94 protein-coding genes are annotated in these 113982 nt (G+C 70.1%); 33 read left to right on the plus strand and 61 right to left on the minus strand.

The window, feature by feature from the left end; genetic code table 11:
• Positions 1-160: 160 nt before the first annotated feature.
• The 11 genes from ACFWN2_RS39375 to ACFWN2_RS39425 form a co-directional block, all read right to left on the minus strand.
• Entirely contained in the window at positions 161-2605 is a 2445-nt protein-coding gene (locus ACFWN2_RS39375) for a hypothetical protein (protein ID WP_382435662.1), read from the minus strand.
• Between the two features lie 87 nt (positions 2606-2692).
• Entirely contained in the window at positions 2693-4066 is a 1374-nt protein-coding gene (locus ACFWN2_RS39380; protein WP_382435663.1) for an FGGY-family carbohydrate kinase, read from the minus strand.
• Positions 4063-5538 (minus strand): FAD-binding oxidoreductase, encoded by a 1476-nt coding sequence (locus tag ACFWN2_RS39385; RefSeq protein ID WP_382435664.1) that lies wholly within the window; start codon positions 5536-5538, stop codon positions 4063-4065. The genes ACFWN2_RS39380 and ACFWN2_RS39385 overlap by 4 nt, the downstream gene beginning before the upstream one ends.
• A gap of 22 nt (positions 5539-5560) precedes the next feature.
• Positions 5561-6328 (minus strand): SDR family oxidoreductase, encoded by a 768-nt coding sequence (locus ACFWN2_RS39390; RefSeq protein WP_382435665.1) that lies wholly within the window; start codon positions 6326-6328, stop codon positions 5561-5563.
• Positions 6328-7740 (minus strand): NAD-dependent succinate-semialdehyde dehydrogenase, encoded by a 1413-nt coding sequence (locus ACFWN2_RS39395; protein WP_382435666.1) that lies wholly within the window; start codon positions 7738-7740, stop codon positions 6328-6330. The genes ACFWN2_RS39390 and ACFWN2_RS39395 overlap by 1 nt, the downstream gene beginning before the upstream one ends.
• An 11-nt stretch (positions 7741-7751) precedes the next feature.
• The gene (locus ACFWN2_RS39400) at positions 7752-8648 is read right to left on the minus strand and encodes an NAD(P)-dependent oxidoreductase (protein ID WP_382435667.1); all 897 of its coding nucleotides are present in this window, start codon (positions 8646-8648) and stop codon (positions 7752-7754) included.
• Positions 8645-9148 (minus strand): formaldehyde-activating enzyme, encoded by a 504-nt coding sequence (gene fae, locus ACFWN2_RS39405; protein WP_382435668.1) that lies wholly within the window; start codon positions 9146-9148, stop codon positions 8645-8647. Before fae ends, ACFWN2_RS39400 begins: the two co-directional genes overlap by 4 nt.
• Positions 9148-10068, minus strand: a complete 921-nt coding sequence (locus ACFWN2_RS39410; protein ID WP_382435669.1) for a glycine betaine ABC transporter substrate-binding protein — start codon at positions 10066-10068, stop codon at positions 9148-9150. The genes fae and ACFWN2_RS39410 overlap by 1 nt, the downstream gene beginning before the upstream one ends.
• A 25-nt stretch (positions 10069-10093) precedes the next feature.
• Positions 10094-10840 carry an ABC transporter permease gene (locus tag ACFWN2_RS39415; protein ID WP_382435670.1) on the minus strand — a complete coding sequence of 249 codons (747 nt, stop codon included), beginning with the start codon at positions 10838-10840 and terminating at the stop codon, positions 10094-10096.
• On the minus strand, positions 10837-11808 hold the full coding sequence (locus ACFWN2_RS39420; RefSeq protein WP_382435671.1) for an ABC transporter ATP-binding protein: 972 nt from the start codon (positions 11806-11808) through the stop codon (positions 10837-10839). Before ACFWN2_RS39420 ends, ACFWN2_RS39415 begins: the two co-directional genes overlap by 4 nt.
• The gene (locus ACFWN2_RS39425; protein WP_382435672.1) at positions 11801-12454 is read right to left on the minus strand and encodes an ABC transporter permease; all 654 of its coding nucleotides are present in this window, start codon (positions 12452-12454) and stop codon (positions 11801-11803) included. The genes ACFWN2_RS39420 and ACFWN2_RS39425 overlap by 8 nt, the downstream gene beginning before the upstream one ends.
• A 110-nt stretch (positions 12455-12564) precedes the next feature.
• Between ACFWN2_RS39425 and ACFWN2_RS39430 the strand changes: the two genes are divergently transcribed.
• Positions 12565-13401, plus strand: a complete 837-nt coding sequence (locus ACFWN2_RS39430) for an IclR family transcriptional regulator (RefSeq protein WP_382435673.1) — start codon at positions 12565-12567, stop codon at positions 13399-13401.
• On the opposite strand, the gene ACFWN2_RS39435 is transcribed toward ACFWN2_RS39430, so the two are convergent.
• From ACFWN2_RS39435 to ACFWN2_RS39450, 4 genes are all read right to left on the minus strand, one after another.
• Positions 13398-13964 carry a hypothetical protein gene (locus ACFWN2_RS39435; protein WP_382435674.1) on the minus strand — a complete coding sequence of 189 codons (567 nt, stop codon included), beginning with the start codon at positions 13962-13964 and terminating at the stop codon, positions 13398-13400. The two genes, ACFWN2_RS39430 and ACFWN2_RS39435, sit on opposite strands and share 4 nt — an antisense overlap.
• On the minus strand, positions 13951-15552 hold the full coding sequence (locus ACFWN2_RS39440; protein WP_382435675.1) for a substrate-binding domain-containing protein: 1602 nt from the start codon (positions 15550-15552) through the stop codon (positions 13951-13953). The genes ACFWN2_RS39435 and ACFWN2_RS39440 overlap by 14 nt, the downstream gene beginning before the upstream one ends.
• A gap of 186 nt (positions 15553-15738) precedes the next feature.
• Complete coding sequence (locus ACFWN2_RS39445; protein WP_382435676.1) at positions 15739-16875, minus strand: toxic anion resistance protein; 1137 nt, start codon at positions 16873-16875, stop codon at positions 15739-15741.
• A 2-nt stretch (positions 16876-16877) separates the two neighbouring features.
• Entirely contained in the window at positions 16878-17948 is a 1071-nt protein-coding gene (locus ACFWN2_RS39450; protein WP_382435677.1) for a hypothetical protein, read from the minus strand.
• A gap of 170 nt (positions 17949-18118) precedes the next feature.
• On the opposite strand from ACFWN2_RS39450, the gene ACFWN2_RS39455 reads away from it, so the two are divergent.
• The gene (locus ACFWN2_RS39455) at positions 18119-18442 is read left to right on the plus strand and encodes a YciI family protein (RefSeq protein WP_382435678.1); all 324 of its coding nucleotides are present in this window, start codon (positions 18119-18121) and stop codon (positions 18440-18442) included.
• Positions 18443-18455: 13 nt separating this feature from the next.
• Here the strand turns inward: ACFWN2_RS39455 and ACFWN2_RS39460 are convergent, their stop codons facing one another.
• Positions 18456-19469 carry an aldo/keto reductase gene (locus ACFWN2_RS39460; RefSeq protein ID WP_382435679.1) on the minus strand — a complete coding sequence of 338 codons (1014 nt, stop codon included), beginning with the start codon at positions 19467-19469 and terminating at the stop codon, positions 18456-18458.
• Positions 19470-19557: 88 nt separating this feature from the next.
• Here ACFWN2_RS39460 and ACFWN2_RS39465 point away from each other — a divergent pair, with 88 nt between their 5' ends.
• On the plus strand, positions 19558-20457 hold the full coding sequence (locus tag ACFWN2_RS39465; RefSeq protein WP_382435680.1) for a helix-turn-helix transcriptional regulator: 900 nt from the start codon (positions 19558-19560) through the stop codon (positions 20455-20457).
• Here ACFWN2_RS39465 and ACFWN2_RS39470 read toward each other — a convergent pair.
• The 11 genes from ACFWN2_RS39470 to ACFWN2_RS39520 form a co-directional block, all read right to left on the minus strand.
• Positions 20425-21384 carry an alpha/beta hydrolase-fold protein gene (locus ACFWN2_RS39470; protein ID WP_382435681.1) on the minus strand — a complete coding sequence of 320 codons (960 nt, stop codon included), beginning with the start codon at positions 21382-21384 and terminating at the stop codon, positions 20425-20427. The genes ACFWN2_RS39465 and ACFWN2_RS39470 overlap by 33 nt on opposite strands.
• Positions 21381-23072, minus strand: a complete 1692-nt coding sequence (locus tag ACFWN2_RS39475; RefSeq protein ID WP_382435682.1) for an ABC transporter ATP-binding protein — start codon at positions 23070-23072, stop codon at positions 21381-21383. Before ACFWN2_RS39475 ends, ACFWN2_RS39470 begins: the two co-directional genes overlap by 4 nt.
• Positions 23059-33861, minus strand: a complete 10803-nt coding sequence (locus ACFWN2_RS39480; RefSeq protein WP_382435683.1) for an amino acid adenylation domain-containing protein — start codon at positions 33859-33861, stop codon at positions 23059-23061. Before ACFWN2_RS39480 ends, ACFWN2_RS39475 begins: the two co-directional genes overlap by 14 nt.
• A gap of 29 nt (positions 33862-33890) precedes the next feature.
• On the minus strand, positions 33891-35687 hold the full coding sequence (locus tag ACFWN2_RS39485; protein WP_382435684.1) for an ABC transporter ATP-binding protein: 1797 nt from the start codon (positions 35685-35687) through the stop codon (positions 33891-33893).
• A 32-nt stretch (positions 35688-35719) separates the two neighbouring features.
• Positions 35720-36766, minus strand: coding sequence for an iron-siderophore ABC transporter substrate-binding protein (locus ACFWN2_RS39490; protein WP_382435685.1), 1047 nt, complete (start codon positions 36764-36766; stop codon positions 35720-35722).
• A gap of 77 nt (positions 36767-36843) precedes the next feature.
• Positions 36844-37677, minus strand: a complete 834-nt coding sequence (locus ACFWN2_RS39495) for an ABC transporter ATP-binding protein (RefSeq protein WP_382435686.1) — start codon at positions 37675-37677, stop codon at positions 36844-36846.
• Between the two features lie 29 nt (positions 37678-37706).
• Positions 37707-38771, minus strand: a complete 1065-nt coding sequence (locus ACFWN2_RS39500) for a FecCD family ABC transporter permease (protein ID WP_382435687.1) — start codon at positions 38769-38771, stop codon at positions 37707-37709.
• Entirely contained in the window at positions 38768-39826 is a 1059-nt protein-coding gene (locus tag ACFWN2_RS39505; RefSeq protein WP_382435755.1) for a FecCD family ABC transporter permease, read from the minus strand. The genes ACFWN2_RS39500 and ACFWN2_RS39505 overlap by 4 nt, the downstream gene beginning before the upstream one ends.
• A 56-nt stretch (positions 39827-39882) precedes the next feature.
• Entirely contained in the window at positions 39883-40323 is a 441-nt protein-coding gene (locus ACFWN2_RS39510; RefSeq protein WP_382435688.1) for a hypothetical protein, read from the minus strand.
• 94 nt (positions 40324-40417) lie between these two features.
• Positions 40418-41827 (minus strand): ATP-binding protein, encoded by a 1410-nt coding sequence (locus ACFWN2_RS39515; protein ID WP_382435689.1) that lies wholly within the window; start codon positions 41825-41827, stop codon positions 40418-40420.
• Positions 41827-43494: an FAD-dependent oxidoreductase gene (locus tag ACFWN2_RS39520; RefSeq protein WP_382435690.1), complete on the minus strand. Its 1668-nt coding sequence runs from the start codon at positions 43492-43494 to the stop codon at positions 41827-41829. The genes ACFWN2_RS39515 and ACFWN2_RS39520 overlap by 1 nt, the downstream gene beginning before the upstream one ends.
• A gap of 56 nt (positions 43495-43550) precedes the next feature.
• Between ACFWN2_RS39520 and ACFWN2_RS39525 the strand changes: the two genes are divergently transcribed.
• Entirely contained in the window at positions 43551-43814 is a 264-nt protein-coding gene (locus ACFWN2_RS39525) for a UBP-type zinc finger domain-containing protein (protein ID WP_382435691.1), read from the plus strand.
• A gap of 12 nt (positions 43815-43826) precedes the next feature.
• On the opposite strand, the gene ACFWN2_RS39530 is transcribed toward ACFWN2_RS39525, so the two are convergent.
• On the minus strand, positions 43827-44546 hold the full coding sequence (locus tag ACFWN2_RS39530; protein WP_382435692.1) for an ABC transporter permease: 720 nt from the start codon (positions 44544-44546) through the stop codon (positions 43827-43829).
• A 28-nt stretch (positions 44547-44574) separates the two neighbouring features.
• Complete coding sequence (locus tag ACFWN2_RS39535; protein WP_382435693.1) at positions 44575-45456, minus strand: ABC transporter ATP-binding protein; 882 nt, start codon at positions 45454-45456, stop codon at positions 44575-44577.
• A gap of 133 nt (positions 45457-45589) precedes the next feature.
• Between ACFWN2_RS39535 and ACFWN2_RS39540 the strand changes: the two genes are divergently transcribed.
• Genes ACFWN2_RS39540 through ACFWN2_RS39550 form a run of 3 tightly spaced genes read left to right on the plus strand, consistent with a single transcriptional unit; the run spans position 45590 to position 47980 of the window.
• On the plus strand, positions 45590-46714 hold the full coding sequence (locus tag ACFWN2_RS39540) for a sensor histidine kinase (RefSeq protein WP_382435694.1): 1125 nt from the start codon (positions 45590-45592) through the stop codon (positions 46712-46714).
• A complete protein-coding gene (locus ACFWN2_RS39545; RefSeq protein ID WP_382435695.1) occupies positions 46711-47313 on the plus strand; it encodes a DNA-binding response regulator in 603 nt (200 codons plus the stop codon). The genes ACFWN2_RS39540 and ACFWN2_RS39545 overlap by 4 nt, the downstream gene beginning before the upstream one ends.
• Positions 47314-47326: 13 nt before the next feature.
• Complete coding sequence (locus tag ACFWN2_RS39550; RefSeq protein ID WP_382435696.1) at positions 47327-47980, plus strand: GPP34 family phosphoprotein; 654 nt, start codon at positions 47327-47329, stop codon at positions 47978-47980.
• A 66-nt stretch (positions 47981-48046) separates the two neighbouring features.
• Here ACFWN2_RS39550 and ACFWN2_RS39555 read toward each other — a convergent pair whose 3' ends face one another.
• Entirely contained in the window at positions 48047-48433 is a 387-nt protein-coding gene (locus tag ACFWN2_RS39555) for a hypothetical protein (RefSeq protein WP_382435697.1), read from the minus strand.
• On the minus strand, positions 48430-49335 hold the full coding sequence (locus tag ACFWN2_RS39560; protein ID WP_382435698.1) for an alpha/beta hydrolase: 906 nt from the start codon (positions 49333-49335) through the stop codon (positions 48430-48432). The genes ACFWN2_RS39555 and ACFWN2_RS39560 overlap by 4 nt, the downstream gene beginning before the upstream one ends.
• A 57-nt stretch (positions 49336-49392) precedes the next feature.
• On the opposite strand from ACFWN2_RS39560, the gene ACFWN2_RS39565 reads away from it, so the two are divergent.
• Complete coding sequence (locus ACFWN2_RS39565) at positions 49393-49767, plus strand: NAD(P)-binding protein (RefSeq protein WP_382435699.1); 375 nt, start codon at positions 49393-49395, stop codon at positions 49765-49767.
• Here ACFWN2_RS39565 and ACFWN2_RS39570 read toward each other — a convergent pair.
• Positions 49764-51074 carry a TIGR01777 family oxidoreductase gene (locus ACFWN2_RS39570; protein ID WP_382435700.1) on the minus strand — a complete coding sequence of 437 codons (1311 nt, stop codon included), beginning with the start codon at positions 51072-51074 and terminating at the stop codon, positions 49764-49766. The two genes, ACFWN2_RS39565 and ACFWN2_RS39570, sit on opposite strands and share 4 nt — an antisense overlap.
• Before the next feature lie 191 nt (positions 51075-51265).
• Between ACFWN2_RS39570 and ACFWN2_RS39575 the strand changes: the two genes are divergently transcribed.
• On the plus strand, positions 51266-51919 hold the full coding sequence (locus ACFWN2_RS39575) for a lytic polysaccharide monooxygenase (RefSeq protein ID WP_382435701.1): 654 nt from the start codon (positions 51266-51268) through the stop codon (positions 51917-51919).
• Between the two features lie 45 nt (positions 51920-51964).
• Here ACFWN2_RS39575 and ACFWN2_RS39580 read toward each other — a convergent pair whose 3' ends face one another.
• Positions 51965-53431 (minus strand): catalase, encoded by a 1467-nt coding sequence (locus ACFWN2_RS39580; RefSeq protein WP_382435702.1) that lies wholly within the window; start codon positions 53429-53431, stop codon positions 51965-51967.
• A gap of 18 nt (positions 53432-53449) precedes the next feature.
• Complete coding sequence (locus tag ACFWN2_RS39585) at positions 53450-53866, minus strand: Fur family transcriptional regulator (protein WP_382435703.1); 417 nt, start codon at positions 53864-53866, stop codon at positions 53450-53452.
• A gap of 88 nt (positions 53867-53954) precedes the next feature.
• Between ACFWN2_RS39585 and ACFWN2_RS39590 the strand changes: the two genes are divergently transcribed.
• Positions 53955-54632, plus strand: coding sequence for an MOSC domain-containing protein (locus ACFWN2_RS39590; RefSeq protein ID WP_382435704.1), 678 nt, complete (start codon positions 53955-53957; stop codon positions 54630-54632).
• Between the two features lie 3 nt (positions 54633-54635).
• Here the strand turns inward: ACFWN2_RS39590 and ACFWN2_RS39595 are convergent, their stop codons facing one another.
• Positions 54636-55262 (minus strand): MarR family winged helix-turn-helix transcriptional regulator, encoded by a 627-nt coding sequence (locus tag ACFWN2_RS39595; protein ID WP_382435705.1) that lies wholly within the window; start codon positions 55260-55262, stop codon positions 54636-54638.
• Between the two features lie 159 nt (positions 55263-55421).
• Between ACFWN2_RS39595 and ACFWN2_RS39600 the strand changes: the two genes are divergently transcribed.
• Genes ACFWN2_RS39600 through ACFWN2_RS39610 form a run of 3 tightly spaced genes read left to right on the plus strand, consistent with a single transcriptional unit; the run spans position 55422 to position 57112 of the window.
• Positions 55422-56012 carry a protoglobin domain-containing protein gene (locus tag ACFWN2_RS39600; protein ID WP_382435706.1) on the plus strand — a complete coding sequence of 197 codons (591 nt, stop codon included), beginning with the start codon at positions 55422-55424 and terminating at the stop codon, positions 56010-56012.
• 4 nt (positions 56013-56016) lie between these two features.
• Positions 56017-56544: a redoxin domain-containing protein gene (locus ACFWN2_RS39605; RefSeq protein ID WP_382435707.1), complete on the plus strand. Its 528-nt coding sequence runs from the start codon at positions 56017-56019 to the stop codon at positions 56542-56544.
• Between the two features lie 28 nt (positions 56545-56572).
• The gene (locus ACFWN2_RS39610) at positions 56573-57112 is read left to right on the plus strand and encodes a carboxymuconolactone decarboxylase family protein (protein ID WP_382435708.1); all 540 of its coding nucleotides are present in this window, start codon (positions 56573-56575) and stop codon (positions 57110-57112) included.
• A gap of 8 nt (positions 57113-57120) precedes the next feature.
• Here ACFWN2_RS39610 and ACFWN2_RS39615 read toward each other — a convergent pair whose 3' ends face one another.
• From ACFWN2_RS39615 to ACFWN2_RS39640, 6 genes are read right to left on the minus strand one after another with little or no spacing between them, the layout of a single operon-like run.
• Complete coding sequence (locus ACFWN2_RS39615; protein ID WP_382435709.1) at positions 57121-57954, minus strand: LacI family DNA-binding transcriptional regulator; 834 nt, start codon at positions 57952-57954, stop codon at positions 57121-57123.
• A complete protein-coding gene (locus ACFWN2_RS39620; protein WP_382435710.1) occupies positions 57944-60391 on the minus strand; it encodes a glycoside hydrolase family 2 protein in 2448 nt (815 codons plus the stop codon). Before ACFWN2_RS39620 ends, ACFWN2_RS39615 begins: the two co-directional genes overlap by 11 nt.
• On the minus strand, positions 60388-61143 hold the full coding sequence (locus tag ACFWN2_RS39625) for an ABC transporter ATP-binding protein (RefSeq protein ID WP_382435711.1): 756 nt from the start codon (positions 61141-61143) through the stop codon (positions 60388-60390). Before ACFWN2_RS39625 ends, ACFWN2_RS39620 begins: the two co-directional genes overlap by 4 nt.
• On the minus strand, positions 61140-62804 hold the full coding sequence (locus tag ACFWN2_RS39630; RefSeq protein ID WP_382435712.1) for a dipeptide/oligopeptide/nickel ABC transporter permease/ATP-binding protein: 1665 nt from the start codon (positions 62802-62804) through the stop codon (positions 61140-61142). The genes ACFWN2_RS39625 and ACFWN2_RS39630 overlap by 4 nt, the downstream gene beginning before the upstream one ends.
• Positions 62801-63799: an ABC transporter permease gene (locus ACFWN2_RS39635; protein ID WP_382435713.1), complete on the minus strand. Its 999-nt coding sequence runs from the start codon at positions 63797-63799 to the stop codon at positions 62801-62803. The genes ACFWN2_RS39630 and ACFWN2_RS39635 overlap by 4 nt, the downstream gene beginning before the upstream one ends.
• A 2-nt stretch (positions 63800-63801) precedes the next feature.
• Positions 63802-65466: an ABC transporter substrate-binding protein gene (locus ACFWN2_RS39640; RefSeq protein ID WP_382435714.1), complete on the minus strand. Its 1665-nt coding sequence runs from the start codon at positions 65464-65466 to the stop codon at positions 63802-63804.
• Between the two features lie 138 nt (positions 65467-65604).
• Here ACFWN2_RS39640 and ACFWN2_RS39645 point away from each other — a divergent pair, with 138 nt between their 5' ends.
• The 9 genes from ACFWN2_RS39645 (at position 65605) to ACFWN2_RS39685 (ending at position 75298) form a co-directional block, all read left to right on the plus strand.
• Positions 65605-66831 carry an ROK family protein gene (locus ACFWN2_RS39645; RefSeq protein ID WP_382435715.1) on the plus strand — a complete coding sequence of 409 codons (1227 nt, stop codon included), beginning with the start codon at positions 65605-65607 and terminating at the stop codon, positions 66829-66831.
• A 60-nt stretch (positions 66832-66891) separates the two neighbouring features.
• On the plus strand, positions 66892-67338 hold the full coding sequence (locus ACFWN2_RS39650; RefSeq protein ID WP_382435716.1) for a hypothetical protein: 447 nt from the start codon (positions 66892-66894) through the stop codon (positions 67336-67338).
• A 448-nt stretch (positions 67339-67786) separates the two neighbouring features.
• Positions 67787-68710 (plus strand): carbohydrate ABC transporter permease, encoded by a 924-nt coding sequence (locus ACFWN2_RS39655; protein ID WP_382435717.1) that lies wholly within the window; start codon positions 67787-67789, stop codon positions 68708-68710.
• Positions 68700-69533 carry a carbohydrate ABC transporter permease gene (locus ACFWN2_RS39660; protein ID WP_382435718.1) on the plus strand — a complete coding sequence of 278 codons (834 nt, stop codon included), beginning with the start codon at positions 68700-68702 and terminating at the stop codon, positions 69531-69533. Before ACFWN2_RS39655 ends, ACFWN2_RS39660 begins: the two co-directional genes overlap by 11 nt.
• A 15-nt stretch (positions 69534-69548) precedes the next feature.
• A complete protein-coding gene (locus ACFWN2_RS39665; RefSeq protein WP_382435719.1) occupies positions 69549-70856 on the plus strand; it encodes an ABC transporter substrate-binding protein in 1308 nt (435 codons plus the stop codon).
• Entirely contained in the window at positions 70853-71935 is a 1083-nt protein-coding gene (locus ACFWN2_RS39670) for a Gfo/Idh/MocA family protein (RefSeq protein ID WP_382435720.1), read from the plus strand. Before ACFWN2_RS39665 ends, ACFWN2_RS39670 begins: the two co-directional genes overlap by 4 nt.
• Positions 71917-72795 carry a PmoA family protein gene (locus ACFWN2_RS39675; RefSeq protein WP_382435721.1) on the plus strand — a complete coding sequence of 293 codons (879 nt, stop codon included), beginning with the start codon at positions 71917-71919 and terminating at the stop codon, positions 72793-72795. Before ACFWN2_RS39670 ends, ACFWN2_RS39675 begins: the two co-directional genes overlap by 19 nt.
• The gene (locus tag ACFWN2_RS39680; RefSeq protein WP_382435722.1) at positions 72789-73454 is read left to right on the plus strand and encodes a cupin domain-containing protein; all 666 of its coding nucleotides are present in this window, start codon (positions 72789-72791) and stop codon (positions 73452-73454) included. The genes ACFWN2_RS39675 and ACFWN2_RS39680 overlap by 7 nt, the downstream gene beginning before the upstream one ends.
• Positions 73455-73519: 65 nt before the next feature.
• Positions 73520-75298 carry a rhamnogalacturonan lyase gene (locus ACFWN2_RS39685; RefSeq protein WP_382435723.1) on the plus strand — a complete coding sequence of 593 codons (1779 nt, stop codon included), beginning with the start codon at positions 73520-73522 and terminating at the stop codon, positions 75296-75298.
• Here ACFWN2_RS39685 and ACFWN2_RS39690 read toward each other — a convergent pair.
• Together ACFWN2_RS39690 and ACFWN2_RS39695 are read right to left on the minus strand one after the other, a co-directional pair.
• Entirely contained in the window at positions 75295-76257 is a 963-nt protein-coding gene (locus ACFWN2_RS39690; RefSeq protein WP_382435724.1) for an acetylxylan esterase, read from the minus strand. The genes ACFWN2_RS39685 and ACFWN2_RS39690 overlap by 4 nt on opposite strands.
• A gap of 42 nt (positions 76258-76299) precedes the next feature.
• Positions 76300-78534 carry a rhamnogalacturonan lyase gene (locus ACFWN2_RS39695; protein WP_382435725.1) on the minus strand — a complete coding sequence of 745 codons (2235 nt, stop codon included), beginning with the start codon at positions 78532-78534 and terminating at the stop codon, positions 76300-76302.
• Between the two features lie 285 nt (positions 78535-78819).
• Between ACFWN2_RS39695 and ACFWN2_RS39700 the strand changes: the two genes are divergently transcribed.
• Both ACFWN2_RS39700 and ACFWN2_RS39705 read left to right on the plus strand, forming a co-directional pair.
• On the plus strand, positions 78820-81075 hold the full coding sequence (locus tag ACFWN2_RS39700) for a cellulase family glycosylhydrolase (RefSeq protein ID WP_382435726.1): 2256 nt from the start codon (positions 78820-78822) through the stop codon (positions 81073-81075).
• A 138-nt stretch (positions 81076-81213) separates the two neighbouring features.
• Positions 81214-84315: a family 78 glycoside hydrolase catalytic domain gene (locus tag ACFWN2_RS39705; protein WP_382435727.1), complete on the plus strand. Its 3102-nt coding sequence runs from the start codon at positions 81214-81216 to the stop codon at positions 84313-84315.
• On the opposite strand, the gene ACFWN2_RS39710 is transcribed toward ACFWN2_RS39705, so the two are convergent.
• Positions 84269-85183 (minus strand): alpha/beta hydrolase, encoded by a 915-nt coding sequence (locus tag ACFWN2_RS39710; protein WP_382435728.1) that lies wholly within the window; start codon positions 85181-85183, stop codon positions 84269-84271. The genes ACFWN2_RS39705 and ACFWN2_RS39710 overlap by 47 nt on opposite strands.
• Positions 85184-85242: 59 nt before the next feature.
• Here ACFWN2_RS39710 and ACFWN2_RS39715 point away from each other — a divergent pair, with 59 nt between their 5' ends.
• Together ACFWN2_RS39715 and ACFWN2_RS39720 are read left to right on the plus strand one after the other, a co-directional pair.
• A complete protein-coding gene (locus tag ACFWN2_RS39715) occupies positions 85243-85758 on the plus strand; it encodes a helix-turn-helix domain-containing protein (protein WP_382435729.1) in 516 nt (171 codons plus the stop codon).
• 111 nt (positions 85759-85869) lie between these two features.
• Positions 85870-86751 carry a CPBP family intramembrane glutamic endopeptidase gene (locus ACFWN2_RS39720; protein WP_382435730.1) on the plus strand — a complete coding sequence of 294 codons (882 nt, stop codon included), beginning with the start codon at positions 85870-85872 and terminating at the stop codon, positions 86749-86751.
• On the opposite strand, the gene ACFWN2_RS39725 is transcribed toward ACFWN2_RS39720, so the two are convergent.
• From ACFWN2_RS39725 to ACFWN2_RS39760, 8 genes are read right to left on the minus strand one after another with little or no spacing between them, the layout of a single operon-like run.
• Positions 86736-88031 (minus strand): rhamnulokinase family protein, encoded by a 1296-nt coding sequence (locus ACFWN2_RS39725; protein ID WP_382435731.1) that lies wholly within the window; start codon positions 88029-88031, stop codon positions 86736-86738. The genes ACFWN2_RS39720 and ACFWN2_RS39725 overlap by 16 nt on opposite strands.
• Positions 88028-90052: a bifunctional aldolase/short-chain dehydrogenase gene (locus ACFWN2_RS39730; RefSeq protein ID WP_382435732.1), complete on the minus strand. Its 2025-nt coding sequence runs from the start codon at positions 90050-90052 to the stop codon at positions 88028-88030. The genes ACFWN2_RS39725 and ACFWN2_RS39730 overlap by 4 nt, the downstream gene beginning before the upstream one ends.
• Entirely contained in the window at positions 90052-91206 is a 1155-nt protein-coding gene (gene rhaI, locus ACFWN2_RS39735) for an L-rhamnose isomerase (protein WP_382435733.1), read from the minus strand. Before rhaI ends, ACFWN2_RS39730 begins: the two co-directional genes overlap by 1 nt.
• An 18-nt stretch (positions 91207-91224) precedes the next feature.
• Complete coding sequence (locus ACFWN2_RS39740; RefSeq protein ID WP_382435734.1) at positions 91225-91536, minus strand: L-rhamnose mutarotase; 312 nt, start codon at positions 91534-91536, stop codon at positions 91225-91227.
• 1 nt (position 91537) lies between these two features.
• Positions 91538-92602, minus strand: a complete 1065-nt coding sequence (gene rhaS / locus ACFWN2_RS39745) for a rhamnose ABC transporter substrate-binding protein (protein WP_382435735.1) — start codon at positions 92600-92602, stop codon at positions 91538-91540.
• Complete coding sequence (locus tag ACFWN2_RS39750; protein ID WP_382435736.1) at positions 92599-93558, minus strand: ABC transporter permease; 960 nt, start codon at positions 93556-93558, stop codon at positions 92599-92601. The genes rhaS and ACFWN2_RS39750 overlap by 4 nt, the downstream gene beginning before the upstream one ends.
• Positions 93551-94585, minus strand: coding sequence for an ABC transporter permease (locus tag ACFWN2_RS39755; RefSeq protein ID WP_382435737.1), 1035 nt, complete (start codon positions 94583-94585; stop codon positions 93551-93553). Before ACFWN2_RS39755 ends, ACFWN2_RS39750 begins: the two co-directional genes overlap by 8 nt.
• Positions 94582-96084 carry a sugar ABC transporter ATP-binding protein gene (locus ACFWN2_RS39760; protein WP_382435738.1) on the minus strand — a complete coding sequence of 501 codons (1503 nt, stop codon included), beginning with the start codon at positions 96082-96084 and terminating at the stop codon, positions 94582-94584. The genes ACFWN2_RS39755 and ACFWN2_RS39760 overlap by 4 nt, the downstream gene beginning before the upstream one ends.
• A 125-nt stretch (positions 96085-96209) precedes the next feature.
• Here ACFWN2_RS39760 and ACFWN2_RS39765 point away from each other — a divergent pair, with 125 nt between their 5' ends.
• On the plus strand, positions 96210-97223 hold the full coding sequence (locus ACFWN2_RS39765) for a LacI family DNA-binding transcriptional regulator (protein ID WP_382435739.1): 1014 nt from the start codon (positions 96210-96212) through the stop codon (positions 97221-97223).
• A gap of 98 nt (positions 97224-97321) precedes the next feature.
• Positions 97322-98497 carry a serine/threonine-protein kinase gene (locus ACFWN2_RS39770; RefSeq protein ID WP_382435740.1) on the plus strand — a complete coding sequence of 392 codons (1176 nt, stop codon included), beginning with the start codon at positions 97322-97324 and terminating at the stop codon, positions 98495-98497.
• On the opposite strand, the gene ACFWN2_RS39775 is transcribed toward ACFWN2_RS39770, so the two are convergent.
• The 3 genes from ACFWN2_RS39775 to ACFWN2_RS39785 all read right to left on the minus strand — a co-directional run bounded on the left by ACFWN2_RS39775 (position 98498) and on the right by ACFWN2_RS39785 (position 102889).
• A complete protein-coding gene (locus tag ACFWN2_RS39775) occupies positions 98498-99496 on the minus strand; it encodes a TerC/Alx family metal homeostasis membrane protein (protein WP_382435741.1) in 999 nt (332 codons plus the stop codon). It lies immediately after the preceding gene.
• Between the two features lie 68 nt (positions 99497-99564).
• Positions 99565-101865, minus strand: coding sequence for a glycoside hydrolase family 3 N-terminal domain-containing protein (locus ACFWN2_RS39780; protein WP_382435742.1), 2301 nt, complete (start codon positions 101863-101865; stop codon positions 99565-99567).
• A gap of 10 nt (positions 101866-101875) precedes the next feature.
• Entirely contained in the window at positions 101876-102889 is a 1014-nt protein-coding gene (locus ACFWN2_RS39785; RefSeq protein ID WP_382435743.1) for a LacI family DNA-binding transcriptional regulator, read from the minus strand.
• A gap of 122 nt (positions 102890-103011) precedes the next feature.
• Between ACFWN2_RS39785 and ACFWN2_RS39790 the strand changes: the two genes are divergently transcribed.
• Genes ACFWN2_RS39790 through ACFWN2_RS39810 form a run of 5 tightly spaced genes read left to right on the plus strand, consistent with a single transcriptional unit; the run spans position 103012 to position 108685 of the window.
• The gene (locus ACFWN2_RS39790) at positions 103012-104289 is read left to right on the plus strand and encodes an extracellular solute-binding protein (protein ID WP_382435744.1); all 1278 of its coding nucleotides are present in this window, start codon (positions 103012-103014) and stop codon (positions 104287-104289) included.
• Positions 104289-105260, plus strand: coding sequence for a carbohydrate ABC transporter permease (locus ACFWN2_RS39795; protein WP_382435745.1), 972 nt, complete (start codon positions 104289-104291; stop codon positions 105258-105260). The genes ACFWN2_RS39790 and ACFWN2_RS39795 overlap by 1 nt, the downstream gene beginning before the upstream one ends.
• Position 105261: 1 nt before the next feature.
• The gene (locus tag ACFWN2_RS39800) at positions 105262-106077 is read left to right on the plus strand and encodes a carbohydrate ABC transporter permease (RefSeq protein WP_382435746.1); all 816 of its coding nucleotides are present in this window, start codon (positions 105262-105264) and stop codon (positions 106075-106077) included.
• Positions 106074-107075: an endo-1,4-beta-xylanase gene (locus ACFWN2_RS39805; RefSeq protein WP_382435747.1), complete on the plus strand. Its 1002-nt coding sequence runs from the start codon at positions 106074-106076 to the stop codon at positions 107073-107075. The genes ACFWN2_RS39800 and ACFWN2_RS39805 overlap by 4 nt, the downstream gene beginning before the upstream one ends.
• Before the next feature lie 14 nt (positions 107076-107089).
• A complete protein-coding gene (locus ACFWN2_RS39810; protein ID WP_382435748.1) occupies positions 107090-108685 on the plus strand; it encodes a glycoside hydrolase family 43 protein in 1596 nt (531 codons plus the stop codon).
• Here ACFWN2_RS39810 and ACFWN2_RS39815 read toward each other — a convergent pair.
• The 6 genes from ACFWN2_RS39815 to ACFWN2_RS39840 all read right to left on the minus strand — a co-directional run bounded on the left by ACFWN2_RS39815 (position 108627) and on the right by ACFWN2_RS39840 (position 113801).
• A complete protein-coding gene (locus tag ACFWN2_RS39815) occupies positions 108627-109103 on the minus strand; it encodes a roadblock/LC7 domain-containing protein (protein ID WP_382435749.1) in 477 nt (158 codons plus the stop codon). The genes ACFWN2_RS39810 and ACFWN2_RS39815 overlap by 59 nt on opposite strands.
• A 5-nt stretch (positions 109104-109108) precedes the next feature.
• Positions 109109-109480 (minus strand): hypothetical protein, encoded by a 372-nt coding sequence (locus ACFWN2_RS39820; RefSeq protein ID WP_382435750.1) that lies wholly within the window; start codon positions 109478-109480, stop codon positions 109109-109111.
• Between the two features lie 213 nt (positions 109481-109693).
• Positions 109694-110119 carry a nitroreductase family deazaflavin-dependent oxidoreductase gene (locus ACFWN2_RS39825; protein WP_382435751.1) on the minus strand — a complete coding sequence of 142 codons (426 nt, stop codon included), beginning with the start codon at positions 110117-110119 and terminating at the stop codon, positions 109694-109696.
• A gap of 198 nt (positions 110120-110317) precedes the next feature.
• On the minus strand, positions 110318-111280 hold the full coding sequence (gene yjfF, locus ACFWN2_RS39830; RefSeq protein ID WP_382435752.1) for a galactofuranose ABC transporter, permease protein YjfF: 963 nt from the start codon (positions 111278-111280) through the stop codon (positions 110318-110320).
• A complete protein-coding gene (locus ACFWN2_RS39835; RefSeq protein WP_382435753.1) occupies positions 111277-112260 on the minus strand; it encodes an ABC transporter permease in 984 nt (327 codons plus the stop codon). Before ACFWN2_RS39835 ends, yjfF begins: the two co-directional genes overlap by 4 nt.
• Entirely contained in the window at positions 112257-113801 is a 1545-nt protein-coding gene (locus ACFWN2_RS39840) for a sugar ABC transporter ATP-binding protein (RefSeq protein WP_382435754.1), read from the minus strand. Before ACFWN2_RS39840 ends, ACFWN2_RS39835 begins: the two co-directional genes overlap by 4 nt.
• Positions 113802-113982: the final 181 nt, after the last annotated feature.

The raw sequence follows: 113982 nt of genomic DNA on the forward strand, positions 1-113982 counted from the left end.
TGGGCCTCGTGCGGGGGGGGCTCCCAACCCCCCTCCAGCTGGGGGCGGGTCCCCCCCCCCCGGGCCCCGGGCCTGGGGGGGCGGGCGGCCCCCCGGGGGGGGTGCGAGCCGCGCTCCGAGCCGATCGTGCCGGACGGCGGTGGTCAGGCGGTGGTCAAGATCAGCCGGGCTTGTACGAACACCGGTAGCCGGTCGTCACGGCGTCGCGCAACGCGTCCGCCGTGGACTGCTCGGTCGTCGCGATGGCGTCGATGGCGCGCCGGATCGCCTTGCGCACCGCCGTTCTGGCGCGTTCGGCAGGGCCCGCGAAGTTCCGGCCGCGACCACCCATGCCGGTCTCGCGTTCGAGATGGCTGAGCAACGCCTCCAGCTCGTCCTCCACCTGCGGCGTCGGGTCGTCGTCGAGCTGGGCGCGCAGGTCGCGGATGCGGGTGAGGTAGGCGGCGCGGGCCACCGGGTCCAGCAACGGCTGGTTGCCGCTGTCCTCACCGCCGACGAGCTCCAGCGCCGCGATCTCGGTGCCGGGATCGGCCACGAGCCGCGCGAGGTACCGCATGCCGACCAGGTCCTCGACGCGGATCTCCTTGCCGCGGTGGGACACCACCCACCACACGTTCTCCTTGCGGATCACGATCCGGCCGGCCAGCCCGTCCCGTTCGCGCGTCCACGCCGCGGCGCGGGTGGTCATGCCGATCGCGTTGGCGTCGCGGATGGCGACGTCGAACAGCTCCCGGCCCCGCTCTCCGCCGGCGAGGTGGGCGAGCGTGGCGCGGGCGTAGGCGGTCATCGGCAGGTTGCCCAGCCGGATGTTGGTGGTGACGGCGCGTTCCAGGTGCCCCGTGGCGAGCGCGGGCTCGCCGAACGTCGTCGCGGCGATGCCCATCAGCAGCTCGGTCGAACCGAAGCACACGATCGCCGTCGCGGGCACCACGGGCAGGTCAGCGAACGGTTCGAGCAGCCGGTACGCCTCGCGCGCGATCTCCGCCTCACCCAGCGCCGCCGCCACGTGCACGACGCAGAACATGCACGTGATCCACGTGCTGGACAGCGGAACCGCGCTGAGTCCGTTGATCGTCAGCCGATGCAACGCCGACCGCGCGCGATCCCGTTGCCCCGCTTCGAGAGCCAGCAACGCGAGCGCCGCCTCGAAGCTGAACTCCAGGTCCGGCAACGTGGGGGAGTGCGTGACCTGCTCGGCGAGGTCGACCAGCTCGCCGCCGCGGCCCTGCAACCAGTGGATCGCGAACAGGTGCGTGCTGTGGAACGTCTCCGCGTCCACGTCACCGACTTCGAGACCGATCCGCAGGCATTCCAACGACTTCCGCTCGGCCTCGGCGAACCGTCCGGCGCGGATCGTGCGCATCACGTCCATGGCGGCGTGGAAGAACAGCAGGCCGGGGTGGTGCGCGGCCCGTCTCGCCAGCTCGGCCTGCGACCGTTCCGCGTGCGGGTCGCCCAGGCAGAACAGGTCCATCGTGCGTCGGCACAGACCGCTGAGCGCCAGCAGCTCCAGCCTCGCGGCCGACGCGACGGAGACGAGCTCGTCGGCCAGCGCGAGCCGGAGGGCGTTGTGCTCCGGTGACCACAACGCGTGGTGGGCCAACGAGAGCGCCTCGGCCAGCGCCAGCGGGTCGCCGGTGCTCCTGGCCTGCTGCAACGCCTCCCGCACGGGTTCGGTCTCGCGCCGGTCGTAGGCGTGCTCGGCGGCGAGTCTGGTGATCAGCCTGGTGCGCAACGGTTCCGGCGGGTGGGCGGCGAGGGCTTCGCGCAGGCGGGCGATCGCGAGGGCGCGGTCGGCTCTGGCGCGGAACTTGTTGACCCACATGCCGGGCAGGCCCAGCGCCGCCTCGGGGTCGCCGTCGCGGGCCGCCTGGTCGAGTAGGTCGCGAGCCTCGGTGATCCGGCCCTCGGTCAGCGCGGTGTGCGCCCGCTCAACGAGACGGACCGTCTCGTCTCGTTCTGCTGCCAACGAGACGAGACGGTCCGTCTCGTTGAAGGGTGCGTCGGAGGTGACAACGATGACGACGGGGAGGGCGTGGACGCTGCGTGCCACGAACCGCGTTAGCCGGGCCGCGTCCTCGCCCGCCAGGTCGACGTCGTCGATGACGATCAGCGCGGGGGTCCCGGCCAGCGCGTCGATGACGACCGACGCTGGCGTCCCGGCCGGTGCCTCGACCGCGAGCGACGCGGGCGAGTCGGTTGGCGCTTCGATGACGAGCGACGCGGGCGACTCGGGCGCCGCCTCGATCACACCCGACGCGGGCGTACCGGCCAGCGACTCGATCACGATCGACGCGTGTGTGCGGGCCGACGGCTCGACCACGAGCGACGCAGGTGCGCGTGACGGCGGCTCGACGACCTGCCCCGGTTCGCCGTCGAGCACCGACGCGTCGGCACCCAGCCCGGCGAGCACCGCGTGCCACGGCCAGAACGCGGGCGCGTCCGCGCGGCAGCCGACCCAGGTGACGGCGAACCCGTGCGCACGGGCCAGTTCCGTCGCGCGGACCAGGTGCCGCGTCCGTTCGGCACCTGGCGGCCTGGTGACCGCGAAGAACTGCCCGGACCCCAGTTTCGCCCGCTCGAACGCCGACTCCGGCACCAGCACAGCTTCACCCTCGAATGCACTTCTTCAGCCAGGACCGGGGAAACCTAGCGGAGAGCGCTGACCGACACATACGCGGTCGACACGCATTTAGGGGCGAAGGTTCAGCGAGGCGAACAACGGGTCGGTGAAGTCCGTGACGCGGGCGTGGTCGCCGGCGAGCCGCGCGTACACCTCGGCGGCGGGGGAGGGCGTGAAGACGTCGGCCGTGGTGACCATCGCCTTGACCGCGCTGTCCCAGTCCGGGTGCACGCCACTGCCGACCGCCGCGCAGATCGCGGCGCCCAGGCCCGCGGCGTCGCTCATCCGCGTCCGCCGCACGGGGCGTCCGAACACGTCGGCGAAGATCTGCATCATCAGGTCGGACCTCGAACCGCCGCCGGACACGATCAGCTCGGGGAACTCGCGGCCGAGAGCGTCAGCCATCGACTCGCTGTGGCGGCGCATGGTCAGCGCGATGCCTTCGAGGATCGACCGGTACACGTGGTAGCGGCCCTGCGTGCCGTCGAACCCGAGCAACGCGCCGCGCCGGTACGGGTGGTCGCCCGGTGCCAGCCAGTCGAGCACGGTCAGGAGCCCGCCGCAGCCCGGTTCGACGGCCGCCGCACCGGCTTCGAGCTCGCCGAGGTCGGAGTCGACCAGCTGGCGGTACCAGCTGACCGTCCACATCCCGCGCCGGATCCCGTTGCTCTCGTACAGGTACCTGCCGGGCACCGAGCCGAAGTTCGACCAGAACCGGCCCTCGGGGTCGACGGTGTGCCGGTCTCCGGTGGTCATCGCGGCGATGTAGGTGCCGAGCGACACCAGCAGCTCGTCGCCCAGACCGCTGCCGAGCGCCTCGACGGCCTTGTCGTTCGACGTCGCGTACACCGGCAGTCCGGCGGGCAGACCGGTCGCCTCCGAGGCCTCGTCCGTGACGTTCCCGAGCAGCTCGCCGGGGTCGACGAGGTCGAACAGCTGCTCGCGCCGCATCCCGGTGTCCGCATAGGACGGTGATGAGTCCGGCCAGCGCCAGGTCTCGTGGTCGATCGGCCACATGCCCTCGTAGTTGCCGGCCGTGTCCCGCCGCTCGCCGGTGAGCCGGAGCGTCACGTACCCCGAGGAGGTCGTGACGTACCGGATCGCCGGGTCGTTCCACTGCGGCCGCGCGAGCCTGTCGTCCATCCAGCTCAGCAGCGGTTCCGCGAGCCCGTTCCCGTCCATCAAAGCCCGGCAGAACCGGATCGTGCACAGGCCGACGCCCGCGATCTCGCCCGGTGCGCCGGTGAACCGCTGCATCGCCTCGGTGCAGGCCTCGGCGATCGAGTCCCACACGTCGTCGCCGGGGTGCACGACCTGGCCGGGTTCCGGGTGCGCGTACGGCCGCAGCGGGCGCTGGGCCGAGGCGTGCACCCGGCCGACCTCGTCGACGATCGACACCTTCGTGCTCTGCGAGCCGTTGTCGATCGCGATCAGGTAGCTCATGACACCGGGAAGATCGTGCCGGCGTTCATGATCCCGTTGGGGTCGAAGCCGCGCTTGAGGACCTCCAGGATCTGGTAGGCGCTGCCGTGCTCGTCGCGCGTCCACGGCGTGCGGTACTTGCCGATGCCGTGGTGGTGCACCATGGAACCGCCCAGCCGCAACGCTTCCTCGACGATGATCGCGTTGAGCGGGATGTGGTACTCGGTGATCTCCTGCTCCGGCTCGCAGGTGATGTCGTAGTCGTAGACGAAGTACAGGTTCGTGCCGGTCTGGTAGCTGTGCGACGAGTGCGCGCCCAGCATCGTGAGGTCGGCGAAGCGCGGGAACTCGGTGCGCACCCGGTTCATGATCGCGTCGTACAGCGGCGTGACGTTCGACCAGTCGACCGAGACTTCTGTGGTGTAACCGAGGTGCTGGGTCTCCAGCATCGCGCGCTTCTCGGCGTCGATCTTGTCCTGGCCCCAGTTGAGGTTGTCGAACCACTCGACGATCAGCTTCGGGTCCACGGCCTCCGTGCCCGCGAACGTCTTCTCGATGGCCTCGGCGGTGGCCCGCGTTATGCCCTCCGGGCCCTCCGCGACGAGCACGACCACGTTCTTGTCGTCCGAGAAGTGGCTGAAGTGCTGGTTCGCGTCCTCGGGGGAGTAGACGCGGCAGACGGACGGCCGGTAGCCGTCGGTGATCAACGTGCGCAACCGCTCGACGGCGTCGCCGAAGTCGTCGGTGAGGAAGCCGAAGTAGTGGTTGTGCTCCGGCTGGTACTTGAACAGCTTGACCGTGACCTCGGTGATCACGCACAGCGCGCCCTCGTTGCCGATCACGACGTGCCGGATGTCCGGACCGGCCGCGCGGCGCGGGACGTTCTTGATCCGGCTGACCGTGCCGTCCGGGAAGACCGCCTCCAGGCCCACGACCATGTCCTCGATACCGCCGTACAGCGTGGAGAACTGGCCGATCGACCTCGTCGCGACCAGGCCACCCATCTGCGCGAGGGGCTTGGACTGCGGTGAGTGTCCGGTCGTGAGGCCCCGTTCGCGCAACGCGTCTTCCAGTTGCTGCAACGGAACGCCGCACTGCGCGGTGACCATCATGTTGACCGGGTCGATGCGGACGATGGCGTCCATTGTGGAGCCGTCGAGCACGACGGTGTTCTCCACCAGCGTCTCCAGACCGCCCTCGGTCGCGGTGCGGCCGGTGCGCGGGACGACGTTGATCCGGTGCTCGTTGGCGAACGCCAGGACCTTCGAGACCTCCTCGGTGGACCCCGGTGTGACGATCGCGGCCGGGATCGGGCCGGTGAAGATGCCGTGCACGGAGGTGTACTTGCGGAACCTGTCGACGCTGGCGTCGCGGAGTTCGTGCTCGTCGGTGGAGACCTTCGCGGAACCGAGCAGTTCGGTGAGTCCGGCGACGATCGCGTCACGGCTCAGGTCGGAAGCGGAGGGAACGGCGGGCGGCGGTGCAGGAAACATGGCTCTGCCTTCAAGAAGAGAGTCAGCGAACGAGGTAGCCGCCGTCGACCACCAGCGTGTGGCCGTTGACGTAGTCGGAGGCGCGGCACGCCAGGAACACCAGCGCGCCCATGAGGTCGCTCGGGTCGCCCCAGCGACCGGCCGGGATGTGGTCGATCACGCGCTGGTTGGTCTCGGGGTCGGACCGGGTCGCCTCGGTGATCTTCGTGGCGAAGTAGCCCGGTGCCAGCGCGTTGACCTGGATGTTGTGCTGCGCCAGCTCGTCGCAGTACGCCTTGGTGAACCCGGCGATGCCGTGCTTGGTCGCGGCGTACGCGGGGGACTGGCGGCCGCCCAGGAACGAGAACAGCGACGCGATGTTGACGATCTTCCCGGACCGCTGCGGGATCATGTACCTGGTCGCCTCGTGGGCGAGCTCGAAGGCCGCGGTCAGGTTGACCGCGATCATCGGGTCCCACTTGGCGCGGTCGAAGTTCTCCACGTCGTCGAGCAGGCTGATGCCGGCCGAGTTGACGACGATGTCCACGGATCCGAGCTGCTCGAAGCAGGTGTCCACAACGGACGCGCACGCGCCGGGTGCCGTGATGTCGGCGGTCATCCCGGCGAACCGCTGGCCCTGCGCCTCCACGAGCTTCTGCGTCTCGCCGTCGTCGTAGACGAGGCTCGGCACGAACACGTCCGCCCCGGCGGCGGCCAGGCCGAGCGCGAACGCCTGGCCCAGCCCTGTGTTGCCGCCGGTGACGATCGCGTTCTTCCCCTTGAGGGAGAAGAGGTCCAACCCGAAGTCCATCACACGCTCCCGAACGGGTCGGATACGGCCACATACGTGGTTTCGAGGTATTCCTCGATGCCCTCGGCACCGCCTTCGCGGCCGATGCCCGAGTGCTTGACGCCGCCGAACGGCGCGGCGGGGTTCGACACGATGCCCGTGTTGAGGCCGAGCATCCCGGTTTCGAGCGACTCCGCGAGCCGCAGACCACGGTTGAGGTCACGGGTGTAGGCGAAGCAGACCAGCCCGTACTCGGTGGCGTTGGCCAGCCGGACGGCCTCCTCCTCGGTCTCGAACGTGACGACCGGCGCGACCGGACCGAAGATCTCCTCCCGCAGCAACCGGGCGTCGGCGGAGACGCCGGTGAGCACGGTCGCCTCGAAGAAGAAACCCTTGCCCTCCAACGCGGCACCGCCCAGGGCCAGCTCGGCGCCGCGGTCCAGCGCGTCGTCGACCAGTTCGGTGACCTTCGCCCTCGTCCTGGCGTCGACCAGCGGGCCGAGCGGGTAGTTCTTCATGCGTTCGGCCAGCTTCGCCGTGAACTCCTCGGCGACGGACGAGTGCACGAGGAACCGGTTCGCCGCCACGCACGCCTCGCCGCCGTTGCGCAGCTTGGCGAGCACGGCGCCGTCCGCGGCAGCGTCGACGTCGGCGTCCTCGAAGACGAGGAACGGCGCGTTGCCGCCCAGCTCCATCGACACGCGCAGCACCTGGTCGGCGGACTGCGCGATGAGCTTCCTGCCCACCGCCGTCGACCCGGTGAACGACAGCTTGCGCAGCCGCGGGTCGGTGATCAACGGGCCGGTGACCGCGCCCGGATCCGTCGTCGTGACCACGTTGAGCACCCCCGCCGGAAGCCCGGCCTCGGTGAGCACCTCGGCGAGCAGCAACGCGGTCAGCGGCGTGAGCTCGGCGGGCTTGAGCACCATCGTGCAGCCGGCCGCGATCGCCGGGGCGATCTTGCGCGTGGCCATGGCCAGCGGGAAGTTCCACGGCGTGACGAACAGGCACGGCCCGACCGGTCGCTTGACCGTGACCAGGCGGTTCTTGCCGTCCGGCGCTGTCGTGAACCGGCCGGAGATCCGCGGCGCCTCCTCCGAGAACCACCGCAAGAACTCCGCGCCGTACGCGACCTCGGCCCGCGACTCGGCGAGCGGCTTGCCCATCTCCGAGGTGATGAGCCTGGCGAACTCCTCGGTCCGCTCGGTCACCAGTTCGAACGCCCTGCGCAGGATCTCGGCCCGCACACGAGGTGCGGTCTTGCCCCACGCGGGCTGGGCGGCGACGGCGGCGTCCAGCGCCTTCAGGCCGTCCTGGGGCGTGGCCTCGGCGACCGAGGCCAGAACCTCCTCTGTGGACGGATCGAGCACCTCGAACGTGCGGCCGTCGCCCGAGTCGAGCCACTTGCCGTCGATGTACAACTTCGTGAGCATGGCGTGTCCCCTCACAGCCTCAGGTCGACCCCGATGAGGTCCTCGTAGAGCTTCACCGGGGTCATCTCGCCGGCCCTGTCGCCGTACGAGGCGCGGGCGCGGCGGAAGATCTGCTCGACCAGCGCGGACAGCTCGGCCGGCACCCCGACGGACGCGGCGAGGTCGGTCGACAGACCGAGGTCCTTGCAGGCCAGCGCGATCGCGAAGCCCTCGTCGTAGTCGCCGTGGTCCAGGATGGACAGCACGTCGCGTTCGACGAAGTTGCTCTGGGCAGGACTGTTGACCAGCGCGTTGCGCAGCACACCCAGGTCCACACCCGCCTTGACGCCGATCGCCAGCACCTCGGCCGTGGCGACCAGGTGCGAGAACCACAGTTGGTTCAGCATCAGCTTGACGGTGTAGCCCGCACCGTGCCCGCCGACGTGCAGGATGCGTTCCCGCTCGCCCATGGCGTCAAACACCGGCCGCAGCCGGTTCACGTCATCGAGGTCACCGCCGACGAAGATCTGCAACGTGCCGTTCGCGGCGCCGACGGACATGCCGCTGACCGGCGCGTCCAGCACGTGCAAGCCTGGGTTCTTCTTGCGGACCTCGTCGGCCACCTCGGGCACCGAGGTGGACATGTCGATCCACGTGCCGGACGGGACCATCCCGGCGAGGACGCCGGCCTGGCCGTTCATGACCTCGTGGACGTGCTTGGGCGTGGGCAGCATGGTGATCACGAGGTCGCTGTCGGCGGCGACCTCGGCGGGCGTGTCCGCCCAGCGCGCCCCGCCGTCGACCAGTTCGTCGGCGGCTTCGCGGCGGATGTCGTTGACCACCAGGGAGAAGCCGGCCTTCTGCAGGTTGCGGGTCATGCCCGAACCCATGCTGCCGAGCCCGATGAAACCGACGGTGGGACTGCTCACGCTCTCTCCTCGGGCGTGTAGAAGGGGTTGCTCGGCGTGTCCTTCGCGGCCAGCACGTCCGCGATGGCCGGCAGGTCCTTGGCGCCGTTGGCCAACGCCGTGCGCGTGGCCTCCCGGTTGTTGCGGTAGACGGTGTCCGCGTCGTCGGCGCCGGGGTTGACCCAGACCGCCGCGATCAGCACGTGCGTCGAGGTGTCCGGCTCCGGGATGCTGCCGTCGGTTACCGCGTCGGCGACACCGGCGGCGACACCGGCCTGGGCGGGTCCCCAGATCAGCAGCCCGTGGTCGTCGTTCGCGGGCGCCGCCTTGGTCACGAACAACGTCATCGGCTTGACCGGCAACGAGGGCCGCAGCACGGCGACGAACGGGACGTGTCCTGCTGAAGGCGTGGCCAGAGCCGTTGCCCACGCGGTGCCGGCCGGTCCGTCGCGGTGGCCGAGCACGGTGTTGATGTGGGCGGCGTTGACGCCCTCCCCGACGAAGCTCTCCCCGATCTGCATCAGATCAGCCCCTGCGCGGTCAGCCACTCCTGCGCGACCTCGTCCGGCTCGTCACCGTCGACGTCGACCTTGGCGTTGAGCTTCTGCATCTCCTCGGTGGTCAGCTTGTCCGCCATGGGCTTGAGCACGTCCGCGATCTTCGGGTGGCTCTTGAGCACGTCGGCCTGCAGCGTGAACCCGCCCTGGTAGATCGGGAAGAACGTCTTGTCGTCCTGCAGCACGGTCAGCCCGAGCGCGGCGATGCGGCCGTCGGTCGCGAACACCTCGCCGAAGTTGCAGTCCTTGCCGTCCTTGGTGGCGGTGTAGATGACGCCGGTGTCGAGCAGCTTCACGTTGTCCTTGGGCGCGTCGAAGGCGTAGGTCTTCGAGACGCCGGGCCAGCCGTCATCACGCGTCGAGAACTCGCTCTCGATGCAGAACGTCCGCTCGTTCGCGGGCAGCTTGGCGATGTCGCTCATCTTGGAGACGCCCAGCTCCTCCGCCTTCTCGTTGCGGATCGCGAAGGTGTAGGTGTTGTTGAACGGCGCGGGCGAGACCCACGCGATGTTCTTGGCCTCGTCGGCCTTCTTCACCGCGTCGAACTGCTCCTGCTCGGTCTTCATCGGCGTGGTCTGCTTGTTGTAGGTGATCCAGGACGTGCCGGTGTACTCCCAGTAGCCCAGGAACTGCTTGTTCTCCAACGCCTGCCGCACGTTCGCGGAGCCGACCAGCTTGGTGTTGGCCTCCAGCGTCGCGCCGTGGGCGTTGAGCAGCTTGGTGGTCAGGTGAGCGAGGATGTACTGCTCGGCGAAGTCCTTGGAGCCGATCTGGCCCTGCAGGCCCGCGAGATCGCTCGTCTTCGCTTCGGTGCTCGCGTTGGGGGAGCTCGAACAGGCGGCCAGCCCGAGGGCCAGCACGCCGATGAGGGCGCGCTTGTACATGGAGGGTCCTTTGGCGGAGGGTGTGTTAGAGACCGCGGGGGCGGACGAGGTCCTCGACGAGACCGGCGGCCCAGTCGATGAGGACGGCGATCGAGGCGACGAGCACGGCGCCGACGACGATCACGGGGTAGCGCTGGAGCTTCAGGCCGTTGACGATCATGTCGCCGAGACCGCCTGCGTTGATGAACGTCGCGATGGTCGCGACACCGACGGAGAACACGAGAGCGGTCCGCAGCCCGGCCAGGATCACCGGTGAGGCCAGCGGGAGCTCGATGCGCCACAGGACCTGGCGCGGGGTCATGCCCATGCCCCTGGCGGCCTCGCGGGTGGCGTGGTCGACCTGTTCGAGGCCGGTCAGGGTGTTGCGCAGCACGGGCAGGAAGCAGTACGCGACCAGCGAGATCAGGGCGGTGTAGAAGCCCGTCTGCCACACGATCGCCAGCAGGATCACGACACCGACCGCGGGGGTCGCCTGGCCGATGTTGCCCAGGCCGATGACGAACGCCCTGACCGCCTTGGAGCGCACGCGGTAGGCGGCGATGCCCGCCGGGATGGCGAGGAGGGCGACCAGCGCGGACGACACGACGGTGAGGACGAGGTGTTCCTGGGTGCGGTCGAGGAGGTAGCTCGTGTTGAGGGTGCGCTGCTCGATGGAGTCGAGGCTGAGGGTGCTGAGCCAGCCGAACAGGACGGCCAGCACGCCCACGACCGCGACCGGGGTGCCGAACCGCTTGAACGACAGACGAGGACGTTGTGCGGTGGCGGCGGTCATGACGCCTCCACCGGGTGCCTGGCCTTGCCCAGCGCGGCCGAGATCCGTGCGTGCGTCAGCGATCCGTTCGCACCCGACACGTTGACCCGCTCCGCTCCCGTGACCATCAACAGGTCCAGGGCGTCCCGCAGCGACGCGTCACCGTCCACGGCCGGGGCCGTTGCGTCCGGCGCGTCCAGCTCGACGTCGCTGATCGGGATCAACGCCAGGCGCATCAGGCCCGCGCCGTGGCCGATGAAGCTCGACACGTAGTCGTTGGCGGGGTTGGCGAGGATGTTCGCGGGCGTGTCGAACTGCTCGATGCGGCTGCGTTCGCTCAGCACCACGATCCGGTCGCCGAGCCGGACGGCCTCGTCGAAGTCGTGCGTCACGAAGATGATCGTCTTGCCGATGTCGGCCTGCAGCTTGAGGAACTCGGCCTGCAGCTTCTGCCGGGTGATCGGGTCGGTGGCACCGAACGGCTCGTCCATCAGCATCACGGGCGGGTCGGCGGCGAGGGCCCGCGCGACACCGACGCGTTGCTGCTGCCCGCCGGAGAGCTGCTTGGGGTAGCGGTGCGCGAACGTCCCGGGGTCGAGCTGGACGGTCCGCAGCAGCTCGTCGACGCGCTCGCTCGTGCGTTCCTTCGGCCAGCCGAGGAGCTTCGGCACGGTGGCGATGTTCTCCGCGATCGTCATGTGCGGGAACAGGCCGATCTGCTGGATCACGTAGCCGATGTGGCGGCGAAGTTCGTTGGGGTCCAACGAGAGCACGTCCTGGCCGTCGATCGTGATCGACCCGCTGGACGGCTCGATGATCCGGTTGATCATCTTCATCGTCGTGGTCTTGCCGCAGCCCGACGGCCCGACGAACATGACCAGCTCGCCGGGGTTCACGCTCAGCGAGAAGTCCTCGACCGCTGCCTGCTGCTGGCCCGCGTACCGCTTGGTGACGTGGCTCAGTTCGATGCCGACTCCAGGCTCAGACACGAAGACCCCTAGAAGTGCTGTAGCGGGCGATCAGGACGAAGGCGCCGTCGATCAGCAGGGCCAGCAGCACGACGCAGATCGTGCCGGTGAGCGCGAAGTTGAGCGCGTTGACCGAGCCGAGCGAGGACAGGCCCTTGAAGATGTAGAAGCCGAGGCCGGGACCGGCGACGTAGGCCGCGATCGCCGCGATGCCGACGGTGAGCTGCGCGGCGACCCGGATGCCGGTGACGATGACCGGCCACGCGAGCGGGAGCTGGATGCTCAGCAGCGTCCTGGTGCGCGTCATGCCCATGCCGTGGGCCGACTCGACGAGGTGCGCGGGCACCTCGCGCAGGCCGACCACGGTGTTCCGCACGATCGGCAGCAGCGAGTAGAAGACCAGCGACACCACCGTGGGCGCCCACCCGAGGCCGAGCAACGGGCTGAGCAGTGCCAGCAGCGCCAGCGACGGGATGGTGATCGCGATGCCGGCGGCCGTGAGCACCGCCGAGCGCGGGACGTTCTTGTCCCACACCAGCAAACCGAGCATAACGCCGAGGACGGTGGCGATGGCGAGGCTCAGGGCCACCACGGCGAGGTGTTGCAGCGTCAGCGTGACGAGGTCTTCCCAGCGGCGGGCCAGGAACACGTCGAGAGAACCGGACACGGGGCCTCCTTTCGGCGTCGGTGCCGATGGCCGGGAACGGTAGATTTGGCGTGGTCTTATGCACAACACGTGTTGGCAATATGGCAACGCCCCTCGTAGGGTGCGGTGCCATGCAGGGATCTTCACGACGCAACTCGGCAGGCCTGGCACGCGACATCGAGGTGCTGGAGGTGCTCGGCCGGCCGGAGGCGGTGCAGTCCGGCGGCCTCGGCGTCGTGCGGATCGCGACCCTCGTCGGCAGGGACAAGACGGTCGTCTCGCGGACGTTGGCGACGCTGGCGGAGAGCGGGCTCGTCGACCGCGATCAGGACACGCAGGCCTACCGGCTGGGCTCGCGGTTGTTCGCGCTGGCCGCCCGCACGGCCGAGGGCGCGCTGGCGTGGAACGCGCGCGGGCACCTCAAGCACCTGGCGCAGGTGACGCGCGAGACCGCGCACCTGTGCGTGCTGCGCGGCGGGAACGTGCTGACGCTGATGAGCGAGCTGAGCCCGAACCGCTTCCACACCACCGGCTGGGAGGGCGTGACGACGGCGGCGTGGCGGACACCGTCCGGCCGGGCGTTGCTGAGCGACTGGGACGCCGGGTCGTTGACGGTCTGGTACGCCGAGCACGGCCACGACGAGGGCGTGCTGGAGGCGGGGGAGCGGGCCGACTCGACGTTCGTCGTGCTGGCCCAGCCCTCGCCGCGACCCAACTCGATCACGGACCTGGACTCGCTGGTCGCCGAGCTGCGCCGGGTGCGCGATCGCGGCTACGCCACGTCGGACGAGGAGCTGGAGCGCGGTGTGGTCGCGGCTTCGGCTCCGGTGTACGACTTCACGTCACGGGTGGTGGCGGCGCTGAACGTGTCGGCGCCGAAGGAACGGATCGGGGCGCAGCTCGACAAGCTGGGCCGGATCGTGGCGGGGGCGGCGCGGGACCTGTCGGCCGCTCTGGGGCACGCTTAGTCGCGGTCCTCCAGGTAGCGGGTGTGGTCGGCCTGGCGTTGCGCGTCGGCGGAGTGGAACCGTTCGGCCGTTCTCACGGCGTCGGCGTGCAGCAAGTCCAGTTGCCGCACCAGTTCCGTGCCCGAGCCGCGTGCGGCGGCGTACCACCACGGCAGGTTCAGGTAGGTCTGCACGGACAGCGGCAGGTCGGTGCCGACGAGCCGGGTCACGGCGTGCAGGGCGTCCGGGTCGGCGCGCAGCTCGCGCGGCCGGTCGAGCATGCCGCGCAGGACCTCGGCGATCTCCCCGATCTTCGGCGCGACGTCGTCCGGCACCCTCAGGCCGTGGACGCGGAGCACCAGCGAGTCCAGTTCGGACCGCAGCGCACCGGCCTCCTCTTCCGGATCAGTCACCAGGGTGATGCGCTCTGGTGGGGCGATCAGGGCGCCGACGCCGTAGAGGCCGATGACGACCACGACCCAGTAGGAGCCGGCGAGTCCGGCGAAGTGCAGGCCGAGGCCGATCAACCCGCCCGTGCAGCCGGCGAGGTTCTTCCAGGAGGCCAGATATCTACTGATAGCCACGGATCTCCCTGAAGGCGGACGAGAGCGAGCGGCTGCGGGCGTCGAACACCTTGCCCCCGCTCATCTTCGCCACCTGCTCCATCTCGGCGGTCGCGCTCTCGCCGAACAGCACCGGGAAGATCGGGATGCCCTTGAGGTTCTGCGGCAGGGACTGGTGGAACAGCTGGAAGTCCAGGACGTCCTCACTACCGGTGTTCTCACCGTCGGTCATCAGCACGATGGACGTGAACCGGTCGGGGTCGGCCTCGATCTGCTGGCGCAGCACGTCGTAGCCACCGCGCAGGCTGCTGTAGATCGCCGTGCCGCCGGACGCGTCGAGGCCCGTCGCGGTGGTGCGGATCTGGTCGAGGACCGGGCGCGGGTCGTCCTGCGGCACCTCGTACTTCAGCGCCGGCCGCGCGCTGCTGCTGAACGGCAGCAACGTGACCTGCTCGCGGCCGTGGAACCGGCTGAACTTCCCCGCGAGCGACTCGTCGGCCCCGGTCAGCCCGGTGAGCGCCTGGCGCAGGCCGTCGATGCGGTCGCCCTGCATCGAGCCGGACGTGTCGAGCACGTAGAGCGTGCGGGACGGGCGGCGCAGCTGGTCGAAGTACGTGGTGATCAGACCGTCCACAGCGGACTGGCTGCCGGGGAAAGGGAGTTCGACGAGGTCCTTGGTGGCGAACTTGCCGTCGAGCTGCACCTGCGGCACGGCGGGGCGGCGGTGCGTGGTCTCCATGATCTTGCGCTGCACGTCCTGCGTCTTCAGGTGGTCGGACAGCTTCTGGTGCGCCTCACGGGCTTCTGGTTTGGCTGATGTGAGCAGCGTCAGCGGGTAGTCCGCCGTGACGACGCCGTCGCTCGGGTAGACCAGCGTCAGCGGGTCGGGCGAGGACAGCAGCACCGACTCGTAGTTGATCAGACCGTCCACTTTGGCCCCGGGATCCTCACCCCGCGCCCTGCGCTGGAAGGCCTCGGTCAGCCAGCCGGACGAGCCCGCCGACAGCTTCTGGGCGGAGAAGAACTGCTTGAGCTGCGGCGCGACGGCGTTGATGCGGCCGGCGTCCAGCGCCGAACCCTCACCGGACAGCGCGGCCGCGACGCCGACCAGCGCCGAGAACCCGGAGTTGGACGCCGACGGGTCGGTCATGCCGTAGGTGAACTTCTGCTCACCCGCCGCGGCCGCGATCTCCGCCCAGCCGACGCGTTTGCCGTCCCAGCCGAGCTCCTTGACCTTGGCGGCGGGCAGGCCGAGCACGACGGGGGAGGACATCACCTTGGTGGGCGTGCCGAGCCGCTTCTGGGCGTCCGGCACGAGTTCGAGGTAGCGGTTGGAGGAGAACCAGACGGCGTCGAAGCCCTGTTCGGCCTCACCGCTCGCGACCTTCTCGGCGCCCTCGATGGTGCCGGTGAAGCTGAACTTCACGCTGATGCCGGTGGCCTTGGCAGCTTCGTCGAGGATCGGCTGGAGGTCGGCCAGTTCGCTGCCGGCCAGGACGCGGAGGGTGCCGGGGGTGGGGTCGCCCACGGGTTTGGCTGGGTTTGGGGAGTTGGAGCATCCCGCTAGGAGCGCCAGTGCGGCGATCGCGGGGAGGAGGCGGCGGATCATGCGGGCTCCTTGGAGAGGAGGCGGGGCTGGGGTGTGTGGGGGCGCGGCCGGGGCAGCGGGTGGCGGTGTGCGGCCAGGGCCGTGCGCGGGGTGTGGTGCGCGGCCAGGCTGGCGCCGGGCTGTGCACGGGGGCTGGGTGCGGCGGCTGGGCAGTGCGCGGCGCGTCTCGGCGCGCGGCCCGGCGGGTCACTGCTGGTCCCCGGTCTCCCGCACCCGGCTCAGGTGGTCGTGGGCGCGCCTGATCTCCGCGTCCAGCGCCGAGACGGTGCTCGACATCGAGTCGGCCGCGCGCGCCTTGAACGTGTCGATGGCGTCGATCGCCGCGTAGATCTGGTCGAACGACGTCCGCACCGCCTCGATGCCGACGGCCGGGGTGGCGGCGATGCGCTGGATGTCCTGGCCCTGCAACGACATCAGCGTCGCGTTCGACTTCAGGATCGAGTCGGTGAGGCCGCGCACGGCGTCCACCTGGTCGATCACCTCGCGCTGGCCTGCCAGTGCCGCCGCCACCGCCACGCCGATCCGGAGGGCGGTGACCGTGGTGCTGACGGCGCGTTCGATGCCCTTCACGAGCTCATCGTTGTTGCGGCGCACTACGTCCAGGGCCATGTAACCCTGCGCGCACACGGCCAGTTGGGTCAGGAGGTCCTGGTGTCGTTGGCGCAGGCCGAAGAGCACGTCGGCGCGCAGGGCCTGGGCTCGTGCGGGTTCGGCGAGGTCGAGGATCGCCACCTGGCGTTCTACGGCCTCGTCCATCTCGGCGGCCAGGGCGGCGTCGCGGGACAGTTGTGTCATCAGGTCCCAGAGGCGCTGCCGTTCGCCCTTGATGGCGGCGTTGTCGCGCTTGAGGGCGTCTTGGCCGGACCGGAGCTTCAGCACGATGCGGTTGACCGGCTCGTCGGCGGCGCGCAGGCGGGCCAGCAGGCCTCTGGCCGCGTTGCCGCCGGGGAGTAGGCCGAAGAGCTTGCGGCCGGTCAGCTTGCTGAGGTCCTGGGGGTCGAGTTCGCGCACCGACCGGCGCAGTTCGGTGAGGCTGGTCGAGACCTGTGCGCCGTGCGGTGAGGAGACGGACGCCAGGGTGCGGTCCAGCAGCCGGCCCGCGATCTGGGCGGCCACGCGCATCTCCGCTTCGCCGAGGACGAGCGCCTCGTCCACGATCCGGCTGAAGTCGGGCGACTGCGGGTCGACGGCGCCCAGGGCCGAGACGAACTCCTCGGCGCGCGTGGACAGCTCTTCCTTGTTGCTCAAAGGGATCAGGCCAGCGGCGCGGTCGACCGGGACGGGCTCGACCGGGTCCGGTGGCGTCAGTACGAAGTCGGACATGGTCAGTACTGCTTCGCGATCGCTTCGAGCATCCGTTCCAGGGTCTCGTGCGCCGGCGGTTCGACCACGTCCACGATCGTCTGCGGCACGGTCAGGTTCTTCTCCTTGACGACGTCGTTGAAGTGCCGGGGATCGGCGGTGCGGAAGCCGAACGTCGCCGCGAGCTTGCCCAGTTCGGCATCGGTCTGCAGCAGCTCGCCGACGCGGTCACCATCGCCGCGCAACGGCACCAGCGTGTGCTTCGACAGCACCGTCGGGGCCGGGTAGAGCAGCTTCATGTCCGGGCGGATCGACGAGTCGCCCCGCACCACCCTGTCCACGAACTGCGCCTCGTACGCCAGCACCAGCGGCGTCTTGCCCATCCCCGCGGACAGGTAGTCCTCGAACGGGCCCTCGGTGCTGCTCTGCGTGTACCCCTGGTCCAGGAACAACCTCGACACCGCGGGCAGCACCTTCGCCTCACCGTCCGCCGAGGACACCACCCCGCCGTTCGCGACGAACGACGTGATCGCCAGGTACATCGCCGCCGAGTTCGAGTCGCGCGGATCGGTCGTGGTGACGAGCAGGTTCTTGCGCGCGGGGTAGGACGTGTTGCCCGGCAACTGGTCCCAGCGCGTGCCCTGCGCCACGAGCCCCAGGTAGGCCTGCACGTCGAACGTCGGGTAGCCCGGCCCGTCCTTGACCACGCCGGCCTTCGTCAGCAGCTCGACGATCGGGTCGAACGTGGCGATCACCATCGGCGACGAGAACGGCGCGTAGGTGCGGGCGGCCTTGCGGTCGCGCTGGATCTTCTCCGCGGCGGGAGCCGAGGAGGGGAACGCGAAGTCGTACGAGTCCAGGTCGGTGGCCGTCGCGATCTGACGCGATCCGGCCGGGTCCACCTCGACCTTCAGACCGTGCTTCGCGAACACGTCCTTGACCCGCTGGTCGGCGAAGAAGGCGAGCTTCTCCGAGCCGATGACCCCGCGCACGGTCCGGAGCTGGGCCTGTTCGCCGCCCTGTCCCAGGACGATCGCGGTCACCACACCCACCAGGAGCACCACCGCCAGGCCGATGCCGAGCGTTCTCTTCACTGTCCACCTCTGCCGAAAACCCTGTCGAGGAACAGATCTTTCGTCACTTCGACGCGTTTTCCCGGTGGTGCGTGGCAAGCGGAAGGTGAACTCTCGGTGAACGAGCCGATGAGTTTCGGCAGGCCGCCGAGTCGGTACCGGTGAAACGTCCGGATCGAGGAGGTTCGACGATGAAGTTCGTGACGATCGGCTACGGAGAGCGTTCGGGTTATGACAGCACGGACCAGGCCGTCCGCGACGAGGCGCACGCCCACGACGCACGTCTGCGGGCGGCCGGGGTCGAGATGGGCATCGCGGGAGAGCCCGTGCAGGTGCGCAACCACGGCGGCAACGGCACGAAGGTGGAGGAGGGGGCGTTCCTGACCTCCGCGATGCCGATCGCGGGGTTCGCGCTCATCGAGGCGGAGTCGCTGGAGGAGGCCGTGCGGATGGTGGCGGGGACTCCGTGCGCCGTCGCGCACGGAGTCGTCGAGGTGTGGCCGCTCCAGTCCTGACGGCGGCGCAGTCCTAACGGCGGCGCAACCGCTTGTCCAGCACGGCGGGTGTCGTCGCGAACGCGTCGTTCTGCCGCACGTTCGTGCCGGGCGGAACGATCTCGTCGATCCTGTCGAGCACGTCTTCGCTCAGCCGCAGCCCCGAGGTCGCGATCAGGTCGGTGAGGTGGTGGGGCTTGCTGCCGCCGAGGATCACCGACGTCACGCCGGGGTGCGCCAGCACGAACGCCGTCGCGAGCGCCGGCAGCGAGATGCCGATCTCGGCGGCCAGCTTGGAGAACTGCTCAACGGCGGCGAGCTTCGCCTGGTTGCCCGGATCGGACATGTCGAACATCCCGCCCCACGACGCACGCAGCTCGCTGCCCGCGGTCGGGTCGGCGCGGCCGGAGAGCCATCCTCCGGACAGCGGGCTCCACGTGAGCGCGCCCATCCCGTGCCGTTGGATCGTGGGCAGCACGTCGGCCTCGATCCCGCGCGCCAGCAGGGAGTACTGCGGCTGCTCGGTGCGGAACCGCTGGTGCCCGCGCCTGTCCGCGACCCACTGCGCCTCGACGATCTCGCTCGCGGGGAAGGTCGACGAGCCGATCGTGCGCACCTTGCCGGCGCGGACGAGGTCCGAGAGCGCGCCCAACGAGTCGTCGATGTCGGTGTTCTGGTCGGGGCGGTGCATCTGGTAGAGGTCGATGTGGTCGGTGTCGAGGCGGCGCAGGCTGTCCTCGACGGACCGCTTGATCCACCGCGCCGAGCCGCCACCGTGGTTGGGGTCGTCGCCCATCGGGAAGTAGAACTTCGTCGCGACCACCACGTCGTCACGGCGACCCTTGAGCGCCTTGCCGACGATCACCTCCGACTCGCCGAGCGAGTAGGCGTCCGCCGTGTCGATGAGGTTGACGCCCGCGTCGAGCGCCGTGTGGATCATCCTGACCGACTCGTCGTGGTCGGCGTTCGAGTAGCTGCCGAACATCATCGCGCCGAGCGCGAACTCGCTGACGGTGATGCCGGTCGTGCCCAGAACCCTGTATTCCATGCCTCCCACGGAACCGCGACGGACCCCGTCCGTGACAGGGCCTGCCAGTACCCCGCACGGCCGGGTGAACCGCCCTACGCTGGGGTGCGTGAACACCGAACTGCGCGAGTTCCTCCGGACGCGGCGGGCCAAGGTCACGCCCGAGGAGGCTGGACTGCCCGTCTTCCCGGGCAGCCGTCGCGTGCCCGGCCTGCGCCGCGAGGAGGTCGCGCAGCTCGCCGGGGTGAGCGTCGACTACTACGTGCGGCTGGAACGCGGGAGGAGCGTCAACGTCTCCGAGTCCGTTCTGGACGCACTGGCGAGGGCGTTGCGGCTCAACGAGACCGAGCGCGCCCATCTGTACACAGTGGCCAAACCGACCCGCAAGACCCAGGCCATGCCACCACAACGCGTGCGGCCGGGGTTGCGCAGGGCGGTGGACTCGATGCCGGACGTGCCGGTGCTGCTGCTGGGCCGCCGCACCGACGTCCTGGCCGCGAACGCACTGGCCCGCGCGCTGTACAAGGACTTCGACGCCGCGCCACCGCACGAGCGGAACATGATCCGCTTCATCTTCCTCGACCCGGCGGCCCGCGAGCTCTACGACGACTGGGAGGGCAACGCCCGTCTCGCCGTCGCGGCACTGCACGTGTACGCCGGACGGCACCCGCACGACCCGCGGCTTGCCACGCTCGTCGGTGAGCTCTCCGTGCGGGACAACGACTTCCGCCACTGGTGGGCCGACAACGACGTCTACCAGCACGCGCACGGCAGCAAGAGCCTGCACCACCCGGTCGTCGGCGACATCACGATGGCCTACGAGTCGCTGACGGTGGACGCCGACCCGGAGATGTCGCTCGCCCTGCACACGGTGGAGCCGGGCTCGCCGTCCGAGCAGAACCTGCGCCTGCTCGCGAGCTGGGCGCTGGAGCGTACGGCGGAAGCTCCTCCGGTGGCGGGCTTTCCGGGGCACGCCCTAGCCGAGCAGCCAAGCGACGTCGCGCACTAGCGCGTGCCGCCAGCCCACCCGGTCGTGCCCGGACGGCCCGCGGTTCGTCCGCACGCTCGCACCCGCCTGTGCGGCAAGCTCTTCCACCGCGGAGCAGTGCCGGTGCATCCGGGGCTCGTGCTCGCCGGCGTCGAACGCCACTCGCAGCCCGGACAGGTCAGGACGAGCACGCAACAACTCCGCCGTGTCGCCTCCTGCCGGGCCGTCGAGCGACAGCCCGTGCTCCGGCAGGTCGCGTGCCCACCAGAACGAACCCGACTGGCACGCCACCTTCGACACCAGCGAGGGGAAGTCCAGCGCCGCGCGGAACGCGCTGAGCCCACCGAGGCTCTGGCCCGCCACCACGAACCGCGAGAGGTCGACCGTCACGCCGTTCTCCGCCAGCAACGGCAGCAGCTCGTCCCGAATCGCCTGCCACAGCGCGGGTGAGCTGTACTCGGCACCGCGATCACGAGGCGTGGGCAGGAAGACGAGTGTGGCGGAGGGCATCTCGCCCGCCTTCACCGCCGACTCGAACGCGGCGACCGCCGGATGCACGTACATCCAGTCGTCGCCGTCGAGCAGCAGCACGACAGGGTCGCCACCCTTGTGCACGCGAACCGTCTTGCGCCCCAACGTCCCGTTCCACCGGATGCGCAACGACGGCACGTCCAGGACCTCGTCCGGCCCGACGACGGGCCAGTGCGGCTGCGGCTCCAGGTCCGGCGTCACGAAGATCGACCGGTTCGGTCCCGCCCCGGCCGGGTTCGACGGGTCCGCGTGCTCCTCGCCGTCAGCGTCGACGAAGTGGTAGGTCACGCGCAACCGGTCCGGCAACGAGACCTCGGCGGCCCACAGGTCGCCTTCCTCGTGCGTCAGCTCGACCGGGTCCACCACGTCCTCGAACCGCAGCGAGGCCGGGCCGCCACGCCACTCGAACCGCGTCATCGGGCCACCGCCAGCTGGTAGGAGGAGTCACGGCCGAGCAGGTCCCGGTGCGTGCCCTCGGACGTCACCGTGCCGCCGTCCAGCACGATCACGCGGTCGGCGACGTCCAGCAACGCGGGGCTGCTGGTGATCACGACCGTCGTGCGGCCGCGCCGCAACGCCGCGATGTTGTGCGCAATGAGCTGTTCGGTCACCGCGTCGACCGCCGTGGTCGGGTCGTGCAGCACCAGGATCTCCGGGTCCGCGGCCAGCGCACGTGCCAGCGACAGCCGCTGCCGCTGCCCGCCGGACAGGTTCGCGCCGCGGTCGCGCACCGCGTAGTCGAGGCCGTCGGAGTGCAGGGCCACGACGTCGGTCAGCATCGCGGCGGACACGGCCTCGTCCACCAACGCGCTGGTGCCGGCCGGATCCACGTTCTCCCGCAGCGTTCCCGCGAACACCTCGTGGTGCGACGGGTTGACCAGCAGGTGGGTGCGCACGCTCTCGATCGTCAGCGACGCGACCTCGCGCTTGCCCACCCGCACGACCCCCGAGTACGAGTCCGGTGGCGCGTCGACGGACAGCACCGACACCAGTTCGGCCGCCGCCTGCGGCTGGTAGGCCGCGATAGCCACGAACTCACCGGGCTCCACCGAGAACGTCAGGTCCTCCAGCGACCCGTAGCCGACCCCCGAGACCTCCAGCCCGCTCTCCGGACCGGGCACCTCGGCACCGGGCGTCATGCGGGGCGGCGCCGCGAGGATCAACGCCATCCGCTCGGCGGAGGCCCGCGCGATCATCACGTACTTGGGCATCTCGCTGAACAGCTTCAACGGCTCGATCAGGAACTGCGCCAGGCCGACCACCATCACGAGCTGGCCGATGCTGATCTCGCCCCGGAACGTCAGCAGGCCCGCCCACAGCGTCACCGCCGCCGCCAGCACCGAGTTCAGCGCCAGCCCCAGCCCGGCGTAGACGCCGTTGACCCGCGCCACGACGATCGACTGCTGCTTCGCCTCCGTGCTCACCCGGCGGTAGGCCTGGAAGGCCGCGTAGCTGCCGCCGAACCCGTGCAACGGCCGCAGGCCCGCGATCAGGTCGGACACCTTCGCGCCGGCCCGCGCGACCTTCGCCTGCTGCACCTGCGTGTTCGCGCCGATCCGCCGCGACATCACGCTCAGGACGCTCAGGATCGCCGCCGTGCCCACGAACACGGCCACGCCCAGCGGGACGCTGATGAACGCCAGCACGACACCGGTGATCACCACCGACACCAGCGAGCTGACCAGCAGCGGCACCACCTCGATGATGTCGGCGGTCTGGTCGGCGTCCTCGGTGGCGATGGTGAGCACCTCGCCGGACTTCAGGTCGACCTCGCGGCCCACCGGCTGCAGGCCGCGGTCGGCGACCGCCACGCGCCACCGGTGCGCCTCGGTCGTGTTCGCCTTCTGCAGGATCCGCATGCCGAACCGCCACGAGTACGACACCGTGGCCATCACGAGTCCCAGCGCCAGCAGTGCCAGCCCGAGCGAGCTGAGCTGCCCGCCGCGCAACGCGTACTCGACGATCACGCCGAGCAGGATCGGCACGGCGGTCTCGGCGGCCTGGTAGCACCCCATCAGCAGGGTGCCGGCCGTCATGGCTCCGCGGTTGCGGCGCAGGGCGATCCGCAGGATCTCCCGGCCGGTGCGGACTTCAGGATTCGTCAACGTGGCGCGCAATCGCTTCGGGGGTGGAGAGGGACAGCAGGTCGCGGATCGTGACCACGGGACCGAACTCGCGGCGGAGCAGGCCGATGAGCCTCACCGCGAGCATCGAGTGCCCGCCCAGGTCGGTGAAGCCGCTCGTCATGCCCACCTCGTCCTCGTCGAGATCGAGCGCCTCCGCGAACATCTCGCGGACGAGCGTCTCGGTCTCGGTCAGCTCCCGGTCCTCGACCTTGGTCATCAGGGTGCCGAGCGGACGGGCCTCGGGCAAGGCCGACGTGTCCGCCTTGCCGTTGACCGTGAGCGGGATCGCATCCACCTGCGCGAAGTGCGACGGCCGCAGGTAGTCCGGCAGGCCAGCGCCGACCTCCGCCGCGATCGACGGGATGTCCGCGCCCTCGTTCAGCACCAGGTAGGCCGCGAGCCGGTACGCACCGTCGACCTGCGGGTCGGCCTGCGCGACGGCCGCGACGAACCGGACGTCCGCGTGGGCGGCGAACCGCGCCTCGACCTCGCCCAGCTCCACGCGGTGACCGCGGATCTTGACCTGCTTGTCCGTGCGGCCGAGGTAGAGCAGGTTGCCGTCCGTGCGCCGGATCACCAGGTCACCGGTCCGGTACATCCGCTCGCCGGGCACCCACGGGCACGCCACGAACCGTTCCGCGGACTGCCCCGGCTGCCCGAGGTAGCCGCGCGCGATGCCCACACCCGACACGTAGAGCTCACCCGCGACGCCGTCCGGCACGTGCCGCAGCCACGGGTCGAGCACGTAGACGTCGGTGTTGTCGATCGCCACGCCGACCACCGGGTCGACGCAGTCGAACGTGCCGACGCCCAGCGTGTTGATCGTGTACTCCGTCGGCCCGTAGAGGTTGTAGCCCACCACACCGGGGGTGTCCGCGAGCTGCTGCCACAACGTCGGCGTGACGGCCTCGCCGCCCAGCAGCACCAGCGCGGGCTTGTGCTCGGCGGCCAGCAGTCCCTCGGCCACCAGTTGCTGCGCGTACGTCGGCGTCACGTTGATGACGTCGATCTCGTGCCGCAGGCAGTACTCCACGAGCCCGGTCGCGTCGCGGCGCAGCTCCTCGTCGCAGATGTGCACCTCGTGGCCGTCGGCGAGCCAGAGCAGCTCCTCCCACGACATGTCGAACGCGAACGACACGGTGTGCGCGATCCGGAACGTGCGGTGCCCGTGCTCGGCCAGCACCGGCTCGAAGATCCGCCGCTGGTGGTTGACCAGCATGTTCGTCAGACCGGCGTACTCCGTGACGACGCCCTTGGGCTTGCCGGTCGAACCGGAGGTGTAGATCGTGTAGGCCGCGTGCTTGAGCCTGTCCGGATCGTCCGCGGCGAAGGTGACCACCGGTTCGGCGTCCGGCCACGGCTCGTCCAGCTTGAACGTGGTGCCCTGGATCCTCGGCGCCACCGCGGTCGTCGTGATGACCAACGCCGGTGCCGCGTCCTCGATGATCGCGGCGATCCGCTCGTCCGGGTGGTCCAGCTCCAGCGGCACGTAGGCCGCGCCGCAGCGCAGGATGCCGAACAGCGCGACGACCCAGTCGAGCGAGCGCGGCACGGCGATGGCGACCGAGGTCTCGACACCGATTCCCTTGTCCGACAACACTCCGGCGAGGTGACGGCTGCGGTCGCGGAGCTCCGCGAACGTCATCGTCTTGCCGTGAGCCACCAACGCGACGCGATCCGGGTTGCGGTCGGCCGCCTGGTCGAACAGGTCGACCACGGTCAGGTTGCCGAAGTCGTTGGCGGGGTTGAGCTCCGGAGCCGGACCCGACCCGATCGAGCCGATCAGGCCCTCGGCACCGGTCAGCTCGTCGAGCATCGCGAGGTAGGAGTCGAACAACCGCTGTGCGAACGCGGGATCGGTGACCTCGGGCCGGTACTCGACCTTGACCGTCAGCTCCTCGCCCGGTGTCACGACCCACGTGAACGGGTAGTGCGTCGAGTCCTCCGACTCGTGGCCCGTGATCCCGTTGCGGGAGTTGAACTCGGTGAACGTGTCGTCGTCGAGGAAGTTCTGCAGCACGAACAGGCTGTCGAACAGCTGGTCGTGCCCGCTGGCGCGCTGGATCTCGCCGAGCCCGAAGTGCTCGTGCTCCATCGTCGCGACCCGCGAAGCCTGGACGCCGGCCAGGAACCCGCCGACGGTGTCGTGCGGCTGGGCGTTCACGCGCATCGGCACGGTGTTCAGCAGAACGCCGACGATGCCCTCGGTGCCCTCCTGCTCACGCCCGGACACCGTCACGCCGAACACCGCGTCGCCTCGCCCGGTCTCCTTGCCGAGCACCAGTCCGAGCGCCCCGGCGACCACCGAGTTCAGCGTCACGCCGTGGCGGCGAGCCGTCTCGCGGATCCTGTCCGACGCCTCGACCGGCAACGTCCGCACGAGCTTGGCCGGCAGCGAGTCCGAAGTGGACTGGTCACCGAGGAGCGTCGGGCCGGACAGCCCGGAGAGGTAGCCGGCCCAGAAGCTCTGAGCCGCCTCGACGTCCTTCTCCGCCAACGCACGCGTGTAGCTCTCGTAGCTCGGCGTCGCGGGCGTCGAGTCGACCGACTCGCCCGCCAGGAACGCCTGGTAGGCGCCGAACATGTCGTCCAGCACGATCGCGCGCGACCAGCCGTCCCACAGCAGCAGGTGGTTGGTGAACAGCAACGTGTCCGTGCCGTCCGGCAGGCGCAGGATCGTGAGCCGCACTAACGGGGGCGCGGTCAGATCGAAGCCCGTGGCGCGGTCCTCGACCCGCAACGCCTCGACGGCGTCGGAGTTCAGCACGTCCACGGTCCGCACCGGCACCTTGCCCGCGGCGCCCAGGACCTGCACCGGAGAGCCGTTCTCGTCGGACTCGAAGCCCGCTCCGACGACGGGGTGCCGCGCGATCACGTGCGTCAGCGCCCTGCCCAGGGCGTCGGCGTCGAGACGGCGGTCGAACGTGAAGAAGCTCTGCGCCACGTACTGACCGGACTGACCGGCCAGCTCCGCCTGGAAGTACAGGCCCCGCTGCAGGGGCGAGACCGGCGCGGTGCGGCGCACGGTGGCCGACGCCTCCGCGATCCGTTCCAGCGCCAGCAGCCACCGGGCCGCGATCTCGTCCGACACGTCCTCGGTCAGCGCGAACGTGGCGCGCAGCGAACCGGTCGAGGTGTCGACCCACGAGTTGACCTCGACCGCGTACGGGCTCGGCCGGTTCTCGGGATCGACGTGCAGCGCCTGGGACTCGCTGCCGCGGCCGAGGTAGTTGAACAGCACCTGCGGCCGGGGGAGCGCGGCCAGCACGGGCGCGGTCTGCGGGTTCAGGTACCGCAGCTGCCCGAACCCGACGTGCGCCTCCTCGTCCGGTTGCCGGGCGACGACCTCCCGCGCGGCCTCGACCGGGTCGGTGGCGGGGCTCAGCCTCACCGGTGCGATCGCGGTGAACCAGCCGACCGTGCGGGTGTAGTCGTGGTGGTCCGCGGCGGGCACGCGGCCGTGCCGTTCCAGCTCGACCACGAGGTCCGTCGGGGTGCCTTGGATGTCGGTGAGCGCGGTCCGCAACGCACCGAGCAGCAGCTCGGTCAGGCCCAGGCCGAGCGCCGTCGGTGCGGTCTGCACGACGCGTCCGGTGATGTCGGCGGCCAGCGTGACGGTGACCTCGCGCCGTTCGCCGATCTGCGGCGTGAGCACCGGGGCGTCGAGCGTCTCGATCCACCGGCGCAGGTCGCCGCCGGACTGGGCGTCGAGCATCAGCGTCTCGGCGTACGTTGCGAACGACGTCGTGACCGGCGCGAGGTCCTCTCCGCGCATCGCGGTGTTGAGGTCTTCGAGCAGGATCAGCCAGGACACCGCGTCCACGGCCAGGTGGTGCACCGCGACGACGAGCGTCCGGCTGTCCTCCAGCCACGTAAAGGCCGCCATGACACCGGCTTCGGCGTCGAGCCTGCGTGCCGCTGATTCTGCGGCGTCCTGCGGGTCATCCGTCGAGACGACGACGTCGACCTCGGCCGCCGGCTCGGTCCGCAACGACCACACGCCCTCGCCGGTGTCCAGGCGCAACCGCAGCGCGGGGTGCGTGGACACGACGGCCTCAGCCGCCTTGCGGGCGTCGGCGAGGCTCGCGCACTCCAGCTGACGGGCCTGGGCGAACAGGTCGAGCGATCCGCCGAGCTCCCGCTGCCGCAACACGATCGGCGTCGGCACGACCGGGCCGTCCGACGCCTTCTCGACGACGGGAGCTGCCTGCACCACGGGCTGTGCCGCGAACTGCTCCGCGAGCGCCCGAGGCGTCTTGTAGAGGAACATGTCGCGCGGCGAGATCGCGAACCCGAGCGCCCGCGCCCGGTTCACCACGCCGATCGCCATGATGCTGTCGCCACCGGCCACGAAGTAGTCCGTGTCGGCGTCCACATCGGACACCGGCAGCGCGTCGCGGAAGATCCCGACGAGCGCGTCCAGCGCCGAGCTGCTCGCCTCGACGACCGGCGCGTCCTCCTGGCGGGCGCGTTCCTGCAACGCGGTGCGGTCCAGCTTGCCGTTGACCGTCATCGGCAGCCTCTCCAGCGGGATGACCCGCTGCGGCACCATGTGCGACGGCAGCTTGCCGGAGAGCGCCGACGTGATGTCGGCGGACGGCGTGCCCACGACGTGCGCGACGAGGTGGTCGGCTGTGTCCGCCACGGTCACCGCCACGTCGACGACACCGGCGATCTCGCGGACGGCGGCCTCGACCTCGCCCAGCTCGATGCGGAAGCCGCGCAGCTGCACCTGGCCGTCGGCGCGGCCGATGAACTCGATCTCGCCGTCGAGGTTCCACTTCGCGAGGTCACCGGTGTGGTACATCCGCGACCCGTCGGCCGCGAACGGGTCGGCGACGAACCTGCTCGCGGTCAGCTCCGGCCGGTTCGAGTAGCCGAGTGAGACCTGGTGGCCCGCGAGGTAGAGCGTGCCGGCCACACCCGGTCCGACGGGCCGCAGGGCGTCGTCGAGGACGTACGTCCGCTGGCCGGGGACGGGCGGGCCGATCGGGCAGACGTCGGCGCGGCCGGGGTCGAAGTCGCTGTCGTCGAGGACGTGCCGCGCGGTGTACACGACGGACTCGGTCGGGCCGTAGATGTTGACCAGGTCCGGCGTCCGCGTGCCGTAGCGCTGGACCCACTCGCGCAGCCGGCCGAGTTCGAGCGCCTCGCCGCCGATGATGATCCGGCGCACGGACGTGATCGCGTCGCTGTGCTTGTCGGCCTCGATGAACTGGTAGAACGCCGACGGGGTCTGGCTCATCACGGTGACGCCGCGGTCGCGCACCACCTGGTGGAAGTCGACCGGCGAGCGGGTCAGGCCGTGGTCGGGGACCAGCAGCTCGGCACCGTTGGTCAGCGAGCCCCACAGCTCCAGGACCGCGAAGTCGAACGAGAACGAGTGGAACTGCGTCATGACGTCGCCGGGGCCGAAACCCATGTCCGGCAAGGTGTTCGCGAGGAACGTCACCACACCGCGGTGCGGCACCACGGCGCCCTTGGGCTTGCCGGTCGACCCGGACGTGTAGATCACGTACGCCGGGTGGTGCCAGCTCGCCGCGGTGATCACGCCGTCGCCCGGAACCTCGTCACCGATCGTCAGAACCCTTGCGGGCGAACCGATCCGGGACGCGATCGCCTCGAAGCGGTCGCGCTGTTCCGGAGCGACCAGCACGACCTGCGGCGCGGTGTCGGAGAGCAGGTACTCCAGCCGCTCGTCCGGGTACGCCACGTCCAGCGGCACGTACGCGCCACCGGCCGACACGACCGCGACGAGCGAGATGACCTGCTCCAGCGACCGGGGAACGGCGACCGCGACCCGCTGGTGCGGCTTCACCCCGGCGTTCGCGAGCGTGCGCGCCAGCCGGTTCTTCGCGTCGGCGAGTTCGCTGTACGACAGGCTTTCCGAGCTGCCGTCGAGCCGGCACAGCGTGACGGCCCGTGCCTCGGGGGTCCGCGCGGCGGCGTCGTCGAACAGTTCGGCCAGCGTGGCCGGTTCGATCGCGGCGGGTTCGGTGGTCTGCGGCTCGGGGATGCTCTCGCCGGCCAGCAGGGCGTTCAGCGCGTCGGCGAACGTCCGCACGATCCGGCGCGCACCCTCGGGGCGGATCACCACGGTGTCGTGCACGAGGTTGAACTTCAGCGAACCGTCGTGCCCGCGCTCGACCACCAGCGTCAGCGGGTAGTGCGGCGCGCCCTCGTTGACGACGTCGGCGATGCCGAACGAGTCGCTGCGCAGCGACGTGACGTCCGTGGCGACGTCGAACACCACGAGCGTGTCGAACAACGACCCGGCGTCGGCCAGGCGGCCGATCCTGGTCAGCGACACGTGCTGGTGCGGCAGGACGGCGGTCTGGTGCTCGCGCATCCCGTCCAGCAGGTCGCGAGCGGAGGTGTCGCCGGACCACCTGGCGCGCACCGGGATGGTGTTGATGAAGAGTCCGACGAGCTCGTTGATGCCGGGGACGTCGGCGTCGCGGCCGGACACCGTCGAGCCGAACACGACGTCCTGGCTGCCCAGGATCCCGCCGAGCGTCACGGCCCACGCGCTGTGCACGGCCACGCTGAGCGAGACTCCTGCGGCCCGCACGCGTTCGTCCACATCGGACGGAGCGTCCAGGATCATGTCGGCGAACCGCTCCGACGGCGTGTGGCCGGGCACGGTGATGGACGGACCGGCGAGGTCCCGCAGCTCGTGCGACCAGACGCGGTCGCTCTCGTCGGCGTCGCTCTCGACGAGCCACCGCACGTAGTCGGCGTAGCTGCCGCGCACGTGCACCGACCCCGGCGCGTCGTACTCGGCCAGCAGCGCGCGCAGCATCGGCGGCACCGACCAGCCGTCGGCGATGATGTGGTGCACGGTCTGCACCAGCACGTAGCGCCGCGGCGCGGTGAGGACCAGCGTGAAGCGCATCAGCGGGCCGGTGGCGAGGTCGAACCCGGCGACGCGGTCGCGTTCGGCCAGCTCGCGGATCTCCTCGTCGGTCATGCCCTGGCCGTTGACCGTGGTGAACACCGGCCGGACACCCGACTCCAGCACCGACACGACCCGGCCGTCGGACAGGCTCGCGAACCGCGCGGCCAGGTTCGGGAACAGCTCCAGCACTCGCGCCGCCGCCGCTTCGAGCCGCTTGGCGTCGACCGCGCCGGTCAACGTCAGCAGCTGCTGCTCGACGTACCGGTGAGCGGAGTCGTCGTCGAAGACCGAGTGGAAGTACAGGCCCTCCTGCAACGGCGTGAGCGGCAGGACATCCCGCAGCGCGCCGTTGTCGAGCGAGTCGACGTCGGCCTGGGTGAGCGGCAGCAGCCCGAAGTCGCTGGGGGAGTGGCCGCCCGTCGTCAGCTGTGCCAGGCCCTCCAGCGCGGCGACGAAGTACTCGCCGATCTTCGCGGTGTCGTCGTCGGTGAACACGCCCGACGGCCACGAGATCACGGTGACGAGTTCCAGCTCGCCGTCGCTGCCGGGTTCGGCGGAGGCGTTGAACTCCAGGGCGCGCGGCAGCCGCATCGCCGGGTCGCGCTTCTCACCGAGCTGACCGGCGTTCTCCGCGAGCTGCCAGTCGCCGGTCGTGCCACCGGCGAACCGGCCGAGGTAGTTGAACAGCACCTGCGGCCGGGACGACTCGAAGGTCTCCTGGCCGAGGTACTTCAGCGCGCCGTACGAGACACCGTTGCTCGGCACCCGCGCGAGGTCTTCCTTGACCCGCTTCAAAGCCGCGGGAAGATCATCGATGTCGACGGGGTCCACCGTCACCGGGAACAGCGTCGTGAACCAGCCGACCGTGCGGGACAGATCGGGGTCGAGCGGCACGAACCGGCCCTCGCGGCCGTGGCCCTCCAGCTCGATGTGCGCGAACGTCTGGTCCTGTCCGTTGTCGCGCCGCCAGCGGGCGAGAGCGACGGCGAGACCGGTCAGCAGCACGTCGTTGACCTTGGCGTGGAACAGCGCGGGCACGTCGCCGAGCAGCGCTGCCGTGGCCCGGGAGCCGACGGTGACCGTGCGGAGCTGTTCGCCCGCAACGACATCGGCGCCGTTCAGCTCACGCCGGCCGAGCACCTGGTCCACACCGGGCAACGCGCGCTGGTAGTAGGAGCGGTCGCCGTCGAACGAGGCCTGCTCCAGCAACTGGGTCCAGCGCCGAAACGACGTGCCGACCGGGCGGAGCTCGATCGGGGCGCCGGAGAAGACCTGCTGCCAGGCCAGGGCGAGGTCGTCGAACAGGATGCGCCACGAGACGCCGTCGATCACCACGTGGTGGATCACGATCACGAGCTGCCGAGCCCCGGAACGCCACACCGCGCGCAGCATGACGCCCGCGTCCGGGTCGAGCCCGTCCGTGGCCGCCGCGACGCACTCCTCCAGCGGGGCGTTGCTCTCCTCCCACAACGCCGGACCGTCGGCGGGGATGTCGAACGACCAGCGCTCGCCCCGGACCAGCTTGGCGCGCAACATGTCGTGCCGGGCGACCAGCGCGTCGAGGATCTGGGTCAACGCGTCGGAGGTCAGCGCGGCCGGGGTGTTGAGCACGACCGACTGCACGAAGCCGTCGACGGCGTCCGTGGTCTCGCCGAGCCACTGCACGATCGGCAGACCCGCGACGGGCCCGGTCGGCACGTCGTCGTGGTCGACCGCCGATGCACCGTCACGCGACGCGACAGCGGCCAGCGCGCGCGGCGTGCGGTTCACGAAGATCTGGGTGGCGGTGACGAACACGCCCTCGGCCCGCAACGCGGACAGCAGCGAGATCGCGAGGATGCTGTCGCCGCCCAGTTCGAAGAAGTCCTGGTCGGCGCCGACCCGCTCGACCCGCAGCACGGACGCGACGGCGGCGCAGATCACGGCCTCGTCGTCGGTGGCCGCCTCGGTCACCGGCCCGGTCTCCACGACGGGCTCCGGCAGCGCGCGGCGGTCGAGCTTTCCGTTGGGCGTCAACGGGAACTCGCTCATCACGACGACGTGCGCGGGAACCATGTACTCGACGAGGTTCTCGGTCGCCCACTGCTTCACGGCGTCCGAGGTCAGCTCAGGATCGGACGGCACGACGTACCCGACGAGGTAGTTGCCGCCCGCGGAGTTCTTCCGCACCACGACACAGGTGTGGCGCACCTTCGGGTGCTCGGCCAGCGCGAGCTCGACGTCCTCCAGTTCGAGCCGCATACCGCGGATCTTGACCTGGTTGTCGACGCGGCCGAGGAAGTCGAGCGAGCCGTCCGGCGCGAACCGCGCCAGGTCACCCGTGCGGTAGAGGCGCGACCCGTCGGTGGCGAACGGGTTCGCGACGAACCGCGACGCCGTCAGCCCGGCGGCGTTCACGTATCCGCGCCCCAGCAGGAACCCACCGATGTACAGCTCACCGCCGACACCGACGGGACATGGCCGCAGCTCGTCGTCCAGCACGTAGAGATCGGTGTTCGGGTTGGCCTTGCCGATCGACGTCGACAGCCGCTCTGCCTCGCCGCGGTAGATCACGTGCGAGACGCCGATCGTGGCCTCGGCCGGGCCGTACCCGTGGTACATCGGGATGTCGAGCCGCGTGCGGAACCGCTCGTACAGCTCGGGGGTGAGCACCTCGCCGCCGCACCACACGTGCCGCAGGCTGCCGAGCTCGCCCTCTCCCGCGATGTTCAGCAGCACGTCCAGCATCGACGACACCAGGTACACGAACGTCACGCGGTGCCGGTCGATCGTCCGCAGGAGGTGGTGCGGGTCGCGCTCGCCGCCGGAGCGCACGACGACGGTCCGGCCGCCGCACACCAGCGGCAGGAAGATCTCGTTGATGGAGATGTCGAACGACAGCGGCGCCTTGAACAGCGACGCGTCGGAGTGTCCGAAGTGGAGGATCTGGTCCACCTGCCACAGCAGGCGTTCGCTGATCGCCTCGTGCCGGATCATCGCGCCCTTGGGGCGGCCGGTCGAGCCGGACGTGAACATCACGTACGCGAGCTGCGCGCCGCGGATCGTGACGTCGGTGGGATCACCGGGGTACTCGGAGAAACCCCAGTCGGCGAGGTCGACCGCGACCGCTTCCGGCTCGCCTTCCTGGCCGGTGCCGAGGACTAAGACGACCTGGGCGTCGGCGATCACGGACTCACGGCGCGAAGCGGGCCACTGCGGGTCCAGCGGCACGAACGCGGCCCCGGCCTGCAGCACGGCGAGCAGGCTGACGACCATCTCGGCCGAGCGGGGCAGGGAGATGCCGACGACCTGCTCCGCGGTGATGCCGCGGCCGATCAGGTGGTGGGCGAGCTGGTTGGAGAGGGACAGCACCTCGCCGTAGGTGAGGGCGCGGTCGCCGTCGTTGATCGCGACGGCGTCCGGGCGCTGCCGGGCCTGCTCGCGGAACAGCGCCACGATGCCCGGCCGTTCGCGCGGGAACTCGTTGTCGTTCCACCGGGTCAGCGCTTCGAGCCGCTCGGCGGGCGTCTCGGAGGTCAGCGTGCCGACGGCGCGGTTCGGGAACTCGGCCAGGTCGTCCAGCGCCCGTTGCGCCGCATCCTGGTCGACACCGCGCGGAACGGGGATCGCCCACCCGCCGGGTCGTTCGGCGACGTCGGAGTTCTGGCCCTTGTCGGCCCACACGAGCAGATCGCCGAACGGCGTGGAGGACGTGAGCTCGAACCCCTCGACCTCGAACGAGGGGTCGGCCCAGAAGTGGAGTGCGACGGCACTCGCCACGGCGATGGTCCGCTGCGGGTACTCACCGGCACGGCGCCGAACGGAGGCGATCCGGGCGGTCGAAAGAAGTACGTCACGGTCGGCCAACTGTTCCATTGACGACTCAGCCATCCCTTCACTCTCGGTGAAGGTAGCCTAACCTAAGTATTTGCTGATCCGAATCGCCAAGCGGCCCAAAGTGCCGCGTAACGCCCGTCACGCGCCACAAGTTCTTCGTGTGTTCCCTGTTCCAGCACGCGGCCCGCGTCGAGCACGGCGATCCGGTCGGCGGCGATGGCCTGGGTCAGGCGGTGCGCCACCAGCAGCGTCGTGCGGCCCCGGCAGGCGGCCAGCGCGGCGCGTTCCAGTGCGGCGGCACCCTGGCTGCCCGCCTCGGCCGTCGACTCGTCCAGCACGACGACGGGGGAGCGGCCGAGCACCAGGCGGGCCAGTGCGATCTGGGCGATCTTGGTCACGTCGAGGCGTTCGCCACCTTCGCCGACGTCCGTCTGCAGGCCCTGCGGCAAGGCGTCGACCCACCCGTCCGCGCCCACGGTCCGCAACGCGTCCCTGAGCTCGTCGTCGGTCGCGTCCGGTGCCGCGAGCCGCAGGTCCTCGGCCAGCGGGCCGGCGAAGACGTGGGCCTCCTGGGTGAGGATGCTGACGAGCGCGCGGGCGCCGGCCTCGTCCAGGTCCGCGAGGTCGGAGGTGCCGATGTGCACCGATCCGGTCAGCGGGGTGCCGGTGCCGGCGACCAGTGCCGCGAGCGTCGTCTTGCCCGCGCCCGTCGCGCCGACCAGGGCGAGCGACGTGCCGGCGGGGATCTCCAGGTCGACGTCCTGGAGCACGTCGTGCTCGGACTCGGGGTAGCGGAAGGAAAGCCCGCGCACCGAGACCGGAAGTGGTCGTGCGTCAGCATCAACGGCCACCGCGCTGCGCACGAGCTCGTCGCCGTCGGACTCCGTGAGCACGCCGACCAGTCGCGTCAGCCCGGCGCCGGACTTCTGCGCCTCGTCGAAGAACGCCATGATCAGCCCGAGCGGCACGAACAGCTTGTGGAACAGCAACGCCGCGACGGAGACCTGGCCGAGCGACGACTCCCCGTTCGTCACGAGGAGGTAGCCGACGACGATGATCAGCCCGAGCCCGATGAACTCGGCGCGGTTCTCCCTGCCGATGAACCGGCCGAAGAACCGGAAGACGTCGATGCCGATGTTGCGCACCCGCCACGACTCCGCGGTCACCTTGTCGCGGAAGGCGTTCTCCAGCCGGTACGCGCGGACCGTTTCGATGCCGTCGAGGCCGCTGATCAACGCCTGCGCGCGGTCGGCCTGCGCTTCGGAACGGGCGCGGTAGAGGGGTTGCGAGCGCGGCAGGTACCAGCGCAGCGCCAGCCAGTACGCGGGCAGCGCGCAGGCGCCGGCGAGACCGAGGCGCCAGTCGAGGCCGAACATGCCGATGGTCGCGATGACCACCAGCACGACCGCCGAGAAGATCGTCGGGATGGCCGTGCGGAAACCCTTGGAGATGACCGCGACGTCGTCACCGACGCGCGAGAGCACGTCACCGCGCCCAACCTCTTCGATCCGCGCGCTCGGCATCCCGAGCACCGCGCGGACCGCGCCTTCCCTCAGCCGTGCCAGCATTTCCGCGCCCACGCGGCCGACGAGGTAGGTCGACACCGCGGTCATCGCCGCACCGGCCAGCGCCGAGACGATCGTCGCGATGCCGATCGTCCAGAGGATCGACGCGTCGCGTCCCTGCACGATCCCGTCCACGACGGTGCCCAGCAGGAACACTGGGACGATCTGCAGCAACGCCCCCGCCACCGTCGCCACGACGGTGGCGATCGGCAGTGCGGGGGCGGAGCGGCAGTGGTCGAGCAACCAGCGGGAGGCCTCCCGCCCGGACGCCGTGCGCAGGATCTTCGACGGCGCGCCGGAGACGCTGGTGGTCACGAGAGGAGGCCTTTCGCCGGGTTGTGCGTGGATCAGCCGGAGGACTTGGCCGACTTCACCAGTTCGTCGATCGCGTAGGGGAGGGATGCGAGGGTGGCCTGCGAGATCGCGGCGCCGACCGCCGGGCCCTCGCTGTCGAGCAGCCAGGAGACCTTGCCGGCCTTGACCGCGGGCAGGTTCGCGAAGAGCTGGAAGTTCTTGAGCGAGTCCTGGTCCGCCTTGTCGGCGATCACGAAGATGCGGTCGGTGTTGATCACGTCGACGCGCTCGGGGGACAGCGAGGTGAAGAACTTGCCCTCGGCGATCTCGTCGATCTTCGTGTTGCCCTTGAAGCCGATGCCGCTGACGAGCTGGCCGCGCACGTCGGTCGTGGCGAACGGCGAGACCGCGTCCTTGTACCAGGTGGTCACGGTGGCGGTCTGGTTCGCGAAGTCCGGGTTGGCCTTCTTGGCCTCTGCCATCTTGTCGTCGATGCCCTTGATCAGCTTCGCGCCCTCGTCACCCTTGCCGACCGCCTTGGCGATCTGCAGCGCGTTGTCCTGCCACTTGGCGGAGAAGGGCTCCTTCTCCTCCTTGGTGCGGCCGACCACCGGTGCGATCTTGGTCAGCTTGTCGTACCAGGCCTGGTCGGCCTCGGAGTAGACGGCGACGATCAGGTCGGGGCGCAGCTGCGCGATCTTCTCGTAGTTGGGCTCGGTGTCGCCGTTCTTCATGACGACCTCGGGCGTCGTCGAGCCCCACTTGTCCTTGACCCAGGCCCACTGCGTGTTGACGTCGGGCTTGGTGCCCTCGGGGTTCGGGTACTGGTCGACCATGCCGACCGGGACCACGCCGAGCGCGAGCAGCGTCTGGTCGTCGGTGTAGCCGAGGGAGACGACGCGCTTGGGCGCCTCCTTGACCTCCGTCGTGCCGAAGAAGTGCTCGACCTTGGTCGGGAACGTGCCACCGGAGGCGTTGTTCGAGCCGGGAGTCGTCTCAGGCGTGGAGGAACCACATCCCGCGAGGACGCCGGCACTGACGACCGCGGCTGCTGCCACAGCGGTCAGTCGCTTCCAGGTCGTGGTCGTTCTCTGGCCCATTCGGCACCTCGTTCTTCGCTGCCCACGCGGCGGGGGAAATTTAGGACAGCCGAACCTTATCACCCAGTTAGGGCAGGCTAACCAAGGTCTTGGTCACTCTTCGATACCACGTGAGTCCGGCCGATAGGCACGATCAATGGCCGCTCGCTCACGGGGTCGTCGATGACTTTCGCCTGCAGCCCGAACGTGTCCAGCAACAACTCGCTCGTGATCACCTCGCTCGGATGTCCCTGCGCGACAATGGATCCCGACCTCATCACGATCAGGTTGTCGCTGTAACGGACGGCGAGGTTCAGGTCGTGCAACACCATCACGATCGTGCAGCCGCTCTCGTGCAGGTCGTCGACGAGGTCGATCACGTCGATGGCGTGCGCGAGGTCGAGGTACGTCGTCGGCTCGTCCAGCAACAGCAGATCGGTGCCCTGCGCGAGGGTCATGGAGATCCACACCCGTTGCCGCTGACCGCCCGAGAGCGAGTCGACCGGGCGGTGCGCGAGATCCGCGACACCGGTCATGTGCAACGCTTTGGCGACCACGTCCGCGTCGTCGCTCGACCACTGGCGCACCCAGCTCTGGTGCGGGTGCCGTCCGCGCGCGACCAGGTCGGCGACCGTCAGCCCCTCCGGCGCGATCGGCGTCTGCGGCAGCAGCCCCATCCGCTTCGCGACGTCCTTGGTCTTCAGCCGCGCGATGTCGTGGCCGTCGAGCAGCACGGTGCCCTGGCGCGGTTTGAGCAGCCGGGACAGCGTGCGCAGCAACGTCGACTTGCCGCAGCCGTTGGGTCCGATGACCGTGGTGATCACCCCGGTCGGGATGGCGACGTCGAGGTTGTCGAGCACGACCCGTTCGCCGTACCCGACCGTGACGCCCTCGGCCCCCAGTCGGGCGGTGTCGTTGCGCAGCGCGGTCATAGGGCAACCTTACTTAACGAAGCCTGGCCTCAGGCAGCGCGCTTCACGTTCGCCCGCACCAGCAGGTAGACGAGGAACGGTCCGCCGATGATCGCCGTCACGATGCCGACGGGCAGGTCGTTGGGCAGCACCGTCCGCGCGAGCAGGTCGGAGCCGATCAGGAGCAACGCGCCGAACAGTCCGGACGCGACCAACGGCGGCACGGGTGTGCGCAGCAGTCGCATGGTGATCTGCGGTGCGACCAGCGCCACGAACGGCACGGGCCCGGCGGCCGACACCGCCACACCGGCCAGCAGCACCGCGCACAGCAGCAGGATCGCGCGCACCGCCGAGTAGCGGACGCCGAGACCGGCGGCGACGTCGTCACCGAAGTGCATGGGCCGCAACTGGAACGCGACGACCAGCACCACCAGCACGAGCGCGGCCATGATCCAGATCGACGCCCACACCTCGGACCACGACCGCGAGTCGAGCGACCCGACGAGCCACCGCTGCGCGCGGGCGACGTCGCGGATGTCCGCCAGCGTCAGCAGCCACGTCGTGAGCGCCTGCATGACCGCGTTGACCGAGACGCCGATGAGGATCAGCCGGAAGCCGTCGATGCCCTTCTTCCACGCCATGAAGTACACGAGCAGCCCGGTCAGCAGGCCGCCGGCGAGTGCCGCGGTGGACAGTCCGACCGCGTTGCCGATCGCCGCGCCGCCGCTGGCCGTGACGACGAACACAGCCGTCGCGCTGGCGCCGCCGGTGATGCCGAGCACGTCGGGGCTCGCGAGGGGGTTGCGCGCGATCGACTGGGTCAGCGCGCCGGAGATCCCCAGCGCCACACCCGCGATGAGCCCGACGAGGGCGCGCGGCATCCGCAGGTCCATGATCACGAACTCGTCGACCCGCTCGCCCTGGCCGATCAGCGTCCTGAACACCGCGGGCAGTTCGATGGTGAAGTCGCCGATCGCGATCGACACCGAGAAGATCAGGAACGTCAGCGCGGCCAGCACGACCGTGACGAGCACGATCCACGGTCGCCAGACCCAGGACCAGCCGCCGACGCGGAAACCGCGGTGCAGGTCGGGTGCCTCGGGAGAGTTGATCATGCCTGCCTGAACTTCCCGAGCCACACCAGCACCGCGAAGAACGGGGCGCCGACGAGGGCGATGACGATGCCCGCCTGCAGTTCGGCCGGCCGGGCGACGAGGCGGCCCGCGATGTCGGAGAGCAGCAGCACCACGCCGCCGAGCAGCCCCGCGTACGGCACGAGCCAGCGGTAGTCGGGCCCGGTGAACCACCGCGCGACGTGCGCGACCATCAGTCCGAGGAACGCGATTGGCCCGCACGCCGCCGTGGCGGCACCCGCGAGCAGCGTGACCGCCACCACGCCGACGGTCCGTCCCATCGCGATGTTCACGCCGAGGCCGCGCGCGACGTCGTCGCCCAGGTTCAGCAGGTTGATCGCCGGCAGGTTGAGCAGCGCCAGGAAGAGGCCGACGCCGATGAACGCCGCCGCGACCCAGATGACGTCGAACCCGACGCCCTGCACCGACCCCGCGTTCCAGAACCGCAGCACGTCGAGCGCCTGCGTGCTGCCCAGCGCGACCGCCGTCGTCATCGCCGCCAGGAACAGGGTGACGCCCTGCCCGGCGAGCGCGAGCGTCAGCGGGTTGCCCGCGCCGCGCCCGAGGCTCGACAGCCCGAACACCACCACACCCGCCGCCGCGGCCCCGAGGAACGCGAACCACATGTACTGCAACGGACTCCGCAGGCCCAGCAGCGACACCGCCAGCACCACCGCGAACGACGCGCCGGCGTTGACGCCGAGCAACCCGGTGTCCGCGATGGGGTTGCGCGTGTGGCCCTGGATCAACGCGCCCGCGACACCGAGCCCGATGCCCGCCACGACCGCGAGGACCGTCCGCGGCACCCGCAGCGTCTGCACGATCAGCGTGATCTCGGTGAGCCGCTGGTCGCCGCCGGGATCACCGAACAGCCCCTGCCACACCTCGGAGGGGGTGAGCGACCGCGCGCCCACCACCAGCGACACCACCGCCGCCGCGGCCAGCAACACCAGCAGCCCCGCCAGCCCGAGACGCCGCCGCCGGTGCGGGCTCTCCGGTGCCGGTGCGGGTTCGAGCCCGCGTTGCTCCACGACCATGCTCACGACGGGCTACGTTAGCTCCCGCGTGCCCGGTCGACCTAGGGCACCCTTACCTAACCCCTGGCCTCGACGGCCCGCACGGTCTTCTCGAGCGCACCGCCCAGCACCTTCCTGCCGAGCAGGCCGAGCGACAGACCGAGCAGCCTGCCCTTGAGGTTCTTGCCCTCCCGCACCACTTCCGCGTGCACGAGGGTCGTTCCGTCGTCCTGCCTCGTGAACGTGTAGGTGTGGCCGGAACGCCCGCCCCACACGTTGGAGTCGACCGTGGTCAGCACGACGCGGGCGGGGTCCGACCAGTCGTAGCGCAGGCGTTCCCAGATGCCGCCGGAGCCCTCGGTGACGTCGGCGAACGCGTCGCCCCTGTCGTGCACCCGCAGGTCGGCGTCGGCGCTGTTGGGGAACAGGTCGGCGCGGCCGGGGCCGAAGTCGGTGAGCCCTGCGACGAACTGCTCGGGCGTCGCGGTGGTCCGCTGGGTCAGGGTGATGGTGGGCATGTCCTCGGCTCCTCGTGATCCTGTGTGCGGAGATCACGATGCCGGGGCCAGGGGGTCGTTCGCGCCCGTGAGTGTCCCTGGTCCGACGTGCCCTTCAGCTTCCAGGCTCCAGCGGCAGAGCGACCTGGAACCGCGTGTCACCCGGCCGCGACTCCACCCGGATGTCGCCTCGGTGCTTGTTGACCACTATCCGCCACGAGATCTCCAGCCCGAGTCCGGTGCCCTCGCCGACCGGCTTGGTGGTGAAGAACGGCTCGAAGATCCGGCTCTGCACCTCCGCCGGGATGCCGGGACCGGTGTCGCCGATCTCCACGACGAGGTGTCTGTCCCGCCGGAACGTGCGCACGGTCAGCGTTCCCGAGCCGCCCATCGCGCCCAGGGCGTTGTCGATCATGTTCGTCCACACCTGGTTGAGCTCACCTGCGTACGCGGAGATCGCGGGCAGCGTCCTGTCGTAGTCCTTGACGACCTGGACGTCCCCGAGCTTCCCGCCGAACATGACCAGGGTGGAGTCGAGCAGCTCGTGCACGTCGACCACCTGGAACGGCGCGCGGTCCATCTGCGAGTACTGCTTGGCGGCACCGACCAGGGTGGACACCCTGGTGGTCGCGTCCTCGATCTCGTTCATCAGCATCTCGGTCTCGACCGTGTACCTGAGCCAGTGCACGGCGGACCCCGTCATCGCCGCCGGGCACGCCGTGAGCGAGTTCTCCAGCCACTCGACGTCCAGTCCGGCCGCGACCAGCACGGGTGCGACGTCCCAGCCGCCGCCGATGTCGTGGTCGTCGAGCCAGTCGGCGACCTCGTCCTCGGCGTCGCTGGCCTGCAACGGGCTGAGCTTCGGCGCCTTGGCGACCCGTTCGACCGCCTTCTCCTGCAGCTTGACCAGGGCCGGGAGCTCGGACGGGTCGATCGCGCCCTGCGCCAGGAGTGCGAGCTTGTGCCGCATGCCCGCGACCCGTTCGCGCAGCGCCGCCGTCGCCCGCACGGCGGCCGCCGCCGGGTTGTTGAGCTCGTGCGTGAGGCCCGCGGACAACGCGCCGAGTGCGGTGAGCCGTTCGTGCTGGCCCACCGTCGCCTGGGTGTTCCGCATGCCCCAGAAGAGGCCTTCCAGCAGGTGCATGGCCATCGGGAACCACGTGCGGATCATCGGCCCGAACTCGTCGGCGTCGAACTGCAGCATCGACGTGGCGGTGATCGACTCGACGGTCATCTGGTAGGTCGGCTGGTCGAGCTCCAGATAGGCCTGGGTGGCACCGAAGTACGAGCCGCGCAGGTCGCTGCGGCTCACCTCGATGCGCTGGCCGCCGATCGTGCGGCACAGGGCGACGGTGCCCCCGAGCAGCACGAAGAAGCACGTCGCGGGCTCGCCCTCGGTGAGCACGGGTGTGCCCGCCTCGCGGGTCTCGACGTGGCCGTGGGCGGCCAGCCACTCCAGCTGGGCGTCGTCGAGCTTCTCGAACAGGAACAGCGCGCGCAGCTCCGCCGCGGTGAGCCTCTCCATCACGACCTCTCCAGGTAGCGGTGGACCAGGGTGACCGCCATGGCGCCCTCACCGACGGCGGACGCGACCCGCTTCACCGAGTCCGCACGGACGTCGCCCGCGACGAACACGCCGGGCAGGTTGGTCTCCAGGTGGTACGGCGCCCGTTCGAGGTCCCAGCCGGGAGGGGAGCCGCCGAGGTCGGGCCCGGCGAGGAGGAACCCGTGCTCGTCCCTCTCCAGCGTGCCGTCCAGCCAGTCCGTGCGCGGGGCGGCGCCGATGAACGCGAACAGCCAGCTCGCCGGGACGGTCGTCGTCTCGCCGGTCTTGTTGTGCAGCAACGTGAGCGTCTCCAGGTGGCCCTCGCCGGCGCCGCCGCAGATCTCGGTGTGGGTGCGCACCTCCACGTTCGGGATCGCCGCGAGCTGGTCGATCAGGTAGCGCGACATGGACGACTCCAGCGAGTCGCCGCGCACCAGGATCACGACCTTGCGCGCGTGCCCGGAGAAGTAGACGGCCGCCTGCCCGGCGGAGTTCGCGCCGCCGACCAGGTAGACGTCCTGGCCCGCGCAGTTCGGGCCCTCGGTGGTCGAGGCGCCGTAGTACACGCCACGGCCGGTCAGGTCGCCGAGTCCGGGCGCGTCGAGCAGCCGGTACGACACGCCGGTGGCGAGGATGACGGTGTGGGCTGCCAGTTCGGTGCCGTCACCGAACCGCACGACGCGCGCGGCTCCCCGGCGTTCGAGGGCGACGACGTCACGGGTGGTGAGCAGCTCGACGCCGAACTTGACCGCCTGCCTGCGGGCCCGTTCGGTCAGCTGACCGCCGGAGACCCCGTCCGGGAAGCCCAGGTAGTTCTCGATGCGGCTGCTCGTGCCGGCCTGGCCGCCGGTCGCGATCCGTTCGACGAGGACGGTCCGCAGTCCCTCCGACCCGCCGTACACCGCCGCGCCGAGCCCCGCGGGCCCGCCGCCCACGACGATCAGGTCGTAGAACTCGGCCGACGGCTGCGTGCTCAGGCCCACCTCGGCCGCGAGCTCCGCGTCGGACGGGTCGACCAGTGCCCTGCCCTGCGCCGTCACCACGACGGGCAGGGTCGTGCCGTCCTGGTGCGCCGCGGTCAGGAGACACCGCGCCTCCGGCTCGTCGAGCGCGTGCCAGCGGAACGGAACGCTGTTGCGGGCCAGGAAGTCGCGCACCTCGTAGGAACGCGGTGACCAGCGGTGCCCGACCACCCGCACGCGCTGCGGCGGCTGCCGGTCGCTCACGGCCCACGCCCGCAGCTGCTCGTCGAGCACCGGGTAGAGGTTCTGCTCCGGCGGGTCCCACGGCTTGAGCAGGTAGTGGTCGAGGTCCACGACGTTGATCGCCTGGATCGCGGCGTCGGTGTCGGCGTAGGCCGTGAGCAGCACCCGTCTTGCCTGCGGGAACACGTCCATGGCCTGTTCGAGGAACTCGATGCCGCTCATCTGCGGCATGCGGTGGTCGGCGAGCAGCGCCGCCACCTCCTCGCCGCGCAGCTTGATCTCGTGCAGGGCTTCGAGCGCCTGGGACCCGGACTCCGCCCGCACGATCCGGTAGTGCTCGCCGTACATCCGGCGCAGGTCCCGCGCCACCGCCCGCGACACGGCGGGGTCGTCGTCCACCGTGAGGATCGAAGGCCGCGCGACGCGACCGGCAGTCGTCATGCGTCCAGTCAAACACCACAACTCGCCGATGGCCGCGATCGAGGTACCGTCACGCCGTGACCACTACGTGCGAACACGTCGCCGAGCTGGGTGCCGAGCCCGCACCCAGCACCCTCGAAGGCTGCGAAGACTGCCTGGCCGTCGGCGGCAGGTGGGTCCACCTGCGCCTGTGCCTCAGCTGCGGCAAGGTCGCGTGCTGCGACTCGTCGCCCGCCAAGCACGCCTCGAAGCACTTCGCCGACGAGGGCCACCCGATCATCCGCTCGTTCGAGCCGGGCGAGACCTGGCGCTGGTGCTTCGTGGACAACACGCTCGTGTGACCGCCTGGGTCCTCAGCGCCGCGGTTCCCAGCGGAACAGGCGGGAGGCGAGCACGGCCGCGACGACCACCCACGCGAGCGTCGGGGCCAGCAGGAGCAGGGAGTCCGTCACCGCGACGCCGCCGCTCCAGGCGTTCACGACGAGCTCGGTCGCCGATCCGCCCGGCAGCAGCCGCTTGAGCAGCGTGAGCTCCTCGGTGCCGCTGATCCCGACCCAGCTGGCGACGGCGATGACGCCGAGGCAGACGGGCAGCGTCGTGACCTGCGCGTGCTCCGGCGAGTTCGTCAGCCCGGCGGTGGCCAGCGCCAAGCCGACCATCATGAGCACGGTCGTGACGACCGCCAGTGCCAGCAGAGCGAGGTTGTCCGGTGCCGTGGTGACCGCGGCGAGCACGGCCATGATCGCGACCACCTGGACGAGCGCGACCGCGGTGGCGGGCAGCACGAGTCCGGCGAGGATGCCCGCGTCGCCGGCGGCGGTGGACCGCAGCCGCTTGAGGAACAGGTTCTGGCGCCGTGACGCCAGCGTGGTGACCGAGCTGGCGTAGAGGCCGAACGCGCAGACCGTGAACATCACGATCGCCGCGATGTAACCCAGGCTGCCGACCTGGGAGAACAGGTCGTGCTGGTAGATGAAGAACGCGCTGACGGCGATGGGCATGACGAAGCTGGTGACCAGCACCGACCGGTTGCGGAAGATCTGGGTCAGTTCGCTGAGGAAGATCGGGAGCACAGCGGTGTCCTTTCCGGACTGAAGGGGATCAGGAGCCGATGGCGCGGAAGACGTCGTCGAGACGCGTCGGACCGGCCTCCAGGTCGCGCAGTTCGAGGTTGTTGTCCTCGGCCCAGCGCAGCAGCGCCGACATGGACCGCTGGAGCTCGAACGTCTCGACGAGGTACCGGCCGTCGCCCTCGCGCGTCGCGTCGAGCGGCAGCACCGGTGCGGGCGTCGGCAGACCGAAGCGGATCACCGACGGCAGCGTCCTGGTCAGCTCGGCGACGGTGCCCTCGCGGTGGAACGTGCCGCGGTGCATCAGCCCGATGCGGTCGGCGTGTTGCTGCGCCTCTTCGAGGTAGTGCGTCGTGAGCACGACGGTGGTACCGGTCTCGCGCATCCGGTCCACTGTGGACCAGAGGTCGTCGCGGGACTGGATGTCCAGGCCCGTCGTGGGTTCGTCGAGGAACACCAGCTCGGGGGTTCCGTACACGGCGGTAGCGAAGTCGAGGCGCCGCTTCTCACCGCCGGACAGCTGCGACACCCTCGTGTCCGCCTTGCGGGTGAGGTCGACGACGTCGAGCACGCGTCCGACCTCGTCCGTGCGCCGGGTGAGCGCCCCGACCAGCCCGACGGACTCCGCGACCGTCAGGTCCGGCGTGAAACCGCTGTCCTGCAACATGATCCCCATCCGCGGACGGACGGCGGAGCGGTCGGCCGGGTCGTGCCCGAAGACCCGCACCGTGCCCGAGGTGGCCTTGCGGTGGCCCTCGATCGTCTCCAGTGTCGAGGTCTTGCCCGCGCCGTTCGTGCCCAGCAACGCGTAGAGCTCGCCCCGCTGCACGTGGAACGACAGGTCCTGCACGGCGTGGAAGTCGCCGTACCGGACGTTCAGGCGTTCCACTTCGATGACTGGTGTGGTCGACATGGCGTTGATTCCACCGGTCGCGGCCGTTTATCGGCAGTGTCACCACGTCATCACCCGACGATGACATTTGTGCCCCCGAAGGCATGACGTGGCGTCACTGGTGCCGTTGTGGACGCGGCGAAATACTGGTCGGGTGATAACGCCCGTACCGCCCAGCTACGCCGACTCCGCTCGGGGGCGGATGAGCAGGCTGAACATCACCACGCAGCTCGCGGTGATCATTCCGGTCGGGACGCTGCTGGTCGTGCTGGACTCCCAGGTCTGGTGGGAGGCGCTCGTCCTCACCCTCGGCCTGCTCACGTCCATCCTCGCCGTCGTGCTCTGGGCGAGGGACGACATCCAGCGCTTCGCCCTGCCGTTGCTGGGAACCAGTACTGCGGTGTGGACCTTCGGCGCGCTGGTCAGCGGGAGCACCACGGCGTTCTACAGCATCACGGTCGTGGGGCCGCTCATCGTGCCGCAGCTGCGGCGGCACCGGATCCCGGCCGCCGTGGGGGTCGTCCTGTTCGTCGCGGCGGCGGGCGCGTCGAGGTTGCTGGTGTCGCAGGGGAGCGCGACCTCGACGGCGTTCCACTTCGTGCTGGTCCCCACCGCCGTCATGGTCGTCACGCTCGGGTTCATGTTCGCCAACGACGCCTTCTACCGCGTCCTGGAGGAACTGGACGAGGCACGCGAGCACGAGGCGGAGCTGGCCGTCGCGCGCGAGCGGATCCGGTTCGCGAGCGAGCTGCACGACATCCAGGGCCACACCCTGCACGTGGTGAAGCTCAAGACCGCGCTGGCGGAGAAGCTGGTGCGCCGCGACGCCGGCCGCGCGGAGGAGGAGCTGCGGGAGATCCACGCCCTCGTCGGCGACACGATCAGGCAGACCAAGGAGCTCGCGTACGCGCAGCGGCGGCTGAACCTCGCCGGTGAGCTGGAGAACGCGAAGAACCTGTTCGAGGCGGCGGGCATCCGCGTGCGGATCGTGCGCACCGCACCCACCGGCGAACGCGCGGGGGAGCTGCTAGGCCAGGTGCTGCGCGAGACGACGACCAACATCCTCAGACACGCGCAGGCGGGGCAGGTGCGCATCACGCTCTCCGAGTCCGGGATCACGATCGTCAACGACGGCGCGTCCGGGGACGACCCGCCCGAGCTGCGAGGACTGTCCACGCTCAGGGACCGGCTCGCCGGTTTCGGGGGAGAGCTGACGGCGACGCAGGCGGACGGCGAGTTCACCACCGCCGCGGTCGTGCCGTCCGAGGTGACGCGATGACGACGGTGGTGCTGGCGGATGACGAGGCCCTGCTGCGCAAGGCGATGGCGGCGCTGCTCCCGATGGAGGGCGACATCGTCGTTCTGGCCGAGGCCGAGAACGGCGAGCAGGCCGTCGCGGCGACGCTCGAACACCGCCCGGACGTGCTCGTGATCGACCTGGAGATGCCGACCCTGGACGGTCTGGGCGCGGTGGCGGAGATCCGCCGCGCGCTGCCTGGCCAGGTGGTCCTCATGCTGACCAGGCACGCGCGCCCCGGCGTGCTGCGCAAGGCGCTCAAGCTCGGCGTGCAGGGGTTCGTGAGCAAGTCCGCCGACCCCGCGCACATCACGTCGGTGATCGCCGCGCTGCACAGCGGCAGGCGGTGGATCGACCCGGACGTCTCGGCGCTCGCCGTGGCCGACGACTGCCCGCTCACCGACCGCGAGGTCGACGTGCTGCGCGCGACCTCGGAGGGGTACTCGGTGGCCGACATCGCGCGGCAGCTCCACCTCGCCGACGGCACCGTGCGCAACTACCTGTCGAACGCGATGCAGAAGACCCAGACCAAGACGCGGCACGAAGCCGCCCGCTACGCACGAGAACACGACTGGCTCTGAGAGGAACGACACCATGCTGATCGTCGAGGACCTCGCCCTGCTGCTGATGGACGACGAGTCCGGCACCCCGGCCGCCGCCGGAACGCTCCACTACACGATGGGCGGCGCGGTGCTGGTGGAACTCGCCCTCGCAGGCCTCGTCGAGGTGCGGGACAAGAAGGTCGTCGTCGCCGGCAGCGCACCGGAGGACCCGCTGCTGCGGTCGGGTTACGAGAAGGTCGCCGAGAAGCCCCGTTCCGTCGACTCCGTGCTGCTCAAGATCGGCGCCGACATGTGGTCCCAGGTGGTCGAGCGCCTGATCGAGCGCGGACTGATCGCCAGGGAGAAGAAGCGGGTGCTGGGCCTGTTCCGCATGACCACCCTGCCCGCCACCGACACGAGCCACGAGGAGGAGGTCCGCCAGCGCATCCGCGCGGTGCTGGTCGACGGCGAGACCCCGGACGCCCGCACCGCCGCACTCACCGCGCTGCTGTCCGCCAGCGGCGCCCTGCCCGCGTTGCGGCCGCAGCTGGCGTGGTCGGGCGACGTCGCCCGGCGGGCGAAGGAGCTGGAGGAGGGCAACTGGGGCGCGGAGGCGGTGAGCGCCGCGGTGACCAGGACGGCGGCCACGATCGCCGCGTCGACCGCCGCCGTCACGGTCGCCGTGGTGGCGACGACGGTGACCTGATCCCGCTCGCGTCCGAGCGGGGGCCCCTCAGCCCGACCTGATCGCGCTCGCGTTCGAACGGGCTCCTCAGCCCTTCTTCCCCGCGGCCACCAGAGACACGACCGCCAGCCCGGTGTTGACCGCGGAGATGATCGTGGTCAGCTTCGCCGCCTTGGCCGGGAGCTCGCCGCGCCTGCCCGCGTAGACCGCGGCGGCCGTGTCCGTGGCGTGGATGAGCACGGCCTGGCGCAGGACTCGGTGCGCGTTCGCGTCGTCGCTCTTCAACGTCAGCAGGTCGACGCCGAGGACGAGGGTGCGGATGCCGAACATGCGGGCTGGGTAGACAAAACGCCTGTCGTCGCCCAGTTCGTCGCCGAGGCTCTTGGCCATCTTCTCGGCGGCGAACAGGCCCAACGCGCCGTTGAAGATCCGGACGCAGGCCAGTGCGGTCCGTGTGACATCACCCAGCTTCATGTCGCCACCTCGTGTTGATCTCTGCGGGATTCTAGGCGCTCGGTCAGCCACCGCTCGACGTCGTCGCGGGCCTGCCGGGCGATCTTCGTGTCGCGGTTCGTGAAACCGTGCTGCGACTCGGGGTAGATCCTGAGGTCGACCGCGCCTCCGGACGCGACGACCCGTGCCGCCAGGGCGAGGTTGTCCTCCAGCAGGACGTCCAGCGCGCCGACGACCACGAGCAGCGGAGGCAGGCCCCGGAGATCGCCGAAGACGGGGGAGACGTCCGGAACCGTCCTGTCCGCCCCACCCGCGTAGGCCTTGATGAAGTACTCGTCGGCGATCAGCCGGCCGGCGGGGGTGAGGCCGCTCAGGTCGTACGTGCCGAACTGGAGCACCGCGCCCGTGAACGGGTGGTCGCGCAGCCGGAGCAACGTCGTCATGGCGAGCGTTGCTCCCGCCGAGAAGCCGCCGAGGGCGAGGTTCGTCGTGCCGAACTGCTCGTGGGAGTGCTCGATCAGCCAGCGCGCGGCGGTCTCCGCGTCGTCGGGCGCGGCCGGCCAGGGGTGTTCCGGGGCCAGACGGTAGTCGACGGCCACGACGACGATGCCCAGCGCGTCGGCGAGTCGCTGGTCGCGCTCGTCGTCCTGCGGTGTGGCGCCCAGGTAGAAGCCGCCGCCGGGGAAGTGCAGGTAGACGCCGTGCGGCGGGCCTTGAGGGCGGAAGATCCTGACGTGCGCACGCCGGTCTCCGAACTCGATCGGGACCGACTTCCCCGACGGCCTGATCGCGGCGCGGAGGTCGCGCAGTTCGTCCGGGCCGGAAGGGCCGCGGCGGGTTCCCCTGGCGGCGTTCGCGGACCTGGCCTCCTCGACGTGTCGCAGGAGACCGGGGTCGATGAAGCTGTTCAGATCCAGCCGCACTGGGCATCCCCTCTGGCAGGTCGGCGAAGTCGCCGAGTCAACCAGAGAGGAGCCGCGATGATCGGCCTCACGGTGGTGGTGGGGTACGGGGACGCCGCCCTGGACGTCCTACGGCACCTCCCGCTGGACCGCGCCGAGGTCGCGGTGCTCGACGTCGACGACGTCGCGCTGACCGGTGCGATGGCCAACGGTGCCAGGGTCGTGCGGGGTGACGGGCGGGACATGTGCGCGTTGCAGCAGGCCGAGGCGCAGTTCGCGAAACGGGTGGTCGTCGCCGTTCCCGACGACCTGGACGGTCTGCTGATCACGATGGTCGCGCGGGGGCTGAACCCGGCGGCGACCGTCGTCGCGGCGGTGCGCGACCCGGCCAACCAGGAGCTGTTCGGCAAGCTGGGCGCGGACGAGGTCTTCGTCCACGCCCGGTCCTCCTAACGTCCCAGCACGTGCCTGAGCGCGGCCGCCAGGGTCGGGTGGCGGAACGCGTGGCCCGCCTTGGTCAGCGCGGCGGGCCTGACCAGCTGGCTCGCCCCGGCCAGTTCGCGGGCGCCCTGCTCACCGAGCAGGAGCCGCGGCCCGAACGACGGCACCGGCAGCACCGCGGGCCGGTGCAGCACCTTCGCGAGCGTCGCGGTATAGGTGCTGTTGCGGACGGCTTCCGGGGCGACGGCGTTGACCGGTCCGCGCAGCGAGTCGTCGTAGAGGGCGCGGTGGTAGACGTCGACCAGGTCGTCCAGGCCGATCCACGACTGCCACATCCGCCCGTCGCCGAGCCTGCCGCCCAGCCCGGCGGCGAACAGCGGGTGGAAGATCCGCAGCGTGCCGCCGTTGGGCGACTGGACGATCCCGGTGCGGACGTTGACCACTCGCACGCCGGAGACCTCGGTGGCGGCCTCCCAGTCGGCGACCACGTCCGCGAGGAAGCCGTCGCCGCGCTCGCTGTCCTCGGTGAGCTCCTCGTCGCCGCGGTCGGCGCCGTAGTAGCCGATCGCCGACGCGCTGACGAACACCGGCACCCCGCTGGCGGCGGCCAGGTCGGCGAGCGCCCTGGTCGGTCCGATGCGGGAGGAGCGGATGGCCTGCTTGTGCGCCTCGGTGAACCTGCCCGCGATCGACGCGCCCGCGAGGTGCACGACAGCGTCCACATCGGACAGGAGGTCGGCCGCCGGTCGGTCGGGGTCCCAGCGGCGTTCGTCAGGACCGGTGGGGGCGCGGCGAACCAGCTTCACGACCCGGTGGCCCGCCGTGCTGAGGAACGACCACAGCGCCGTGCCCACGAACCCGCTGGCACCCGTCATCGCCACCGTGATCGGCCGGTCGCCCGCTTCCCGCGCGGCCGCCTGGGCTGCCAGGTCGGCGGCGAGCTGGCGGTGCCGGTAGGCGAACATCGACCGCAGCACCACGCCGGGAACCTGCGTCTCCACCCGGTCGGTCATCCGCGTGCGGTCCCCCTCCGCGGCGAAGTCGTGGTTGTGCCGCCACTTCAGCGCCCAGCGCAGCGGCGCGGAGTCCAGCTCGTCGACGAACCGGTTCGGCGGCGCGAACTCGGTGTGCCGGGCACCCCAGCGCAGCCCCAGCGGCAACCCCAGCACCGCACGTCCGCCGTCGAGGGTGTCGGCCTCGCGCACGACGCCCACCGGCTGCCACGGCGGCGTGAGCCGGTGGATCGCGCCCGGCCGCGCGTGCCAGGCGAACACCTCGTCCAGGGGAGCGTCGACGACGCTGGAGAAGATCAGGGACATGCCTCCACGCTAGGGGCGCCCTGCGGCGTTCGCATGACGGCGCCTCGCCGCCCGATGCGGGAAGCAACTGCTCCGAACGTTCGCATCACTCCTCGTGTCGTTGCGATCTCGCACGGTCACCGCTAGGGTTAATGATCTGGGAGCGCTCCCAATCCGCCGCCGCTCGATCATCGAAGATCGGAGGCTCGCTCATGCGCACGTTCGGATCTCTCACCAGACGGCGCGGCTTCGTCGCCGTGATCATCGGCGCACTGGTCTGCACGTTCCTCTGGACGCCCACCGCCTCGGCACACGGCACGATCGTCGGCCCGGCCACCCGCGCCTACCAGTGCTGGCAGACGTGGGGGAGCCAGCACACGAATCCGGCCATGCAGCAGCAGGATCCCATGTGCTACCAGGCGTTCCAGGCCAACGCCGACACGATGTGGAACTGGATGAGCGCGCTGCGGGACGGTCTGCGCGGCAACTTCCAGGGATCCACTCCGGACGGTCAGCTGTGCGGCAACGGCCTGTCCCGCAACAACTCGCTGAACACCCCGGGCAGGTGGAAGACCACCGCGCTGGGGGCGAACTTCGAGATGCACCTGTACGACCAGGCCAGTCACGGAGCCGACTACCTGCGGGTCTACATCAGCAAGAACGGGTTCGACCCGACGACCCAGCGCCTGGGGTGGGGCAACCTCGACCAGGTGACGCAGACCGGGAGGTTCGCTCCTGCCAAGGACATCCGGTTCAACGTCCAGACGAACGGCGGCTACCGGGGTCACCACGTGGTGTTCACGATCTGGCAGGCGTCGCACACGGACCAGACGTACATGTGGTGCAGTGACGTGAACTTCGGCTAGACGGCGAGGTGGTGCGTGCTCCTGAGTGGAGCACGCACCACGTCGTCACAGCGCGCCGACGGCCTCGCAGGCCTTGCGCACGCCCTCGCCGTACGCCGGATCGGCCTTGGCGCAGTGGGCGATGTGCCGTTCGACGGTCTCCCTGCGAGCGCCCTTGATGGCCCGCGCGGTGTTGTCGAACAACGCCTGCTGCTGCTCGCCGGTCATCAGCCGGAACAGATCTCCCGGCTGCTCGTAGTAGTTCGAGTCGTCCTCGCGGAAGTCGAACCGGTCGGCGACCGCGCCGACGCCCTGAGACGGCTCCGCGTAGGCGGGCTGCTCGGCCCAGCGGCCGAAGTTGTTCGGCTCGACGCCGGGCACCCCGCCCTGGTTGCCGTCGACCCGCATCGCACCGTCGCGGTGGTAGATGTTGACCAGGCGCGCGCCGTTCGGGTGGTTCACCGGGATCTGGTGGTGGTTGACGCCCAGCCGGTACCGCGCCGCGTCGCCGTAGGAGAAGAGCCTGCCCTGCAACATCTTGTCGGGGCTCAGCGAGATGCCGGGCACGACGTTGGCCGGGGTGAACGCGGCCTGCTCGACGTCGGCGAAGTAGTTGCCGGGGTTGCGGTCCAGCCGCATCTCGCCCGCCTCGACCAACGGGTAGTCCTTCTTGCTCCACACCTTCGTGAGGTCGAACGGGTGGAAGCGGTAGCCGGCCGCGTCGGCCTCCGGCATCACCTGCACGTAGAGCTTCCAGACCGGGAACTCGCCGCGTTCGATGGCGTCGTACAGATCGCGCTGGTGCGACTCGCGGTCACGGCCGATCACCTGGCCCGCCTGCTCGTCGGTGAGGTTCTCGACGCCCTGCTGCGTGCGGAAGTGGAACTTGACCCAGTGCCGCACGCCGTCCGCGTTGATCATGCTGTAGGTGTGCGACCCGAACCCGTGCATGTGCCGGTACGAGCGCGGGATCCCCCTGTCGCTCATCACGATCGTCACCTGGTGCAGCGCCTCTGGCAGGTTCGTCCAGAACCCCCAGTTGTTCTCGGGGTCGCGCAGGTTGGTCCGCGGGTCGCGCTTCACGGCGCGTGCCAGGTCGGGGAACTTCAGCGGGTCGCGGAAGAAGAAGACCGGCGTGTTGTTGCCGACCACGTCCCAGTTGCCCTCGCTGGTGTAGAACCGGGTCGCGAAGCCGCGGATGTCCCGTTCGGCGTCGGCCGCGCCGCGCTCACCCGCGACGGTCGAGAACCGCACGAACATCTCGCACTGGTTGCCGACCTCGTCGAACAGCGCCGCACTCGTGTACGCGGTCAGGTCGCCGGTGACGGTGAACGTGCCGAACGCGCCGGAGCCCTTCGCGTGCATCCTCCGCTCGGGGATGACCTCGCGGTCGAAGTGGGCGAGCTTCTCCAGCAACCACAGGTCCTGCAGCAGAACCGGTCCGCGCGCACCCGCGGTGAGGCTGTTCTGGTTGTCCGCCACCGGGGCGCCGGCGGCGGTGGTGAGGGGATTGGTGTTGTCCTCGAACGACATCAGGTGAACCTTCTCCGATCAGGGGAGGGGGACGCGCGGCCGGCACGAGGGGCACAGCCCCCGGTGCAGGACCTCGGTCTCGTCGACGCGGAACCCGTGCGCCTGCGGGAGTGTGCGAGGCGTGACGCCCGGCTCGACGTCGGCCAGCGCGCCGCACTCCCGGCACAGCACGTGGTCGTGGGCGTGCGCGCGCAGCTCGAACAGGGCTCGCGGCCCCGTCTCGATCCGGCGCACCAGCAGGGCCTCCGACAACGCCGTCAGCACGTCGTAGACGGCCTGCGTGGACACGGAACCGAGGTCCTCGCGCACAAGCCGCACCAGTTGCTCCGCGTCGGCGTGCGGGTGCTGTCCAAGCGCGACCAGCACCGCGATCCGTTGCTTCGTGACCCTCAACGAGGCCCCGCGCAACGCGGCGACCGGATCTTCTGCGCTCACGTCCACTCCAAGTAGTTAGGACTCCTAGCCACGCTGTGGCATGCTGAGCGCCCCGAAGACAAGAACGGTTCCAGGAACGAGGTCGTCCATGAGCGGTGCGCACGTGTCGGTCGTGTCGACGGGGGTGGTGCGGCCGTTGGCGTGGCGCGGCCGCCCGGTGACCTCCGCGATCGCGAAGTCACCCGTGTCCGGGCCTGCCGAGGTCGGCCCGCTCGGGCTGGCGGGGGATCAGCAGGGCGACCGCGAGCACCACGGCGGGCCCGACAAGGCGGTGCTGCTCTACCCCGGCGAGCACTACGCGGCCTGGGCGGAGGAGGTCGGTGACCTCGCCACGCCCGCGTTCGGCGAGAACCTCACGACGTCCGGACTGCTGGAGAGCGACGTCGTGCTCGGTTCGGTCTACTCGGTCGGATCAGTGCTGCTGCAGGTCACCCAGCCGCGCAGGCCCTGCTACAAGCTCGCGGCGCACCACGGGATCAAGGACATGGCCGTGCGCACCCAGGACACCGGACGCACCGGGTTCTACTGCCGGGTGCTGCGGCCGGGACGCCTCGTGGCGGGCGACGCGCTGGAGCTCACGACCAGGCCGTCGCACGGGGTCACCGCGGCCGAGGTGCACCGCGTGCTCAACGTCGACCGCGACGACGAGATCGCCGTGCGCAGGCTGCTGCGGCACTCCTACGTGCTGCCCGAGTCGTGGGTGAAGGTGTTGCGCCGCCGGATCGACGGCGATCTTGAAGACCAGGCCGCACGCCTGGGAGGCTGATCCTCAGCCGCGCCCGCGCTTCGCCGGCACGTCCACCGGTTCGTGCTCCGGGCAGTCGGTCCGCAGGTTCGCCAGCGGCAACGGCGTGCGCAGCAGGTGGCAGTGGTGCGGCACGGCCGGGTCCGGGTGTTCGTCGCGCCCGAAGAACCGGCACGTCGTGCACATGCGCGTCACGCTGACCACGCCCGCGCGCTGCAGGTCCGCGATGACGCGCAGCAGCGTGTGCAGCGTCGTCGCGCGATCCTCGCCGGAGATGCCGGCGAGCGCCGCCGTCAATGGATCGTCCCAGGAGGACAGTCCACGTGCGACGTCCTCGCCGGTGCCGGTCAGCGCCAGCGTGCGCCTGCGTCCGTCCGAGCCGGGGGAGCGGCTCACGAGTTCCTTGCGCTCCAACGCCGTCACGGCGTCGGACATCGTCGGCGTGGTCACGTCGAACTCGGCCGCGAGCGCGGCCACCTCGCCGCGCGCCTGCGACCCGCGGGACAGCGCGAGCACCACCTGCTGCTGCAACGGCGACAGCCCGTGCTCCCTCGCCGTGCGCTGCGCCAGTGAACGCATGCCGTGCCCGAGCCGCTCGAGCGCGTCGGCCAGCCGGCGGTCGAGCCCGGCCGTGCCGTCGGTGTCAGTCATGCGTTCCGCCTCGCCAGTGGGACCTTCCCCGGCGATCGTACGTGCATTCCCGGTTGAGACCTGGATCACCCGCCGCAGAAGTTGGTAGGAGTCCTACCTAGTTTGTGGCAGTCTGTGGTCACCCCCACCGCGGAACTCCGACATCGCGAAGGAAGCGACATGACGTCTCCCGAGCCCGTTCCGGGCTACACCCACGACGACCCCGGTCTCGCGCCGTCATCGGTCACACCGGCGGATCTGGAGCTCCTGAAGGCCAGCGTCCTCTTCGGGCCGGCGGACGAGGAGGCGCTGCGCCTGGCCGGCGAGGTCCTCAGTGGACAGATCGACCAGGTGCTGGACGTCTGGTACGGGTTCGTCGGCTCCCACCCGCACCTCGTGGCCTACTTCTCCACACCGGACGGCACGCCGATCGACGACTACCTGGCGCGGGTGCGGGCCCGGTTCGCCCGCTGGATCGTCGACACCTGCACGCGCCCGTACGACGAGCGCTGGCTGGCCTACCAGCAGGAGATCGCGCTGCGGCACACCGACGCCAGGAAGAACCTGACCGACCACGCCGACTCGGTGCCGCACATCCCGTTGCGCCACGTCATCGCGTTCATCTACCCGATCACCGCGACGATCCGCCCGTTCCTCGCGGCCGGCGGCCACGACCACGAGCGGGTCGACGCCATGTTCCAGGCCTGGTTCAAGGCGGTCACCCTGCAGGTCGCGCTCTGGTCGCAGCCCTACGCCGGCAGGGGCTGGTGACGCCGTGAGCCTCCTGCTGTCCCCGTCGAGCGGACTCCTGTCTCCCGCGATGCCCTGGGAGACAACGGAGTGGTTCAACAGCGAGCCGTTGAACCTCGCCCAGCTGCACGGCCGCGTCGTCGTGCTCGAAGCGTTCCAGATGCTGTGCCCCAGCTGCGTCAGCCACTCGCTCCCGCAGGCCGTGCGCCTGTCCAGGACCTTCGGTGACGAGCTCGCCGTCATCGGCCTGCACACCGTGTTCGAACACCACAAGGCCATGACACCGACGAGCCTCAAGGCGTTCCTGCACGAGTACCGCATCCCGTTCCCGGTCGGCGTCGACGCGCTGCGCAGCGCGCACCCGGCGCCGGTCACCTTCAGCCGCTACCGCATGCAGGGCACGCCCACCACGGTCCTCATCGACCGCGACGGCATGCTGCGCGGCCAGAAACTCGGCCCGGTCGACGACATGTCGCTGGCCTCGGCCGTCACCAGGTTGCTCGACGGCGCCGTACCGCCCGCGGTCTGCGCCATCGACGGCACCTGCACCTGATCCCGCCCAACCATTAGGAGAACCGGAAATGTCCCGCGTCGAACTCACGAACCCCGACCAGATCACCGACGAGCGCGCCGAGACCCTGGCGCAGATCAAGGGCGCCTTCGGCGTCGTGCCGAACATGTTCAAGGCCGTCGCCCACTCACCAGCCGCGCTGCAGAGCATGTGGGCGCAGTTCGGCGCGCTGGGCAAGGGCGCGCTCGGCGCCAAGCTCGGTGAGATGGTCGCCGTCGCCGTCGCCGACCAGAACCGTTGCGACTACTGCCTTTCCGCGCACACCGTGCTCGGGAAGAAGGCGGGTGCCACCGCCGACGAGATGAGCGCCGCGCAGAACGGCAAGTCGGACGACCCGCGCGCCGCCGCCGTCCTGACGCTCGCCACCTCACTGGTCGAGAAGCGCGGCCAGATCGCCGACACCGACGTCCAGGCCGCGCGCGACGCCGGACTGAGCCAGGAGGAGATCGTCGAGACGGTGGCGCACGTGGCCCTGAACGTGTTCACCAACTACGTCAACGTGGCCCTGGACGTCCCGGTCGACTTCACCCGCGTCGCCCTGACCCGCTGACAGGGGTCCTAAATGGACGCCGTCGTGCCGCGCGCCACATAACGGGCCGTCGGCGACCAGCGCACCGCCACAGGCCCGCCGTCGATCCGTTCCAGCACCGACTCCGCCACCGACACGCCGAACTGGTGCACGTCGACGCTCATCGTCGTGAGCGCGGGGGAGGCCAGCCGGCACAACGTCGAGTCGTCCCACGCCACCAGGCTGAGACGATCCGGCACCGCGACCCCGAGCTCGGCGGCCGCGGCGAGTCCGGCCACGGCCATCACGTCGTTGTCGTAGAGGATCGCGGTGGGCGGCTCGGGCCCGGTGAGCAGCGAGGTGGTGAGCTTGGCGCCCGCCTCCTCGGAGTAGTCGCCCTCGACGAGCACCGGTTCCACACCCGCGTCCGCGCACCCCGCGAGCAGCGCGTCCGTGCGGGCACGGGTGTGCAGCAACGCCGACGGGCCGGTGACCCGCGCGATCCGCCGGTGTCCCAGGTCGAGCAGGTGCCCGAGCGCCTCCGCGACCGGGCCCGCGTGGTCGGTGAGGACGGACGGCAGCAGGGGGTCGTCACCGACCACGACGGCGGGCAGCCCGATCCCGGCCAGCACGGCCGGGCGCGGGTCGTCCGCCACCGGGTTCACCACCACGACGGCGTCCACGAGACCGCGGGCCGCCCACCGGCGGTAGGCGGCGATCTCGGCCTCGTGGTCGGCCACGACGTGCAGCAGCACGGACAGGTCGCGCTCGGCGAGCCGTTCCTCGATGCCCGCGATGAACTCCATGAAGAACGGCTCGACGCCGAGCAGGCGTGCGGGCCGCGCGAGCACCAGCCCGACCGCGCCCGCCGGTTCAGCGGACATCGGGCACCGCGCGCAGGTCGTTGGCACAGCGCAGAACGAGCGGCCCGGTGAAGGCGGCGGGGTCGACGACGGCGTCCGTGCGGACGTGGAACACGCGCACCTCTCCCGCCAGCATCGGCACGAGCGAGTCGTCCACCACGGCGTCCGGCGCGACCCGGTCGGCCAGCACCACCACGTCGCGGGCGAACGAGTCCGCGCGCACCTCGACCTCGTACCCGCCGCGCACGGCTTCGGCCTGCGCGGCGAGGGGACGCGGGTCGTAGGACAGCTCGACGTCCTCCCGGAACGGCAGGATCGCGCGGGCCTCGGCAGTGGTCGCCACCATCACCTCCGCGTCCTCGTGTCCCGGTCGCAGCAACGCCTCGTCCAGGTCCACGGCGAGGACCGAGCGGGGCGGCACCGTCCGGCGCAGTCTAGTCAGGTGCAGCGTCACACCCCGGAACGTCTGCCGGTCCAGGGTGAGGTGCGCGTCCCACGGCTCGTCGTGGTCGTTGACCGCGATCAGCACCGTCCGGTCGCCGCGCGGCTGGAAGGTCAGCAGCCGGGGCGCGAACGCGTGCCGCAGCCCGTACCAGAGCGGCTTGCGCCGTTCCTCGCCGTCGACCGCCGCCCAGGACGTGACGGGCCAGCAGTCGTTGAGCTGCCACACGACAGCGCCCGCCGTGCGCGGCCACCACGAGCGGAAGTGCTCGACGCCGAAGCTCACGGCCCGCGCCTGGTTGAGCTGAGTCGCCCAGTGCCAGTCCTCGAACCGCGCGGGCACGGGCAGGTGCCCCGCCAGGCCGCGCACGAGCTTGCCGTTGCCGTCCTCCGCCTTCTGGTGCAGCAGGAAGCTCGGCGACTCCGGTGTCAGCGGCCGGTCGTGGATCCAGCGCGTGAGCGTGGACCACGCCGGTGGGCCCTGGAAGCCGAACTCCGAGCAGAACCTCGGCACGTGGTCGCGGTAGCGCCGGTAGTCGACCTGGTTCCAGACCTGCCAGTCGTGCCGCGTGCCGTGGTCCTCGTCGTTCGGGTGGTGGTCGCCGGGGCTGTACGGGCTGCTGGGGCAGTAGAACCGGGTCGGGTCGAGCTCCGCCACGATCGACGGCAGCAGGTCGTCGTAGTAGCCGCGGCCCCACGTGCGGCCGTCGAGCTGCTCCGGCCAGCCCCAGTCGGCGAACCCCCACAGGTTCTCGTTGGAGCCGTTCCACAACGCCAGCGAGGCGTGGGACATCAGACGCGCCACGTTCTCGCGCGCCTCGGCCTCCAGCTCGCCGCGCAGCGGTTCCTCCTCCGGGTACGCGGCGCAGGCGAACGGGAAGTCCTGCCACACCAGCACACCGCGTTCGTCGCAGACGTCGTAGAAGTCGTCGGACTCGTAGATCCCGCCGCCCCACACCCGGAGCAGGTTGAGGTGCGCGTCCACGGCCTGGTCGACGCGCCGCACCACCCGGTCGCGGGTGATCCGGGTGAGGAAGTGGTCGTCGGGGATCCAGTTGGCGCCCTTCACGAACAGCGGCTTGTCGTTCACGACGACCATGAACGGCGTGCCGTGCTCGTCCGGTGTCGTGTCGACGGTGATCGTGCGGAACCCGATCCGCTTCGACGTGCTGTCGAGCCGTTCCGCGCCGCTCAGCACGACCTCCAGGTCGTAGAGCGGCTGCCCGCCGTGGCCCACCGGCCACCACAGCTCGGCGTCGGGCACGTCGACACGGGCGACCACGGTCTCCTGGCCGGCGGGAACGGCGACGGTGTGCCGGTGAGCGCCCACGGTGATCCGCAGCGTGAGGTCCTCGTCCGCCGCCCACTCCAGGTCGACGTGCAGCTCGACCTGACCGGTGCCGCCGGCGACCGTCACGATCGGACGGACCCGCGCGAGACGCGCGGTGTGCCAGCGCTCCAGCCGCACCGGCCGCCAGATCCCGGCGGTCTGCAGGTCGGGACCCCAGTCCCAGCCGAAGCTGCACGCCATCTTGCGGATCATGTTGAACGGGTGGGCGTTGACGTGCTCGCGGCGACCCAGCGCGGCCTCGACCTTCTCGGCGTGGGTCAGCGCCGAGGAGAACGACACGGTGAGGTCGTTGGCGCCGTCCCGCAGGAGCTCCCGCACGTCGAAGCGGTGGCCGCGGTGCATGTTCGCGGTCTGGCCGAGCACCGCGCCGTTGAGCTCGACCGCGGCGATCGTGTCCAGGCCGTCGAACACGAGGTCGGCCCGCTGCCCGGACGTGACGGCGGCGGCGAGGAACGTGGTGCCGTACCGCCAGTCCGCGCGGTGCATCCACGTCAGCTCCTCCTCGGCCCTGTCGAGGAACGGGTCGGTGATCAGCCCGGACGCGAGCAGGTCGAGGTGCGTGCTCCCGGGCACGGTCGCGGGCACCGTCCTGCCGCGGACGTTGTCCGGTACCTCGGTCGTGGTCGCGGTCAGCTGCCAGCCGTCGTGCAGGTACTGGCGGATCAAGACGAACCTCCCAGGCGGAAGCGGGTGTCGGGGTCGGGCGCGGCGGCGGCGAGCCGGCGGGTGTACGGGTCCTCCGGACGCAGCAGCACGTCGTCGCTCGGCCCGCGTTCGACGACGCGGCCGCGGTGCATCACCAGGACCTCGTCGGAGAAGTGCCGGGCGGTGGCGAGGTCGTGCGTGATGTAGAGGACGGCGAGGTCCTCCTCGCGTTGCAGGCGGTCGAGCAGCTTGAGCACGCCGAGCCGGATCGAGACGTCCAACATGGACACCGGCTCGTCCGCGACGATCACCTTGGCGCCCGGTGCGAGCGCGCGGGCGATCGCGACCCGTTGCCGTTGCCCGCCGGAGAGCTCGTGCGGACGACGGCGTGCGAAGTCCGGGCTCAGGCTCACGCGCTCCAGCAGGTGGGGGACCTCTGCTCGTGATCGTCCGTGCAGGAGCAACGGCCGGGCGAGGTGGTGCTCGACCGTGTGGAACGGGTTGAGGGACGCGAACGGGTCCTGGAAGATCATCTGCACCTGGTCGCGGTAGGCGCGCCGGGGCACGGGGGAGCCGTCCGGCCCGGTCAGCGCGATCGTTCCGGACGTCGGGCGGACCAGGTGGGCGATCATCCTCGCCACCGTCGATTTCCCCGATCCGGACTCGCCGACGAGCGCGACGGTCCGTCCTGCGGTGAGCGTGAACGAGACGCCGTCGACCGCGCGGTGCCGGTGGAACGTCTTCGTGAGGTCGCGGACTTCGAGCGTGGTCAAAGCAGGGCTCCTCGCTCGCCGGTCAGGCTCGGGAACGACGCCAGCAGCTGCCGCGTGTACGGGTGCTGGGGCCGCAGGTACATCTCCTCGGCCGTGGCGTACTCGACGACCTCGCCGTCGCGCATCACCGCGATCCTGTCGCTCAGCTCCAGCAGCAGCGGCAGGTCGTGGGTGATGAACACGACCGCGAACCGCAGGTCGTCGCGCAAGCGCCTGATCTCGTTGAGGATCTCCCGCTGCACCAGCACGTCGAGCGCGGTGGTGGGCTCGTCCATGATCATGACCTGCGGTTCGAGCAGCAACGCCATCGCGATCATGACGCGCTGCCGCATGCCTCCGGACAGCTCGTGCGGGTACGAGCCGAGCCTCGCCGGGTCGACGCCGACCAGCCGGAGCACCTCCGCGCACCGGTCCTCGCGGTCCGAAGAGGACATCGACGGCCTGTGCGTGCGCAGGACGTCCTGCAGCTGCGCCCGGATCGGGGTGACCGGGTTCAGCGAGTTCATGGCGCCCTGGAAGACCATCGACAGCCTGACCCAGCGGAACGCGCGCAGCTCGTCCGGGTCCAGTGCCAGCACGTCGATCCCGTCGAACACGACCGACCCGGACGTGACCTCCGCCGGCGGCCGGTGCAGGCGGTTGATCGCGTAGGCGAGTGTGGTCTTGCCGCATCCCGACTCGCCCGCCAGGCCGAGGATCTCGCCGCGCCGCAACGTCAGCGACACGTCCTTGACCGCGTGCACGGGTGTGGCGCCCTGGTAGACGACGTTGAGGCCGCTGACCGTCAGGACGGCGTCGTCGGATTCCACCACGGGCGTGGTGGCCACGACGTCACTCCGGCGCCGGGCCTTGTCGCGCAACGCCGGGTTGATGATCTCGTCGATGCTGAAGTTGATGAGCGACAACGCACCGCCGAACAACGCGATGATCAGTCCCGGCGGGACGAACCACCACCACGCGTCCCGTTGCAGCGCGAACCCGTTCTGCGCGTAGTAGAGCATCGTGCCGAGCGTCGAGGAGTCGGCAGCCCCGAGCCCGAGGAACGCCAGTCCGGCCTCGCTCAGGATCGCCAGCACGACGGCGAACACGAACTGGGAGGCGAGGATCGGCAGCAGGTTCGGCAGGATCTCCACGCAGATCACCCGCCAGGTCTTCTCACCGGACACCCGCGCCGCGGCCACGTAGTCCCTGTTGCGCAACGACAACGTTTGCGCGCGCAGGACCCGTGCCGCCGCGGCCCATCCGGTGATCGCCAGCACCAGCGAGATCGTCCACGTGCCGCGCTGGTCGGCCGGCACGAACCCGGCCACGACGATCACCAGCGGCAGGCCGGGGATCACCAGCATCACGTTGGAGAACAACGAGAACACCTCGTCCACGACCCCGCCCGCGTACGCGCCGACGATGCCGAAGATCCCGGACAGCACGGTCGCCATGACCCCGACCAGCAGGCCGATCCACAACGAGCCGCGGGTGGCGTGGGTGAGCTGGGCGAGCACGTCCTGGCCGGTGATGGTGGTGCCCAGGAGGTGGTCACCGCCGGGCGGGACGAGGCCGATGTCCCTGATCGTGGCCGGATCACCGGTGAGCAGGGGACCGAGCAGTCCGAAGAGGACGATCAGCCCGGCGAGGACCAGGCCGCCGGCGAGCTTCTTCTTCATGACACCGTGCTCCGATCCCTCGTGCGGGCGTCGATCAGCCCGTAGAGCAGGTCGACGAGCAGGTTCGCGCCGAGCACCGCGATCGTGATCACCAGGAAGATGCCCTGCATGAGCGCGTAGTCGTTGTTCTGCACGGCCTGCAGGAGCTTCGAGCCGATGCCGGGGTAGGAGAACACCTGCTCGGTGACGATCGACCCGGACACCACGAACCCGAGTGAGATCGCGAACCCGGCGACGGACGGCAGCACGGCGTTGCGCGCCGCGTACCGGACCATGACCCTGCTGCCGGTCAGGCCCTTGGCCCGCGCCGTCAGCACGTAGTCCTCCGACATGGCCGAGACCATCATGTTGCGCATCCCGAGCAGCCAGCCGCCGACGGACGAGATCACGATCGTCAGCGCGGGCAACGTGCCGTGGTAGAGCGCGGAGCCGAGGAACTCCGGACTCCAGCCGGGGTCCAGGACCACGTCGTAGCCGCCGTTGAGCGGGAACCAGCCGAGGCCCGACGACAGCAGCGCGACCAGGATCAGCGCCAGCCAGAAGTACGGCACCGCCGACAACATCGTGGTCGCGGGCACCAGGGAGTCGAGCCACGTGCCGCGCTTCCAGCCGACCAGCGCGCCGAGCCCGACACCGAGCACGAACGAGATCAGCGTCGCGAGCCCGACCAGCACGACCGTCCACGGCAGCGAGTCGCCGATCACGTCCGAGACCTTCGCCGGGAACGCGCTGACCGACACCCCGAGGTCGCCGCGCAGGAGGTTGCCCAGGTACGCGAGGTACTCCTGCGCGAACGACTCGCGCCCGCCCGTGCCGAGCAGCGTCTCGTAGGCCTGGCGCGCGGCGGGGTCGACCGACCCGCCGCGCTGCTGGAGCTTGGCCATCAGGATGTCCACCGGGTTGCCCGGCAGCAGTCGCGGGATGACGAAGTTCAGCGTCACCGCCGCCCACAGCGCCGCCAGGTAGAAGGCGACCTTGCGCAGGTGGTAGCCCATGGTCAGGACCCGGCGGGCTTGAGCTTGGCGTACACCTGCGAGGCGTCCGGCCGCTTCCACACGGCGGGGAACGCGTAGAGGTCGTCCTTCGTCGGCCAGCCGGTGAACGCCCTGTCGTTGTACTCGGTCGGCACACCGCCGGTCAGCACCGGGATGTACGGCATGGACTTCTCGAGCTCGACCTGGATGGCGTCGTAGTGCTGCTGCCGCGAGGGGTCGCCCCTGTCGGTCTTCTTGAGCTCGGCCAGCGCGGCGTCCACGGTCGCGTTGCTGAACCGGGAGAAGTTCGGGTTCGCGGCCTGCCCGACGGGCGCGGTCGTCGCGGTCGAGAAGAAGTAGCTGTAGGTGTAGTACGGGTCCGGCGCCGGGCCCTGCTCCACCGAGTCGATCAGCAGCTCGAACTGGCCGCGGCCGCGCGCGTCGGCCCACTCGTTCCACGACAGCTGCTGCGGGGTGATCTTGATGCCGATCTTCAGCAGCTGCTGGGCCAGCGTCTCCAGCGTGGTGATGTAGTCGGTCCAGCCGGCGACGACCTTCACGGTCAGCGCGAGCGGCTTGCCGTCCTTGGCGTAGATGCCGTCGGGGCCCTTGGCGTACCCGGCCGCGGTGAGGATCCTGTCGGACTCGGCGGTGTCGGCGTTCATCGGCGCCATGCGGTCGGAGAGCTTGCCGCTGATCAGCGACGCGTCCCGCGGCTGGAGGGTGTAGCCGGGCGACATCTCGCTCGCGGTGTTCTGGAACGCCAGCGAGTTGATCTGCGTGCGGTTCATGCCGTGGTAGATCGCCTGACGCACGGCGGGGTCGGTCTGCGCGCCCTGGCAGCCGAGCTGGGCGTTGGAGCAGGTGAACAGCGCGACCTGGTTGAGCGGCAGCGTGATCACCTTGTAGCCGGGGTAGTTCTTCTCGACGTCCTTGATGTCCGGGATCGGGCCGGTCTGCCAGTCGATCGACCCGGCCTTGAGCGCGTCCACGCCGGCCTGGTTGCCGGACAGCGACAGGTACCTGACCTGCTTGAGCGCGGGCTCGCCGCCCCAGTACTTCGGGTTCGACTTCAGGGTGAACGACTGGGCCTTGAACTCGCCGAGCTGGAACGGGCCTGTGCCGACGGGGTTCGGGTTCACCTCGGTCGCGGGTGTGGCGTAGTTCTTCCAGACGTGCTCCGGCAGGATCCACAGCTGGCCGAGCACCTGTGGTCCGTCCATGTAGGACGGTTCGGGGAACTTGACGACCACGTGCGTGTCGTCCACGGCGGTGGTTGTGCCCTTGAAGCCCGTCTTGTTGACGGCGGGGGTCTTGGCGACCATGTCGAGCGTGAACTTGACGTCCTCCGCGGTGAACTTCTCGCCGTCGGACCAGGTCACGCCGTCTCTGAGCCTCACGGACAGCTCGGTGCCGTCCGGGTTCCACTTGAACTCGGTGCCGAGCATGGGCTTCGGCGGGCCGTCCTTCGCGATGTTGAAGAAGAACAGCGGTTCGTAGATCGTGCCCGGCCCCTCGATCTGGGTGGGGGCGTACGGGTTGAAGTTGAGCTGGTAGTCGCCGGCCTGCCCGGTGTAGACGACGAGCGTGTCGCGGGCGCGGCCCGCTCCGCTGGAGCCGGAGCAGGCGGCCGTGGCCGCGACGACCACCGCGAGACCGAGAGCGCTGAGCCGCTTGTGCAGGAACATCGTTGATCCTCCCCGAGGCTGGGTGGTGCGCGGCGAGGATTCTTCAGTTACTAAACAAAGAAAGTCAACGGCTCGGGATGCTTTACTGATCCCGAGCTTGTCGATGTGCCAAGTTCGTCGTTCGACGGAGGAAACGCAGTGAGCGGACCGGCGCGGGTGACCCACGCCAGCACCAGGGCGGCCGTGCTGGACCTGGTCAGGGCGGCGGGCATGATCAGCCGGGTCGGCCTGGTCAACGCCACCGGCCTGACCGGCGGCACCATCTCCACGGTCGTGCGCGGCCTGATCGACGAGGGACTGGTCGCCGAGACCGGGCACGCCGAGTCGACCGGCGGCAAGCGCCGGGTCATGTTGCAGCTCAACCACTTCGCGCGCTACGCCGTCGGCGTGCACCTCGACGACGCGCGGATCACCTACGTGCTGACCAACCTCGGCGGGGCGGTCGTCGCCCGGATCTCACGCGCGGGCGCCGGCGCCGACGACCCTTCCGCCGTGGTCGCGCGGGTGGCCCGCGAGGTCGACGCGCTGATCGACAGCGTGGGTGTCGAACGGGATCGAATCCTCGGACTGGGACTCGTCGCGGCCCGCCCGGCGGAGCACCACGAGTTCGGCCGGGCGCTCGAACGCGCGACGGCGCTGCCCGTGGTGCTCGACCACGACGCGACCGCCGCCGCGATCGGCGAGCACTGGTCCGGCGGCGTCGGCGCGACCTCGACGTTCGCCGCGCTGTTCATGGGCACCGGCATCGGCGCGGGCATCGTGCTCGGCGGCACCACCTACCGCGGCCCGTCCGGCCACACCGGCGAGATCGGCCACACCTGCCTGGACCTCGACGGCCCGCGGTGCCGGTGCGGCGCGCGCGGCTGCCTGGAGGTGCTGGCCGGCCCCGCCGCCGTCGTCGAACAGGCGCGGGCCGACCGTGCGCTGAGCCGTGCCGCGGGCCTGGTCGGCGGACGGACCCGCGCGGCCACCCCGGTCGCGGCGGACTTCGCGGCCATCAGCAGAGCGGCCCGCCAGGGCAACACGCGCGCGGTGGCGTTGCTGGAACGCTCCGCCCGTTACGTCGCCGCCTCGGCCCGCACCCTCGCGAACGTGCTGGACCTGGAGGTGCTGGTGCTCACCGGCCCGAGCTTCGCGATCGCGGGCTCGGTCTACCTGCCCGTGCTGCGCGCCGAGCTCGACAGCGCGTTCATCGCCCGCGACGCCCACCCGATCTCCGTGCGCCTGTCCCCGTCCGCCGCCTCGGCCCCGGCGATCGGCGCGGCGGCGATCGTGCTGCAGTCCGAACTGGTGCCGCGCCGGCAGGGCCTGCGGCTACCCGACGACCTGGCAGCGGAGGAGCCGCCGGTGTTCCTCGCCCGCTGAGGCTTTGCGCTCTCGTGCAATAGCTACGGGGAGTGCGCATGAGCGTTGTTAACTGCCGCCATGGTTTCGTTCAAGCTCGCCGGCCGAGCCGCGGCCGCCGCCGCGATCGCGCTCTCGGCCGTCGTCATCCACACCCCTTCGGCGAGCGCCGCCGCGCAGGAGTTCATCTACTCGGGGCCGAGCTACGGCTACGCCGGGGCGACGTTCGACTGGGCAGGCCGCAGCTCGGTGCGCAACATCGACCTGCTCGTGTCCGACTGGGGCTGCGACGCCAAGCCGGTGTACGCGTACTTCCTGTTCTACAACGGGTCGCTGCACCCCGACACCACTCCGACGCGCCGGTACGACTACTCCGGCTGCGACAAGGAGGACTACTCGTCGTACAACGACCTGACGTGGTCGATCAGCGGCGACTCGATCACCTACATGGGCGTCGTCGTCTGCCGTGACGCGGCGGACGGCCCGTGCAAGGTGGGCGGGCTGTCCGGGCGCAACCCCTACGCGTAGGGGTTCGTCGCACGACGGAAGGGCGGTGGCCCCCTGCCCGGGGCCGCCGCCCTTCTGCTGTGCGCGGGGTGGGGGTGAACGTCGGGGCGTGGCCTGCCAGGTGCGGGCGGTGGTGAGGTACGGGGCGGTGGTGGGCGCGCGGCGGTGGGGCGCGCAGCGGTGGGAAGCGTGGCGGTGGGAAGCGTGGCGGCCCGTGGCCGCCGCGTGGGGTGCGGTGGCTCGTGCTCGTCCCGCGACAGGCGGCTCGCACCAGCCTTCCAGTCCAGCGAAGGCTGCCGTTGAGCCCCTCCCTCCCGCACTCCACAAAGGACCCCAGTCGAACGCCACCACCGCGTTCGACACCTCCGTTCGACGATATTCGACGCCGTTCGACAGTCCTGCTTGACGCTCGTGGTGCACCGATGCAGACTCCGGAAAGCGTTTTCCACGCCAACGGAGCCGGGGGTCGATGAGCGCACTAGACGAGCTGCGCCAGCTGCGCCGAGGCGGCGCTCAGGTGCGCAAAGGCGACAACCGGGCCGCGTTCTGGTTCCTGGCGCCCTGGTTCGCCGGACTGCTCCTCATCACGATCGGCCCGGTCCTCGCGTCCTTCGCGCTGGGCTTCACGAAGTACAACCTGATCCAGCCGCCGAGGTTCATCGGCCTCGACAACTTCGCCCGCGTCCTGAGCGACGAGCGCCTGCACAACGCGCTGCGCGTCACGTTCACCTACGTGCTCGTGTCCGTGCCGCTGCAACTGGCGTGCGCGCTGGGGGTGGCCGTCCTCCTGAACCGGGGGTTGCGCGGGCTCGCGTTCTACCGGTCGGCGTTCTACCTGCCGTCGCTGCTCGGGTCGAGCGTGGCGATCGCGGTGCTGTGGACGCAGGTCTTCGGCACCGACGGGCTGGTGAACCGCGTGCTCGGCTTCTTCGGCGTCGAGGGCAGGGGCTGGATCTCCGACCCGGACACGGCGCTGTCGACGCTGATCGTGCTGAACGTGTGGACGTTCGGCTCGCCGATGATCATCTTCCTGGCCGGGCTGCGGCAGATCCCCGAGGTCTACTACGAGGCCGCCGCGATCGACGGGGCGAGCCGGTGGGCGCGGTTCCGGCGGATCACGATGCCGCTGCTGTCACCGATCCTGTTCTTCAACCTGGTGCTGCAGATCATCCACGCGTTCCAGTCGTTCACGCAGGCGTTCGTGGTCTCCGGCGGCACGGGAGGGCCGTCCGACTCGACCATGTTCTACACGCTCTACCTGTACCAGCAGGGTTTCAGCCGGTTCGACATGGGTTACGCGTCGGCGCTGGCGTGGTTCCTGCTGCTGATCATCGCGGCGTTCACCGCGATCAACTTCTGGGCGGCCAGGTTCTGGGTGTTCTATGACGACTAGAAGGCTGGCCGTTCCTCTCAAGCACCTCGGTCTCGTCCTCATCGGGTTCGTGATGCTGTACCCGGTGCTGTGGATGGTCGTCAGCTCGCTGCGGCCCGGTGACGAGATCTTCCGCAGCCCCGGCCTGATCCTCGACAGCCTGCAGACCGAGAACTACTCCGAGGGCTGGAACGCGCTCACGCCGTCGTTCGGCACCTACCTGCTGAACTCGGCCCTCCTGGTGCTGGGCTGCATCGTCGGCAACCTCGTGTCGTGCTCGATGGCGGCCTACGCGTTCGCGCGGTTGCAGTTCAGCGGCAAGCGGTGGTGGTTCGGGATCATGCTCGGCACGATCATGCTGCCGATCCACGTGATCATCGTGCCGCAGTACGTGCTGTTCTCGAACATCGGCTGGGTCAACACGTTCCTGCCGCTGATCGTGCCGAAGATCCTCGCCACCGACGCGTTCTTCGTCTTCCTGATGGTGCAGTTCATCCGGGGGCTGCCGCGCGAGCTGGACGAGGCGGCGCGCATCGATGGCTGCGGTCATCCGCGCATCTTCCTGCGGATCATCCTGCCGCTGATGACGCCGGCGCTCGCCACCACGACGATCTTCACGTTCATCTGGACGTGGAACGACTTCTTCAGCCAGCTGATCTACCTGACGGACCCGGAGATGTACACGGTGCCCGTCGCCCTGCGCTCGTTCGTCGACTCGACGGTCGCCACGTCGTGGGGCTCGCAGTTCGCGATGAGCGTGGTGTCGCTCGTCCCGATCTTCCTCGCCTTCCTGATCGGTCAGCGGTACCTCGTCAAGGGGATCGCCACGACCGGGGGCAAGTAGCCGAAAGGACAGCTCATGTTCAGAGGTGTTCGCCGCGGCGCCGCGTGGGCGGTGCTGCTGTCGCTGACCGCGTCCCTGGTGGCGTGCGGGTCCGGTTCCGACGCGGGTGGCGACCTGACGACGGAGAAGGTCACGCTGCGCTTCACCTGGTGGGGCGCCGACGACCGGCACAAGCGCACGCAGCAGGTCATCGAGATGTTCCAGCGCAAGCACCCGAACATCACCGTCAAGGGTGAGTTCAAGGAGTGGAACGGCTACTGGGACAGCCTCGCCACCACCATGGCCGCCAACGACGCGCCCGACATCATGCAGATGGACGAGCTGTACATCGCCTCCTACGCCGAGCGCGGCGCGTTGCTCGACCTCAACGAGGCCAAGAAGCACCTCGACACCGCGAACTTCGACCAGAAGGCGCTCGCCACCGGTGCGATCGCCGGCAAGCAGTACGGGCTGCCGGTCGGCCTCGGCATGTACTCGATCATGGTGAACCTCGACCTGCTGGCGAAGTACAACATCCCCGTCCCGGACGACACCAAGTGGTCGTGGAACGACCTGAAGGCGATCGGCGACCAGGTGTCCAAGGCCGGTGGCGGCGCTGTCTTCGGCGTGCAGTCGCCGGGCATCAACGACGCGGCCGGGCTGAGCATCCGTGCCCGGCAGCAGGGCAAGGCGATCTTCGACCCGGACGCCAAGGTGGTACTGCCGCAGGAGATCGCGCGCGACTACTGGCAGTACATCCTGGACCTCTCGAAGTCCGGCGCGGCCGCGGCGCCGTCGGTGACGATCGAGAAGGCCTCGGCCGGGCTGAACCAGTCGGCGACGGCGACCAACACCGCCGCGTTCGGCCTGTGGTGGAACACCCAGCTCACCGCGCTGACCGCGGCCAGCGGCCAGAAGCTGAAGCTGCTGCGGCTGCCCGGTGAGACGCAGGGCGCGTCACCCGGCGCCTACTACAAGCCGTCGATGTTCTGGTCGGTGTCCGCGCGCTCGAAGTACCCGGCAGAGGCCGCGGCGTTCGTCAGCTTCCTCGCCAACGACGAGGAGGCGGCCAAGGTCCTGCTCACCGAACGCGGTGTGCCCGCCAACCAGAAGATCCGCGAGGCGATCGCGGGTCAGCTCAAGGACACCGACAAGGCGGCCAAGGAGTACCTCGACACCGTCCCGGTCAGCGACCCGCCGAGGATCACCCCGAACGGCGCCAGCACGCTCGACACGATCCTGAAGCGGCACACAGAGGACGTGCTGTTCGGCCGCACGACACCCGACGCGGCGGCCGCGTCGTTCATCAAGGAAGTCCAGTCCGAAGTGGACGCGGCGAAGTGAGGCGCGCGGCCATCGTCGGCACCGGGGCGATCGCGGCGGCCCACGCCGAGGCGCTGCGGTCGGCGGGGGATCGCGTCGAGCTGGTGGCGGTGGTGGACGTGGACGCCGATCGCGCCTCGGCGTTCGCCAAGGAGTGGGGTGTGCCGCGCGCGCACCCCACTTCCGCCGCCCTGCTGGAGGCGGAGGACCTCGACGTGGTGCACGTGTGCACGCCGCCGAGCCACCACGTGCCGCTCGCGCTCGAATGCCTGGCGGCGAACGTCCACGTGCTCGTGGAGAAGCCGCCGGCGTTGTCGTTGGGCGAGATCGACGCGCTGATCGCCGCCGAGCGCGGCTCGACCGGCCGCGTCGCGACGGTGTTCCAGCACCGCTTCGGGCCCGCCGCGATCCGGTTGCGGCGCCTGGTCTCCGAGGGGGTGCTCGGCCGGTCGTTCGTCGCGAAGTGCGACACGCTCTGGTACCGCGGCGACGCCTACTTCGACGTGCCGTGGCGCGGGACGTGGGAGAGCGAGGGCGGCGGGCCGACGATGGGCCACGGCATCCACCAGTTCGACCTGCTGCTGTCGGTTCTCGGTCCGTGGCAGGAGATCCGGGCCGTGGCGGTGCGGCAGGCGCGCGACGTGCAGACCGAGGACGTCTCGATGGCACTGGTGACGTTCGCCGACGGCACTGTCGCGTCGGTGGTGAACTCGCTGCTGTCACCGCGGGAGACCTCCGAGCTGCGGTTCGACTTCGAACGTGCGACGGTCGAGGTCGAACACCTCTACGGCTACACCGACGCGCATTGGACGGTCACGCCCGCACCGGGGCACGAGGACGTCGTGCTGCGGTGGAGGGAGGAGCAGACCGGGATCGTGAGCGGCCACCGGTGCCAGGTGGCGGCGTACCTGGACGCGCTGGACAACGGCTCCACGCCGCCGGTCTCCCTCGCGGACACCCGCACCACGATGGAGTTCGTCGCGGCGCTGTACGCCTCCGCGTTCACCGGCACCGTCGTCAAGGCGGGTCAGATCGGCCCGGACAGCCCGTTCTACGCCTCGATGGAAGGGATCGGTGCCCCGTGGGCGAACGCCCGGTGATCACGCGGCAGGACGACGAGGTGCTCGCCGTGTCGGCGGGCGGCGTCGAGCTCTTCCGGTACGTGCACCGGCCGTCCACACCCGCGTTCGAGGGGCCGAAGCCGTTCTTCCACCCGGTGCGCTCGCTGGCCGGTGACGTGGTGACGGCGTTCCGGCCGCACGACCACCGCTGGCACAAGGGCGTGCAGATGACGGCGACCGACGTGTCGGGCGAGAACTTCTGGGGCGGCGTCACGTACGTGCGCGACCAGGGTTACGTGGTGCTGCCGAACGTCGGCACCATGCGGCACGAGGAGTTCGAGGTCGACGGGACGCGGATCGACGAGCGGCTGTCGTGGTTCACCGAGGCGGGGGAGCGCTGGGTCGGGGAGACCCGGTCGTTCACCGTGGACGTGGAGGACGACTCGTGGACGCTGGAGTTCGCGACGACCCTGACCAACCTGCGTTCGGAACCGCTGGTGTTCGGCAGCCCGACGACCAACGGGCGTGAGCTCGCGGGGTACACCGGCTTCTTCTGGCGTGGACCGCGATCTTTCACCGACGGCACGGTCATGGCCGCTGATGGAGGCTCCGGGCAGGAGATGATGGGTGAGGCCGCGCGGTGGCTGGCGTTCATCGGGCGGCACGACGAGGTGGACCGCTCCTCGACGCTGCTGTTCGTGGACCACCCGGACAACAAGGGCACCCACTGGTTCGTGCGCAGCACCCCGTTCGCGGCGGTCAACCCCTCGTTCGCCTTCCACGAGACGGTGGAACTGCCGGCGGGGGAAGACCTGCGGTTGCGGTACCGGCTGGTGATCGGTAACGGTGAGTGGACTCGCGACCAACTGGAATCCTATGTGGAGGAACATCCGTGGTGACGCCGTTCCCGGGCGGGGTGGGCATTTCCGGCCTGCGCGTGTACGACTGGCCGTCCGTCGACGGGGTGTGCGGTGGTTCGCCGCACGTCCACCTCGCCTGCTCGGAGTGCTACTACGTGATCGGCGGGCAGGGCAGCGTCCAGACCCTGACGCCGCGCGGGTTCGCCGAGACGCCGTTGCGCGAGGGCACCGTCGCCTGGTTCACGCCCGGCACGATCCACCGCCTGGTCAACGACGGCGACCTGCGGATCATCGTCATCATGCAGAACAGCGGCCTGCCCGAGGCGGGCGACGCGGTGTTCACCTTTCCCGCCGAGGTGCTGGCCGACGACGAGAAGTACCTGTCCGCTTCTCAGGCCGGTGACGAGGAATCGGCGCGGAAACGCAGAGATCTCGCCCTCGAAGGCTTTCTGGAGTTGCGGCGTTCCGGTGACCTGCGTGAGTTCTACCGCGCCGCGGCACGGTTGAAGCGCGATTCGCTGGACGACTGGGAGAAGCGCTGGCGCAACGGCGCGCTGACGTCGGCGGAACGCACCGGTGAGCACCTGAACCGGTTGCGGGAAGGGGACATCGGGCACCTGGACGACGCGGACATCCATGTGACGCAGGCGGAAGGGCCGCAGCGGTTCGGCATGTGCGGACGGCTCGACGTCTACTGATCGAATTCGAGTCGAAGAAAATCGCCGGAGCGTCGTTCGATTCGTTCGACGCTAGCGTTTCTCGTATGAAACGTTTCAATTCACTGTCTGCGTTGCTCGTGGTCGTGTTGACCGCGAGCGGTGTTCCGGCCTTGGCGGACGAGGCGCCGGAACGCGGGCTCGTCAGCATCCGGTCGGAGCGCGGCAACTTCGTGTCGTGGCAGCTGCTCGGCTCGGACGCGGCGGACGTGGCGTTCCACGTCTACCGCGACGGAGTGCGGGTCAACCGCGCACCGCTGACCACGGCCACGAGCTACCTCGACGAGGGCGCTCCGGCGACCGCGACCTACTCGGTGCGACCGCTGGCAGGAGGCGTGGAACCGGCGGCGGCCACGCGGTCCGTCGGCACCCTCGCGACGAGCAGGGACGTCCCCCTGCAGATCCCCTCCGGCGGAACGACCCCGTCCGGCGAGTCGTACACCTACGTGGCGAACGACGTGTCGGTCGGCGACCTCGACGGCGACGGCGAGCAGGACCTGGTGCTGAAGTGGGATCCCACCAACGCCAAGGACAACTCGCAGTCCGGCTACACCGGCAACGTCTACCTCGACGCGTACAAGCTGAACGGCACCAGGTTGTGGCGCATAGACCTCGGCCGCAACATCCGCGCCGGCGCGCACTACACCCAGTTCCAGGTGTTCGACTACGACGGTGACGGCCGCGCCGAGGTCGCCGTGAAGACCGCCGACGGCACGAGGTCGGGCACCGGCCAGGTGATCGGCAACGCGAGCGCCGACCACCGCAACAGCAGCGGCTACGTCCTCGCGGGCTCCGAGTACCTGTCGGTGTTCCGCGGCACGGACGGCGCGGTGCTCGACACGGAGAACTACGTGCCCCCGCGCGGCACCGTGTCGTCGTGGGGCGACAGCTACGGCAACCGCGTCGACAGGTTCCTCGCGGGAACGGCCTATGTGGACGGTTCACGGCCGAGCATCGTCATGGCGCGCGGCTACTACACCCGCAGCGTGATCTCGGTGTGGGACTTCAGGAACGGCCAGCTCACCCAGCGCTGGACGTTCGACTCAGCCACCCAGTCGAACCGCTCGGCCTGGGAGGGCAAGGGCAACCACCAGCTGTCGGTGGCCGACGTGGACGCCGACGGCCGTGACGAGATCGTCTACGGCTCGATGGCGATCGACGACAACGGCCGCGGCCTGTGGCAGAACGGCACCCGCCACGGCGACGCGCTGCACGTGGGCGACTTCATCCCGTCCCGCGCGGGCCTGGAGGTCTTCAAACCGTCCGAGTCGACCACCGACGTCACCCACTGGATGGGCGACGCGCGCACCGGCCAGATCCTGTGGAGCGCGCCCTCGTGCGGCTGCGACAACGGCAGGGGAGTGGCCGCCGACATCTGGGCGGGCAACCCCGGAGCCGAGGCGTGGTCGTCCTCCGTCGCAGGCCTGCGCAGCGCCACCACGGGCGCCCAGGTGTCCGCGCGCAAGCCGGGTTCGACGAACTTCGTGATCTGGTGGGACGGCGACGCTCAGCGCGAGCTGCTCAACGGCACCACCATCGACAAGTACGGCCCCAACGGCGACACGCGCCTGCTCACCGGCTCGGGCGTGGCGTCCAACAACGGCACCAAGTCGACGCCGGCGCTGTCCGCGGACATCTACGGCGACTGGCGCGAGGAGGTGATCTGGCGGACCACGGACAACCGGGCGCTGCGGATCTACTCGACCACCGAGACGACGGACATCCGGCGGGTGTCGTTGTTGCAGGACCGGCAGTACCGGCTGGCCGTGGCGTTCCAGAACACGGCGTACAACCAGCCTCCGCACGCGAGCTTCGCGACGCCCTAGAGGTGCCTGCGGAAGTGACGGAGCTGCGTCTCCAGGTGGCTGGTGGGCGTGGTGTGCTTGCCGAACGGCGACACCGTGATCTCCTTGGGCGCGCGGACCTCGTGGTACGCGGCGTACACGGTGGACGGTGGGCACGTCTCGTCCATCAGCCCGACGCTGAACAACGTCGGCGCGGTGATCCGCCGCGCCAGCAACGCGCAGTCGACGTACCGCAGGGTGTTCAGCGCTGTGGGCACGAGGGCGTCGTGCTGCGCCAGGAAGTCGCTGATCTCCGTGTAGGGCGGGGTGCCCCCGATGCGGATGGCGCGGTGCAGGTCGCAGAGGAACGGCACGTCCGAGTGGCACACCTTCACCTGCTCCGGCCGCAACGCCGCCGCGGCCAGCGCCAGCGCCCCGCCCTGGCTGCCGCCGGTCACGGCGACGCGGGCGGGGTCCGCTCCGGGCAGTTCGGCGGCGACGTCCACGGCGCGGGCGGCGTCGAGGAACAGCCGCGTGTAGTAGTAGCCCTCCGGGCTGGAGATGCCCCTGGTCATCACGCCGGGGTGCTCGGGGCCCGTGCCCGCTCCCACGTCGGCGGTGGCGCCCACGGACCACCGGCCGCCCTGGGCCCTGCTGTCCATCACGAAGTTCGCGTAGCCCAGGCTCGGCAGCAGCGTGTGCTGGGCCGGCACGCCCCGGCCGCCGCCGTAGCCGATGTAGGTCACCACCACGGGCAACGACTCGCCGGGCGGGCGCAGGTACCAGCCGCGGACGCGGTGGCCGTGCGCGCCGGAGAACTCCACGTCGTACACCGACAGCGGCTGGTAGAGGTCCGGTTCGTGCGGCGTCAGAACGGGTGGCACGGCCGCCTCCGAGGTCTCCGCGAGCCGTGCCGCCCACCACGAGTCGAGGTCGTCCGGTTCCGGCGTCGTGACGCGGTGCAGGAGCAGGTCTTCCTCGGGCATGTCGACGACGGGCACGCGGTCTCCTCACTAGAGCGGTCCCTGCGATCTTCACACGACTCAGCGGCGGGACGGCAGGGGCACGCGCGACCAGTCCGTGTCCGAGGCCAGGTAGAAGCCCGGGTAGGACGGCTGGTTGTAGGTCGTCTGCTGGCGGGCGACCTCGACCCGGTACTGGCGGTCGTGCATGAGCGTGTACATCTTGTGCGCGGTCGGCTCGGTGCTGAGGTAGAACCGCAGCGCGGTGCTGTCCTGCGTGCGCACCAGCAGTTCCTCGCGCCAGTCGCCGAGGACGTCGGCCACGAGCGACGGGTTTCCCTTGGTGCCGTTGTTGGTCCGCGTGCCGGTCGCGGTGAGCAGGGTGCCGCGCTGCCAGTCGTCGATGGTCGGCGTCACGTCCTGGGCACCGCCGACGATCTGCGTGGTCAGGTCGCCCGCCCAGCGGATGCTCGCGTTCGTGCCGGGGGAGCGGGTGTCGAGCCGGCGGCCGTCCGCGCTCCAGATGCCGGACGAGTCCGAGCCGCTCGGCATCGACGCCCACGTCTCGATGCCGCGCACGTCCGGGCGGACGTCCCCGATCATGCCGCGGCCGGTGTCCAGGCCGGAGTAGGCGCCGTAGAGGACCTCGCCGGACCGCGCGTCCCGCACCGTGTAGCCGTACGGGGCCGAGCGCGCTCCCTCGTGCACCATGTGGATCTCAAGGCCCGGACGGTCCGGGTCGACGTCGGTGACGTGCATCGCGTCGCCGTGGCCGATCCGTGCGGTCGCACCGGGATCGGCACTGGCCGGGGGCAGCACGCCGGTCGAGCTGTACTTCAGCGACCCGTCGTCGTCGAGCGTCGCGCCGCCGTAGACGATCTCCTGCCGGCCGTCGCCGTCGACGTCGGCCACGCTCAACGAGTGCGCGCCCTGCGTGGTGAGCTTCGCGTGCGTCGGGCTCGTGCCGTCACGGCCGTGCGGGGTGTCGCGGAACGGGTTCGTCATCGGCACCCAGCCGCTGTCGGCGAGCCACCTCTTCGTGAGGTCGCGGCCGTTCCAGTCGTACGCGGCGACGGTCGAGCGGGTGTAGTAGCCGCGCGCGAAGATCGCGGACGGCCGTTTCCCGTCCAGGTAGGCGACTCCGGAGAGGAACCTGTCCACGCGGTTGCCGGGTTCGATGCGACTCATGGCGTAGTCGCCCCACATCAACCCGTCGTCGCCGCGACCCGGTTCGTAGCGCACGGTCCGCAGCTCGCGTCCCGTCGCGCCGTCGAAGACCGTCAGGTACTCGGGACCGTCGACGACGAACCCGGCGAACTGGCGCAACCTGTTGTTGGCGCTGCGGGACGGCGCGTAGACGTCGATGAAGTGGTCGGCCAGCGCGGCAGCGTCCACTTCGGACAACGGGTAGGCGTAGCGGGGTTCGAGGCCGAGCGCCTGTTCCAGCGTCGCGGGCCACCGTCCGGCGACGACCTCGGGATGGGCGTGCCAGCCGCGGAACACGTCGATCAGGTGTTCGCGGTAGCCCTCGGCGCTCAGCCGGTAGTCGTCGGTGTGCGCGTAGCCCGCGCGGACGTCCTCGCGCGGCATCGTGACGTACCGGCCCCGCCCGTCGCGGGTGCCCGGCGCCGTCTTCACCATGATCTCGGCCCGGCCGTCGCCGTCGAAGTCGTAGACGGGGAACTGGGTGTAGTGCGCGCCCGCCCTGATGTTCACGCCCAGGTCGATGCGGTGCAGCAACGTGCCGTCGAAGCGGTACGTGTCGAGGTAGACCGGCCCGGTGTAACCGACCTGCGAGACGTCCTTGGAGTTGCTGGGATCCCACTTCACGACGTACTCGAACCGCCCGTCGCCGTCCACGTCGCCGACGCTGACGTCGTTGGCGGAGTAGGTGTAGCTCTCACCGGCGGGCGTCACGCCGTCCGCCGGCTTGCGCAGCGGGAGGTCGTGGTGCGACCCGGCCCAGGCCGTCACCGCCCTGCTGCGGCCCAGCGCCACCCCGTGCACGACGGGCGCCACCTGGTACCGCGCGCCGGGCCTCGCGTCCGGATCGGCGTACGTGGTGCTGTCGGTGACGGTCGCGATGCGTTTCCCGTCGCGGTAGACCGCGAAGTCGGGCCCCTTCAGACCGGTCGCGGTCGCGCCGGTGGCCTCGTGGCCGAGCAGACGCCAGCTCAGGTACGCGCCGGAGGAGGTGGTGACCGCGACGAGCCCGCGGTCGAGCCGTTCGCCCCGGGGCCGCGCGGAGGCAGGCGGTTGTCCGGCGAGAAGTGCGATGACCACCAACGGGAGCAGAACGCTTCGTCGCAGATCCACGGAGCTACGATGAACCGTCCGCCCCGCCCGGCGCAAGACTTGGTGCCGTGCAATGTGGAAAGCGTTTTCCCATCGAACGTTCGACACTCGGGCGTCGAACGGGTCGAACGCGGTCCGGGGCGTGTGAGGCTTGTCCCGCAGGACATCGCGACGTCAGCCGGTTGTCCGCATCGGACAGGTGGGAGCGGTGGGCCACTCGGCGGTATCGTCGGGTCATCGGCTGGCTAAGGTCCGGTTCTGGGAGCGCTCCCAGAACCTCAGTCAACCCTTTCCCAGGAGGTCGTCGTGACCTTGCGAATGCTCCGAGCGGTGGTGACCGGTCTGCTGCTGGCGGCCTGCGTGGTCATCGCTCCCACCACGGCCGTCGCGGCCACACCGCGAATAATGGCGCTCGGTGACTCCATCACCGGGTCGCCGGGGTGCTGGCGGGCGTTGCTGGCGAAGCACCTGCAGGACACCGGCCACACCGTCGACTTCGTCGGATCCCTGTCGGCGCCCGGCTGCGGGTTCGCCTACGACGGGGAGAACGAGGGCCACGGCGGGATCCTGGCCACGAACATCGTGCGGGACAACCAGTTGCCGGGCTGGCTGTCGTCGGCGCGTCCGGACGTCGTGCTGATGCACCTCGGCACCAACGACGTCTGGAACAACATCCCGGCGAGCACGATCCTGAGCGCCTACACCACGATGCTCGGCCAGATGCGGGCGAGCAACCCCGCGATCAAGCTGGTCGTCGCGCAGATCATCCCGATGACCCCCGCCAACTGCTCGGCGTGCGCGCAACGGGTCGTCGACCTGAACGCCGCGATCCCCGGCTGGGCGAGGGCGAACAGCACAACGGCGTCACCGATCACCGTGGTGGACCAGTGGACGGGGTTCGACACCGCGGCCGACACGACCGACGGCGTGCACCCCACCAGCTCCACGGGCATCCAGAAGATCGAGAGTCGCTGGTACCCGGCCGTGGTCACGGCTCTGGGCTCGCAACCGGCGGCGGTGGGCCTGCGGGTCGACGGCACGCAGGTCGTCGAGGCCAACGGCACGCCGTTCGTGATGCGCGGCGTGAACCACGCGCACGTCTGGTACCAGTCGCAGACGAGGGCGTTCGCGGACATCAAGTCCTTCGGCGCCAACACCGTTCGCGTCGTGCTCGGCAGCGGCCAGCGCTGGGGTCCGACACCGGCGTCCGAGGTGTCGAGCGTGATCTCGCTGTGCAAGCAGTCCAAGCTGATCTGCGTGCTGGAGGTGCACGACACCACCGGCTACGGCGAGCAGAGCGGCGCCGCGACCCTGGACCAGGCGGCGACGTACTGGATCGGCGTCGCGAGTGCGTTGAAGGGCCAGGAGAACTACGTCGTCATCAACCTGGGCAACGAGCCGTTCGGCAACAACGCCCAGGTGAGCGCGACGTGGGCGAGTGCCACGAGCAGCGCGATCAGCCGCCTGCGCGGTGCGGGCCTGCAGCACCTGCTGATGGCCGACGCGCCCATGTGGGGCCAGGACTGGGGCAACATCATGCGCGACAACGCGGCCTCCGTGCTGAACGCGGACCCGCAGCGCAACACCGTGTTCTCCATCCACATGTACGGCGTCTACAACACAGCGGACAAGGTCAACGCGTACTTCGACGCGTTCCGCACCGCCGGTCTGCCGCTGGTGGTGGGGGAGTTCGGGCACAACCACAGCGACGGCGACCCCGACGAGGACACGATCATGGCCCAGGCGCAGGCCCGCGGTCTCGGGTACCTCGGCTGGTCGTGGAGCGGCAACAGCAGCGACGTCGGTTATCTCGACATGGTCAACTCGTTCAACCCGGCGAGCCTGACGTCGTGGGGCGAGAGGCTCCTCAACGGCGCCAACGGTGTCCGGCAGACCTCGAAGGAGGCGACCATCTACGGCGGTGGCGGCCCGGCCGACACCGTGGCACCCTCCACTCCGGGCACGCCGACGGCCTCGGGCGTGACGTCGAGCGGGCTGACGCTGAACTGGACGGCCTCGACCGACAACGTCGGCGTCACGGGCTACGACGTGCTCCGCGCCGTCGGCAGCGGCTCGTTCGCCCAGGTCGGTTCGGCGGCGACGAACTCGTTCACCGACAGCGGCCTGACGCCGTCGACCACCTACCGGTACCAGGTGCGGGCGAAGGACGCCGCCGGCAACGTGTCGGCGACCTCCGGGATCGTGTCGGCCACGACCGGCACCGGCGGTGGCACCGGCGCCTGCAAGGTCGGCTACTCCGCCCAGAACTGGGGCGGTGGCAACGGTTTCACGGCCAGCGTCACCATCACCAACACGGGCACCAGCGCGCTCAACGGCTGGACGCTGGCCTTCAGCTACGCCAACGGTCAGCGCGTGACCCTGCCCGGCTGGGGAGCGACGTTCGCCCAGTCCGGCGCGGCGGTCACTGCGACGAACCTGAGCTGGAACGGCTCTCTCGCCCCGAACGCGTCCACGAACATCGGGTTCAACGGCACGTACAGCGGGTCGAACCCGGCACCGGGCTCGTTCACCCTGAACGGGAGCACCTGCACCACCGGTTGATATTTAAACGATTCAACAGGCTGTCCGATTGCGGACAGCCTGTTGTCGTCTGCCTTGACACGTCTGGTCGCAACCCAACACCCTGAGCCTCGCCGCAGCGATTGAAACGTTTCATCCAGCGACGAAGGTGGAGACGACGTGCGCAGACGTGAGTTCCTCAGGACATCGGCCGTCGGGCTGTCCGCGACGGCGCTCCCGGTCGGGGTGGCGCACGCCGAACCGCCCGAGAAGGCTGCAGGCATGCGGGTCGTGCGCACGACCGTCGAGTACGCGGAGACGTTGCTGGGCACCGACGTCACGGCACCCCGGCTCGCCTGGGTGCTGGAGGCGGGCGGCACCGGGGCGCGGCAGACCGCCTACCAGGTCGAGGTCGGCACCGTGCCGGGCCGTGCGGACGTGTGGCAGTCCGGCAAGGTCGGCTCGGACCGCACGACGGGAATCGCGTTCGGCGGCAAGGCGCTCCAACCCCGCACGCGCTACCACTGGCGCGTGCGGGTGTGGGACGGCGCCGGTCGGCCCTCGGCCTGGAGCGAGACGCGCTGGTGGGAGACGGCGTTGCTCGGCACGCCGTGGCAGGCGCGCTGGATCGGCGCCGCGGACACGTCGATCGACTTCACCGGCGCGCGGTGGATCTGGTCGGCCACGACGCCGGTCGAGAGCCGGTGGTTCCGCGCCTCGCTCGACCTGCCCGCGGACGCCGTGCGCGCCAGGCTCGTCGCGACCGCGGACGACGACTTCACGTTGTACGTCAACGGGTCCGAGGTCGCGCACGTGCCGGAACAGGTCGACATCTGGAAGGTCGGGCAACGCGCGGACGTGACCCGCCTGGCGGGCAGGCGGATCGTGCTGGCCGCCCGCGCCACGAACCGGTCGGCCGGTCCGGCGGGACTCCTGCTGCGCCTGCTCGTGGACCTGGCCGACGGACAGCGCGAGCTCGTCACCGGTCCCGGCTGGAAGGTGGCCGACACCGAGCAACCCGGTTGGCAGACGCCCGACTTCGACGACTCGGCGTGGACCCCGGCGACCGTGCTCGACCCGTACGGCCAGGGTCCGTGGGGCGCGAACGTGACGGTGAAGGAGCAGCCCGCGCCGTTGCTGCGCAGGGAGTTCGCGCTGCACAAGCCGGTGAAGCGCGCCCGGCTGTACGTCAGCGGCCTCGCGTACCACGAGACCGAGATCAACGGCCGCCGCGTCGGTGACCGCGTGCTCGATCCCGGCTTCACCGACTACGACAACACCGTCCTGTACGCGACGCAAGACGTCACGGGCCTGGTCCGCGCGGGCCGCAACGCGATCGGCGTGACGCTGGGCCGCGGCTTCTACGGCATGAAGACGCCGAACGTGTGGCGGTGGGAGCGCCCGCCGTGGCACGACGAGCCGAAGCTGCTGGCACAGCTGGAGATCGACCACCCGGACGGCACGCGCACGACCATCACGTCCGACGAGCAGTGGCGCCTCACCGACGGCCCGACGCTCTCCAACTCGCAGTACACCGGCGAGACCTACGACGCCCGCCTCGCCCCGCGTGACTGGACGAGGCCCGGTTTCGACGACGGCAAGTGGCAGCTCACGACCGTGCGGCCCGCTCCGAAGGGCACGCTCAAGGCGCAGGAGCACGAACCGATCCGCGTGATCGAGTCGGTCACGCCGACTGTGAGCGTGCACAAGCCCGGCGTGTTCGTCGCCGACATGGGCCGCACGATGTCCGGCTGGACGCAGCTCACGGCGAACGCTCCCGCGGGTACGGTCGTGCGGCTCAAGCACGGCGAGACGCTGAACTCCGATGGCAGCGTTCACATGGAGAACGGCCACGTCAGCGGCGGCCGCATCCAGCTCGACGAGTACGTCTGCGCCGGCGGCACGGAGACGTGGGAGCCGAAGTTCTCCTACAAGGGCTTCCGGTACGTCGAGGTCACGGGGCTCAGCTCCGCCCCGAAGCTGGTCGGCCGCCTGGTGCACTCGGACGTCCCGAAGGTCAGCACGTTCCGCTGCTCAGAGCCGTTGTTCGAGCAGTACGACGCCGCGATGCGCCGGACCGTCGCCAACAACCTGCACGGCATCCCCACCGACACCCCGACCTACGAGAAGAACGGCTGGACCGGAGACGCGCAGGTCGGCGCGCCGTCGATGCTCGCCGAGTTCGGCATGGCGAAGTTCTTCACCAAGTGGCTCGGCGACCTCGCGGACAGCCAGGACACCGCCGGCCAGCTTCCGGTGATCGTGCCGAGCGGCGGCTGGGGCTACCGCGAACTCGCGCCCGCTCCCGAGTGGACGACCGTGTACCCGTTCGTGCTGCGGGAGATGTACCGGATCTACGGCGACGACCGCCTGCCCGCGCAGCACTGGCCCGTGCTCACCCGTTACCTGGACTGGGAGATCGCCAGGCTGCGCGACGGCCTCGCGGTGACCGCGCTCGGCGACTTCCTGCCTCCGAACTCCGGCGGCATCCCGCCCGAGGACACCCGGCTCACCGCGACCGCGTACCTCTACCGCGCGTTGCTGCACACCGCCGAGCTCGGTGACGTGATCGGCACACCCGTTCCGCGCTACCGCGAGGTCGCCGCCGGTCTGCTGGCCAGGTTCAACGAGACGTTCCTCGACGGCTACTACCGCACCTCGCGCGATCCCGATTACCGGCAGACGTCGAACGCCGTGCCGCTGGCGTTCGGCATGGTGCCCGCGGGCTCGGTCCAGGCCGTCGCCGACCGGTTGGCCGCCGAGGTCCGCGCCAACGGCAACCACGTCAACGTCGGGTGTCTCGGCGCCAGCGTGCTGCTGCAGGCGTTGGGGGACAACGGTCACGCCGACGTGGCGCACGCCATGGCCACCGAGCGGTCGTACCCGAGCTGGGGCCACTGGTTCTCGAACGGCGCCGAGACCATGTGGGAGATGTGGGACACCGGCACCCGGTCGCGCAACCACTACTTCAAGGGCACGCTCGTGCAGTGGCTGTACGAGCACGTCGCGGGACTTCGTCCGGGCGACGCGGGCTACAGGACGTTCACGGTCAAGCCGCTCAGCTCGGTGTCCTGGGCCAGCTTCGAGTTCGAGAGCGTGCGCGGACGGATCAGCGTGGCGTGGGCGAAGGTCGACGGTGTGCTGAGGCTGACCGTCGAGGTGCCGGTGGGGTCGACCGCCGAGGTGCACGTGCCCGGTTCCGGTGCGGTGAAGGTGCCGCACGGCCGGTGGACGTTCAACGGGCGGAAAGCCGCGGAGCCAGCCACGACGCCACCTCGGTGAGCAGGCCGGCATCCACCGGCTGACGCAGCAGACGACCGTAGGACGTCAGCGCCGGGGCCTGGGAGTCGCGCCGCAGCAGGTGCGTCAGATCGGGCACCCGGCGGACGTCCGCGCCGGGCACGAGGGAGGCGATGACCTCCAGGTCGTCCGCGGAGACCTGGAGGTCCTTCTCGCCGGTGATCGCCAGGACCGGCGCGGTGATGCCGGGCAGGTCGGCGCGGGGGTCGTGGACCAGCTGCTCGCGCCACCAGCGGGCGTTGACCTTCATGCCGCCGACGCGGGCCACGTCCGTGGTCGTCGCCTCCACCGCGGCCAGCTGCCGTGCACCGATCCGGCCCAGCAACGGCGTGATCAGCCGGATCGGCCCGGGCAGCGTGCCCGCGACCCGTGAGGCCTGCCAGAGCACGGCTTCCTTGCCGGACCGGGCGTAGCCGGCGAGCAGGACGACAGCGGCCGGGTGTTCGTGGGCCCCGAGCCACATCGCGTGGACGGCGCCTTCGCTGTGTCCGATCACGCCGACGGCCTCAGACCTGATCTCCGGCCTGTCGCGCAACGCGTTGAAGATCGCCGCCGCGTCGGCGCGGTTGTCCAGGAACCCCGCCTCCCGCCAGTCGCCGGGGGAGGCGCCCACCCCGCGCCGGTCATACCGCAGGGAAGCGATCCCCGCCGCCGCAAGGGTTTGTGCGAGCGGAACGCCCAGGTCCATGCGCAGGCGTCCGGCGTTGGAGTCGCGGTCGACGCGCCCCGACCCCGGTAAGCACAGCGCCGCGGGGTGCGGACCCGGTCCCGGAGGCAGGGTGAGCGTGCCGTGCAGGGTGTGTCCGTTGACGTTGAACGAGATCTCGGTGCGCGGGTGGCGGTCGATCACGATCGCTCCTCACTGTTATCAGTTTTGAGAACAGTATCACTGATGAGAACGTGGGCGCCATGGCCGCCTCGGACCTCCTGCTGCACCCCGTCCGGCTGCGCATCGTGCAGGCGCTGCTCGACGGGCACCCCAGCACGACCAGCCGGCTGCGCGAACGCCTGCCGGAGATCGCGCCGGCGACGATGTACCGGCACGTCGCCGTCCTCGCCGACGCCGGGGTGCTGGAGGTGACGGAGGAGAAGCGGGTGCGGGGCATCGTGGAACGCACCTACCGCCTGCACTGGGACCGCGCGCGGCTAGACGAGGCCATGTCCCCCGAGGACCACCGGCGCGCGTTCACCGCGTTCACCGGCAGCCTCCTGGCGGACTTCGGCCAGTACCTCGCGCGCGAACCGGCCGATCCCGCGGCCGACGGCGTGACGTACCAGCAGGCCGCGCTGTGGCTGACCGCCGACGAGCACGCGGAACTGCTGGCCGAACTGCGGGCGGCGGTCACGGCGCGGACCGGTCGTTCACCGGGCGCCGGCCGCATGCGCCGGATGGTGAGCCTGGTGGCGATGCCCGCCGAGGAGTGACGCTGTCCCCCGTGAGAGCTACTCGCGGCTGTCCACTCCAGCGGGATTCCCCGAACGGCTCCGCTGCCTAGCGTTTGCGTTGTCCCGCAAACCACTCAGGAAGTCGGAGCCATGGAGCCCAGTGCTTTCCCCGAGGACAGCCGTTCGACCGCCGAGCCCGCACCGGGCCGGTTGCGCAGGTTCAGGTTCCCGGTGCTGTTCGTCTCGCTGTTCGCCGTGATGCTGGCGGTCGTCGGGATCGACACCCTCGTCGCCCCGCTCCCGCTGCTAGCGCTCCCGGTGGGGATCGGGCTCGCCGTCGCCGGAATCGCCTGCTACCGCTGGCTTTCCCGCAAGGTCGAGCAGCGGGACGACCTGCCCGAACTGGCGGCGCGCAACCGGTGGCCCGGACTGCTGCGCGGCGCGCTGCTCGGGTTCGCGTTGTTCTGCGCCCTGATGCTGCTGATCGTGGTGTTCGGCGGCCTCGACGGACTGTCGTGGGGTTCGTTCTTCGGCGCCCTGGGCCTCGCGGGGATGATGTTCAGCGTGGCGACCATGGAGGAGGTGCTGTTCCGCGGCGTGCTCTTCCGCATCCTGGAGGAGCGGGCGGGCACGGTGATCTCGCTGGTCGTGTCGTCGTTGCTGTTCGGCGCGACGCACCTGGTCAACGTCAACGCCACGTTGTGGGGAGCGCTGGCGATCGGTCTCACCGGCGGCGCGATGCTGGCCTCGGCGTACGTGCTGACGCGCTCGCTGTGGTTCCCGATCGGCCTGCACTTCGCGTGGAACTTCACCCACGCCGGACTCTTCGGCATCGCGGTGTCCGGGTCGGACGACGTGCCGAACGGGTTGCTGCGGACCACCCTGTCCGGCCCGTCCGTGCTCACCGGCGGCACGTTCGGCCCGGAGGCCAGCTTGTTCGCGTTGCTGGTCTGCGCTGCGGCCACCGCGGTGCTGCTGCGGCAGGCGTCGCGCACCGGCCGGATCCGCCCGCGGGTTCAGCGAGGCAGGTAACGCTTCAAGGGCTGCGACTTGCGCACCAGTTCCCTGAGGTCGGTGAGAGTGCCGTGGGCCGCGCCCACGGCACGCGCCTGCACCAGCACGTTGCCCAACGCCGTCGCCTCGGCGGGCCCGGCGACCACGGGCAGCCCGCACGCATCCGCGGTGAGCTGGCACAGCAACTCGTTCTGCGAACCACCACCCACGACGTGCACGACCTCGACCTCCTTGCCGGACAACCGCTGCGCGTCCACGACGGCGTCCCGGTGGGCGAGTGCCAGACTGTCCAAGATGGACCGCACGATCTCCGGTCTCGACATGCTCTTCCCGCACCAGCGCTCGATCCTGGCTGGCATGTCACCGGGCGGCAGGAACACCGGGTCGTTGGGGTCGAACACCGAACCGGTCGCCGTCGCGGCCTCGCGCAGCAACGGCTCCAGGTCGGCGTTCCACCTCCGCAGGCACTCCTGCAGCAGCCACAGGCCCATCACGTTGCGGAGGTAGCGGATCGTGCCGTCCACACCGCCCTCGTTGGTGAAGTTCGCCGCCCTGGACTCCTCGGTGAGCACGGGCTCGGACAGTTCGACGCCGACCAACGACCAGGTGCCGCACGAGATGTAGGCGAACCGGTCGTTCGAGGCGGGTACGGCGACGACAGCGGACGCGGTGTCGTGCGACCCGACCGCCGTGACCGGTACACCCTCGAAAACACCTGCCGGATCGCCGGGATGCCGCAGCGCGGGAAGCAGGCCTGGCAGGTCGCGGGTCAGCTCGGGCGACCACTGTCCTGTTCGGACGTCGATCAGGCCGGTCGTGGTGGCGTTGGTGTACTCGGCGCCGCGCTCGCCGGTGAGCCAGTAGGAGATCAGGTCCGGCACGAGCAGGAGCTGGGAGGCCTGGGGGAGCAGCGGTTCGGCCATCAGCTGGAACATCGTGTTGAACGGCTGGAACTGCAGCCCGTTGACCGCGTACAAACCGTCGGCCGGGGTGATGCCGTCGGTGCGGGAGTCGCGGTAGCAGAACGGGTCGGCCAGCAGCTCGCCCTCTGAGTCCAGCAGGCCGTAGTCGACCGCCCAGCTGTCGATGCCGATGCTGGAGACCTCACCGGCGAGCCGCAGTCCTTTCAGGACCTCGCGGTGCAGTCCTCGCACGTTCCAGTGCAGGGAACCGCCGTGGTGCACCGGCCCGTTGGCGAACCGGTGCACCTCCTCGATGTGAACGTTGCCATCGGTGACGGTCCCGCGCACCACTCGGCCGCTGGACGCGCCGAGGTCGACGGCCGCTACCGCTGTCATCGCAGGAACGCAGCCGCGACACCCGCGTCGACCGGCACGTGCAGGCCGGTCGTGAGCGACAGGTCGCCTGCCGTCAAGACGAACACCGCCGCCGCCACGTGCTCGGGCAGCACCTCGCGCTTGAGCAGGGTCCGCTGGGCGTAGAACGCGCCGAGTTCGTCCTCCGGGACGCCGTAGACCGCGGCGCGCTGGGCGCCCCAGCCGCCGGCGAAGATGCCGGAGCCGCGGACGACGCCGTCCGGGTTGATGCCGTTGACGCGGATGCCGTCGCCGCCCAGTTCGGCCGCCAGCAGCCGCACCTGGTGGGCCTGGTTCGCCTTCGCGGCGCCGTACGCGACGTTGTTCGGGCCGGCGAACACCGCGTTCTTGCTGGAGATGTAGACGATGTCGCCGCCCATGCCCTGTGCGCGCATGACCTTCGCCGCCTGCTGCGACACCAGGAACGAGCCCTTGGCCATCACGTCGTGCTGCAGGTCCCAGTCGGCCTCGGTCGTCTCCGCGAGAGGTTTGGAGATCGACAGGCCGGCGTTGTTGACCACCAGGTCGACGCCGCCGAACGCCAGTGAGGCCGCGCGGAACGCCTCGGCGATGCCCTCGGCGTCGGTGACGTCGACCGTCACCGGTACCGCCACGTCCGCAGAACCGATCCCGGAAGCGACCTCACGTGCGGCGTCGCCGTCCCGGTCGGCGACCACGACGCACGCGCCCTCGGCTGCCAGCCGCACGGCCACCGCCCTGCCGATGCCCGAACCACCACCGGTGACGAGCGCGACGCGGGTGGCCAGAGGCTTGGGCTTCGGCATGCGCTGGAGCTTGGCCTCTTCCAAAGCCCAGTACTCGATGCGGAACTTCTCGCGCTCCTCGATCGGCGCGTACCGAGAGACCGACTCGGCGCCCCGCATCACGTTGATCGCGTTCACGTAGAACTCGCCGGCCACCCGCGCGGTCTGCTTGTCGCGGCCGAAGCTGAACATGCCGACGCCCGGCACCAGCACGACCGCCGGGTCCGCGCCGCGCATCGGCGGACTGTCCGGCTCGGCGTGCCGCTCGTAGTAGGCCCGGTAGTCCTCCCGGTAACCGGAGTGCAGCTCCTTCAAGCGTTCCACGACATCGGTGAGAGGCGCGGTCGGCGGCAGGTCGACCACCAGCGGCCGGACCTTGGTCCGCAGGAAGTGGTCCGGGCACGACGTGCCGAGCGCGGCCAGTTCGGGATGCCGTTCGCGCGACAGGAAGTCCAGCACCACCTCGGACTCGGTGAAGTGGCCGACCTGCGGGCTGTCGGTGGAGGCCAGCCCGCGGATCACCGGTGCCAGCTCAGCGGCCCTCACCCGGCGATCGGTCTCAGGCAGCGGTTCGTGGACCACCGGACCGAACGGCTCCGCGCGGCCGTGCTCGTCGAGGTAGCGCTGCGCACCCGCGATGATCTCCAGCGAGTGGGCCTCGCACTCCTCGCTCGTCGCACCCCACGCCGTGATGCCGTGCCCGCCCAGGACCACACCGATCGCCTGCGGGTGGTCGAGCTTGATCGCCGCGATGTCGAGCCCCAGCTGGAAACCGGGCCGCCGCCACGGCACCCACGCCACGCGGTCGCCGAAGCACGCCTTGACCAGCGCCTCACCGTCGGCGGCGGTCGCGAACGCGATGCCGGCGTCCGGGTGCAGGTGGTCGACGTGCGCCGCGTCCACCAGCCCGTGCATGGCCGTGTCGATCGACGGCGCCGCGCCTCCCTTGCCGTGCAGGCAGAAGTCGAACGCGGCGACCATCTCGTCCTCGCGCTCGACCCCCGGATACACCTCGGTCAGCGCGCGCAACCGGTCGAGCCGCAGCACCGCGAGCCCGGACTCCTTCAACGTCCCCAGGTCACCGCCGGATCCCTTGACCCACATGAGATCGACGGGCTGTCCGGTCACCGGGTCGACCTGCGCACCTTTGGCCGAGGTGTTGCCGCCCGCGTAGTTGGTGTTGCGCGGATCGGCGCCGAGCCGGTTGCTCCTGCCCAGCAGCGCTTGGACCTGCTCCATCACGCACCCCACCCGGCGGCCTCGCCACCGACTCGTTCCGCGACGATCCGCTCGGCGTACCCGGACCGCCGGTACGCGGCCATCGGATCGGGATCCAGGCCCATCTCCTCGCGCAGTTCTCGCAGCAGTGGCCGCACATCGGTGTTGTAGGCGTCCATCAACGCGGCGTTCGCGCCGAGCACGTCACCGGCCTGCTGCGCCACGGCCAGTTCGGAGTGGTCGACCAGGAGCGCCTTCGCCGTGGCCTCCTGGACGTTGAGCACCGACCGGATGATCGCCGGGATCTTCGGCTCCAGGTTGTGGCACTGGTCGAGCATGAACGCGATGCCGGCCGCGGGCGTCAGCGCGTCCGCCAGCACGATCTCGTGCATGATCCGGAACAGCTGGAACGGGTCGGCCGCCCCGACCATCAGGTCGTCGTCGGCGTAGAAGCGCGAGTTGAAGTCGAACGCGCCGAGCTTCCCCGCCCGCAACAGGAACGACACGATGAACTCGATGTTCGTGCCGGGGGCGTGGTGCCCGGTGTCGATCACCACCTGGGCCTTGTCGCCCAGCTGCAGGCAGTGCGCGAACGCCGTGCCCCAGTCCGGCACGTCCGTCACGTAGAAGGCGGGCTCGAAGAGCTTGTACTCCACCAGCATCCGCTGATCGGGGCCGAGCCGGGCGTAGGTCTCCTGCAACGCCTCGGCCAGCCGGTCCTGACGGGCGCGGATGTTGTCCTGGCCGGGGTAGTTCAGCCCGTCCGCGAACCACAGCTTGAGATCACGGGACCCGGTGGCGTCCATGATGTCGACGCACTCCAGCAGGTGCGCCAAAGCCTTGCGCCGCACCGAGGCGTCCGGGTGGCAGACGCTGCCGAGCTTGTAGTCGTCGTCCTGGAACACGTTGGAGTTGATGGCCCCGAGCGCGACACCGCGATCACGCGCGTAGGAAGCCAGCTTGCCGTAGTCGTCGACCCTGTCCCACGGGATGTGCAACGCCACGGTCGGCGCGACGCCGGTCAGGCGGTGCACCACCGCGGCGTCGTCGATCTTCTCCTGCGGAGTGCGCGGAACTCCCTGCTGCGCGAAGACCTTGAACCGCGTACCGGAGTTGCCGTACGCCCACGAGGGAGTCTCGATCCGCTGGTCGCGCAACGCGTCTTTCACACTCATGGTTCTCCCCAAAAAAGCTCAGTCGAGGTGGAAGACCTCGTCGAGCGGCGTCATCCGTTCGTCGGCGTTGCCGTCACCGACGAAGAACTCCGCCATCTCGGTCTGCCAGCGCGCGTTCACCTCGGTGCGGGCCATCTCCGCGAGAGCCGCGTCGAAGTCGTCGCACTCCAGGTAACCGACGAGCAGGCCGTCCCCGGCGAGGAAGAGGCTGTAGTTGCGCCATCCCGCGTCGCTGAGGGCGGCCCGCATCTCCGGCCACACCTCGCGGTGCCGCGCCCGGTACTCGTCGAGACGACCGGGGCGGACCCGCAAGGTGAAGCAGACGCGCATGTCAGAAGTCGAACTGCTCGATGTTGTCCTTGGTGAACACGGTCGGCGGGCCGAGCACGACCTCACCCTTGGCGCCGATCGTGTAGTCGCCGAGGTCACCGGCCTTGTACTTCTCGCCCTCCGCACCCGTGATCTGCCCGGACGCGAGCGCGGCGGCGGTGTAGGTCGCGAGGTAGCCGAGCTTGCTCGGGTCCCACAGCGCGAACGACTTCACCGTGCCGTCCTGCACGAACTTGCGCATCTGGTTCGGCGTGCCGAGACCGGTGAGCTGGACCTTGCCCTTGTACTCCGACGAGCTGAGGTACCGGGCGGCCGCGGCGACACCGACGGTGGTCGGCGAGATGATGCCCTTGAGGTTCGGGTGCGCCTGCAGCAGACCCTGGGTCTTCTGGAACGATGTCTGGTCGTCGTCGTTGCCGTACGCGGTCTCGACGAGCTTGAGCCCCGAGTACTCGGGCTTCGCGAGCTCGGTCTTCATGACCTCGATCCACGCGTTCTGGTTGGTGGCGTTGGGGGTCGCGGACAGGATCGCGATCTCACCGGACCCGCCGACCGCCTCGCTGATCAGCTTCACCTGGCCCGCCGCGATCTCGTTCGACGTGGCCTGGTTGATGAACACGTCCCGCGCGTCCGGCGCGGCGTCGGAGTCGAACGTGACGACCTTCAAACCCTGCTGGCGTGCGCTCTTCAGCGCGGGCGCCACGGCGTTGGCGTCGTTCGCGGAGATCACCAGCGCGTCCTGCTTCTGCTGCGCCGCGGTGTTGATGTAGGTGACCTGTGAGGACGCGGCCGCGTCGGACGGACCGGTCGGCTTGACCTCGGCCTTGATCGCGGTGCCCGCCTGCTCGGCGCCCTTCTGCGCCACGGTGAAGTACGGGTTGTTGACCTGCTTGGGCAGGAACGTGATCTTCAGGCCCTCCTTGAGGGCGGCATTGGGATCACCCTTCGCGGCGTTGGTGGCGCCGCCGGTCTGGTCGCCGGCGCTGTCCTTCGTGGTGCCACCACCGCAGGCGGTGAGCGCGACGGCCCCGGACATCACCAGGGCAAGCACTAAACGTGTGTTCATGGCGCGGCCTTTCGTAGGCTTCCGACGCGACGGGTGACGGACGGGGCGAGAACGCTCACCAGCAGCAGGAGGCCGGTGACAATGGTGAGGACCTCGGTGGAGGTGTCCTGCAGGATCAGGAGGTTGCGCAGGCCGCCCAGCAGCAGCACGCCCGCGAGCACGCCGAACAACGTGCCCTTGCCCCCGAAGATGGACACACCGCCGAGCAGCACGGCGGCGACGACGGCCAGTTCGAGCCCGAGGCCGTTGTCCGCGCGGGCGCTGGAGAAGCGGAACGTGTAGACGATGCCGGCGATCGCGGCCACGGCCCCGGCGAGCACGAACAGGGACAGCTTGATCCGCTTGACCCGGATGCCGGAGAAGCGCGCACCCTCTTCGTTGGCACCGATCGCGTAGACGGACCGGCCGAACGAGCTGGCGTGCAGCGCGATGCCGAACAGGACGGCGAGCACCGCCGCGAGCACGATCGGGTACGGGATGTCGGTGCCGGGCAACGGGGTCGTGCCGAACGACGTGTAGCTCGCCGGGAAGTCGGCGACCGCCGTGTCACCCAGGACGACCAGCGCGAGCCCGCGGTAGAGGGCCAGCGTGCCGATGGTGACCGCGAGGCTGGGCAGCCCGAGCCGCGTGACCAGCAGCCCGTTGACCGCGCCGCAGATCGCGCCCACCACGATCACGGTCGGCAGGATCGTCTCCAGCGACCAGCCCGCGTTCCACAGCCAGCCGATCAACGCGCTGGACAGCCCGAGCACCGACGCCACGGACAGGTCGATCTCTCCCGCCACGATCACCAGCGTCAGCGGCAGCGCGATCAACGCGATCTCGCCGATGTCGAGCCCGAGGTAGAAGAGGTTGCCACCGGACAGGAACGAGCCGTCCGTGCCGACCTGACCGGTCAGCGCCACGACGATCAGCAGGAACACCAGCGCGGTCTCCCACCGCAGCAGGTTACGCATGGCTGGTCCCTTCCGAGGTGCGCAGGGCCTTCGCCAGCCGCAGCGCGAGGAGCCGGTCGACGGTGATCGCGCTGAGCAGCAACGCGCCCGCGATCGCCTGCTGCCAGAACGCGGGGATCTGCAGCACCACCAGGCAACTCGTGATCGTGCCCAGCAACAACGCGCCGAGCGCGGCCCCGGTCACCGTGCCCGATCCGCCGAAGATCGCGACACCACCAACCACGACCGCCGCGACGACCTGGAGTTCGAGCCCGGTGCCCGCGGCCGCGTCCACCGTGCCGTAGCGGGCCACCCACAGCGCCCCGGCCAGTCCCGCGACCAGTCCGGAAAGGACGAACGTGGTCAGTGTTCGCCGAGCCACCGGAATGCCTGCGAGGGTCGCGGCCTCCGGGTTCGAGCCGATCGCGTACAGCTCGCGGCCGGACCGGTAGGAGCGCAGGTAGACGGCGGCCACCACGATGACGACGAGGGTGATCAGCACGAGCACCGGCACGCCCAGGACGCGGGCGCTGCCGAGGTTCAGCAGGGCGTCGGGGAGGTTGGAGGCGTTGACCTGCTTGCCTTGGGCGAGTGCGAAGTCGACGCCGCGGAACACGTAGAGCGTGCCGAGTGTGACCACGAGGCTCGGCACGTTGCCCAGCGCCACCAGCAGCCCGTTGAGCAGCCCGCACGCGAGGCCGACCGCGACGCCGAACCCGATGCCCAGCACGATCGGGGTGCCGGGGTTGTCGGCGAAGTGCTGGGCGGTGAGGAACGCGGACAGGCCCAGGACCGAGCCGACGGACAGGTCGACGTTGCGGGTGATGACGACGAGGGTCTGGCCCACGGCGAGGAGGGCGACGATCGAGGCGTTGAGCAGGAGGTCGCGCAGGCTCTGGGGCTGGATGAAGCGCGGGTTGACGATCGCTGTGGGGATGACGACCAGGGCGAGTGCGACGACGATGCCCAGCTCGCGGACGCGGCCCACTCGGGTGGAGAGGCGGCGGGCCGCGGTGCGGCGCGAGGGTGCGACGGCGGTAGCGGTCACTTCGCCACCACCTGACCCGCGGCCGCCAGCGCCACCCGTTCCTCCGTCGCCTCGGCCCGCGACAACTCCTCCACCAGCCGCCCTTCGTGCATCACCAGCACCCGGTCGGCCATCCCCAGCACCTCCGGCAGCTCCGACGAGATCATCAACACCGCCACGCCCTGCCCGGCCAGCTCCGACAGCAGCCGGTGCACCTCCGCCTTGGTGCCGACGTCGATGCCGCGGGTCGGCTCGTCGACGATCAGCACGGAAGGCTTGCGCGCCAGCCACTTCGCGAGCACGACCTTCTGCTGGTTGCCGCCGGACAGCACGCCGACGGGGTCGCTCAGCCGCGCGAACTTCAGGCGCAGCTTCACCGCCCAGTCCTGCGCGAGGGCGCGTTCCGAACGTCGTCGCAGCAACCCGAACGTCGACAGCCGGCCGAGCGAGGCGAGCGCGGTGTTGCGTTCGATGGACGCGTCCATCACGAGACCCTGCTGGCGGCGGTCCTCCGGCACGAACCCGATGCCCGCGGCCATCGCGGCGGTGGGGGAGCCGTACTTCAGCCGGCGGCCACCCACGTGCACGGAACCGCCGTCGGGGCGGTCGATGCCGAACACCGCCCGCGCCACCTCGCTGCGTCCCGCGCCCACAAGGCCTGACAGGGCAACGATCTCGCCCGCGCGAACGTCGAACGACACGTCGGTGAACACGCCCTCGCGGGTCAGCCGCTGCACCGACAGCAACACCTCGCCGGCGGCGACCTCCTCCTTGGGGAAGAGCTGCGACAGTTCGCGGCCGACCATCCGGCGCACCAACGAGTCCGGCGTCTCGTCGTCCAGCGCACCGGACCAGACGAACTCGCCGTCGCGCAGCACGGTGGCGCGCTGGCACAGTTCGAAGACCTCGTTGAGCCGGTGCGACACGAACAGCACCGCCGCGTCCTGTGACCGCAACGCCTGCACCACGCCGAAAAGTCGTTGCACCTCGTGCGCGGACAGGGCGGCGGTCGGCTCGTCCATGACGATCACGCGGGCGTCGAACGACAGCGCCTTGGCGATCTCCACGAGCTGCTGGTCCGCAATGGACAGTCCGCGGGCCGGACGGGCCGGGTCGAGGCGGACTCCCAGGCGTGAGAACAACTCCGAGGTCCGCGCGTGCATCTCCGCGACGTCGATGCGGCGGCCGAACCCGAGCGGCTGGCGGCCCATGAACACGTTCTCGGCCACCGACAGGTCGCCGAACAGCGTCGGTTCCTGGTAGATGATCGCGATGCCCGCGGCCAGGGCGTCGGCGGGACCGGAGAACCGTTGCGCGGCCCCGTCGACCAGCACCGCGCCCGCGTCGGGGCGGTGGACGCCGGCGAGGGTCTTGATCAGCGTCGACTTGCCCGCGCCGTTCTCCCCGAGCAGGGCGTGGGCCTCGCCGGGCAGCAGTTCCAGCGACACCCCGGACAACGCGCGGACGGCGCCGAAGGACTTGCTCACCTGCTCCAGTGCCACCACGGGAGGTCGGTCCACGTCCGTGTCTCCTCGATGTTGAAACGTTTTAACACCTGAGTTACGAGCACTCTGAGTGCGCTGGGTCACCATGTCAAGGGTTGCGGGGTACGATTCGTTGTCACGTTTCAACAAAGGAGCCGCCCGTGAAGCCGTCAGTGGGCATCCGCGACGTCGCGCACCACGCCGGCGTGTCCAACGCGACCGTCTCGAACGTGCTGAACCGGCCCGACGTCGTCGCTCCCGCCACCAGGCAACGGGTGCTGGCCGCGATCGAGCAACTCGGCTTCGTGCGCAACGAATCCGCTCGTCAGCTGCGCGCGGGCCGCAGCAGGGTGCTCGCCTACGTCGTGCTGGACGCGGCGAACCCGTTCTTCACGGACGTGGCGCGCGGGGTCGAGGACGCGGCACGGGAGGCGGGCCTCGCCCTGTTCCTCTGCAACAGCGCCTCGGACGGCGGCCGCGAACGCGAGTACCTGGAACTGCTGCACGAGCAACGCGTCGAGGGCATCCTGATCACCCCTGTCGACACCGAGAGCGCGCAGCTCGCCGAACGGGGCACGCCCGTCGTGCTGGTCGACCGCGAGGCGACGGACGGCACGCGCTGCTCGGTCGCCGTGGACGACGTGCTCGGCGGCGAGCTCGCGGTCACGCACCTGATCGAGAACGGCCACACCCGCATCGCGATGGTCGGTGGCCCGCTGTCCATCCAGCAGGTGCGCGACCGCCGTGAGGGCGCGGTGCGAGCGCTGCGCAACGCCGGTCTGCCGGAGGACGCGCTGACGTTCCTGGAGACGAAGAGCCTCCAGGTCGCGGAAGGACGCAACGCGGGGGAGCGGCTCGTCGGCCTGCCCGCGTCCCGCCGGCCCACGGCGGCGTTCTGCGGCAACGACCTGGTCGCGCTCGGGCTGCTGCAGTCCATGACGCAGCAGGGCCTGCGCGTGCCGGACGACCTGGCGGTGGTGGGCTACGACGACATCGAGTTCGCCGCGGCCGCCGCCGTGCCGCTCACGTCGGTGCGCCAGCCCCGTGAGCAGCTCGGCCGCACCGCCGCCCAGCTGCTGCTGGAGGAGAACGAGCCGGACCACGAGCACCGGCACGTCAAGTTCCAGCCGGAGCTGGTGGTGCGCGCCTCGACCGCGGTCAAGCGAAAGGTGTGAACGCCGGCGTGTTCCGAAGTGAACACGCCGAACGATTGGATCACCCGTCGGGTGGGCACCCAGAGGGCGTCCCGAGCCCGAACGGAAAGGCCTTGCTCATGCCGCCGGACACAGTTCTCCTCGCCGACCGGTACCGGCTGGGCGAGGTGCTCGGCACCGGCGGTGTCGCAGAGGTGCGCAGGGCCAGGGACACGCTGCTGGCACGCGACGTCGCGATCAAGCTGTTCCGGCCGGGTGACGACCTCTCGGACGCGCGCCGCATCGACAAGGAGATCTGCGCGCTGGCGGGACTGTCGCATCCGGGCCTGGTCAAGGTCTACGACGCCGATCCCGGGGGCGAAACCCCGTACGTCGTTTTAGAGCTCATCGAGGGCAAGACCCTGCGTGACCGCATCGCGAAGGGACCGATGTCCGTCGAGGAGGTGCGACGGGTCGGGTCGGCACTCGCGGACGCGCTGGCCCACGTCCACTCCCGCGGGTTCATCCACCGCGACGTCAAGCCGTCCAACATCCTCTTCGACGACGACGGCCTCCCGCGCCTCGCTGACTTCGGCCTGGTGCGCTCCCTGGACGACGCCGGCGTCACCAGGACCGGCCAGGTCGTCGGCACGGCCGCCTACCTCGCGCCGGAGCAGGTGCGGGGCGAGGAGCTCACGGAGGCGGTGGACGTCTACGCGCTGGGACTCGTGCTGCTGGAGTGCCTGACCGGGCGCCGCGAGTACGAGGGCGCCGAGGTCGAGTCCGCCGTCGCGCGGCTGCACCGGCCGCCGGTGATCCCCGACGACCTGCCGTTCGACCTCGTGCGCCTGCTGTCCAGGATGACGTCGCTGAGCGTGGCCCGCCGCCCGTCCGCCCGCGAGAGCGCCGAGGCCCTGCGCACGCCGGCGGCGGCGGACCCGCCGACCGTCGTCGTGCCCAGGCCCCGATCTCGCGGACTGCTGGCGGCCGCGTCCGCCGTCGTGCTCATCTCGGTCATCGGCACCGGCATCAGCGCGTGGAACAGCGTCACCGCGACGGGTGCCGACCAGCCGGAGACCACCGCACCCGCCTCGACCGAGACCCCGGTGACCACCGCGGGACTCGTGCCGGCGCCCGTGGCGGTGCAGCCGCTGCCCCCGGCCGACGCGCCTCCCGCCGTGCAGGCGGTGGACCACCAGAAGGCCGCCGAGCCGGTGGACAACAAGGGCAAGGCGGCCGGACCTGGCGCGGCCGGACCTGGCGCACCGGACGACAAGGGCAAGCCCGGCAAGGGCGGGCACAAGGGCAAGGGCTGATCACTCGTCCCGGTCGCGCTTGCTCCCGCGCAGCGAACCGGGGTGCGCCTTGACCGCTGGGTCGTTGCGCGTCTTGACGAGACTCGCGACCGTCACGACCACCAGGATCGCGATGATCACGCCGAGGCTGACCGGCGTCGGGATCTCGGGCACGCTCTCGGAGATGTCCACGTGCGCCCAGTGCAGGATCAGCTTCACGCCGATGAACGCGAGGATGATCGCGAGACCGGCCGACAGGTACACCAGCCGGTCGAGCAGGCCCTTGACGAGGAAGAACAACGCGCGCAGGCCTAGCAGCGCGAACGCGTTGGCGGTGAAGACGATGTAGGGCTCCTCGGTCACGCCGAACACCGCGGGGATCGAGTCGAGCGCGAACAGCAGGTCGACGCCGCCGATCGCGACCAGCACGACGAACAGGGGAGTGGCGAGCCGCTTGCCGTCGATCTTCGTGAAGATCTTGCCGCCGACGTAGTCGTCCGTGACGGGCAGGAGCTTGCGCGCGGTCTTGACGACGACGTTGTTCTCGACGTCGGGGTCCTCGTCGCGGTGCCGGAACAGCTGCACGGCCGTGAAGATCAGCAGCAGGCCGAACAGCAGGAACATGAACGAGAACAACGACAGCAGCGTCGCGCCGACCGCGATGAAGATGCCGCGCATGATCAGCGCCAGCACGATGCCGAACGTCAGCACCTTGTGCTGGTGCTCCTCCGGCACCAGGAACGTCGTCATGATGATCACGAAGACGAAGAGGTTGTCGACCGAGAGGCTCTTCTCGACGATGTAGCCGGCGAAGTACTCCGCGCCGAACCCGCCTCCGTACGCGCTGGCGAACCACACGCCGAAGCCGATCGCGACGAGGATGTAGAAGACCGACCACAGGGTGGCCTCGCGGAAGCCGACGCGGTGCGGCCGCCACGCCGCCAGCACCAGGTCGACCGCCAGCAGCAGGACGATCACACCGATCGTCGTCGCCCACGTCAGTCCGCTGATCTCCAGCACCGCAAACACCCCGCCGCTCGCCCGAACAGTCCGCAAAGGACGTTACCGGGCGAACGGCGCAAGACCCGTCAGGGACTCGTGGTGAACTCCGGTGTCGTCACCCGGTCGAACCCGACCCGCCGCGTCTCGCCGGTCATCGTGAGCTTCACCGCGGAGTGGATGTTCTCGCTGGACGTGCCGACGTGCAGCTCGATGTCGCCGGGATCGACCTGGCGGTGGCCGGAGCGGCCGGTGTAGGAGGTGAGGTCGGCGTGCAGCCGGGCCGTGACCGTGCGGGTCTCGCCGGGCGCGAGGTCCACCTTCGCCGCGCCGACCAGCTGCCGGACGGGCCGCGCGACCTCGGCCACCGGGTCGTGCAGGTAGATCTGCACGACCTCGCTGGTCGGGACCTCCGTGTCGTTGCGGACGACCACGTGCACCTTGCACACGCCGTCGGTCGGCCACTCGCGTTCCTCGCAACCCGCCGTCACCCACGAGGCCGGTGCGTAGGAGAGCCCGTGCCCGAACGGGAACAGCGGTGTCGGGTCCACGTTGCTGACCTCGGTGCGCCTGCCGAGCTGCGCGCTGAGGTAGGTGGAGGGCTGGCCGGAACCGGCGCCGGGGAAGCTGACCGGGAGCCTGCCGGACGGGTTGACACGCCCGCTCAGCACACCGGCGAGCGCCGGCCCGCCCTCCTGGCCCGGGTAGAAGCCGCACACGACGGCGGCCAGCCGGTCGGCCTGCCGGGACAGGTCGTAGGGCCGGCCCGACAGCAGCACGAGCACCACCGGCATGCCGGTGCCGAGCACCGCCTCCAGCAGTTCCTCCTGGCGGCCGGGCAGCGTCAGGTCCGCGACGTCGCAGCCCTCGCCGGACGTGCCGTTGCCGAACAGACCGGCCTGGTCGCCGAGCACGACGACGCAGACGTCCGCCTGCCGCGCGGCCTCGACCGCCTCGGCGATCTCGTCGTCCGTCCCGCCGAGCACGGGGCAGCCGAGCGCGAACACCACGTCGTGGTCCTCGCGCAACGCGTCCAGCACCGTGGTGACCTCGACGCCCATCTCCGCGTCCGGGTGGTGCACACCGACGTGCAGCGGGAACGAGTAGCAGCCCATCATCGCGCCGGGCTCGGCGGCGCGCGGGCCCACGACGGCCAGCCGCTTGCCCGCCAACGGCAGCACGCCGTCGTTCTGCAGCAGCACGATCGAGCGCTCGGCCACCTCGCGGGCCAGCGCACGCGACTCGTCGTCGTCCAGGTCGAGGTTCGCGTCGGGCGCGGGGGAGTAGTCCGGGTCGAGCAGGCCCAGCTCGATCTTCTGCGTGAGCACGCGGGTCAGCGCCCTGTCGACGAGGTCGACGTCGACCCTGTTGAAGTAGAGGCCTTCGAGCAGCGGCTCGCCGAAGCAGTCCACAGTGGGCAGTTCGACGTCGATCCCCGCCGTCAGCGCCTGCGCCGCCGCGTCCTCGCGTCCGGAGGCGACGCCGTGCAGCTTGTGCAGGAACGCCACGGAGAAGTAGTCGGACACCAGGGTCCCGGTGAAGCCGTACTCGTCGCGCAGCCGGTCGGTGAGCAGTGAGGTGTCCGCGGCCGCCGGAACGCCATCGTTGTCGGCGTAGGAGTTCATGACCGACCTGGCGCCCGCCTTCAGCGCCATCTCGAACGGCGGCAGGATCACGTCGGCGAACTCGCGCGGCCCCATCGAGACCGGCGCGTGGTTGCGTCCCGCGCGGGAGGCCGAGTAGCCGGCGAAGTGCTTGAGGGTGGACACGATCCCCGCCGACTCGAGTCCCTCGACGTACGCGGAACCGATCGTGCCGACCAGGTGCGGGTCCTCGCCGATGGTCTCCTCGACCCGGCCCCACCGCAGGTCGCGCGTGACGTCGAGGACGGGCGCGAGACCCTGGTGGATGCCGAGGCGGCGCATGGAGTCGCCGAACTTCGCGGCCATGCGCCGCACCAGGTCCGGCTCGAAGGTCGCGCCCCAGCACAGCGGTGACGGGTACACGGTCGCCTGCCAGGCGGCCAGCCCGGTCAGGCACTCCTCGTGCGCCACCGCGGGAATCCCGAAGCGGCTCGCCTCGATGATCTGCCGCTGGGTGCGGGCGAGGGTGCGTGCGCCGACCTCGGGCGCGATCGGCCGGGTGCCGAACACGCGGGTGAGCTGGCCGATGCCGTGCTTGGTCAGCTCGTCGAAGTCCTGCGGTGCCACGGCGAACTCGTGCTGGTGCGGGGCCATCTCACCGCCGGCGTCGATGCCGGCCCAGATGCCCTGCAGCTGCGCGATCTTCTCCTGCGGCGTCATGCGTGCGACCAGGTCGCGCACACGATCGGCCACGGGGGCATGCGGATTGCGCCAGACCTCGTCCGGCGTGGTGGCTTCTGTCGTCACAGGAACAACCTCAGGGTGTCAGTGGACGTGTCGACTGCCGGACGACCAGGTCGGTGCCCAGGGTGATGTGCGTGTCGGCGGGCTCGTCGCCGTTGATGAGCCGCACGAGCAGTTCGAGCGCGCGGTGGCCCATCTCGCGGATCGGCTGCTCCACCGTCGTGAGCGGCGGTGTGCACAGCGCGGACTCGGGGATGTTGTCGAAGCCGACCACCGAGAGGTCCTCCGGCACGCGCAGGCCGAGTTCGAGGGCCGCGCTGATGGCGGCGATGGCCGTGGTGTCGTTGGCGGCGAAGATCGCGGTCGGCCGGTCGGGCCCGCTCAGCAGTTCGCGGGCGGACGCGGCGGCCACCTCGGCGTCGTAGTCGCCGCGGCGGACCAGCGCCTCGTCCACCGCCACGCCCGCGCTGGCGAGCGCTCCGCGGTAGCCGGTTTCGCGCTGCTGCGCGGACTTCAGGTCCTCGCGGCCGGTCAGCATCGCGATCCTGCGGTGGCCGAGCGCGAGCAGGTGCTCGGTCGCGAGCCGGCCGCCGTGCAGGTTGTCGGAGTCGACCGTGGGCAGCGCCGCGCGTCCGGTGTGCGGGTCGACCGCGACGACGGGCGTGCCGGGAATGCCTTCGAGGTCGACGGCGGGCGTGACCAGCACGGCGCCGTCGACGAGGGTGCCGCTCAACCGCGTGAGGTACCGCTGCTCCCAGCCGTGGGGGTCACCGGTTCGGCCGCCCGCCGAGTAGACGACGAGTTCGAACCCGGTGCCGCGGATGGCGTCCGCCGCGCCCTTGAGCAGTTCGGTGCTGAACGGCTCGATGTCGGCGACGAGGATGCCGATGACGTTCGTCCGGTGGTTGCGCAGGCTCTGCGCGACGAGGCTCGCCTCGTACCCGAGGTCCTTGATCACGGCGGTGACCCGCGCGAACGTCTCCGCGGAGACGCCGTAGCGGTTGTTGAGGACCTTGGACACGGTGGCGACCGAGACGCCGGCCTGAGCGGCGACATCTCTGATCGTGACGCGGGAGCGTGGAGGCACCGGGTCAGGCTAGCTGTGTAAAACGTTATCGACAACGATTGACACGACGCGGGTTCTAGCGGCAGTCTCTGGCCCCAACACACGCAGTCCAACCGGCCGACGTCGTCAGGAGTGGACCCCCGATGCGTTCCAGAAAGCCCCTTGCCCTCTTCGCCGCCGCGGCGTTCGTGCTGGCCGGGTGCGGTGGTGGCGGCGGTGACGCCTCCACGGAAGGCCCCGTCACGCTCACCTGGTGGCACAACCGCACCACCGAGCCGATGAAGTCGAAGTGGCAGCAGATCGCCGACGACTTCCACAAGACCCACCCGAACACCTCGTTCACGATCGAACCGATCCAGAACGAGCAGTTCCAGACCAAGGTGCCCCTCGCGTTGCAGGGCAACACCCCGCCGGACCTCTTCCAGCAGTGGGGAGGCGGCGCGCTCGCCGACCAGATGAAGTCCGGCAAGATCGCCGACGTCACGCAGGCGTCGTCGGGCTGGATCGGCCCGCTCGGCAAGTACGCCGACGGCTGGAAGGTCGGCGGCAAGCAGTACGGCGCCCCGTACCTGATGCACGCGGTCGGTTTCTGGTACCGCAAGGACGTCTTCGCCAATGCGGGGATCACGTCCACACCGACCACTTTGGACGAACTGAACGCGGCCGTCGCGAAGCTGAAGACCGCGGGCGTCGTGCCGATCGCGCTCGGTGGCAAGGACCGCTGGCCCGACGCGTTCTACTGGGCGTACTTCGCGGTGCGGCAGTGCTCGGTCGACACGCTGAAGAAGGCGGTCGAGAAGACCGAACTGGCCGACCCCTGCTTCACCAAGGCGGGGGAGAACCTCAAGAGCTTCCTGGACACGAAACCGTTCCAGGACGGGTTCGTCGGGACGCCCGCTCAGCAGGGGGCGGGCAGCTCGGCGGGCCTGGTCGCCAACGGCAAGGCGGCCATGGAGCTGCAGGGCGACTGGAACCCCGACGTGATGCAGGCGCTCACGGAGGACAAGGAGATCGGCTCGAAGATCGGCTGGTTCCCGTTCCCGAGCGTGCCCGGTGGCCAGGGCGACCCGAGCGTGCTGCTCGGCGGCGGTGACGGGTTCTCCTGCACCACGCGTGCGGCCCAGGCGTGCGCGGAGTTCCTCGGTCACCTCGTCGGCGACGACGTGCAGAAGATCCTCGCCGAGACCAACTCCGGTCTGCCGGTGACCCCCGCCGGCGTGGCCGCGTTGAAGAGCGAGCCGCACAAGACGATCGCCGAGGCCATGAACAAGGCTTCCTACCTGCAGTTCTACTTCGACACCGCGTTCCCGACCAAGGTCGGTCAGGCCCTCAACGACACCATCGCGAACTTCTTCGCAGGTCAGGGCGGACCCGACACCATCGTGAAGTCGGTGAGCGAAGCAGCAGCCGGGAACAAGTGATGAGTGCCGCGATCACCACGCGGCCGCCGACCGCCCCCGTGCCGCACGCGCCAGCGGCCGGGGGCACCCGGCGGCGGTCCCGCCTCCGCACCCGCCTCGAACTCGCCCTGCTGCTGACTCCGGCACTGGTGCTGTTCGTCGGGTTCGTCCTGATCCCCATCGGCGTCGCCGGGTACTACAGCCTCTACTCGTGGAACGGCTTCGGCCCGCTCACGGACTTCGTGGGGCTGGACAACTACGTCGACGCCTTCTCCGGTGACGTCTTCCAGAGCGCCATCGGGCACAACCTGATCATCGCCGTGCTGTCGATCGTCGTGCAGCTGCCGCTGAGCATCGGCCTGGCCATGCTGCTCAACCGCAAGCTGCACGGCAGGACGTTCCTGCGCATGGTGGTCTTCGCGCCGTACGTGCTGTCGGAGGCGGTGACCGCGGTGATCTGGCTGCTCATGTTGCAGCCGGGTGGGTTCGTCGACGAGATCCTGCGCGGCGTGGGCCTCGGCGGGCTCGTGCAGCTGTGGCTCGCCGACCAGTCGATCGTGCTCTACACGCTCTTCGTGGTGATCACGTGGAAGTACATCGGGTTCGGCGTGATCCTGCTGCTGGCCGGACTGCAGGGCGTGCCGCCAGAGCTGCGGGAGGCCGCCGCGCTCGACGGCGCGAGTGCCTGGCAGACCACGCGGCACGTCGTGCTCCCGTTGCTGGGACCGACGATCCGGGTGTGGATCTTCCTGTCCGTGATCGGGTCGCTGCAGCTGTTCGACCTGGTCTGGATCATGACCCTCGGTGGACCTGCCAACGCGTCCACGACCATGGCGACCTACCTGGTCGACCACGGCTTCAAGCGGTACGAGTTCGGCTTCGGCAGCGCGGTCGCCGTGATCCTCTTCATCATCTGCTTCGTGTTCGCGTTGTTCTACCAGCGGTTCGCGCTGCGCAGGGACACCGAGGGCGCCTTGACGGGGGTGCGCTGAGATGGTGCGTCGCAACGCAGTCGGCTACCTCGCCGCGTTCGCCGTCATCGGCATGACTGTCGTGCCGCTGTTGTTCGTGGTGCTGGGCGGTTTCCGCACCACAGCGCAGATCAACTCCTCGCCGGCCGGTCTGCCGGGGCCGTTGGTGTGGGACAACTACGTCGACGTGGCGACCTCGCCGGTGTTCTGGCGCCTGCTCGGCAACAGCGCGCTGATCGCGGTGATCGCGACGACGCTGGCGGTCGTGCTGGGTTCGATGGCGGCGTTCGCGTTGTCCCGCTACCGGTTCAGGGGCCGCGAGGGCTTCTACGCGTTGTTCACGCTGGGCCTGCTGTTCCCGCTCGGTGTGGCGACGCTGCCGCTGTACCTGTGGCTGCGTCAGCTCGGGCTGCTGGAGAACCCGCTCGGCGTCGCGATCCCGGAGGCCGCGTTCTCGCTGCCCGTCACGATCGTGATCCTGCGGCCGTTCATGAACGCCATCCCCGGTGAGCTGGAGGACGCGGCGCTGCTCGACGGCGCCGCCAAGCTCGGGTTCTTCTGGCGGATCCTGCTGCCGCTCTCGCGCCCGGCGCTGATCACGGTGTCGGTGCTCGCGTTCGTCACCAGCTGGAACTTCTACCTGTTGCCGTTGCTGGTGTTCAACGACTCCACCAACTTCACGCTCCCGCTCGGCGTGGCGATGTTCCAGTCCGAGCACACCCAGGACACCGCGAAGGTGCTCGCCTTCACCGCGCTGTCCATGATCCCCGCGCTCACGTTCTTCGTGCTCGCCGAACGCCGGATGGTGGGCGGCCTGACCGGCTCTGTGAAGGGATGATCGTGCGAACCCGATTAGCTGTGGGACTGGCCCTGCTCGTGGTGCTCGTGCAGTCCGCGCCCGCGTCGGCCGCAGGACCGTTGAAGGGCGTCACGAAGAGGTACGTGGGCAGCGCGGTGGCCGTCCAGCACCTCAACGCCGAGGCGGACTACAAGGCGGTGCTGACGCGGGAGTTCGACAGCGTCACGCCGGAGAACGAGATGAAGTGGGGCACCGTCGAGGCGGTGCGCGGCCAGTACGACTGGTCCGGCGCGGACGCGATCGTGGCCTACGCTCGGAAGACCGGGAAGTCCGTGCGCGGGCACACGTTGGTGTGGCACAGCCAGTTGCCGGACTGGGTGGGCGGTCTCGAAGCGGCCGAGCTGAGGAAGGTCGTTCGCGACCACGTGAAGACCGAGGCCGGCCGGTACCGCGGCAAGATCCGGGCGTGGGACGTCGTCAACGAGGCGTTCAACGAGGACGGCACGCGCAGGCCGACGGTGTTCCAGGAGAAGCTCGGCGACGGCTACATCGCCGACGCGTTCCGCTGGGCGCACCAGGCAGACCCGAAGGCCAAGCTGTACATCAACGACTACAACATCGAGGGCCTCAACCCCAAGAGCGACGCGACCTACGAGTTGGTGCGGTCGTTGAAGCGGCAGGGCGTGCCCATCCACGGCGTCGGCATCCAGGCGCACCTCTCGTTGATGTACGGCTTCCCGTCGGGCATGAAGGAGAACATCGCGCGGTTCGCCGCGCTTGGCCTGGACGTCGCGATCACCGAGGCCGACGTGCGGATCCCGTTGCCCGTCACGCCCGAGAAGCTCGTCTCGCAGGCGGACTACTTCGGACAGGTCTGGGACGCGTGCCACGCGGTGAAGCGGTGTGTCGAGTTCACGACGTGGGGCTTCACGGACCGGCACTCGTGGGTGCCCGGCGTGTTCCCCGGTGAGGGCGCTGCCTGCCTGTTCGACGAGAACCTGAGGCCGAAGCCCGCGTACGCCCGCCTCAACCCCTAGTGGAGTGTGTCCACTTGGCACAGTTCGAGAACCCGGTCCTGCCCGGCTCGCACCCGGATCCGTCGGTGTGCCGGGCGGGATCGGACTACTACCTCGTCACGTCGACGTTCGAGTACTTCCCCGGTCTGCCGGTCTACCACAGCAGGGACCTGGTGCACTGGCGGCTGCTCGGGCACGTGCTGGACCGGCCGTCCCAGCTGCCGTTGCAGGGCGTGCGGGCGTCCGGCGGCCTGTACGCGCCGACGATCCGGCACCACGACGGCGTCTTCTACGTGGTGTGCACGCTGGTCGACGGCGCCACGAAGAGCGGCAACTTCGTCGTGACCGCAACGGATCCGGCCGGCCCGTGGTCCGAGCCGACGTGGCTGCCGGAGGCGGACGGGTTCGACCCGTCGCTGTTCTTCGGCGACGACGGCCGCGCGTGGTGGACCGCGACCCGCGAGGTGCCGGGAGGAAGGCCCGGTCAGACCGAGGTGTGGCTGCGCGAGTTCGACCCGGTGCGTCGGGAGCTGACCGGGGCCGAACACGTGTTGTGGACAGGCGCGTTGCGGGACTCCGTCTGGGTGGAGGCGCCGCACCTGTACGAGGTGGGAGGGAAGTACGTGCTGCTCTGCGCGGAGGGCGGCACGGACTTCGAGCACTCGGTGGTGGTGGCGACGGCGGACGAGGTCACCGGCCCGTACCGCGGTTCGCCGCTGAACCCCGTGCTGACCCACCGCCACCTCGGTCGTGACCACCCGATCGCCGCCACCGGGCACGCCGACCTCGTGCTCACCCAGCACGGCCAGTGGTTCGCGGTGCTGCTCGCGACGCGGCCGTACGGCGGTTACAACTACAACCTCGGCCGCGAGACGTTCCTCGTGCCGGTGTCGTGGGAGGCGGGCGGTCCGGTGTTCAGCCCCGGCACCGGCAGGGTCGAGGCGCGGTACGACGTTCCTTCGCTGCCCGCCTGCCCGTGGCCGGAGGTCGCGGAGACCGACGACTTCGACGCGCCGGTTCTCGACCCCGCCTGGATGTTCCTGCGCACACCGGACGAGGTGTTCTTCTCGCTCACCGACCGGCCGGGCCACCTGCGGCTGCGGGTGCGCCCGGAGTCGGTCACCGACCTGGCCACGCCGAGCCTGGTCGTGCGACGCCAGCAGCACAGGGACTTCCACGCGTCCTGCGAGCTGGAGTTCGACGCCGGGCCGGGGGAGACCGCGGGAATGGTGTTGCTGCAGAACGACGAGCACCACGTCAGGCTGATGCTCGGCCACGACCGCGAGGTCACCCTCGTGTGCCGCGCCGGCGGACAGGACGAACTGCTGGCGCGGCACACGGTGCCGGAGGGTGTCGTGCGGCTGTGTTTCGAGGCCACGGGCCAGGAGCACTCGGCGTTGGTCGCCGCGGACGGCGGGCCGTGGGTGCCGCTGGGCGAACCGTTCGACGGGCGCGTGCTGAGCACGCAGGCCGCGGGCGGGTTCACCGGCGTGCACCTGGGACTGCTCGCGACCAGTGCCGGTGCGCCGAGCGACTCGTGGGCCGACTTCGGCAGCTTCACCTACCGGGCGGTCACTCCCGGGCGAGGACGTTCTGCAGCAGGGTCAGCGCCTGCTTGGCCACGACGTTGAACATGCCCATGGTGGTGTCCCGCTTGCCGAGCACCACCAGGAGCGTGTCCTCGTCGACGCCGAACACGCCGACCTGACCGGAGTCCCCTTCGAAGAACACCGCCTTCGGCAGGCCGATGCGGGCCTGCGAGGTGAACTGCGTCGCGAGACCGGCGGACGCCGCGGCCATCGCCGCGACGCCGTCGTCCTCGATGTCGCGCGTGACCCCGCACAACACCAGGCCGTCCCGCGTCGCGACCAGCACGCCGTTGATCGAGATCCTGTCGATGGCGCCGTAGATCTCCCGAAGCGCCTCTGTCATCTTCGTGGCGTTGGTGCCCGCTGCCTGTCGCGCGATCGCCGGTGCGGCCACCGGCGATGTCGTTCCGCGCCTGCGCAGGGGCAGCGCGCCGGAGTTGTGCGCTGCCTGGGAAGCCATCCCGCTCACACCGACAGGTCGTTTTCGATGGCCCTCAGGGTGTGCCGCGCCAGCGCGAGGTTGGCGCGCTCGCGGTCGAGCACGAGGTAGAGGAACAGCGAGTCACCCCGCTTGCCCTGCGACAACAGGCGGATCAGGTGGTACTGGCGGTGCAGGGTGATCAGGATGTCCTCGATCTCGTCGTTCAGGTTGAGCGCCGAGATCACCCGCTGCTTGGACCGCACGACCTCGGTGTTGCCGGCCGCGGCGATCTCCAGGTTCAGCCAGTCGCCGCCCCCGATCGAGCCCAGCGACATTCCGCTGTCGTAGTCCACAAGTGCGACTCCCACCGCACCGGTGATGTTCATGGCTTCTTTGAGAGCCGTTTCGATGTTCATTCCGACCGCTTCTCCTCGTGCGCGCCTTGTCACACGCAGCGACGACTTCCCCGAATCTGCAGCGAAAGCGCTGGCAGGCCGCGTGATCACGTCACCCTACGTCACTGCGCGGGGGAGAATGGCAGGTCCGTTCGGAGCAATGTGCGCACATTCGGGTCCGTTTAGGACCGAATGTGCGCACTGCTCACAATTCTCTACAAAGGACGTTCCGGATCACTTCGGGTCGAGCACGAACACCGGAATCGTCCGGTCGGCCTTCTCCTGGTACTCGGCGTAGTTGGGGAAGGCCGCGACGGCCCGCTCCCACCACTCGGCCCGCTCGGCGCCGTCGACCTCGCGCGCGGTGTAGTTCTTCGTCGCGGTGCCGTCCTGCAGCGCGATCTCCGGGTGCGCGACGATGTTGTGGTACCAGGTCGGGTGCTCGGGGGCACCGCCCTTGGACGCCACGACCGCGTAGCTGCCCTCGTGCTCCACGCGCATCACCGGGGTGTAGCGGAGTTTGCCGCTCTTCGCACCCCGGACGGTCAGGAGCACGATCGGCCTGCCGACGACCTTGATGCCCTCGGTCGTCCCGGTCTCGAGGATGGTCTGGGTCTGCCGCTGGACCCACTCGGTCGGGCTGAGTTCCACGTCTGCCATGAAACGATCAACGCTTGCGGAGCCGCCCGCATTCCCCAGTGGTGTGTCACGCAACGTTGGCGGCGTGATCCACGCTCAGCAGGGCGCCTCGCGGCACCGCCCCCACGCCCCCATACGTCCAGTATGAGGACGTGGGGGCGGCACCACGACGCACCCGTCTGACCGCGAATTCCACCGGCAACGTTGCGAGCCACACCACTAGCGCCGGACCATGGTCCGCTGCACCGCGATGAACACCAGCAGCAGCACCCCGATCACGATCTTCGTCCACCACGAGCTGAGCGTGCCCTGGAACGAGATCAGCGTCTGGATCGTGCCCAGGACCAGCACCCCGGCCAGCCCTCCGAGCACGTACCCGACCCCGCCCGCCAGCAGCGTTCCGCCGATCACCACGGCCGCGATGGCGTCGAGCTCCATCCCCACGGCGTGCAGGCCGTAGCCGGAGAGCATGTAGAGGCTGAACAGCAGCCCGGCCAGCGACGAGCACAGGCCGCTGATGACGTAGACGCCGACCTTGACGCGCGTGGTCGGCAGGCCCATGAGCAGCGCGGACGACTCGCTGCCGCCCACCGCGTACACCGTGCGGCCGAAGCGGGTGCGGTGCAGCACGTACATCGCGGCCGCGACGACGAGCAACGCGATCACGACGTTGTAGGTGATCGTGACGCCGCCCGGCAGTTCGATCGCGGCGGTGGCGACGCTCCGGAAGGTCCTGTCCTTGATGGACACCGACTCCACGCTGATCAGGAAGCACAGGCCGCGCGCGAGGAACATGCCGGCGAGCGTGACGATGAACGGCTGGATGTCGAACCTGTGGATCACCAGCCCCATCAGCAGGCCGAGCGTCGACCCGATCAGCAGCACGGCGACGATCACCAGCGGCACCGGCCAGCCCGCCTGCAGGCCCGAGGCGGTGACCATTGTGGACAGCGCGACGACCGAGCCGACGGACAGGTCGATGCCCCCGCTCAGGATCACGAACGTCATGCCCGCGGCCAGCACGATGAGGAAGGCGTTGTCGATGAACAGGTTCGCGACGACCTGGCCGGACGCGAACCCGTCGTAGCGTGCGGAGCCGACGCCGAACGCGAGGACGAACAGCGCGACCGTCGCGAGCACCGGCAGGAACCGCGACGGCACCCGTGGGGCGAGAGTGGTCATGACGGGACGGCCACCTTCCGGAAGCTCAGTGCGGCGCGGGCCTTCGGCGCCTGGACCAGGCACACGGCGATGACGACGATCGCCTTGAACACCAGCGTCACCTCGGGGGCGACGCCGATCGTGTAGACGGTGGTGGTGAGGGTCTGGATGATCAGCGCGCCGAGCAGCGTGCCGGTGAGCGAGTAGCGCCCGCCGGCGAGCGAGGTGCCGCCGATGACGACGGCGAGGATCGCGTCCATCTCGATCCACAGCCCGGCGTTGTTGGCGTCGGCCGCGCTGACGTTCGAGCTGATCATGAGCCCGGCGATGCCCGCGCACACCGCGGCGAACACGTAGACCGTCCAGATGATGGTCCTCGACCGCACACCGGCCAGCCGCGACGCCTCGGGGTTCACACCGACGGCCTCGATCAGCATGCCCAGCGCGGTCCGCCGGGTCACGAACGCCACCAGCGCGAGCACGAGCAGGCTGATCAGGATCGACGTCGGCAGGACCACGAACCCGGCGCCGACCTGCTTGAACGCCGTGTTGTTGACCGTGACGATCTGGCCCTCGGTCACGAGCATCGCGATCCCGCGGCCCGCGGTCATCAGCACCAGGGTCGCGATGATCGGCTGGATGCCGAGGCCCGCCACCAAGAACCCGTTCCACAGTCCCAACACCGCGCACAGCACCAGTGCGATCGCCATGCCCGCGATGGCGGTGCCGGCACTGTCCGACGTTCCGATGTGGACACAAGTCACGGCGCCCGCGATCGCCGCCACCGCGCCGACGGAGAGGTCGATGCCCCGCGTGGCGATCACCAGCGTCATGCCGAGAGCGATCAGCAACGTCGGCGCGCCGTTCTTGAGCACGTCGACCAGACCGCCGTAGAGGTGGCCGTCCTGCATGCGCAACGCGAAGAACGACGGCGTCACGACCAGGTTGAGCAGCAACAGCGCGACCAGTGCGATCAGCGGCCACAGCAGCCGGTTCTTCACGACACCACCTTCTCCGGCGCGGCCCCGCCCGCGATCAGTTCGACGACCTCGTCGACCCCGGTCACCGAGCCGTCCAGCTCGGCGATCTTGCGCCGGTCGCGCAGCACGACGATCCGGTCGGAGATGCGCACGACCTCCTCCAGTTCCGCGGAGATGAACAGGACCGCGGTGCCCTCCGCGGCCAGCGACGTCACGAGCTGCTGGATCTGGGCCTTGGCGCCGATGTCGATGCCGCGCGTCGGCTCGTCCAGGATCAGCAGCCGTGGTTCGGTGACGAGCCAGCGCGCCAGCAGCACCTTCTGCTGGTTGCCGCCGGACAGGGTGCGCACCAGCGCGTCCGGGTTGGCGGGCCGGATGTCCAGCGCCTTCAGGTACTTCTCGACGAGCTGGTCCTTGGTCCTGCGCGGCAGCGGCCGGGTCCAGCCGCGCGCCGCCTGCATCGCGAGCACCAGGTTGTCGCGGATCGAGAGGTCCGCGACCAGGCCCTCGCCCTTGCGGTCCTCCGAGCTGAACGCGATGCCCGCCGCGATCGCCGACCGGGGCCCGCGCAGGCGCAGCGGGGCGCCGTCCACGAGGAGCCTGCCGGAGTCCGCGCGGTCGGCGCCGAAGAGCAGCCGGGCGAGCTCGGTGCGGCCGGAGCCGAGCAGACCGGCGAGGCCGACGACCTCGCCCGCGCGGATCTCCAGGTCGAACGGGTCGATCGCACCGCGCCTGCCGAGCCCCGACGCGTGCAGCAGCACCGGTCCGTCGGCGTGCCGCTTCTCCGCGGCGTCCTCGATCGCCTCCAGCGTGCCGAGGTCACGGCCGATCATCTGCGCGATGAGCGTGCGCCGGTCCACGTCCGCGGTCAGGTGCTCGCCGACGAGGGTTCCGTTGCGCAGCACCGTCATCCGGTCGGAGATCTCGTAGACCTGGTCGAGGAAGTGCGAGACGAACAGGATCGCCACGCCCTCGTCCCGCAGCACGCGCATGATCCGGAACAGCTCGGCGACCTCGCCGGCGTCCAGACTCGACGTCGGCTCGTCGAGCACGAGGACGCGGCAGTCGATCGCGATGGCCCTGGCGATGGCGACGAGCTGCTGCACGGCGATCGGGTGCTCGCTGAGGCTCGACGCCGGGTCGATGTGCACGCCGATGCGCGCGAGCACCTCCTTGGCGCGCCTGCGCATCGCCGGGAAGTCGATGCCGCCGAACCGGCGCGGTTCGCGCCCCAGCAGGATGTTCTCCGCGACCGTGAGGTTCGCGCAGAGGTTGACCTCCTGGTACACCGTGCTGATCCCGGCGTGCTGCGCCTCGCCGGGGGAGGAGAACGCCACCTCGTCACCGCCGAGCACGACCTGCCCGCCGTCGGGCCGGTGCACCCCGGTCAGGGTCTTGATCAGGGTGGACTTCCCGGCGCCGTTCTCGCCCATCAGGGCGTGCACCTCGCCGGGGAACAGCCGGAAGTCGACGTCCTGCAACGCCTTCACGCCGGGAAACGCGAGGCTGATGCCCCGCATCTCGACGACGGGTAGTGGTGGCTCGGTGATCGGCGCCGTCATGGGCAATGGCCTTCGCAGCTGGGCCGCGGGGCCCGTCATCCGGATGCGCGTCCATGACGGGCCCCGCAGGTCTCGGGGGTCTTGCCTCGGTGCGGGGTGCTGGGGGGGGGGGTGGTGGGGCGGCGCCACCCCACGAAAAACCTGCGGGTTCGTAACAAAAACTGAAGAGGGGTTATAAAAA

Origin of the sequence: Lentzea sp. NPDC058436, from assembly GCF_042721515.1 — a bacterium.
GTDB lineage: Bacteria > Actinomycetota > Actinomycetes > Mycobacteriales > Pseudonocardiaceae > Lentzea.

Excerpts from the sequence above, each read along its gene's own strand:
- ACFWN2_RS39655 (WP_382435717.1), top strand. The coding sequence starts at position 67,787 with ATGAGCGCACTAGACGAGCTGCGCCAGCTGCGCCGAGGCGGCGCTCAG.
- ACFWN2_RS39460 (WP_382435679.1), bottom strand. The coding sequence starts at position 19,469 with ATGGAATACAGGGTTCTGGGCACGACCGGCATCACCGTCAGCGAGTTC.
- ACFWN2_RS39555 (WP_382435697.1), bottom strand. The coding sequence starts at position 48,433 with ATGAAGCTGGGTGATGTCACACGGACCGCACTGGCCTGCGTCCGGATC.
- ACFWN2_RS39805 (WP_382435747.1), top strand. The coding sequence starts at position 106,074 with ATGATCGTGCGAACCCGATTAGCTGTGGGACTGGCCCTGCTCGTGGTG.
- ACFWN2_RS39505 (WP_382435755.1), bottom strand. The coding sequence starts at position 39,826 with ATGGTCGTGGAGCAACGCGGGCTCGAACCCGCACCGGCACCGGAGAGC.
- fae (WP_382435668.1), bottom strand. The coding sequence starts at position 9,148 with ATGCAGATCGGGGAGAGCTTCGTCGGGGAGGGCGTCAACGCCGCCCAC.
- ACFWN2_RS39650 (WP_382435716.1), top strand. The coding sequence starts at position 66,892 with ATGGTTTCGTTCAAGCTCGCCGGCCGAGCCGCGGCCGCCGCCGCGATC.
- ACFWN2_RS39495 (WP_382435686.1), bottom strand. The coding sequence starts at position 37,677 with ATGACCGCGCTGCGCAACGACACCGCCCGACTGGGGGCCGAGGGCGTC.
- ACFWN2_RS39685 (WP_382435723.1), top strand. The coding sequence starts at position 73,520 with ATGAAACGTTTCAATTCACTGTCTGCGTTGCTCGTGGTCGTGTTGACC.
- ACFWN2_RS39430 (WP_382435673.1), top strand. The coding sequence starts at position 12,565 with ATGCAGGGATCTTCACGACGCAACTCGGCAGGCCTGGCACGCGACATC.
- ACFWN2_RS39715 (WP_382435729.1), top strand. The coding sequence starts at position 85,243 with ATGGCCGCCTCGGACCTCCTGCTGCACCCCGTCCGGCTGCGCATCGTG.
- ACFWN2_RS39665 (WP_382435719.1), top strand. The coding sequence starts at position 69,549 with ATGTTCAGAGGTGTTCGCCGCGGCGCCGCGTGGGCGGTGCTGCTGTCG.
- ACFWN2_RS39415 (WP_382435670.1), bottom strand. The coding sequence starts at position 10,840 with ATGACCGCCGCCACCGCACAACGTCCTCGTCTGTCGTTCAAGCGGTTC.
- ACFWN2_RS39440 (WP_382435675.1), bottom strand. The coding sequence starts at position 15,552 with ATGATCCGCCGCCTCCTCCCCGCGATCGCCGCACTGGCGCTCCTAGCG.
- ACFWN2_RS39635 (WP_382435713.1), bottom strand. The coding sequence starts at position 63,799 with ATGGGCTACCACCTGCGCAAGGTCGCCTTCTACCTGGCGGCGCTGTGG.
- yjfF (WP_382435752.1), bottom strand. The coding sequence starts at position 111,280 with ATGACCACTCTCGCCCCACGGGTGCCGTCGCGGTTCCTGCCGGTGCTC.
- ACFWN2_RS39640 (WP_382435714.1), bottom strand. The coding sequence starts at position 65,466 with ATGTTCCTGCACAAGCGGCTCAGCGCTCTCGGTCTCGCGGTGGTCGTC.
- ACFWN2_RS39740 (WP_382435734.1), bottom strand. The coding sequence starts at position 91,536 with ATGCGCGTCTGCTTCACCTTGCGGGTCCGCCCCGGTCGTCTCGACGAG.
- rhaI (WP_382435733.1), bottom strand. The coding sequence starts at position 91,206 with ATGAGTGTGAAAGACGCGTTGCGCGACCAGCGGATCGAGACTCCCTCG.
- ACFWN2_RS39750 (WP_382435736.1), bottom strand. The coding sequence starts at position 93,558 with ATGCGTAACCTGCTGCGGTGGGAGACCGCGCTGGTGTTCCTGCTGATC.
- ACFWN2_RS39470 (WP_382435681.1), bottom strand. The coding sequence starts at position 21,384 with ATGACGCGGTTCGAGTGGCGTGGCGGCCCGGCCTCGCTGCGGTTCGAG.
- ACFWN2_RS39800 (WP_382435746.1), top strand. The coding sequence starts at position 105,262 with ATGGTGCGTCGCAACGCAGTCGGCTACCTCGCCGCGTTCGCCGTCATC.
- ACFWN2_RS39815 (WP_382435749.1), bottom strand. The coding sequence starts at position 109,103 with ATGGCTTCCCAGGCAGCGCACAACTCCGGCGCGCTGCCCCTGCGCAGG.
- ACFWN2_RS39575 (WP_382435701.1), top strand. The coding sequence starts at position 51,266 with ATGCGCACGTTCGGATCTCTCACCAGACGGCGCGGCTTCGTCGCCGTG.
- ACFWN2_RS39570 (WP_382435700.1), bottom strand. The coding sequence starts at position 51,074 with ATGTCCCTGATCTTCTCCAGCGTCGTCGACGCTCCCCTGGACGAGGTG.
- ACFWN2_RS39630 (WP_382435712.1), bottom strand. The coding sequence starts at position 62,804 with ATGAAGAAGAAGCTCGCCGGCGGCCTGGTCCTCGCCGGGCTGATCGTC.
- ACFWN2_RS39720 (WP_382435730.1), top strand. The coding sequence starts at position 85,870 with ATGGAGCCCAGTGCTTTCCCCGAGGACAGCCGTTCGACCGCCGAGCCC.
- ACFWN2_RS39380 (WP_382435663.1), bottom strand. The coding sequence starts at position 4,066 with ATGAGCTACCTGATCGCGATCGACAACGGCTCGCAGAGCACGAAGGTG.
- ACFWN2_RS39510 (WP_382435688.1), bottom strand. The coding sequence starts at position 40,323 with ATGCCCACCATCACCCTGACCCAGCGGACCACCGCGACGCCCGAGCAG.
- ACFWN2_RS39590 (WP_382435704.1), top strand. The coding sequence starts at position 53,955 with ATGAGCGGTGCGCACGTGTCGGTCGTGTCGACGGGGGTGGTGCGGCCG.
- ACFWN2_RS39390 (WP_382435665.1), bottom strand. The coding sequence starts at position 6,328 with ATGGACTTCGGGTTGGACCTCTTCTCCCTCAAGGGGAAGAACGCGATC.
- ACFWN2_RS39580 (WP_382435702.1), bottom strand. The coding sequence starts at position 53,431 with ATGTCGTTCGAGGACAACACCAATCCCCTCACCACCGCCGCCGGCGCC.
- ACFWN2_RS39790 (WP_382435744.1), top strand. The coding sequence starts at position 103,012 with ATGCGTTCCAGAAAGCCCCTTGCCCTCTTCGCCGCCGCGGCGTTCGTG.
- ACFWN2_RS39550 (WP_382435696.1), top strand. The coding sequence starts at position 47,327 with ATGCTGATCGTCGAGGACCTCGCCCTGCTGCTGATGGACGACGAGTCC.
- ACFWN2_RS39725 (WP_382435731.1), bottom strand. The coding sequence starts at position 88,031 with ATGACAGCGGTAGCGGCCGTCGACCTCGGCGCGTCCAGCGGCCGAGTG.
- ACFWN2_RS39500 (WP_382435687.1), bottom strand. The coding sequence starts at position 38,771 with ATGATCAACTCTCCCGAGGCACCCGACCTGCACCGCGGTTTCCGCGTC.
- ACFWN2_RS39840 (WP_382435754.1), bottom strand. The coding sequence starts at position 113,801 with ATGACGGCGCCGATCACCGAGCCACCACTACCCGTCGTCGAGATGCGG.
- ACFWN2_RS39600 (WP_382435706.1), top strand. The coding sequence starts at position 55,422 with ATGACGTCTCCCGAGCCCGTTCCGGGCTACACCCACGACGACCCCGGT.
- rhaS (WP_382435735.1), bottom strand. The coding sequence starts at position 92,602 with ATGAACACACGTTTAGTGCTTGCCCTGGTGATGTCCGGGGCCGTCGCG.
- ACFWN2_RS39535 (WP_382435693.1), bottom strand. The coding sequence starts at position 45,456 with ATGTCGACCACACCAGTCATCGAAGTGGAACGCCTGAACGTCCGGTAC.
- ACFWN2_RS39795 (WP_382435745.1), top strand. The coding sequence starts at position 104,289 with ATGAGTGCCGCGATCACCACGCGGCCGCCGACCGCCCCCGTGCCGCAC.
- ACFWN2_RS39385 (WP_382435664.1), bottom strand. The coding sequence starts at position 5,538 with ATGTTTCCTGCACCGCCGCCCGCCGTTCCCTCCGCTTCCGACCTGAGC.
- ACFWN2_RS39455 (WP_382435678.1), top strand. The coding sequence starts at position 18,119 with ATGAAGTTCGTGACGATCGGCTACGGAGAGCGTTCGGGTTATGACAGC.
- ACFWN2_RS39825 (WP_382435751.1), bottom strand. The coding sequence starts at position 110,119 with ATGGCAGACGTGGAACTCAGCCCGACCGAGTGGGTCCAGCGGCAGACC.
- ACFWN2_RS39395 (WP_382435666.1), bottom strand. The coding sequence starts at position 7,740 with ATGCTCACGAAGTTGTACATCGACGGCAAGTGGCTCGACTCGGGCGAC.
- ACFWN2_RS39520 (WP_382435690.1), bottom strand. The coding sequence starts at position 43,494 with ATGACGACTGCCGGTCGCGTCGCGCGGCCTTCGATCCTCACGGTGGAC.
- ACFWN2_RS39730 (WP_382435732.1), bottom strand. The coding sequence starts at position 90,052 with ATGGAGCAGGTCCAAGCGCTGCTGGGCAGGAGCAACCGGCTCGGCGCC.
- ACFWN2_RS39610 (WP_382435708.1), top strand. The coding sequence starts at position 56,573 with ATGTCCCGCGTCGAACTCACGAACCCCGACCAGATCACCGACGAGCGC.
- ACFWN2_RS39545 (WP_382435695.1), top strand. The coding sequence starts at position 46,711 with ATGACGACGGTGGTGCTGGCGGATGACGAGGCCCTGCTGCGCAAGGCG.
- ACFWN2_RS39595 (WP_382435705.1), bottom strand. The coding sequence starts at position 55,262 with ATGACTGACACCGACGGCACGGCCGGGCTCGACCGCCGGCTGGCCGAC.
- ACFWN2_RS39615 (WP_382435709.1), bottom strand. The coding sequence starts at position 57,954 with ATGTCCGCTGAACCGGCGGGCGCGGTCGGGCTGGTGCTCGCGCGGCCC.
- ACFWN2_RS39515 (WP_382435689.1), bottom strand. The coding sequence starts at position 41,827 with ATGGAGAGGCTCACCGCGGCGGAGCTGCGCGCGCTGTTCCTGTTCGAG.
- ACFWN2_RS39445 (WP_382435676.1), bottom strand. The coding sequence starts at position 16,875 with ATGTCCGACTTCGTACTGACGCCACCGGACCCGGTCGAGCCCGTCCCG.
- ACFWN2_RS39410 (WP_382435669.1), bottom strand. The coding sequence starts at position 10,068 with ATGTACAAGCGCGCCCTCATCGGCGTGCTGGCCCTCGGGCTGGCCGCC.
- ACFWN2_RS39660 (WP_382435718.1), top strand. The coding sequence starts at position 68,700 with ATGACGACTAGAAGGCTGGCCGTTCCTCTCAAGCACCTCGGTCTCGTC.
- ACFWN2_RS39820 (WP_382435750.1), bottom strand. The coding sequence starts at position 109,480 with ATGAACATCGAAACGGCTCTCAAAGAAGCCATGAACATCACCGGTGCG.
- ACFWN2_RS39565 (WP_382435699.1), top strand. The coding sequence starts at position 49,393 with ATGATCGGCCTCACGGTGGTGGTGGGGTACGGGGACGCCGCCCTGGAC.
- ACFWN2_RS39490 (WP_382435685.1), bottom strand. The coding sequence starts at position 36,766 with ATGGGCCAGAGAACGACCACGACCTGGAAGCGACTGACCGCTGTGGCA.
- ACFWN2_RS39770 (WP_382435740.1), top strand. The coding sequence starts at position 97,322 with ATGCCGCCGGACACAGTTCTCCTCGCCGACCGGTACCGGCTGGGCGAG.
- ACFWN2_RS39480 (WP_382435683.1), bottom strand. The coding sequence starts at position 33,861 with ATGGCTGAGTCGTCAATGGAACAGTTGGCCGACCGTGACGTACTTCTT.